The organism is Mycobacterium sp. URHB0021 (assembly GCF_054057895.1).
This window is the reverse complement of the sequence record NZ_JBSRZT010000002.1, coordinates 4,741,781-4,854,055: the sequence shown is the minus strand read 5'-3', so window position 1 is coordinate 4,854,055 and position 112,275 is coordinate 4,741,781. Positions and strand designations below refer to the sequence as shown.

Annotated in this window: 114 protein-coding genes and 6 pseudogenes (1 of these 120 running past the window's edge); 78 read left to right on the top strand and 42 right to left on the bottom strand. The window is 67.4% G+C overall.

All coding sequences use genetic code 11. From position 1 onward, the window contains the following. Nucleotides 1-86 precede the first annotated feature (86 nt). Nucleotides 87-1,298, top strand: coding sequence for an aminotransferase class I/II-fold pyridoxal phosphate-dependent enzyme (locus tag ACVWWN_RS26215; protein ID WP_457146451.1), 1,212 nt, complete (start codon nucleotides 87-89; stop codon nucleotides 1,296-1,298). Here ACVWWN_RS26215 and ACVWWN_RS26210 read toward each other — a convergent pair. Genes ACVWWN_RS26210 through ACVWWN_RS26195 form a run of 4 tightly spaced genes read right to left on the bottom strand, consistent with a single transcriptional unit; the run spans nucleotide 1,212 to nucleotide 5,683 of the window. Then, nucleotides 1,212-1,991, bottom strand: a complete 780-nt coding sequence (locus tag ACVWWN_RS26210; RefSeq protein WP_457149289.1) for an ABC transporter permease — start codon at nucleotides 1,989-1,991, stop codon at nucleotides 1,212-1,214. The two genes, ACVWWN_RS26215 and ACVWWN_RS26210, sit on opposite strands and share 87 nt — an antisense overlap. Then, the gene (locus tag ACVWWN_RS26205) at nucleotides 1,985-2,899 is read right to left on the bottom strand and encodes an ABC transporter ATP-binding protein (RefSeq protein ID WP_457149288.1); all 915 of its coding nucleotides are present in this window, start codon (nucleotides 2,897-2,899) and stop codon (nucleotides 1,985-1,987) included. Before ACVWWN_RS26205 ends, ACVWWN_RS26210 begins: the two co-directional genes overlap by 7 nt. 47 nt (nucleotides 2,900-2,946) lie before the next feature. After that, nucleotides 2,947-4,659, bottom strand: a complete 1,713-nt coding sequence (gene mptB, locus ACVWWN_RS26200; protein WP_457146450.1) for a polyprenol phosphomannose-dependent alpha 1,6 mannosyltransferase MptB — start codon at nucleotides 4,657-4,659, stop codon at nucleotides 2,947-2,949. Nucleotides 4,660-4,675: 16 nt separating this feature from the next. Beyond that, complete coding sequence (locus ACVWWN_RS26195) at nucleotides 4,676-5,683, bottom strand: NADP-dependent oxidoreductase (RefSeq protein WP_457146449.1); 1,008 nt, start codon at nucleotides 5,681-5,683, stop codon at nucleotides 4,676-4,678. A 111-nt stretch (nucleotides 5,684-5,794) separates the two neighbouring features. Here ACVWWN_RS26195 and ACVWWN_RS26190 point away from each other — a divergent pair, with 111 nt between their 5' ends. From ACVWWN_RS26190 to ACVWWN_RS26140, 11 genes and pseudogenes are all read left to right on the top strand, one after another. Next, nucleotides 5,795-6,523, top strand: a complete 729-nt coding sequence (locus ACVWWN_RS26190; protein ID WP_457146448.1) for a helix-turn-helix transcriptional regulator — start codon at nucleotides 5,795-5,797, stop codon at nucleotides 6,521-6,523. After that, on the top strand, nucleotides 6,520-7,947 hold the full coding sequence (sufB, locus tag ACVWWN_RS26185; protein WP_457146447.1) for a Fe-S cluster assembly protein SufB: 1,428 nt from the start codon (nucleotides 6,520-6,522) through the stop codon (nucleotides 7,945-7,947). Before ACVWWN_RS26190 ends, sufB begins: the two co-directional genes overlap by 4 nt. 44 nt (nucleotides 7,948-7,991) lie before the next feature. Beyond that, nucleotides 7,992-9,164, top strand: coding sequence for a Fe-S cluster assembly protein SufD (gene sufD / locus ACVWWN_RS26180; RefSeq protein ID WP_457149287.1), 1,173 nt, complete (start codon nucleotides 7,992-7,994; stop codon nucleotides 9,162-9,164). Between the two features lie 3 nt (nucleotides 9,165-9,167). After that, nucleotides 9,168-9,941, top strand: a complete 774-nt coding sequence (gene sufC, locus ACVWWN_RS26175) for a Fe-S cluster assembly ATPase SufC (RefSeq protein ID WP_457146446.1) — start codon at nucleotides 9,168-9,170, stop codon at nucleotides 9,939-9,941. 1 nt (nucleotide 9,942) lies between these two features. Further along, nucleotides 9,943-11,211 carry a cysteine desulfurase gene (locus ACVWWN_RS26170; protein ID WP_457146445.1) on the top strand — a complete coding sequence of 423 codons (1,269 nt, stop codon included), beginning with the start codon at nucleotides 9,943-9,945 and terminating at the stop codon, nucleotides 11,209-11,211. 15 nt (nucleotides 11,212-11,226) lie between these two features. Next, on the top strand, nucleotides 11,227-11,676 hold the full coding sequence (gene sufU, locus ACVWWN_RS26165; RefSeq protein ID WP_457146444.1) for a Fe-S cluster assembly sulfur transfer protein SufU: 450 nt from the start codon (nucleotides 11,227-11,229) through the stop codon (nucleotides 11,674-11,676). 18 nt (nucleotides 11,677-11,694) lie between these two features. Further along, entirely contained in the window at nucleotides 11,695-12,042 is a 348-nt protein-coding gene (locus tag ACVWWN_RS26160; RefSeq protein WP_457146443.1) for a metal-sulfur cluster assembly factor, read from the top strand. Beyond that, nucleotides 12,043-12,336 (top strand): annotated as a pseudogene (locus ACVWWN_RS26155) (hypothetical protein); the annotation flags it as partial. It lies immediately after the preceding gene. Between the two features lie 110 nt (nucleotides 12,337-12,446). Continuing rightward, nucleotides 12,447-12,854: a cytochrome P450 gene (locus ACVWWN_RS26150; protein WP_457146442.1), complete on the top strand. Its 408-nt coding sequence runs from the start codon at nucleotides 12,447-12,449 to the stop codon at nucleotides 12,852-12,854. Nucleotides 12,855-12,857: 3 nt separating this feature from the next. Then, the gene (locus tag ACVWWN_RS26145) at nucleotides 12,858-13,415 is read left to right on the top strand and encodes a hypothetical protein (protein ID WP_457146441.1); all 558 of its coding nucleotides are present in this window, start codon (nucleotides 12,858-12,860) and stop codon (nucleotides 13,413-13,415) included. 90 nt (nucleotides 13,416-13,505) lie between these two features. After that, nucleotides 13,506-15,037: pseudogene (locus ACVWWN_RS26140) on the top strand (DUF222 domain-containing protein). Nucleotides 15,038-15,054: 17 nt separating this feature from the next. On the opposite strand, the pseudogene ACVWWN_RS26135 reads toward ACVWWN_RS26140, so the two are convergent. The 4 genes and pseudogenes from ACVWWN_RS26135 to ACVWWN_RS26120 all read right to left on the bottom strand — a co-directional run. Further along, nucleotides 15,055-15,276: pseudogene (locus ACVWWN_RS26135) on the bottom strand (adenylate/guanylate cyclase domain-containing protein); the annotation flags it as partial. A 31-nt stretch (nucleotides 15,277-15,307) separates the two neighbouring features. Further along, entirely contained in the window at nucleotides 15,308-15,529 is a 222-nt protein-coding gene (locus ACVWWN_RS26130) for an acyl carrier protein (RefSeq protein WP_457146440.1), read from the bottom strand. 89 nt (nucleotides 15,530-15,618) lie between these two features. Further along, nucleotides 15,619-16,017, bottom strand: coding sequence for a KR domain-containing protein (locus ACVWWN_RS26125; protein ID WP_457146439.1), 399 nt, complete (start codon nucleotides 16,015-16,017; stop codon nucleotides 15,619-15,621). Further along, nucleotides 15,995-16,204 (bottom strand): hypothetical protein, encoded by a 210-nt coding sequence (locus ACVWWN_RS26120; RefSeq protein WP_457146438.1) that lies wholly within the window; start codon nucleotides 16,202-16,204, stop codon nucleotides 15,995-15,997. Before ACVWWN_RS26120 ends, ACVWWN_RS26125 begins: the two co-directional genes overlap by 23 nt. A 179-nt stretch (nucleotides 16,205-16,383) precedes the next feature. Between ACVWWN_RS26120 and ACVWWN_RS26115 the strand changes: the two genes are divergently transcribed. The 9 genes from ACVWWN_RS26115 (at nucleotide 16,384) to ACVWWN_RS26075 (ending at nucleotide 22,818) form a co-directional block, all read left to right on the top strand. After that, complete coding sequence (locus ACVWWN_RS26115; protein ID WP_457146437.1) at nucleotides 16,384-16,884, top strand: phosphopantetheine-binding protein; 501 nt, start codon at nucleotides 16,384-16,386, stop codon at nucleotides 16,882-16,884. Between the two features lie 112 nt (nucleotides 16,885-16,996). Beyond that, complete coding sequence (locus ACVWWN_RS26110) at nucleotides 16,997-17,272, top strand: hypothetical protein (RefSeq protein WP_457146436.1); 276 nt, start codon at nucleotides 16,997-16,999, stop codon at nucleotides 17,270-17,272. A 410-nt stretch (nucleotides 17,273-17,682) separates the two neighbouring features. Next, nucleotides 17,683-17,853, top strand: coding sequence for a hypothetical protein (locus ACVWWN_RS26105; protein WP_457146435.1), 171 nt, complete (start codon nucleotides 17,683-17,685; stop codon nucleotides 17,851-17,853). 126 nt (nucleotides 17,854-17,979) lie between these two features. Further along, complete coding sequence (locus tag ACVWWN_RS26100) at nucleotides 17,980-18,858, top strand: bifunctional helix-turn-helix transcriptional regulator/GNAT family N-acetyltransferase (protein WP_457146434.1); 879 nt, start codon at nucleotides 17,980-17,982, stop codon at nucleotides 18,856-18,858. 61 nt (nucleotides 18,859-18,919) lie between these two features. Continuing rightward, complete coding sequence (locus ACVWWN_RS26095; RefSeq protein ID WP_457146433.1) at nucleotides 18,920-19,573, top strand: hypothetical protein; 654 nt, start codon at nucleotides 18,920-18,922, stop codon at nucleotides 19,571-19,573. Nucleotides 19,574-19,640: 67 nt separating this feature from the next. Continuing rightward, on the top strand, nucleotides 19,641-20,006 hold the full coding sequence (trxA, locus tag ACVWWN_RS26090) for a thioredoxin (protein WP_457146432.1): 366 nt from the start codon (nucleotides 19,641-19,643) through the stop codon (nucleotides 20,004-20,006). An 18-nt stretch (nucleotides 20,007-20,024) separates the two neighbouring features. Further along, nucleotides 20,025-20,864 carry an enoyl-CoA hydratase gene (locus tag ACVWWN_RS26085; protein ID WP_457146431.1) on the top strand — a complete coding sequence of 280 codons (840 nt, stop codon included), beginning with the start codon at nucleotides 20,025-20,027 and terminating at the stop codon, nucleotides 20,862-20,864. A 22-nt stretch (nucleotides 20,865-20,886) separates the two neighbouring features. Beyond that, the gene (locus ACVWWN_RS26080; RefSeq protein WP_457146430.1) at nucleotides 20,887-22,515 is read left to right on the top strand and encodes an ABC-F family ATP-binding cassette domain-containing protein; all 1,629 of its coding nucleotides are present in this window, start codon (nucleotides 20,887-20,889) and stop codon (nucleotides 22,513-22,515) included. 108 nt (nucleotides 22,516-22,623) lie between these two features. Next, nucleotides 22,624-22,818 (top strand): helix-turn-helix domain-containing protein, encoded by a 195-nt coding sequence (locus ACVWWN_RS26075; RefSeq protein WP_457149286.1) that lies wholly within the window; start codon nucleotides 22,624-22,626, stop codon nucleotides 22,816-22,818. Between the two features lie 3 nt (nucleotides 22,819-22,821). Here ACVWWN_RS26075 and ACVWWN_RS26070 read toward each other — a convergent pair whose 3' ends face one another. Together ACVWWN_RS26070 and ACVWWN_RS26065 are read right to left on the bottom strand one after the other, a co-directional pair. Continuing rightward, nucleotides 22,822-23,385: a TetR/AcrR family transcriptional regulator gene (locus ACVWWN_RS26070; protein ID WP_457146429.1), complete on the bottom strand. Its 564-nt coding sequence runs from the start codon at nucleotides 23,383-23,385 to the stop codon at nucleotides 22,822-22,824. Nucleotides 23,386-23,404: 19 nt separating this feature from the next. After that, a complete protein-coding gene (locus ACVWWN_RS26065; RefSeq protein WP_457146428.1) occupies nucleotides 23,405-26,251 on the bottom strand; it encodes an aconitate hydratase in 2,847 nt (948 codons plus the stop codon). A gap of 171 nt (nucleotides 26,252-26,422) precedes the next feature. On the opposite strand from ACVWWN_RS26065, the gene ACVWWN_RS26060 reads away from it, so the two are divergent. From ACVWWN_RS26060 to ACVWWN_RS26015, 10 genes are all read left to right on the top strand, one after another. Then, nucleotides 26,423-26,962 carry an Rv1476 family membrane protein gene (locus tag ACVWWN_RS26060; RefSeq protein ID WP_457146427.1) on the top strand — a complete coding sequence of 180 codons (540 nt, stop codon included), beginning with the start codon at nucleotides 26,423-26,425 and terminating at the stop codon, nucleotides 26,960-26,962. Nucleotides 26,963-27,181: 219 nt separating this feature from the next. Further along, nucleotides 27,182-28,612 carry an NlpC/P60 family peptidoglycan endopeptidase RipA gene (gene ripA / locus ACVWWN_RS26055; protein WP_457146426.1) on the top strand — a complete coding sequence of 477 codons (1,431 nt, stop codon included), beginning with the start codon at nucleotides 27,182-27,184 and terminating at the stop codon, nucleotides 28,610-28,612. 98 nt (nucleotides 28,613-28,710) lie between these two features. Beyond that, nucleotides 28,711-29,343: an NlpC/P60 family peptidoglycan endopeptidase RipB gene (gene ripB / locus ACVWWN_RS26050; protein WP_457149285.1), complete on the top strand. Its 633-nt coding sequence runs from the start codon at nucleotides 28,711-28,713 to the stop codon at nucleotides 29,341-29,343. A 199-nt stretch (nucleotides 29,344-29,542) separates the two neighbouring features. Then, complete coding sequence (gene moxR1 / locus ACVWWN_RS26045) at nucleotides 29,543-30,697, top strand: chaperone MoxR1 (protein WP_457146425.1); 1,155 nt, start codon at nucleotides 29,543-29,545, stop codon at nucleotides 30,695-30,697. After that, the gene (locus ACVWWN_RS26040; protein ID WP_457146424.1) at nucleotides 30,694-31,638 is read left to right on the top strand and encodes a DUF58 domain-containing protein; all 945 of its coding nucleotides are present in this window, start codon (nucleotides 30,694-30,696) and stop codon (nucleotides 31,636-31,638) included. Before moxR1 ends, ACVWWN_RS26040 begins: the two co-directional genes overlap by 4 nt. A gap of 4 nt (nucleotides 31,639-31,642) precedes the next feature. Beyond that, complete coding sequence (locus tag ACVWWN_RS26035; protein WP_457146423.1) at nucleotides 31,643-31,828, top strand: hypothetical protein; 186 nt, start codon at nucleotides 31,643-31,645, stop codon at nucleotides 31,826-31,828. A 15-nt stretch (nucleotides 31,829-31,843) separates the two neighbouring features. Next, the gene (locus ACVWWN_RS26030) at nucleotides 31,844-32,851 is read left to right on the top strand and encodes a VWA domain-containing protein (protein ID WP_457146422.1); all 1,008 of its coding nucleotides are present in this window, start codon (nucleotides 31,844-31,846) and stop codon (nucleotides 32,849-32,851) included. 43 nt (nucleotides 32,852-32,894) lie between these two features. Next, on the top strand, nucleotides 32,895-33,662 hold the full coding sequence (gene fabG1, locus ACVWWN_RS26025) for a 3-oxoacyl-ACP reductase FabG1 (RefSeq protein WP_457146421.1): 768 nt from the start codon (nucleotides 32,895-32,897) through the stop codon (nucleotides 33,660-33,662). Between the two features lie 23 nt (nucleotides 33,663-33,685). Further along, complete coding sequence (gene inhA / locus ACVWWN_RS26020) at nucleotides 33,686-34,495, top strand: NADH-dependent enoyl-ACP reductase InhA (protein ID WP_457146420.1); 810 nt, start codon at nucleotides 33,686-33,688, stop codon at nucleotides 34,493-34,495. Between the two features lie 3 nt (nucleotides 34,496-34,498). Continuing rightward, on the top strand, nucleotides 34,499-35,515 hold the full coding sequence (locus tag ACVWWN_RS26015) for a ferrochelatase (RefSeq protein ID WP_457146419.1): 1,017 nt from the start codon (nucleotides 34,499-34,501) through the stop codon (nucleotides 35,513-35,515). A 3-nt stretch (nucleotides 35,516-35,518) separates the two neighbouring features. Here the strand turns inward: ACVWWN_RS26015 and ACVWWN_RS26010 are convergent, their stop codons facing one another. Further along, nucleotides 35,519-36,364 (bottom strand): hypothetical protein, encoded by an 846-nt coding sequence (locus ACVWWN_RS26010; RefSeq protein ID WP_457146418.1) that lies wholly within the window; start codon nucleotides 36,362-36,364, stop codon nucleotides 35,519-35,521. Between the two features lie 59 nt (nucleotides 36,365-36,423). Here ACVWWN_RS26010 and ACVWWN_RS26005 point away from each other — a divergent pair, with 59 nt between their 5' ends. Both ACVWWN_RS26005 and ACVWWN_RS26000 read left to right on the top strand, forming a co-directional pair. Beyond that, complete coding sequence (locus ACVWWN_RS26005) at nucleotides 36,424-36,855, top strand: NfeD family protein (RefSeq protein WP_457146417.1); 432 nt, start codon at nucleotides 36,424-36,426, stop codon at nucleotides 36,853-36,855. Between the two features lie 33 nt (nucleotides 36,856-36,888). Next, complete coding sequence (locus tag ACVWWN_RS26000; RefSeq protein WP_457146416.1) at nucleotides 36,889-38,124, top strand: SPFH domain-containing protein; 1,236 nt, start codon at nucleotides 36,889-36,891, stop codon at nucleotides 38,122-38,124. A 12-nt stretch (nucleotides 38,125-38,136) separates the two neighbouring features. Here ACVWWN_RS26000 and ACVWWN_RS25995 read toward each other — a convergent pair whose 3' ends face one another. After that, entirely contained in the window at nucleotides 38,137-38,886 is a 750-nt protein-coding gene (locus tag ACVWWN_RS25995; RefSeq protein WP_457146415.1) for a TVP38/TMEM64 family protein, read from the bottom strand. 100 nt (nucleotides 38,887-38,986) lie between these two features. On the opposite strand from ACVWWN_RS25995, the gene mutA reads away from it, so the two are divergent. From mutA to lipL, 4 genes are read left to right on the top strand one after another with little or no spacing between them, the layout of a single operon-like run. Further along, on the top strand, nucleotides 38,987-40,795 hold the full coding sequence (mutA, locus tag ACVWWN_RS25990; RefSeq protein WP_457146414.1) for a methylmalonyl-CoA mutase small subunit: 1,809 nt from the start codon (nucleotides 38,987-38,989) through the stop codon (nucleotides 40,793-40,795). 1 nt (nucleotide 40,796) lies between these two features. Beyond that, complete coding sequence (gene scpA, locus ACVWWN_RS25985) at nucleotides 40,797-43,034, top strand: methylmalonyl-CoA mutase (protein WP_457146413.1); 2,238 nt, start codon at nucleotides 40,797-40,799, stop codon at nucleotides 43,032-43,034. Next, a complete protein-coding gene (meaB, locus tag ACVWWN_RS25980) occupies nucleotides 43,035-44,045 on the top strand; it encodes a methylmalonyl Co-A mutase-associated GTPase MeaB (RefSeq protein ID WP_457146412.1) in 1,011 nt (336 codons plus the stop codon). Between the two features lie 59 nt (nucleotides 44,046-44,104). Continuing rightward, nucleotides 44,105-45,373, top strand: coding sequence for an esterase/beta-lactamase LipL (gene lipL / locus ACVWWN_RS25975; protein ID WP_457146411.1), 1,269 nt, complete (start codon nucleotides 44,105-44,107; stop codon nucleotides 45,371-45,373). A 26-nt stretch (nucleotides 45,374-45,399) separates the two neighbouring features. On the opposite strand, the gene ACVWWN_RS25970 is transcribed toward lipL, so the two are convergent. The 5 genes from ACVWWN_RS25970 to ACVWWN_RS25950 form a co-directional block, all read right to left on the bottom strand. After that, complete coding sequence (locus tag ACVWWN_RS25970; RefSeq protein WP_457146410.1) at nucleotides 45,400-45,834, bottom strand: hypothetical protein; 435 nt, start codon at nucleotides 45,832-45,834, stop codon at nucleotides 45,400-45,402. Between the two features lie 12 nt (nucleotides 45,835-45,846). Next, complete coding sequence (locus ACVWWN_RS25965) at nucleotides 45,847-46,428, bottom strand: hypothetical protein (protein ID WP_457146409.1); 582 nt, start codon at nucleotides 46,426-46,428, stop codon at nucleotides 45,847-45,849. Beyond that, nucleotides 46,425-46,781, bottom strand: coding sequence for a hypothetical protein (locus ACVWWN_RS25960; RefSeq protein ID WP_457146408.1), 357 nt, complete (start codon nucleotides 46,779-46,781; stop codon nucleotides 46,425-46,427). Before ACVWWN_RS25960 ends, ACVWWN_RS25965 begins: the two co-directional genes overlap by 4 nt. 79 nt (nucleotides 46,782-46,860) lie before the next feature. After that, on the bottom strand, nucleotides 46,861-47,595 hold the full coding sequence (locus tag ACVWWN_RS25955; RefSeq protein WP_457146407.1) for a hypothetical protein: 735 nt from the start codon (nucleotides 47,593-47,595) through the stop codon (nucleotides 46,861-46,863). A gap of 54 nt (nucleotides 47,596-47,649) precedes the next feature. Next, nucleotides 47,650-48,027: a helix-turn-helix domain-containing protein gene (locus ACVWWN_RS25950; protein WP_457146406.1), complete on the bottom strand. Its 378-nt coding sequence runs from the start codon at nucleotides 48,025-48,027 to the stop codon at nucleotides 47,650-47,652. A gap of 136 nt (nucleotides 48,028-48,163) precedes the next feature. Between ACVWWN_RS25950 and ACVWWN_RS25945 the strand changes: the two genes are divergently transcribed. Beyond that, complete coding sequence (locus ACVWWN_RS25945) at nucleotides 48,164-48,814, top strand: hypothetical protein (protein ID WP_457146405.1); 651 nt, start codon at nucleotides 48,164-48,166, stop codon at nucleotides 48,812-48,814. An 11-nt stretch (nucleotides 48,815-48,825) separates the two neighbouring features. Here ACVWWN_RS25945 and ACVWWN_RS25940 read toward each other — a convergent pair whose 3' ends face one another. Then, nucleotides 48,826-49,041: a dodecin gene (locus ACVWWN_RS25940; RefSeq protein WP_457146404.1), complete on the bottom strand. Its 216-nt coding sequence runs from the start codon at nucleotides 49,039-49,041 to the stop codon at nucleotides 48,826-48,828. Nucleotides 49,042-49,159: 118 nt separating this feature from the next. Between ACVWWN_RS25940 and ACVWWN_RS25935 the strand changes: the two are divergent. Continuing rightward, nucleotides 49,160-49,509, top strand: a pseudogene (locus tag ACVWWN_RS25935) (carboxymuconolactone decarboxylase family protein); the annotation flags it as partial. Between the two features lie 207 nt (nucleotides 49,510-49,716). Continuing rightward, nucleotides 49,717-52,854, top strand: coding sequence for an isoleucine--tRNA ligase (gene ileS / locus ACVWWN_RS25930; RefSeq protein WP_457146403.1), 3,138 nt, complete (start codon nucleotides 49,717-49,719; stop codon nucleotides 52,852-52,854). Between the two features lie 14 nt (nucleotides 52,855-52,868). Here the strand turns inward: ileS and ACVWWN_RS25925 are convergent, their stop codons facing one another. Together ACVWWN_RS25925 and ACVWWN_RS25920 are read right to left on the bottom strand one after the other, a co-directional pair. Continuing rightward, nucleotides 52,869-53,987, bottom strand: coding sequence for an acyl-CoA dehydrogenase family protein (locus ACVWWN_RS25925; protein WP_457146402.1), 1,119 nt, complete (start codon nucleotides 53,985-53,987; stop codon nucleotides 52,869-52,871). Nucleotides 53,988-54,139: 152 nt separating this feature from the next. Then, entirely contained in the window at nucleotides 54,140-54,871 is a 732-nt protein-coding gene (locus ACVWWN_RS25920; RefSeq protein ID WP_457146401.1) for a ferritin-like domain-containing protein, read from the bottom strand. A gap of 33 nt (nucleotides 54,872-54,904) precedes the next feature. On the opposite strand from ACVWWN_RS25920, the gene ACVWWN_RS25915 reads away from it, so the two are divergent. Continuing rightward, nucleotides 54,905-56,269, top strand: a complete 1,365-nt coding sequence (locus ACVWWN_RS25915) for a DNA polymerase IV (RefSeq protein WP_457146400.1) — start codon at nucleotides 54,905-54,907, stop codon at nucleotides 56,267-56,269. Here the strand turns inward: ACVWWN_RS25915 and ACVWWN_RS25910 are convergent. Together ACVWWN_RS25910 and ACVWWN_RS25905 are read right to left on the bottom strand one after the other, a co-directional pair. After that, a complete protein-coding gene (locus ACVWWN_RS25910) occupies nucleotides 56,251-56,715 on the bottom strand; it encodes a hypothetical protein (RefSeq protein WP_457146399.1) in 465 nt (154 codons plus the stop codon). The genes ACVWWN_RS25915 and ACVWWN_RS25910 overlap by 19 nt on opposite strands. Before the next feature lie 12 nt (nucleotides 56,716-56,727). Then, the gene (locus ACVWWN_RS25905) at nucleotides 56,728-57,657 is read right to left on the bottom strand and encodes an asparaginase (protein WP_457146398.1); all 930 of its coding nucleotides are present in this window, start codon (nucleotides 57,655-57,657) and stop codon (nucleotides 56,728-56,730) included. A gap of 42 nt (nucleotides 57,658-57,699) precedes the next feature. Between ACVWWN_RS25905 and lspA the strand changes: the two genes are divergently transcribed. The 8 genes from lspA (at nucleotide 57,700) to dnaE (ending at nucleotide 66,073) form a co-directional block, all read left to right on the top strand. Next, nucleotides 57,700-58,293, top strand: coding sequence for a signal peptidase II (gene lspA, locus ACVWWN_RS25900; RefSeq protein WP_457146397.1), 594 nt, complete (start codon nucleotides 57,700-57,702; stop codon nucleotides 58,291-58,293). Beyond that, complete coding sequence (locus tag ACVWWN_RS25895) at nucleotides 58,293-59,222, top strand: RluA family pseudouridine synthase (protein ID WP_457146396.1); 930 nt, start codon at nucleotides 58,293-58,295, stop codon at nucleotides 59,220-59,222. Before lspA ends, ACVWWN_RS25895 begins: the two co-directional genes overlap by 1 nt. Continuing rightward, nucleotides 59,219-60,121, top strand: coding sequence for an EamA family transporter RarD (gene rarD / locus ACVWWN_RS25890; protein WP_457146395.1), 903 nt, complete (start codon nucleotides 59,219-59,221; stop codon nucleotides 60,119-60,121). The genes ACVWWN_RS25895 and rarD overlap by 4 nt, the downstream gene beginning before the upstream one ends. 27 nt (nucleotides 60,122-60,148) lie before the next feature. Next, on the top strand, nucleotides 60,149-60,526 hold the full coding sequence (locus tag ACVWWN_RS25885) for a YciI family protein (protein ID WP_457146394.1): 378 nt from the start codon (nucleotides 60,149-60,151) through the stop codon (nucleotides 60,524-60,526). Then, nucleotides 60,511-61,770 carry an RNA polymerase sigma factor gene (locus ACVWWN_RS25880; protein ID WP_457146393.1) on the top strand — a complete coding sequence of 420 codons (1,260 nt, stop codon included), beginning with the start codon at nucleotides 60,511-60,513 and terminating at the stop codon, nucleotides 61,768-61,770. Before ACVWWN_RS25885 ends, ACVWWN_RS25880 begins: the two co-directional genes overlap by 16 nt. A gap of 231 nt (nucleotides 61,771-62,001) precedes the next feature. Continuing rightward, a complete protein-coding gene (locus tag ACVWWN_RS25875; RefSeq protein WP_457146392.1) occupies nucleotides 62,002-62,148 on the top strand; it encodes a hypothetical protein in 147 nt (48 codons plus the stop codon). A gap of 196 nt (nucleotides 62,149-62,344) precedes the next feature. Then, nucleotides 62,345-62,488, top strand: coding sequence for a hypothetical protein (locus ACVWWN_RS25870; RefSeq protein WP_457146391.1), 144 nt, complete (start codon nucleotides 62,345-62,347; stop codon nucleotides 62,486-62,488). Between the two features lie 57 nt (nucleotides 62,489-62,545). Next, nucleotides 62,546-66,073 (top strand): DNA polymerase III subunit alpha, encoded by a 3,528-nt coding sequence (gene dnaE / locus ACVWWN_RS25865; RefSeq protein ID WP_457146390.1) that lies wholly within the window; start codon nucleotides 62,546-62,548, stop codon nucleotides 66,071-66,073. Here dnaE and ACVWWN_RS25860 read toward each other — a convergent pair. The 3 genes and pseudogenes from ACVWWN_RS25860 to ACVWWN_RS25850 form a co-directional block, all read right to left on the bottom strand. Beyond that, a pseudogene (locus tag ACVWWN_RS25860) lies at nucleotides 66,070-66,219 on the bottom strand (class I SAM-dependent methyltransferase); the annotation flags it as partial. The gene dnaE and the pseudogene ACVWWN_RS25860 sit on opposite strands and share 4 nt — an antisense overlap. Nucleotides 66,220-66,376: 157 nt before the next feature. Beyond that, nucleotides 66,377-67,186, bottom strand: coding sequence for a DUF6498-containing protein (locus ACVWWN_RS25855; protein ID WP_457146389.1), 810 nt, complete (start codon nucleotides 67,184-67,186; stop codon nucleotides 66,377-66,379). 2 nt (nucleotides 67,187-67,188) lie between these two features. Next, entirely contained in the window at nucleotides 67,189-67,935 is a 747-nt protein-coding gene (locus ACVWWN_RS25850) for a hypothetical protein (protein WP_457146388.1), read from the bottom strand. A 29-nt stretch (nucleotides 67,936-67,964) separates the two neighbouring features. Here ACVWWN_RS25850 and ACVWWN_RS25845 point away from each other — a divergent pair, with 29 nt between their 5' ends. Beyond that, nucleotides 67,965-68,396, top strand: a complete 432-nt coding sequence (locus tag ACVWWN_RS25845; RefSeq protein ID WP_457146387.1) for an SRPBCC family protein — start codon at nucleotides 67,965-67,967, stop codon at nucleotides 68,394-68,396. Here the strand turns inward: ACVWWN_RS25845 and ACVWWN_RS25840 are convergent. Next, nucleotides 68,393-68,590 (bottom strand): hypothetical protein, encoded by a 198-nt coding sequence (locus ACVWWN_RS25840; RefSeq protein ID WP_457146386.1) that lies wholly within the window; start codon nucleotides 68,588-68,590, stop codon nucleotides 68,393-68,395. The two genes, ACVWWN_RS25845 and ACVWWN_RS25840, sit on opposite strands and share 4 nt — an antisense overlap. Before the next feature lie 88 nt (nucleotides 68,591-68,678). Between ACVWWN_RS25840 and ACVWWN_RS25835 the strand changes: the two genes are divergently transcribed. Beyond that, entirely contained in the window at nucleotides 68,679-69,116 is a 438-nt protein-coding gene (locus tag ACVWWN_RS25835; protein WP_457146385.1) for a nitroreductase family deazaflavin-dependent oxidoreductase, read from the top strand. A gap of 75 nt (nucleotides 69,117-69,191) precedes the next feature. Further along, entirely contained in the window at nucleotides 69,192-70,463 is a 1,272-nt protein-coding gene (ilvA, locus tag ACVWWN_RS25830) for a threonine ammonia-lyase (protein WP_457149284.1), read from the top strand. 4 nt (nucleotides 70,464-70,467) lie between these two features. On the opposite strand, the gene ACVWWN_RS25825 is transcribed toward ilvA, so the two are convergent. From ACVWWN_RS25825 to ACVWWN_RS25795, 7 genes are all read right to left on the bottom strand, one after another. Continuing rightward, on the bottom strand, nucleotides 70,468-71,688 hold the full coding sequence (locus ACVWWN_RS25825) for a Dyp-type peroxidase (protein WP_457149283.1): 1,221 nt from the start codon (nucleotides 71,686-71,688) through the stop codon (nucleotides 70,468-70,470). A gap of 47 nt (nucleotides 71,689-71,735) precedes the next feature. Further along, nucleotides 71,736-72,938 (bottom strand): iron uptake system protein EfeO, encoded by a 1,203-nt coding sequence (efeO, locus tag ACVWWN_RS25820; protein WP_457149282.1) that lies wholly within the window; start codon nucleotides 72,936-72,938, stop codon nucleotides 71,736-71,738. 10 nt (nucleotides 72,939-72,948) lie between these two features. Further along, nucleotides 72,949-74,523 (bottom strand): iron uptake transporter permease EfeU, encoded by a 1,575-nt coding sequence (gene efeU / locus ACVWWN_RS25815; protein WP_457149281.1) that lies wholly within the window; start codon nucleotides 74,521-74,523, stop codon nucleotides 72,949-72,951. A gap of 157 nt (nucleotides 74,524-74,680) precedes the next feature. Continuing rightward, nucleotides 74,681-76,402, bottom strand: a complete 1,722-nt coding sequence (treZ, locus tag ACVWWN_RS25810) for a malto-oligosyltrehalose trehalohydrolase (protein ID WP_457146384.1) — start codon at nucleotides 76,400-76,402, stop codon at nucleotides 74,681-74,683. Continuing rightward, nucleotides 76,395-78,701 carry a malto-oligosyltrehalose synthase gene (gene treY / locus ACVWWN_RS25805; protein ID WP_457146383.1) on the bottom strand — a complete coding sequence of 769 codons (2,307 nt, stop codon included), beginning with the start codon at nucleotides 78,699-78,701 and terminating at the stop codon, nucleotides 76,395-76,397. The genes treZ and treY overlap by 8 nt, the downstream gene beginning before the upstream one ends. A gap of 3 nt (nucleotides 78,702-78,704) precedes the next feature. After that, nucleotides 78,705-80,855: a glycogen debranching protein GlgX gene (gene glgX, locus ACVWWN_RS25800; protein WP_457146382.1), complete on the bottom strand. Its 2,151-nt coding sequence runs from the start codon at nucleotides 80,853-80,855 to the stop codon at nucleotides 78,705-78,707. Next, nucleotides 80,855-83,032, bottom strand: coding sequence for an acyltransferase family protein (locus ACVWWN_RS25795; protein ID WP_457146381.1), 2,178 nt, complete (start codon nucleotides 83,030-83,032; stop codon nucleotides 80,855-80,857). The genes glgX and ACVWWN_RS25795 overlap by 1 nt, the downstream gene beginning before the upstream one ends. Before the next feature lie 75 nt (nucleotides 83,033-83,107). Between ACVWWN_RS25795 and ACVWWN_RS25790 the strand changes: the two genes are divergently transcribed. Genes ACVWWN_RS25790 through ACVWWN_RS25775 form a run of 4 tightly spaced genes read left to right on the top strand, consistent with a single transcriptional unit; the run spans nucleotide 83,108 to nucleotide 86,768 of the window. Continuing rightward, on the top strand, nucleotides 83,108-84,403 hold the full coding sequence (locus tag ACVWWN_RS25790; protein WP_457149280.1) for an adenosylmethionine--8-amino-7-oxononanoate transaminase: 1,296 nt from the start codon (nucleotides 83,108-83,110) through the stop codon (nucleotides 84,401-84,403). 32 nt (nucleotides 84,404-84,435) lie between these two features. Next, nucleotides 84,436-85,581 (top strand): 8-amino-7-oxononanoate synthase, encoded by a 1,146-nt coding sequence (locus ACVWWN_RS25785; protein WP_457146380.1) that lies wholly within the window; start codon nucleotides 84,436-84,438, stop codon nucleotides 85,579-85,581. Then, nucleotides 85,578-86,258, top strand: a complete 681-nt coding sequence (bioD, locus tag ACVWWN_RS25780) for a dethiobiotin synthase (RefSeq protein ID WP_457146379.1) — start codon at nucleotides 85,578-85,580, stop codon at nucleotides 86,256-86,258. Before ACVWWN_RS25785 ends, bioD begins: the two co-directional genes overlap by 4 nt. Next, nucleotides 86,259-86,768, top strand: a complete 510-nt coding sequence (locus ACVWWN_RS25775; protein WP_457146378.1) for a 2'-5' RNA ligase family protein — start codon at nucleotides 86,259-86,261, stop codon at nucleotides 86,766-86,768. It begins immediately after the preceding gene. Here the strand turns inward: ACVWWN_RS25775 and ACVWWN_RS25770 are convergent. Then, nucleotides 86,761-87,096, bottom strand: a complete 336-nt coding sequence (locus tag ACVWWN_RS25770; protein ID WP_457146377.1) for an MmcQ/YjbR family DNA-binding protein — start codon at nucleotides 87,094-87,096, stop codon at nucleotides 86,761-86,763. The genes ACVWWN_RS25775 and ACVWWN_RS25770 overlap by 8 nt on opposite strands. A 123-nt stretch (nucleotides 87,097-87,219) precedes the next feature. Here ACVWWN_RS25770 and ACVWWN_RS25765 point away from each other — a divergent pair, with 123 nt between their 5' ends. Beyond that, nucleotides 87,220-87,645: a hypothetical protein gene (locus tag ACVWWN_RS25765; protein ID WP_457146376.1), complete on the top strand. Its 426-nt coding sequence runs from the start codon at nucleotides 87,220-87,222 to the stop codon at nucleotides 87,643-87,645. A 19-nt stretch (nucleotides 87,646-87,664) separates the two neighbouring features. Here ACVWWN_RS25765 and ACVWWN_RS25760 read toward each other — a convergent pair whose 3' ends face one another. Then, entirely contained in the window at nucleotides 87,665-88,264 is a 600-nt protein-coding gene (locus tag ACVWWN_RS25760; RefSeq protein WP_457146375.1) for a TetR/AcrR family transcriptional regulator, read from the bottom strand. Nucleotides 88,265-88,346: 82 nt separating this feature from the next. Between ACVWWN_RS25760 and bioB the strand changes: the two genes are divergently transcribed. From bioB to ACVWWN_RS25745, 3 genes are read left to right on the top strand one after another with little or no spacing between them, the layout of a single operon-like run. After that, nucleotides 88,347-89,342, top strand: a complete 996-nt coding sequence (bioB, locus tag ACVWWN_RS25755) for a biotin synthase BioB (RefSeq protein WP_457146374.1) — start codon at nucleotides 88,347-88,349, stop codon at nucleotides 89,340-89,342. A 20-nt stretch (nucleotides 89,343-89,362) separates the two neighbouring features. Then, nucleotides 89,363-89,560: a biotin synthase auxiliary protein BsaP gene (gene bsaP / locus ACVWWN_RS25750; RefSeq protein ID WP_457146373.1), complete on the top strand. Its 198-nt coding sequence runs from the start codon at nucleotides 89,363-89,365 to the stop codon at nucleotides 89,558-89,560. 29 nt (nucleotides 89,561-89,589) lie between these two features. Next, nucleotides 89,590-90,255 (top strand): DUF2567 domain-containing protein, encoded by a 666-nt coding sequence (locus tag ACVWWN_RS25745; protein ID WP_457146372.1) that lies wholly within the window; start codon nucleotides 89,590-89,592, stop codon nucleotides 90,253-90,255. Here ACVWWN_RS25745 and ACVWWN_RS25740 read toward each other — a convergent pair. Then, nucleotides 90,221-91,558 carry a lipase family protein gene (locus ACVWWN_RS25740; protein ID WP_457146371.1) on the bottom strand — a complete coding sequence of 446 codons (1,338 nt, stop codon included), beginning with the start codon at nucleotides 91,556-91,558 and terminating at the stop codon, nucleotides 90,221-90,223. The two genes, ACVWWN_RS25745 and ACVWWN_RS25740, sit on opposite strands and share 35 nt — an antisense overlap. Before the next feature lie 41 nt (nucleotides 91,559-91,599). Next, complete coding sequence (locus tag ACVWWN_RS25735; RefSeq protein WP_457146370.1) at nucleotides 91,600-92,292, bottom strand: NUDIX hydrolase; 693 nt, start codon at nucleotides 92,290-92,292, stop codon at nucleotides 91,600-91,602. Between the two features lie 46 nt (nucleotides 92,293-92,338). On the opposite strand from ACVWWN_RS25735, the gene nadA reads away from it, so the two are divergent. The 4 genes from nadA to ACVWWN_RS25715 all read left to right on the top strand — a co-directional run bounded on the left by nadA (nucleotide 92,339) and on the right by ACVWWN_RS25715 (nucleotide 96,624). Further along, entirely contained in the window at nucleotides 92,339-93,382 is a 1,044-nt protein-coding gene (nadA, locus tag ACVWWN_RS25730) for a quinolinate synthase NadA (protein WP_457146369.1), read from the top strand. Further along, the gene (locus tag ACVWWN_RS25725; RefSeq protein ID WP_457146368.1) at nucleotides 93,379-94,923 is read left to right on the top strand and encodes an L-aspartate oxidase; all 1,545 of its coding nucleotides are present in this window, start codon (nucleotides 93,379-93,381) and stop codon (nucleotides 94,921-94,923) included. The genes nadA and ACVWWN_RS25725 overlap by 4 nt, the downstream gene beginning before the upstream one ends. After that, complete coding sequence (gene nadC / locus ACVWWN_RS25720; protein ID WP_457146367.1) at nucleotides 94,923-95,780, top strand: carboxylating nicotinate-nucleotide diphosphorylase; 858 nt, start codon at nucleotides 94,923-94,925, stop codon at nucleotides 95,778-95,780. Before ACVWWN_RS25725 ends, nadC begins: the two co-directional genes overlap by 1 nt. Before the next feature lie 313 nt (nucleotides 95,781-96,093). Then, the gene (locus tag ACVWWN_RS25715) at nucleotides 96,094-96,624 is read left to right on the top strand and encodes a hypothetical protein (RefSeq protein WP_457146366.1); all 531 of its coding nucleotides are present in this window, start codon (nucleotides 96,094-96,096) and stop codon (nucleotides 96,622-96,624) included. Nucleotides 96,625-96,735: 111 nt separating this feature from the next. On the opposite strand, the gene ACVWWN_RS25710 is transcribed toward ACVWWN_RS25715, so the two are convergent. Then, on the bottom strand, nucleotides 96,736-97,323 hold the full coding sequence (locus ACVWWN_RS25710) for a TetR/AcrR family transcriptional regulator (RefSeq protein WP_457146365.1): 588 nt from the start codon (nucleotides 97,321-97,323) through the stop codon (nucleotides 96,736-96,738). Nucleotides 97,324-97,386: 63 nt separating this feature from the next. On the opposite strand from ACVWWN_RS25710, the gene ACVWWN_RS25705 reads away from it, so the two are divergent. After that, nucleotides 97,387-98,415, top strand: a complete 1,029-nt coding sequence (locus ACVWWN_RS25705; protein WP_457146364.1) for an alcohol dehydrogenase catalytic domain-containing protein — start codon at nucleotides 97,387-97,389, stop codon at nucleotides 98,413-98,415. 4 nt (nucleotides 98,416-98,419) lie between these two features. Here ACVWWN_RS25705 and ACVWWN_RS25700 read toward each other — a convergent pair whose 3' ends face one another. Both ACVWWN_RS25700 and ACVWWN_RS25695 read right to left on the bottom strand, forming a co-directional pair. Next, complete coding sequence (locus ACVWWN_RS25700) at nucleotides 98,420-99,058, bottom strand: LysE family transporter (protein ID WP_457146363.1); 639 nt, start codon at nucleotides 99,056-99,058, stop codon at nucleotides 98,420-98,422. A 21-nt stretch (nucleotides 99,059-99,079) separates the two neighbouring features. Next, nucleotides 99,080-99,489, bottom strand: a pseudogene (locus ACVWWN_RS25695) (nitroreductase family deazaflavin-dependent oxidoreductase). A gap of 69 nt (nucleotides 99,490-99,558) precedes the next feature. On the opposite strand from ACVWWN_RS25695, the gene hisD reads away from it, so the two are divergent. The 9 genes from hisD to ACVWWN_RS25650 all read left to right on the top strand — a co-directional run bounded on the left by hisD (nucleotide 99,559) and on the right by ACVWWN_RS25650 (nucleotide 107,090). Continuing rightward, nucleotides 99,559-100,872: a histidinol dehydrogenase gene (hisD, locus tag ACVWWN_RS25690; RefSeq protein ID WP_457149279.1), complete on the top strand. Its 1,314-nt coding sequence runs from the start codon at nucleotides 99,559-99,561 to the stop codon at nucleotides 100,870-100,872. After that, nucleotides 100,872-102,041, top strand: a complete 1,170-nt coding sequence (locus ACVWWN_RS25685) for a histidinol-phosphate transaminase (RefSeq protein ID WP_457146362.1) — start codon at nucleotides 100,872-100,874, stop codon at nucleotides 102,039-102,041. Before hisD ends, ACVWWN_RS25685 begins: the two co-directional genes overlap by 1 nt. Continuing rightward, nucleotides 102,038-102,658: an imidazoleglycerol-phosphate dehydratase HisB gene (hisB, locus tag ACVWWN_RS25680; RefSeq protein ID WP_457146361.1), complete on the top strand. Its 621-nt coding sequence runs from the start codon at nucleotides 102,038-102,040 to the stop codon at nucleotides 102,656-102,658. Before ACVWWN_RS25685 ends, hisB begins: the two co-directional genes overlap by 4 nt. Next, a complete protein-coding gene (hisH, locus tag ACVWWN_RS25675) occupies nucleotides 102,655-103,275 on the top strand; it encodes an imidazole glycerol phosphate synthase subunit HisH (RefSeq protein WP_457146360.1) in 621 nt (206 codons plus the stop codon). Before hisB ends, hisH begins: the two co-directional genes overlap by 4 nt. A gap of 5 nt (nucleotides 103,276-103,280) precedes the next feature. After that, the gene (gene priA / locus ACVWWN_RS25670) at nucleotides 103,281-104,015 is read left to right on the top strand and encodes a bifunctional 1-(5-phosphoribosyl)-5-((5-phosphoribosylamino)methylideneamino)imidazole-4-carboxamide isomerase/phosphoribosylanthranilate isomerase PriA (protein WP_457146359.1); all 735 of its coding nucleotides are present in this window, start codon (nucleotides 103,281-103,283) and stop codon (nucleotides 104,013-104,015) included. A gap of 6 nt (nucleotides 104,016-104,021) precedes the next feature. Further along, nucleotides 104,022-104,837 carry an inositol monophosphatase family protein gene (locus tag ACVWWN_RS25665; RefSeq protein ID WP_457146358.1) on the top strand — a complete coding sequence of 272 codons (816 nt, stop codon included), beginning with the start codon at nucleotides 104,022-104,024 and terminating at the stop codon, nucleotides 104,835-104,837. After that, nucleotides 104,837-105,619, top strand: a complete 783-nt coding sequence (gene hisF, locus ACVWWN_RS25660; RefSeq protein WP_457146357.1) for an imidazole glycerol phosphate synthase subunit HisF — start codon at nucleotides 104,837-104,839, stop codon at nucleotides 105,617-105,619. Before ACVWWN_RS25665 ends, hisF begins: the two co-directional genes overlap by 1 nt. A gap of 124 nt (nucleotides 105,620-105,743) precedes the next feature. Beyond that, nucleotides 105,744-106,091, top strand: a complete 348-nt coding sequence (gene hisI, locus ACVWWN_RS25655) for a phosphoribosyl-AMP cyclohydrolase (RefSeq protein WP_457146356.1) — start codon at nucleotides 105,744-105,746, stop codon at nucleotides 106,089-106,091. A gap of 9 nt (nucleotides 106,092-106,100) precedes the next feature. Further along, nucleotides 106,101-107,090 (top strand): alpha/beta hydrolase, encoded by a 990-nt coding sequence (locus ACVWWN_RS25650; RefSeq protein ID WP_457146355.1) that lies wholly within the window; start codon nucleotides 106,101-106,103, stop codon nucleotides 107,088-107,090. Here ACVWWN_RS25650 and ACVWWN_RS25645 read toward each other — a convergent pair. Both ACVWWN_RS25645 and ACVWWN_RS25640 read right to left on the bottom strand, forming a co-directional pair. After that, nucleotides 107,087-107,887 carry an ABC transporter ATP-binding protein gene (locus tag ACVWWN_RS25645; protein ID WP_457146354.1) on the bottom strand — a complete coding sequence of 267 codons (801 nt, stop codon included), beginning with the start codon at nucleotides 107,885-107,887 and terminating at the stop codon, nucleotides 107,087-107,089. The two genes, ACVWWN_RS25650 and ACVWWN_RS25645, sit on opposite strands and share 4 nt — an antisense overlap. Continuing rightward, nucleotides 107,887-108,360, bottom strand: a complete 474-nt coding sequence (locus ACVWWN_RS25640) for a peroxiredoxin (RefSeq protein WP_457146353.1) — start codon at nucleotides 108,358-108,360, stop codon at nucleotides 107,887-107,889. The genes ACVWWN_RS25645 and ACVWWN_RS25640 overlap by 1 nt, the downstream gene beginning before the upstream one ends. 62 nt (nucleotides 108,361-108,422) lie before the next feature. On the opposite strand from ACVWWN_RS25640, the gene ACVWWN_RS25635 reads away from it, so the two are divergent. The 4 genes from ACVWWN_RS25635 to trpB all read left to right on the top strand — a co-directional run. Continuing rightward, a complete protein-coding gene (locus tag ACVWWN_RS25635) occupies nucleotides 108,423-109,949 on the top strand; it encodes an anthranilate synthase component I (RefSeq protein ID WP_457146352.1) in 1,527 nt (508 codons plus the stop codon). Beyond that, complete coding sequence (locus ACVWWN_RS25630) at nucleotides 109,946-110,527, top strand: TIGR02234 family membrane protein (protein WP_457146351.1); 582 nt, start codon at nucleotides 109,946-109,948, stop codon at nucleotides 110,525-110,527. Before ACVWWN_RS25635 ends, ACVWWN_RS25630 begins: the two co-directional genes overlap by 4 nt. Nucleotides 110,528-110,620: 93 nt before the next feature. After that, entirely contained in the window at nucleotides 110,621-111,439 is an 819-nt protein-coding gene (gene trpC / locus ACVWWN_RS25625) for an indole-3-glycerol phosphate synthase TrpC (RefSeq protein WP_457146350.1), read from the top strand. Between the two features lie 3 nt (nucleotides 111,440-111,442). Beyond that, nucleotides 111,443-112,275, top strand: partial view of a tryptophan synthase subunit beta gene (trpB, locus tag ACVWWN_RS25620; RefSeq protein WP_457146349.1) — the 5' portion only. The gene runs 430 nt beyond the window's last position; the window shows 833 of its 1,263 coding nt (coding positions 1-833); the start codon lies at nucleotides 111,443-111,445; the stop codon falls past the right edge of the window.

The following is a 112,275-nucleotide window of genomic DNA, read 5'->3' as shown; positions in this document are numbered from 1 at the left end:
TAGTTCTGCACGCTGCCGTTATCCCGATGGTGCGGCCTACTTTTGGCTTGTATCGAACGGTAGATACGACCAGCCAGGGGGACGACATGCCATTCTTTCCTGCGTCGCAGAGATACGCGCTGCCCTACCGGGCGATCGAAATGAGGCGCCAGGCCGCGCTGGCCAGGAATACGGCGGCACATGTCGATTTCGGCGCGCAGGGCGGCGATCCCAGCCGGGGCGTCGACATCGATCTGAGTACGTGCGTCAATCGCTACGGCCCTGCTCCTGCCGCGATCGCGGCGCTGCACTCGATTCCGGCCGCCGACATCCTGCTTCACCCCTACGACGCGGCCGCCCGACTCGTGGGGCTTTATCGTCAGGCGACTGGCGTCAAGAGCGGCGCGATGATCGCGGGCAGGGGGGCCAGCGAGTTCATCTGGGCGATGGGTCGCGAGCTCGACCACGCCGACGTCCATGTCCCCTTGCCGGCGTACACCGATTACCTCAAGGTGTTTCCCGGGCGCGGTTTCAGTATGGCGGGTGAACAGGTTCCGACGGTCGAGCAGATCCAAGCGGCTCTGAAATCGGGCAGACTGGTCATCATCTCCAATCCGCACAATCCGACCGGGACGTTGCTCGACCCGCAGGACCTCATCGCGGCCGCCGATGCGCATCCCGGCGCGACGCTCGTCGTCGATGAGTCCTACATCGACTTCACCTCCGATCCGGTGGGATGGTCGACGCTTGGCTGCGACATCCCGAACCTGGTTGTGCTCCAGTCGACGTCGAAGTTCTACGGGATCGCCGCGACGCGGGCGGGCATCGCCTGGTGTGCCGACCACGAGCCGCTCAAACGGCTGTTCGGCCAACAGGAGAACTGGGGTCTGTCCGGGATCGACGTCCACATCGCGTGTGCCGCGGTGCGAGACGTCGCATGGGCTGCGGAGTCCCGAGCGCGGATGCACGCCGACAGCGCATGGCTGGCCGGGGTACTGCAAGTCATTCCCGGCCTTCTGCCTCAGTGCAATTCGAACGTCCATTTCCAGTATGCATTCTGCGACCGGTCGGAGGACGTCGCACGGATCTTCCGGCGCCACGGCATCGGTGTGCGGGTGCTCAGCGCCGCGCACGGGGTGAGTCCCGACGCGCTGCGGATCGTCGCGCCGCGCGCCGACGAGCGCAACCGCTTCCTCGAGGCGGTCGCCGATGTCATCGCCCTGCCGACAGGCTCAGGTGAAGCGGAACCAGCGCAGCGCACACAGCGCTGCGACCGCACCCCACACCGCGAGCACGGCCAGTCCATACCAGTCCACTGACATCGACATCGCCTGTGACAGCGCCTCGGTCAGCGCTCCGGACGGCGTCATGCGCGCCACCCACTGAACGCCACGGGAGACGATGCCGCCCTCCAGAGTCAGCGCACCGAAACCGGCGAAGACGAACCAGAGCAGGTTGGCCACGGCCAGCACGATCTCGGCGCGCAGGGTGCCACCCAGGAGCAGGCCGAGTGCGGCGAACACCGCGGTGCCCAGGGCGATGATCAGCGCACCGACGGCCAGCCCGGCGATGGCGGGCCGCCAGCCTAGGGCAAACCCGATGGCGCCCAACATGATTGACTGCAGGAATACAACGGCCACCACCGCGAGCGACTTACCCGCGATGATGCCCCACACCGGGAGTGCGGTGGCGCCCAGTCGCTTCAGCGCGCCATAGCGCCGGTCGAACGCGACGGCGATGGCCTGCCCGGTGAACGCCGTCGAGATCACCGCCAGCGCCATGATGGCGGGCACGAACGTCGCCGCCCGGTTCGGTCCGAACGAGCCGAGGGGGAGCAGGGTCAGCCCGACCAGCAGCGTGATCGGAATGAACATCGTCAGCAGCAGTTGCTCACCGTTGCGCAGCAAGAGCTTCAACTCGAGGCCGAACTGCGCGGCCAGCATTCTGCGGACGTCGGCCGGGCGGGGATCCGGCGTAAACGTGCCTGGTGCAAAGCGATTGGTGGTCACGATCGCAGCTCCCTGCCCGTCAGTTCGAGGAACACGTCTTCGAGGCTGCGCTGCTCGACCCGCATGTCGGTGGCCAACACGTCGAGCCGCGCACACCACGCCGTGACGGTGGCCAACACCTGCGGGTCGATGTGGCCCTCGACCAGGTATTCGCCCGGTGCCGTCTCGCTCGCCTGGTAGCTCTCCGGAAGCGCGGACACCAGCAGTGAGAGATCCAGCATCCGCGGCGCCTTGAACCGCAGCTGGTTCTCCGCTCCGCTGCGCATCAGTTCCGCAGGTGTCCCGGTCGCCACCGCCACGCCGTGGTCGATGATCAGAATCCGGTCCGCGAGCTCCTCGGCCTCGGTCAGCTGATGGGTTGTCAGCACCACCGTGACGCCGTCGCGGCGCAGCGCATCGATCAACTCCCACACCACGATTCGGGCGTGCGCGTCCATGCCCGCGGTCGGCTCGTCGAGGAACACCAGCTCGGGCCTGCCCACCACCGCGCATGCCAGCGCCAATCGCTGTTGCTGCCCTCCGGAGAGGCGTCGATATGTGGTGCGCGCCGATTCGGTGAGGCCGAGCGTGTCCATCAACCATCCCGGGTCGAGCGGCCTGGCGGCATACGCCGCCACGAGTGCGAGCATCTCGCCTGCTCGCGCCGCGGGATAACCACCACCGCCCTGCAGCATCACCCCGATGCGCTCGCGCAGCCGGGCGTTGTCGGCCGCCGGGTCCAGGCCGAGGATCTCGATGGAGCCGGCGTCGGGCCGGATGAAGCCCTCGCACATCTCGACGGTCGTGGTCTTTCCGGCGCCGTTGGGTCCGAGCAGCGCCAGCACCTCGGCGCGCTGCACCTCCAGGTCGAGCTTGTCCACCGCGGTCGTCGGCCCATAACACTTGCTGACTCCCCGCAGGCGCACGGGCAGGGTCGACGAGCGCTCGCGCGAGGAGCCGCCGGCACTCGAGCGTTGGGTCACGGGGATTCAGCGTAGGCGTCGCGCTTCGCAGGCGGCGGTGGCGGTATTGACGCTTCGAGCGCGGGGGGCGGCGCGTCCTGCTCGGACGGGCCGTCCTCGGCCGGTTTGCGCCACGGCAGCCGGTGGTAGGTGAGGCCGATGAGCAGCACCACGATCACGAAGCTCGCCACGACCGCGAGCAGGATCTGGAAGAGCGTGAACCGGTCGCCGTTGGCCGTCGGGCCGAATATGCCGACGACGAGGGTGACCACGATGGTCGTGCTGCGGAACGCCGATCGGGTGGCCCACGCCGCCAGCGGAATGACCGCCCACAGCACGTACCACGGCTGGACCACCGGGAAAAGCAACACGGTCATCCCGAGCGCGACGCCGAGTCCGCCGACCGGGTGCAGCCGACCACGCAGCACCGCAACCAGCAGCCAGGTCACGATGATCGCGATGACCACCACACCGATGGCGCGGGTGAGGCCGAGGACCGCGGTGGTGTGATCGCCCAGGCCCAGCAGGATGCCCACCTGTCCGGTACCCAGCGCGAGCAGCGTGGGCAGCGACATCCAGCTGCGCACCACGTTGGCGGTCCCCAGGGTGAAGAGCCAGCCGAATCCCAGACCGCTGGCCCAGCCGATCACGGCCATCACCGCGACCGACACCGCGCTCAACGACCCGCCCGCTACCAGGAAGGCCTTGAACGTGCCGCCCCAACGGCAGGCCAGCGCCATCGCCACGAACCCCAGCGCGAGCAGCCCCGGCAGCTTGACCTGAGACGACAGGGTGATCAGCACCACGCCGATGAGCAGGTTGGCCAACGGAAGCCAGTGCGCCCGCTCGTCGCGGGTGTGCGGCCACGCCACCGGCTTCGGCAGCAGCGGCCCCACGGCTTCGACGGCCCGCAAGGCGAACTCGGTACCTGCGAGCATCAGGCCCAGCATCAGCGCCTCGTTGTGGATGCCCCCGACCAGATGCATGATCAGCAGCGGGTTGGCCGCGCCCAGCCACAACGCACTGACCTCCGCGACGCCGCAGCGCCGGGCCAGCCGGGGGGTTGCCCAGACGATCAGGCCGACGCCGAGCAGCACCACGATCCGGTGACACAGCACCGCGGCGACGATGTTGTCGCCCGTCACCGCCGAGATGCCCTGACCGATCCACAGGAACAGCGGTCCGTACGGTGCGGGCGTCTCGCGCCACATGGTCGGCACTGACAGCGTGAAGACGTGGTCGAGACCCAGACCCGTTGCGGGCCCGACCTTGTAGGGGTCGAGGCCGTTGATGGAGATTTCACTCTGCGCCAGATAGGAGTAGACGTCCCTGCTGTACATCGGCGGTGCGATCAACAACGGAAGCACCCACAGCCACAGCGTGCGGTCCAGCTGGCTGCGCGTCATCCGCCGGTCCCCGAGTGCGAACCGGCCGAGCATCAGCCACGCCAGCGCCATCATCACCGCACCGGTGGTCGTCATGGTCAGCGACACCGTCTGGATTCGCGACGGCAGGTTCAGCAGGCGCACCCCGAACGTCGGGTCCTGCACCACCGGGCGGGCACCCACGCCCAGGGCGCCGATGGCCATCAACACCGTGCCTGAGGCTCCGAACAGGCGTATCCGTCGAAGCGCGATGAGCCCGGCGTCGTTGAGCGGCGAGCCGACGGGCCGCTCGTCGCCGTGCCATCCGGCAATCGACGTGCTGAGGGACCGTAGGCGGGCTGCCACCACAGCAGCGTAGCCGTCAGAGCTCGACGATCACCTTGCCGGTGTTGCCCCCACTGAACAACAGATTGAGCGCGTCGGGCGCCTGCTCCAGCCCGTGAACGATGTGCTCGGAGGATTTGATCTTGCCCTCGGCGATCCATCGCGCGACCTCCATCTGGGCGGCGGGGAAGCGGTCGAGGTAGTCCAGGATGATGAACCCCTCCATGCGTCCGCGGCGCACCAGCAGATTGAGGTAATTGCTGGGCCCCGGTGGTGGCCCATCGCTGGTATAGGTCGAGATCGCCCCACACAGCACGACGCGGCCGCGCTGCGCCAGATTGGCGAGGCAGTCGTTGAGGATCGATCCGCCGACGTTGTCGAAGTACAGGTCGACGCCGTCCGGGCAGGTCTGGCGGAGTCGCGCGGCCACCTCGTCGTTCTTGTAGTCGATCGCGTCGTCGAAGCCCAGCTCGTCGACGATGTAGGCGCACTTCTCGGGTCCGCCCGCGATGCCGACCACCTTCTTCGCCCCCTTGACCTTCGCGATCTGGCCCGCGGCGGAGCCGGTCGCGCCCGCGGCGCCGGAGACCACCACGACATCGCCCTCGGTGACCCGACCGACGTCGATCACGCCGAAGTAGGCCGTCATCCCGGTGACGCCCAAAATTCCGATGGCGACGGGCGGCGGCACGCCGTCGGGCAATACCTGCATCGCCCGCTCGCCGGCGTCGGCGACCACGTATTCCTGCCAGCCGGTCATCCCGAACAGCAGCTGACCAGGTGAGTAGGCCTCGGAGCGGCTGTCGACGACCTCACCGACGCCGCCGCTGCGGATGACTTCATCGATCTGGATCGGAGGCAGATAGCTGGGGATGTCGTCCATCCACGTGCGGATCGTGGGGTCGATCGAGAGGTAACGCACCTTGACCAGCGCCTCACCGTCGCCGATCTCGGGGAGTCGCCCGGTCTCGAGGCGGATCGTGCTGTCGTCCACCAGGCCGGAGGGTCGCTGGGCCAGGACGAGACGCCGGTTCTCCTCGGTCATCGGCCGATCCTAAGCCGACGTCCGCGGTGGCATGCCCGCCTTGCTGTGGAACTCGTCACGCTAAGGGCACCCTTGCTAGACCGGCTTTCGGAATTCCGTCACAATAGTGTTGTGAAATTCCGTCCGGACACCGACCGCCACACGCGTGGCGCGATCGTCCAGCTGTTGCTGGAGTCCGGACCGATCACCGCAGGTGAGATCGGCGACGAGCTGGGGATCTCGGCCGCCGGTGTACGACGGCACCTCGATGCACTGCTGGACGCCGGCGACGCACAGTCCAGCGCAGCGGCCGCCTGGCAGCACCACGGACGGGGCCGGCCGGCCAAACGGTACCGGCTGACGGCCGAGGGCCGGGCCAAGCTGGACCACACCTACGACGACCTGGCGGTGGCCGCGATGCGGCAGCTGCGAGAGATCGGCGGGGACGACGCCATTCGCACCTTTGCGCGGCGCCGGATCGACGCGATCCTGTCGGGAGTAACCGACGGGCCGGCCGACGTTGAAGCCAAAGCCGACCGAGTGGCCGCGGCGCTGACGAAAGCCGGTTACGCCACGTCCACGACGCCGGTGACCGGACCGATCCACGGAATTCAGCTCTGTCAGCACCACTGTCCGGTGTCGCACGTCGCCGAGGAATTCCCGGAGCTGTGCGAGACCGAGCGGGAGGCGTTCGCCCAGATCCTGGGCACCCACGTGCAACGGCTGGCGACGATCGTCAACGGCGACTGCGCGTGTACGACGCACGTCCCGCTCAACGAGAAGAACACGCACGAGCCAGCATCCCTTCGGCGCACAGCCCGCGCCGAAGCCGCAACAAGCAAGCAAGGAGCGTCGACATGACGACCACGCCCGAGGCCTTGACCCAGGAGCAGACCATCGAGTCGCTGGGTCGCTACGGCTATGGCTGGGCAGATTCGGACGTCGCGGGCGCCAGCGCCCAGCGCGGCCTATCCGAGGCGGTGGTACGCGACATCTCGGCCAAGAAGAACGAGCCGGAGTGGATGTTGGAGAACCGGCTCAAGGCGCTGCGCACGTTCGACAAGAAGCCGATGCCGAACTGGGGTTCCAACCTCGAGGGCATCCACTTCGACAACATCAAGTACTTCGTGCGCTCCAGCGAGAAGCAGGCGGCCACGTGGGACGACCTGCCGGCGGACATCAAGAACACCTACGACAAGCTCGGCATCCCCGAGGCGGAGAAGCAGCGCCTGGTGTCCGGCGTCGCCGCGCAGTACGAGTCCGAGGTGGTCTACCACTCGATCCGCGAGGACCTCGAGGCCCAGGGCGTCATCTTCCTGGACACGGACTCGGGTCTGCGCGAGCATCCGGAACTGTTCAGGCAGTATTTCGGCACCGTCATCCCGGCCGGCGACAACAAGTTCTCCGCGCTGAACACCGCGGTGTGGTCGGGCGGATCGTTCATCTACGTGCCGAAGGGCGTGCACGTCGACATCCCGCTGCAGGCCTACTTCCGGATCAACACCGAGAACATGGGCCAGTTCGAGCGGACGCTGATCATCGTGGACGAAGACGCCTACGTGCACTACGTCGAGGGTTGCACCGCGCCGATCTACAAGAGCGACTCGCTGCACTCCGCGGTCGTCGAGATCATCGTGAAGCCCGGCGGCCGGTGCCGCTACACCACGATCCAGAACTGGTCGAACAACGTCTACAACCTGGTCACCAAGCGGGCCAGGGCCGAAGCGGGCGCCACCATGGAGTGGGTCGACGGCAACATCGGTTCCAAGGTCACCATGAAGTACCCCGCGGTCTGGATGACCGGCGAGTACGCCAAGGGTGAGGTGCTCTCGGTGGCCTTCGCCGGCGAGGGCCAGCATCAGGACACCGGCGCGAAGATGCTGCACCTGGCGCCGAACACGTCGAGCAACATCGTGTCCAAGTCGGTGGCCCGCGGCGGCGGCCGCGCGTCCTACCGTGGCCTGGTTCAGGTCAACAAGGGTGCCCACGGATCGCGCTCCAGCGTGAAATGTGATGCGCTGCTTGTTGATACGATCAGCCGCAGCGACACCTATCCTTACGTCGACATCCGCGAGGACGACGTCACGATGGGGCACGAGGCGACCGTCTCGAAGGTCAGCGAGGATCAGCTGTTCTACCTGATGAGCCGCGGCCTGACCGAGGACGAGGCGATGGCCATGGTGGTGCGCGGCTTCGTCGAGCCGATCGCCAAGGAGCTCCCGATGGAATACGCACTGGAGCTCAACCGGCTGATCGAGCTGCAGATGGAAGGCGCGGTCGGCTAGTGGGCAAAAGCAAACTGACCGAGGCTGTTGAGGGCACAGAGGGGATCATCAAGGCGCGAGGCTCATCGTTGGCTACCGCCAACAAGGGAGAGCAGTTCAGTTCCTTTGACGTCGATGCCTTCGAGGTGCCCGGCGGCCGGGACGAGATCTGGCGGTTCACGCCGCTGAAGCGGCTGCATGGTCTGCACGACGGATCCGCGGTCGCCACCGGCGTTGCGTCCATCACCGTTGCCGAACAACCCGGCGTGACGGTCGAGACGGCCCGGCGCGGCGACGAGCGCCTCGGTCAGGGCGGTGTGCCCGCGGACCGTGTTGCCGCGCAGGCGTTTTCATCGTTCAACGCGGCAACGGTGGTGACCGTTGGCCGTGACATCCAGACCGAGAGCCCGATCGAGATCGCGATCACGGGTCCCGGCGAGGGCGCGGTTGCTTACGGCCATCTGCAGATCCGGGTCGACGAACTGGCCGAGACGGTCGTCGTTGTCGACCTTCACGGCAGCGGCACCTACGCGGACAACGTGGAATTCGTGGTGGGCGACGCGGCCCGGCTGACCGTGGTGTGGATCGCCGACTGGGCCGACGACACCGTGCACGTCAGCGCGCACCACGCGCGGCTGGGCAAGGACGCCGTGCTGCGGCACGTCGCGGTCACCCTCGGCGGCGACGTCGTGCGCACGACCGCGACCGTGCGGTTCGACGCCCCGGGTGGAGACGCCGAACTGCTCGGGTTGTACTTCGCCGACGACGGCCAGCACTTTGAATCGCGGCTGCTGGTCGACCACGCGCAGCCGAACTGCCGTTCGCACGTGACGTACAAGGGTGCGCTGCAGGGCGATCCGGATTCGTCGAGGCCCGATGCGCACACGGTGTGGATCGGCGACGTGTTGATCCGCGCCGAGGCGACGGGCACCGATACGTTCGAGGTGAACCGCAACCTGGTGCTCACCGACGGCGCCCGCGCCGACTCGGTGCCCAACCTGGAGATCGAGACCGGGGAGATCCTCGGAGCCGGACATGCCAGTGCCACCGGGCGGTTCGACGACGAGCAGCTGTTCTATCTACAGGCCCGCGGCATTCCCGAAGACCAGGCGAGGCGGTTGGTGGTGCGCGGTTTCTTCGGCGAACTGATCGCCAAGATCGCCGTCCCCGGCGTCCGCGAACGCCTGACCGACGCCATCGAACACGAACTGGCCATCACTGAATCGAGAGCTACCTAAGCCATGACCACTCTGGAAATCAAAGATCTGCACGTCAGCGTCAAGGATCCCGACGGCGAGACCGACATCCCGATCCTCAAGGGAGTCGACCTGACCGTGAAGTCGGGGGAGACCCACGCCGTGATGGGGCCCAACGGCTCCGGAAAGTCCACGCTGTCCTATGCCATCGCGGGCCATCCCAAGTATCACGTGACGTCGGGGTCGATCACGCTCGACGGCGAGAACGTGCTGGACATGAGCATCGATGAGCGTGCCCGCGCCGGCCTCTTCCTGGCCATGCAGTACCCCATCGAGGTGCCCGGCGTGTCCATGTCGAACTTCCTGCGCACCGCCGCCACCGCCGTGCGGGGTGAGGCGCCCAAGCTGCGGCACTGGGTCAAAGAGGTCAAGACCGCGATGTCCGACCTGGACATCGACCCGGCGTTCGCCGAGCGCAGTGTGAACGAGGGATTCTCCGGCGGCGAGAAGAAGCGCCACGAAATACTCCAGCTGGGGCTCCTCAAGCCCAAGATCGCGATCCTCGACGAGACCGATTCCGGCCTGGACGTCGACGCGCTGCGGGTCGTCAGCGAGGGCGTCAACCGCTATGCCGAGACCGAGCACGGCGGGGTGTTGCTGATCACGCACTACACCCGCATCCTGCGCTACATCCAGCCTCAGTTCGTGCACGTTTTCGTCGGCGGCCGGATCATCGCTTCCGGTGGCGCCGAGCTGGCCGACGAACTCGAGGAGAACGGGTACGAGCGCTTCACCCACGCGGCAACCCCAGGGTCCTGAGATGACGGTTTCTGCGCAGCGTTCGGGGCTGGATGCCGGTGAGATGGCCGGCATCCGCGCCGACTTTCCGATCCTCGCGCGGGTGATGCGCGGCGGAAATCAACTGGCGTATCTGGATTCCGGGGCGACATCGCAGCGACCGGTGCAGGTGCTCGACGCCGAGCGCGACTTCCTGGTGACCTCCAACGGTGCGGTGCACCGCGGTGCGCATCAGCTGATGGAGGAGTCGACCGACGCCTACGAACAGGGCCGTGCGGACACTGCGGCCTTCGTCGGCGCCGATGCCGACGAACTGGTGTTCACCAAGAATGCCACCGAGGCGATCAACCTGGTGTCATACGCGCTGGGGGACAACCGCTTCGAGTGTGCGGTCGGTCCCGGCGATGTCATCGTCACCACCGAGTTGGAACACCACGCCAACCTGATCCCGTGGCAGGAGCTGGCCCGTCGGACGGGGGCCACCCTGCGCTGGTACGGCGTCACGGACGACGGCCGAATCGACCTGGATTCGCTGCAGCTCGACGAGCGGGTGAAAGTGGTTGCCTTCAGCCATCATTCGAACGTCACCGGTGCGGTTGCGCCGGTTTCTGAGCTGGTGGCCCGCGCCAGGGCCGTCGGCGCGCTCACGATGTTGGATGCCTGCCAGTCGGTGCCGCACCAGCCGGTCGACTTCCACCGGCTGGACGTAGACTACGCGACCTTCTCCGGACATAAGATGCTGGGCCCCAACGGGATCGGCGTATTGTACGGGCGCCGTGAGCTGCTCAACGCCATGCCCCCGTTCATCACTGGCGGCTCCATGATCGAGACCGTGACCATGGAGCAGACCACCTACGCGCCCGCGCCCCAGCGGTTCGAGGCGGGCACCCCGATGACGTCACAGGTCGTAGGCCTGGCGGCGGCCGCCCGGTATCTGCAGAACGTGGGGATGGCCGCCGTCGAGGCCCATGAGGCGCAGTTGGTCGCCGCGGCGCTCGACGGTTTGTCGGTCATCGAGGGTGTGCGGATCATCGGGCCCCGATCGATGGAGGACCGGGGCTCGCCGGTGTCATTCGTGCTCGACGGTGTCCACGCGCACGACGTCGGGCAGATCCTCGACGACGACGGGGTCGCGGTGCGGGTCGGCCACCACTGCGCATGGCCGCTGCATCGCCGGTTCGGCATCGCCGCGACGGCGCGGGCATCGTTCGCCCTGTACAACACCATCGAAGAGGTCGACCGATTGGTGGCCGGCGTGAGGCGCGCCATCGCGTTCTTCGGCAGGGCCTGAGGTTTCACGGTGCGAATGGAGCAGATGTACCAGGAGGTCATCCTGGACCACTACAAGCATCCGCATCATCGCGGTCTGCGTGAACCGTTCGGCGCGGAGGTGCGCCACGTCAACCCCACCTGCGGCGACGAGGTGACGCTGCGGGTGGCGCTATCGGATGACGGCGAGCAGGTGGTAGACGTCTCCTACGACGGTCAGGGCTGTTCGATCAGCCAGGCCGCGACATCCGTACTCACCGATCTGGTGATCGGCAGGCCCGTCGGGGACGCGTTGAAGACCGTTGCGGCCTTCAACGAGATGATCGCCTCCCGCGGCAATGTCGAGGGCGACGAGGATGTGATCGGCGACGGCATCGCGTTCGCCGGGGTGGCCAAGTATCCGGCGCGCGTGAAGTGCGCCCTGCTGGGCTGGATGGCCTTCAAAGACGCCGTGGTGCAGGCCAGTCCTGAGCTAGACCTGAGATAGATCTGAAGGAGACGCGAGATGAGCGACACCGTAGTGCCCAACGAAGAGTTTCTCGATGACGTCGAGGAGGCGATGCGCGATGTCGTCGACCCTGAGCTCGGGATCAACGTCGTCGACCTCGGGCTGGTGTACGGCCTGAACGTCGAAGAGGGCGAGGCCGGCAAGGTTGCGCTCATCGACATGACGCTGACATCGGCGGCCTGTCCGCTGACCGACGTCATCGAGGACCAGTCGCGCACCGCCCTGGTGGGTGCCGGGCTGGTCAACGAGATCAAGATCAATTGGGTGTGGAACCCGCCGTGGGGCCCGGACAAGATCACCGAAGACGGCCGCGAACAACTGCGCGCACTAGGCTTCACGGTCTAGTTGTCGCGACCGGGCCGTCGCGGTGCCGCTACAGGTCGCTGTCCAATATGTGACCGATCGAGCACTGCAGCCCGTTCGCGCATCCCGCCGCCCACCGCGTCGCGCCGCCGTGCCAAGGTAGCCAGCGACACACTGCACCGCTTCACCACCGAGATCCTGCAGGTACGTGGGGCGGATCGGACTCGGGATGCACCGCTGGTCCAGGCACTGATCGCGGCGCCCGACCAGGACATCTGCGACGAGCTCATCGTGTTCCTGCTGGCGGGCCACGACACCACGGCGAGACTGCTGACCTATGCCTTGTGGGTTCTCGGCCACCACGTCGACATGCAGGAAAGGGCCCGCAGCGAAGTCATTGACCTCGGTGATCGCGAATTGACGTCCGGCCTGCGCTACACCACCAGGTGCTGCACGAGGCGTTACGGCTGTGTCCGCCGGGCGCCGCGCTGGCGAGGGTGGCCGTCGACGACATCGAGGTCGAGGGCCACCGGGTGGACGCCATTCAGCGCGACCCGACGCTGTGGGAGCGTGCGCTGGAGTTCGACCTCGACCGCTTCGACGCGGAGAACTCGAATGGTCGGGATCGGTGGCAGTATCTGCCTTTCGGCGCTGGTACACGGTCCTGTATCGGCGACCACTTCGCCATGCTGGAGGCGGCTCTCGCGCTCGCCACGATAGTCGAGAGCGCCGAGATCGATTCTGTAACTTGTGCAATCCGAACCATGCCTGTCACGACTGTTGCCGCAGCGCGGGTATTGGCCCCAACAACGGCGTTTCGCCGGGCTCCCGGCGACACTAGACACCACAATTGACGAATGGTCACGGTGCCGGCCTTTGTATGGGCGGGTGGTTCCCTTCGTCGGGCGCTGACGGTAGGCGCCCCCGCGGGCGCATTTCTTGGCATTCTGGCGTGGCTGGATTCGGGGTTCGTCCTAGCCGGCCTGATGGTCCTGGTCATCGTCGGTAGCTTCGCCGGAGTCTGGATTTCTCGGCGGATGGCCCGGTACTGGCCCGGCTCGAAGGAACTGAACGGCGTCGATCGTGTGACGGTGGTTCGGGCGGCTCGAAACGGTCAAACCATCGCCGATACCCGGCTGGCGCAGCCGGTCGTCGACTACAGCCGCGGGCTGCGCGCCGCGGCTGAGCAGGCGCGACCGCTGCGCTGGCTGCTGGCGGTCGTCCTCGTGGTGGCCGCGGCGACCGCCGTGTGGGACAGCGTGTTCGGCTCGTGGGGCAATGCGGTGGCGTCGGGCATCTATCTGGTGCTGCTCATGGTCGAGCTGTTCTGGTGGCCTAAAAGGCAGGCTCAGCTGCTGGCCAACGCCGACCGCGCGGCGGACACCGCCACCCGGAAGCAGATGGCCGGCGACTGAGTCGGGCGGGTTGTCCACAGTGGTGTTTTTGTGCACAGGCTGGTGGTTGGTGGGGTATTTTCGTTGTGGTGTGCGCCTAGATTCGATCGTGTGTTCGATGAGTTGGTGGCGGCGGCCAGCGTGCCGGGTGGCGGTGTGGTGGGGGCGTGGGCGCGGGTGGAGAACGCGGCGTGCGCCCGCAAGCTGGCGGCGATGGCCGATGGGCTCGCGCGGCGGTGGGGCGCCGAGGGCAGCGCCGAGCGCGAGCAGTGGTGTCTGGACAACTGGGATGCGGTGTGCGCCGAGATCGGCGCGGCGTTCAATGTGTCGTTGGGGGTGGCCTCGCATCAGCTGACGCTGGCCTGGGCGCTGCGGGAGCGGTTGCCGCGGGTGGGTGAGGTGTTCACCGCCGGACTGATTTCTGCTCGGCTGGTCCACACCATCGTCTACCGCACCGCCCTGATCACCGACCCGGATGCCCGCCCCAAGGTCGACATCGAGATCGCCGCCCAGGCCGTGGGGTGGGGGCCGTGGTCGGTGGCCAGGACCGAACGGGCCCTCGATGAACTGGTGGACCGTCACGACCGGCAGGCGCTGCGGCGGTGGGAACGCCGGGCCCGGGGCCGCCACTTCGACGTGCTCGACGGTGCGGGGGGTGCCGGCACGGCCGGGGTGGAGGGGGTGTTGTTCGCCCCGGACGCCGCGGTGCTGGATCAGCGTCTGGCGGTGATGGCCGCCGCGGTGTGCGCCGCGGATCCGCGCACCGGCCAGCAGCGCCGCGCCGACGCGCTGGGCGCGTTGGGCCGCGGCCAGGACCACCTCGCCTGCCTGTGCGGGGCGACGGCGTGCCCGGCCGGCGGCGGGGGCGGCCCATCGGCGGCGGCGGTGGTGGTGCATGTGATCGCCGAGGCCGACAGCCTGACCGACGACACCCCGGCCCTACTCGACGGGGCCCCGCCGGCGCCGGACCGAGCCGCCCCACCGCTGCGGGAGCAGACCCCGGCCGAGGCGCTGACCGAACCGACCCCGCCGGCCCCGAGCGCAACCGCGCATACCAGCCCGGCGGTGATCGTGGGCGGTGGGCTGCTGCCCGCGCCGCTGCTGGCGGCCAAGGTGGCCGGCGCGGCCACCCTCCGGCGGCTGGTCCATCCCGGCGCCGCGGGGCCCGAACCGCGCTACACCCCGTCGCGGGCGTTGGCCGATTTCGTGCGCTGCCGGGATCTGACGTGCCGGTTCCCGGGCTGTGAGGAACCCGCCTACATCTGCGACCTCGACCACACCATCGCCTACCCGGCCGGCCCGACCTGCGCCTCGAACCTGAAATGTTTATGCCGAAAACACCACCTGCTCAAAACGTTCTGGGACTGGTCAGACCGCCAGCTACCCGACGGCACCGTGCAATGGACAGCCCCCAGCGGCCAGACCTACACCACCCACCCCGGCAGCCGGCTACTGTTCCCCACCCTGTGCACACCCACCACACCCATCAATGCGCCGGCCGCGCGGGTCGATATGCCCGCCGCGGACTGGCCATGCCCCGACGCACCCGCACCCGTGCACAGAACCGCGCCCACCGCATCCAAGCCCAACGCCGACTCAACAACGAGCACGCCGCCGAACACAACAAGCCCCCACCCTTCTGACCGCAGGGATCGGACAGCTACGCGGAGGCGACGGCGAAGAGCTGCCACTCGCCGGGCACGCCCTTGAGTTGGTGTGCGCCGCGGTCGTCGAAATCGCCTCCGGATCCGATCACGAGATCGCCCAAGGTACTCGACACGAGCACGTCGTTCGGCCCTGCCAACGCGCTCACCCGCGCGCCGATGTGCACCGCGATCGCGCCGATGTCATCACCGCGAACCTCGCACTCGCCGTGCCAACCGCCTCCAAGCCGATCGCCAACCGAACAATGGTCACGTCGCCGAACGCAACAAGCCACACCCTTCTATGGGGCTGCTGTCAGAGGACTGCGCGCCGAGCTGTGCCAGCACGTCGCCGATGGATGCCCCGCCGAGGAGATCCGCGACCTCGAGGTCGTGGTCGAACTCGACCTTGACGCGGCGGCGGAACTCGAGTGCCTGCAACGAATCAAGGCCGATCGCGACCATCGTGACCGTGGTATCGATCGAATCCACGCCGTCGATACCGACGGTTCTCGCGTCTCCAGCACCGATGGCGCCTTGGCCAAGTCAAGGCCGCGACGATCGCGTTGCGCGAAGCGGTGTCATTCCCGAGGCGAACGCATCGGCGGGAGCCATCGGCGCGACGCCGATATCGGGCAGCATCGCCGACCCCGAGCCGTCGAGGTGAACGTCCCAGTAACCCACTGCCCGACAATGCAGTCCAGTCCCTGGGATCGGAGTTGGATCGCCATCGCGTCCAGCATCCGATTGCCCGCGGCGTATAGCGCCAGACCGCGCCCGCCCACCGACGCCGCGATGGAAGAGCGCAGCAGAATCCGGCTCTCCTCGGTGCGCGGGTACATCGCGAGCACCAGGGCAATGCCGACACCTTGGCCCGTAGCGCCTGACAGGCCTTCGACGGTGATGTGCTCCAGTTCGACCCCCGAATACTCGATGGCGGCGTGATGATCAGATCTCTCAGCGGTAATCGAGGTGCTCACGGCCAGCTGCGCGAGATTTCGGGTGAACTCGCTTAGGCCCGTCGCCATCCGGGTCGACGTCAGCGACCGCCACTCGTGAGCGTTCGTCGGCCACCGCGCCGAGGTTCTCCTGGATCGCCACCGTAAGCGTGGGATATTCTGACAATTCGACGAAAGCGTCGACGTCGAGCCGGGTCGCGGCCGTCATCCCCCTTGTCGAAACGAACGGTGTTGCGCAGGTTGAGGAACCAGTAATCCGCGAGCGGCAGGTTATTCGTGATCGGGCCGCCGAGGGTGAAGCCGATAGACGGGGTCTCCGTGTCGAGGAACGCCGGATTGTCCAGTCGCCGTGTCAGGGTGGCCCGAGATGCCGACCATGTTGCGGAGTTGACTACCGACAGCTGCGCCCAGCCAGGGCGCGCCTTGGACCTGCTGGCCGAGAACGCACTCTCCGAAGTCCGCACGGCGTCGGCGTCCACCGAAACCGAACGGGCGCTGTACGAGGTGTTCGAAGAGCACTTCGGCGTCGTGCCACACATCGACGACGACTTCTTCTCGCCCGGGCTGGACCGCATCCCGGCCACCTCGATGGTCAGCAAGGCCCGCCGGCGCGGTCTGGCGTTGAGCCCAAGAACGATGATGACAGATAGCACTATTCGCGCGCTGGCGGCAATCGACGCGTCGGCCGGCCCCGACACCGATGTCGAGAGCGCCGACTACGGTGAGGTGAAGCCGTTTCCGATGGTGTCCTGGTTGTGTGAGCGGGGGAACTATCGTCGTTTCACCCACAATGTCCTGCTCCGGCCGCCGTCCGACGTCGACCGCGCATCCATTGCCACGATGTGCAGTTACTCCTCGATGGGCACGACACTCTGCCGTCGACCCTGACCGACACTCCGGAACCGCGCCGGAAATGACGAATTGTACTCGGCGATCGGTCAATCGGCGCGAGAGATCGACCCTCACGCGGACGCGATGGTGTGGGCGGTGTGATTATCGGATGCCGAGAGTGTTACTGCTCGCCGCGCATCACCTGACGGTGGACGTGGTGTCGTGGCACGTCATGCTCGGTGACGTCACCAAGACATGGCACGCGATGAATTTCGGCCTCGCGCCGAAGAATGCAGCAGGAGTTCACCTCGTACCGCCGCTGGTCGGACATGATGTCGCGACGCGCGGACTCGCCCGGAGGTTCGGGCGCAGTGGGAATGCTGGCTCGATCAGATCCGCGCACCCGACCCCGCGCTGGGCGTTCGGGCCCCGACCCCACCCGTAACACCTGGTCCACTCTGCGCGTCACCCGGATGGTCACACCGGCCCAGCTCACCGGGCGGTGCTGGCCTCGCTCACCAGAGATGTAGGTGTGCGCGAGTCTCTGCTGGCCGCAACGGCGATGACGGTCGCGAGCTGGCGCCGCGCCCGTCAGCAGGATCCGGGGGCGGCCGTCGCCCCGTTCCGATCGGTGATCACCGGCCTTCGTGAAGTCCCGAACGATGGTGTGGACTACGGGCCCCTTCGCTATGTCGGTCGGGTGCCGGAGTTAGCCGCCGAACCACAGATCCAGTTCAGCTACCTGGGCCGCCTGGACCTGGCGGCGCCGCCGATCGACGGTGGTCGCTGCGCACCGAGCGCTATCTCGACACTCTTCCGATCGATGCCGAACCCGAACTGCTCTTGCGATTTGCCATGCATATCAGCTTCCTCGTCGCCGCCACCCGCGACGGCTCGCAGCTGATCACCGACGTGCGATGGAGCGATGCCCTGTTCGCGGCCGCCGACATCGACGCCTCGACCCATCTCTGGCAGCGCAGCATCGCAGCGCTCGCAGGCGGCTTGGCACAGGCGATCACCCGCTGAACGGATTCGTTTCACATCGGCGTTCAGTCAGTGTGTGAGCACTAGGCGAAACCGACGTATTACCAAGGCGCAGCAGCCATCCGCGTGCCACCATAGCCTGGCGGATCTCTGACCGTAGTCAGGCAGATGACCGCGGAAAGAGTGGCGCAGGTCCGGCGCTTCAACCGCACCGTTACCGCGCGGATCGGCGCCCTCAACGACAACTACCTGGCGAGCGACCGCCCGCTGGGGCAGAACCGCGTGCTGTGGGAGATCGGCACCGACGGGATCGACATCCGGTCACTGCGCACCCGCCTCGATCTGGACTCCGGCTACGCGAGCCGGTTGCTGCGCGCTCTGGAGACCAGCGGGCTGATCACCGTCGAGCAGATCGCCGCCGACGGCCGGGTGCGTACCGCACGCCTCACCGAGGCGGGGCGGCGTGAACTCGCGGTGCTGGATCAGCGCTCCGACGAGGCCGCGGCCGCGATCCTCCGGCCGCTCAACGAACTGCAGCGCGACCGGCTCGTCACCGCCATGGCCGAGGTGGAACGTCTCCTGATCGCCTCCACCGTCGAGGTCAACGAGTGCGACCCGACCAACCCCGACGCCCGATACTGCCTAGGCACCTACTACTCCGAGTTGGCTGTGCGGTTTCGTGAGGGCTACGACCCCGCGACCAGCCCGGTCGGGGATGCGGAGATGACGCGGCCCAACGGAGTGCTGCTCGTCGCGACACTGCTGGACAGGCCGGTCGGCTGCGGTGCGCTCGTGTTCCAGCCCGACGATGTGGCGTTGGTGAAGCGGATGTGGGTGTCGCCCGAAGTCCGCAGGATCGGGTTGGGTCGGCGCCTGCTGATCGAACTGGAGGATCACGCGCGCTCGACGGGAATGCGGTTGATGCGTCTGGAGACGACGGGCGTGCTCACTGAGGCCATGCGGATGTACCGGACATCCGGGTATCGCGAAGTGGCGCCGTTCGGCAACGAGCCGTATGCCGACCATTGGTTCGAAAAACCACTGTGAATTATGTAACGCTCGAGTCGGGCCGATTGACTCCATCGGTGGAGGCCGGAGAGGAGCCGCAATGGGTGACGGGCACGACGATGTCTACGTGAATGCCCGCCGGCAACTCCGCGGTGTCGCGGAGAGCCTGATCGCCGGTCCGCAGTACCGGGCGGCGGGCACGGTCCGGTTGGCCGTGCGTGCCGACGGTTTCACCGGCGTGGCCATCCCGCTTGCCGTGCACGGCACCGACATGGTCTTCCCCAACGGCAGCGTGCCGCTGGCGGGTCCGGTGCGCGAGATAGCGGAAATCGCCGGGGTCGACGCCGGCCCGCCCGAGGGCGTGTACCGAACCGTCGACCCGTTGCCCATCGACGCCGCGCTCGACATCGATGCCGCCAGCGCGGAGTGGGTCCACCGCAGTCATCACGCCGGCGGGCATGCGATCAAAAACGCGTTGCCCGAATCGCATCCCGTGCTCTGGCCGGAGCACTTCGACGTCGCCGCGACCGAGCTCGAGGTCAACTACGGTGTCTCGGCCGGCGATGACTACCATCCGACGCCCTATGCGTATGTCGGGCCGTGGAAGCCCCTGCAGAAGCCGAGCGGGCCGTTCTGGAATGCCCCGTTCGGCGCGCTGTACCCACTGAACCCCGCACACGATGCCGATGCACTCACCCTGCGGATCGCCGATTTCTTCGAGCGTGGTCGCCGGGAACTGGCCAAGCGGTCGTGATCGCCCGGTCGTTTGCAGTGACCCACATACTGGGAACAGACTGGTAGAGCGCAACGTTAGGAGAGACGTGGCTACCAAAGACATCACCGCCGTACAGTTCAACGACACCATCACCGACAACGAGATCGTGCTGGTGGATTTTTGGGCGTCGTGGTGCGGCCCGTGTAAGGCATTTGCTCCCACGTTTGCGGCCTCATCCGAGCAACACCCCGATGTGGTGTACGCGAAGGTCGACACCGAGGCCGAACAGGACCTCGCCGCCGCTGCCGACATCCGGTCCATCCCGACGCTGATGGCGTTCAAAAAGGGCAAGCTGGTGTTCAACCAGGCCGGCGCCTTGCCTCCGGCGGCCCTCGAGGATCTGGTGCAGCGGGTCAAGGAGTTCGACATCGACGCCGCGATCGCCGCCGAGAGCAACGGCCAAGCCGAGTAGGGCCGGGCACGCGCTAGCGTGCTGTGCGTGACCTGGCAAAACGATCGAAACCACTTCGTCCTCATCGACCACCCCCGGCCGGGGGTGGCGCTGGTGACACTGAATCGTCCCGAGCGGATGAATTCCATGGCGTTCGACGTCATGGTTCCGCTGAAGGCGGTGCTGGACGAGTTGACCCATGACAACTCCGTGCGCGTCGTCGTGCTGACCGGCGCCGGCCGCGGGTTCTCCTCCGGCGCCGACCACAAGTCGGCGGGCTCGGTGCCGCACATCGAGGGGTTGACGCGGCCCACCTTCGCCCTCCGGTCGATGGAGGTACTCCATGACGTCATCCTGGCGCTGCGCAAGATGCACCAGCCGGTGATCGCGGCGGTGAACGGCGCCGCCATCGGCGGGGGTCTGTGCCTGGCGCTGGCATGCGATATCCGAGTCGCGGCGGCCGGCGCTTATTTCCGCGCGGCCGGCATCAACAACGGGCTGACCGCCAGCGAGCTGGGCCTGTCCTATCTGCTGCCCCGGGCGATCGGGACGTCGCGGGCTTTCGAACTGATGCTGACCGGCCGCAATGTCGATGCCGACGAGGCGGCCCGTATCGGGCTGGTCTCGCAGGCGGTCTCCGACGACGACCTGCTCTCCGTTTGCTATCAGATGGCCGATCGGGTCGCTTCGTTCTCCAGGCCCGGAATCGAGTTGACCAAGCGCACACTGTGGAGTGGACTGGACGCCGGTAGCCTGGAGGCGCATATGCAAGCCGAAGGCCTAGGACAACTTTTCGTCCGTTTGCTCACCGCCAACTTCGAGGAAGCGGTCGCGGCGCGTGGCGAAAAGCGCGCCCCGGTCTTCACCGACGACAAGTGACGACAGAAATGAGGAGTGCCGCGTGATCACCGCAACGGACCTGGAGGTCCGCGCCGGCGCGCGCACACTGCTGTCCACCGACGGCGCCGCGCTGCGAGTGCAGCCCGGCGATCGCATCGGGCTGGTCGGGCGCAACGGCGCGGGCAAGACCACCACCATGCGCATCCTGGCCGGCGAGGGCGAGCCGTATGCCGGCACGATCACGCGGACCGGGGAAATCGGTTATCTCCCACAGGATCCGAGAGAGGGCGATCTTGACGTACTGGGCCGCGACCGCGTCCTGTCCGCCCGCGGCCTCGACACGTTGCTCGCCGATCTGGAGAAGCAACAGGCGCTGATGGCCGAAGTGGCCGACGACGCCATCCGTGACCGGGCGGTGCGCCGCTACGGCCAGCTCGAGGAACGGTTCGCCGCCCTGGGGGGCTACGCCGCCGAGAGTGAGGCCGGCCGCATCTGCGCGAGTCTTGGCCTGCCCGAACGTGTTCTGACCCAGCCGCTGCGCACGCTGTCCGGCGGCCAGCGCAGGCGTATCGAGCTGGCCCGAATCCTGTTCGCCGCATCCGAGACAGGGGCGGGCTCGGCCACCACGCTGCTGCTCGATGAACCGACCAACCACCTCGACGCCGACTCGCTGGGTTGGCTGCGGGAGTTCCTCCGTGGCCATACCGGTGGCCTCGTGGTGATCAGCCACAACGTCGATCTGCTGGCCGACGTGGTGAACCGGGTGTGGTTCCTCGATGCCGTGCGCGGTGAGGCCGACGTCTACAACATGGGCTGGCAGAAATACCTCGATGCGCGGGCCACCGACGAGCAGCGCCGCCGCCGCGAGCGGGCCAATGCCGAGCGCAAGGCCACGGCGCTGCGCACCCAGGCGGCCAAGATGGGCGCCAAGGCGACCAAAGCCGTTGCCGCACAGAACATGCTCCGGCGCGCCGACCGGATGATTGCCGCGCTGGACGAGGAACGGGTGGCCGACAAGGTGGCGCGGATCAAGTTTCCGACTCCCGCGCCCTGCGGCCGCACGCCGCTGGTGGTCAAGGGCCTGACCAAGAACTACGGGTCGCTCGAGGTGTTCACGGGCGTCGACCTGGCCATCGACCGCGGATCCCGCGTGGTGGTGCTCGGCCTCAACGGCGCGGGGAAGACCACGCTGCTGCGGCTGCTCGCCGGGACGGAGAGGCCCGATGCCGGTGAGATGGAGCCGGGACACGGGCTGAAGATCGGTTACTTCGCGCAGGAGCACGACACACTCGACGACACCGCGACGGTCTGGCAGAACATCCGCCACGCCGCCCCCGACACCGGCGAACAGGATCTGCGAGGACTGTTGGGCGCGTTCATGTTCAGCGGTCCGCAGCTGGATCAGCCGGCCGGCACGCTGTCGGGCGGCGAGAAGACCAGGCTGGCACTGGCCGGCCTGGTGGCGTCGACCGCCAACGTATTGCTGCTCGACGAGCCGACGAACAACCTTGATCCCGCGTCGCGGCAGCAGGTGCTCGACGCGCTGCGCAGTTATGTCGGCGCCGTCGTGCTGGTGACCCACGATCCCGGTGCCGCCGAGGCGCTCGACCCCCAGCGAGTGGTGTTGCTGCCCGACGGAACCGAGGATTTCTGGTCCGACGACTACCGGGATCTGATCGAATTGGCCTGAGCCGATTTGCGAACCGTTTCGCCAAATCCGCCCGTCCGCGATTGAACGCTTTCTACGCTGGGTATGCGTCGGGGCATCAAGAGCGGGGAGGTGCCAGCCCAAATGACGATGAAGAAGTTGAGCAAATCTCGGGAGGAAGTGCTGACCGAGTTGCGGAGCGCGTACGAGGGGGGTGCGAGCATCCGCACGCTGGTTGCGTCGACCGGCCGCTCATATGGTTCGGTTCACAGCATGCTGCGTGAATCGGGAACCACCATGCGCAGCCGCGGCGGCCCGAATCATCGCAGCCGGCGCGCCAGCTGACTGTCACTGCTGCCGCAGCGAGGCCTCGACGAGGTCGAGCACGGCACTGAGCTTTTCGGGTTCATCGCCGGAGGCGAGTCGCGCCACCAAGCCGTCCAGTACCAAGTCGAGGTACGTCTGGAGAACTGGGCTGGGAACGTCGTCGCGCAAACGGCCGGCCTGCTTCTGGCGGCGAAGCCGGCCCGTGGTGGCCGCGGACAATTCCGCTGACCGCTCGGACCAACCGCGATGGAACTCCGGATCGTTGCGCAGCTTGCGGGCGATCTCCAGTCGCGTCGCCAGCCAGTCGAACTGATCGGGCGCGGCGAGCATATCGCGCATCACCTGGATCAGACCTTCGCGCGACGCGACTTCGGCCATCCGTTCGGCATCCTCGTGCGCGAGTTCGAAGAACAGCGTGTCCTTGTCGCGGAAGTGGTGGAAGATGGCGCCACGCGACAGCCCGATGGTCTGCTCGAGCCGCCGCACGGTCGCCTTCTCGTAGCCGTACTCGGCGAAGCACCGCCGGGCGCCGTCCAGGATCTGGCGGCGGCGGGCCGCCAGATGATCGTCGGTGACCCTGGGCAACGGAGTGGTTCTCTTCCGACTACTGGGTCTTCAGCATGTTGCGCAGAACGTACTGCAGGATGCCGCCGTTGCGGTAGTAGTCGGCCTCCCCGGGCGTGTCGATGCGCACCACCGCGTCGAACTCGGTGACCTTGCCGTCCTGCTTGGTCGCCTTGACCTTCACCGTCTTCGGCGTCTTGCCCTCGTTCAGCGCCTCGATGCCGGTGATGTCGTAGATCTCGGTGCCGTCGAGCTTGAGACTCGACGCAGATTCCCCTTCGGGGAACTGCAGCGGGATCACGCCCATCCCGATCAGGTTGGAGCGGTGGATGCGCTCGAACGATTCCGTGATCACCGCGCGCACACCCAGCAGGCTGGTCCCCTTCGCGGCCCAGTCACGTGACGAGCCGGAGCCGTACTCCTTGCCGCCCAGCACGACCAGCGGAATGCCCTGTGCCGCATAGTTTTGTGCCGCGTCGTAGATGAACGCCTGCTCGCCGTCGTTGGTGAAGTCACGGGTATAACCACCGGACACGTCATCGAGCAACTGGTTGCGCAACCGGATGTTGGCGAAGGTGCCCCTGATCATCACCTCGTGGTTACCGCGCCGCGAACCGTAGGAGTTGTAGTCCTTGCGGTCCACGCCGTGCTCGTCGAGGTACTGCGCCGCGGGCGTGCCCGGCTTGATGCTCCCTGCGGGGGAGATGTGGTCAGTGGTGACCGAATCGCCCAGCAGCGCCAGCACTCTGGCGCCGGTGATGTCGGTGACCGCGTCCGGCTCGGCGGGCATCCCGTCGAAGTACGGCGGCTTGCGCACATACGTCGAGTTCGTGTCCCAATCGAAGGTGTTGCCGCTCGGCGTCGGCAGGTTGCGCCAGCGCTCGTCGCCCTTGAACACATCCGAGTAGTTCTTCACGAACATCTCGGTGCTGATCGCCGAGGCGATGGTGTCGTCGATGTCCTTCTGCGACGGCCAGATGTCCTTCATGAAGACGTCGTTGCCCGCCTCGTCTTTGCCCAGCGGATCGGACTCGAAATCGAAGTCCATGGTGCCCGCCAGGGCGTAGGCGATGACCAGGGGCGGCGACGCGAGATAGTTCATCTTCACGTCGGGGTTGATCCGGCCCTCGAAGTTGCGGTTGCCCGACAGCACTGCGGCAACCGACAGATCGCAGTCGTTGATGGCCTTGCTGATCTCATCGGGCAGCGGACCGGAGTTGCCGATGCACGTGGTGCACCCGTACCCCACCAGGAAGAAGCCCAGCTTCTCCAGATACGGCCACAGCCCGGCCTTGTTGTAGTAATCGGTGACGACCTGCGAACCGGGCGCCATCGTGGTCTTCACCCACGGCTTGGACACCAGGCCTTTCTCGACGGCATTCTTGGCCAGCAGTGCCGCGCCGAGCATCACCTCCGGGTTGGACGTGTTGGTGCACGACGTGATCGCCGCGATCACCACCGCGCCGTGGTCGAGAATGAACTCGCCGCGCCCCTCGCACTGCACATCGACCGGATGGCTCGGCCGGCCGTTGGAATGGAGCGCCGCCGAGGGTACCGCGGCGTCGTTGTCGTCGAACGACAGCACCGCCGGGTCGCTGGCCGGGAACGACTCCTCGACCGCCTCGTCGAGCTTGGTGTGGGGGACGGGGTTCTCCGCTGATTTTTCTACGTAGTTGTGAATGTCCTTGCGGAAGGCGTTCTTCGCGTCGGTCAGCTGGATGCGGTCCTGCGGGCGCTTTGGCCCGGCGATGGACGGCACCACATCGGAGAGGTCCAGCTCGATGTACTCGGAGAACTTCGGCTCGCGCGAGGGGTCGTGCCACAGGCCCTGTTCCTTGGCATACGCCTCGATCAACGCGAGATGATCGTCGCTGCGGCCGGTCATCCGCAGATAGTCGATGGTGACCTCGTCGATCGGGAAAATCGCTGCGGTGGAGCCGAATTCGGGGCTCATATTGCCGAGTGTGGCGCGGTTGGCCAGCGGCACCTCGGCCACACCCTCGCCGTAGAACTCGACGAACTTGCCGACCACACCGTGCTTGCGCAGCATCTCGGTGACGGTGAGCACCACGTCGGTAGCGGTCACACCCGCCTTGCGCTCGCCGGAGAGCTTGAACCCGACGACTCGCGGGATCAGCATCGACACCGGCTGGCCCAGCATGGCGGCCTCGGCCTCGATACCGCCGACGCCCCAGCCCAGCACGCCGAGGCCGTTCTCCATCGTCGTGTGCGAGTCGGTGCCCACGCAGGTGTCCGGGTATGCGACACGGATCTCATCACCCGCCCCTGCTTCGCCCGCCCGACCGCGCTCCATCACCACGCTGGCCAGGTACTCGATGTTGACCTGGTGCACGATGCCCGTGCCGGGCGGCACCACCTTGAAGTCATTGAAGGCACCCTGCCCCCAGCGCAGGAACTGGTAGCGCTCGCCGTTGCGCTCGTACTCGATCTCCACGTTGCGCTCGAAGGCGTCCGCGCGGCCGAACAGGTCGGCGATCACCGAGTGGTCGATCACCAGGTCGGCGGGGGCGAGGGGATTGACCTTCTCGCGGTCGCCGCCCAGGTCGCCGACGGCCTCGCGCATGGTGGCGAGGTCGACGATGCACGGCACCCCGGTGAAGTCCTGCATGATCACCCGCGCCGGCGTGAACTGGATCTCGATACTCGGGTCGGCCGAGGGATCCCAGTTCGCGATCGCTTCGATGTGATCCTTGGTGATATTGGCGCCGTCCTCGGTCCGCAGCAGATTCTCGGCGAGCACCTTCAGGCTGTAGGGAAGCTTCTCGGTGCCCGGCACCGCGTCCAGACGATAGATCTCGTAGCTGTTGTCTCCGACTTTGAGGGTGTCTCGGGCCCCAAATGAATTGACCGAATTCTTGCTGCTCACATCAACTCCCGGTTAGATCTCGCCGCGACGGGCTGTGTCGGCGGCGCCAACGATTCTAACAGTACGCTTGTCCTGCAAAGCAACCCAGGGGTGGTTGCGTCCGGTCTCCACCCTGTCTCGACAGGCGCGTGCTGACACCCGCATACCCGCTATTGGGTTACCGTGCCACCTGTGACCGGACCGCACGTGATCCCGTTCCTTCCGACCTACATTCCGGTGGACGTGGACATCAATCAGGTGAAGGCCGACGTGGCAGGCACCGGTGTCAGTGTGCCGCCGGCCGACGCGGCCGATGTGCCGGCCCTGCGTCAGGTGGTGGAAGAGGCGCGCAAAGAAGGCATCGATCTCAAGATCGTGGTGATCGAGCACAATCCGCCCATCGACACGCCGCTGCGCGACATCGCCACCGAGGTCGGCCAGGCCCATCCCGGCTCGACGGTGCTGGCGATCAGCCCGTCGTTCGTCGGAACGTTCAGTCCGACGTTCGATCGGGTGACCCTCGAAGCGGGCCAGGATGTCGCCAAGACCGGTGATCCGGTGCAGTCGTCGAAGAATTTCCTGGGCGAGTTGACAACGCCCCATTTCCCCTGGACGGCATTCACAATCGTCGTCGTGTTGGGTGTACTGGCAGCGGCCGTCGCCACCCGTTTCCTGCAGGTTCGTGGCAAAAGGGCGCCTGCGGTCGAGGAGCCGTCAAACTCCACCGAGTGAGCGGTCAACGGCTGCCGGCAAATTCGAACATCACCATTCGGTAACGCCTTATTCAATTACATTCTTGTAATTCGTGACTAAAGTTTCTTTAGCGTCAGTTGTGACGTACGGTGCAATCGGTAGCTGATGTTGCAGTTGTGTTATTAGTGACTTCTGCGCAAAGGCGCCCCACGAATGTGCCTGCACGTTCGCGCCGAGCCTTTAGGAGACTTGAGTCGGATGAGACGCATACCTGGCGCCTCTGCTTCGCGGCTTTGCGGGCGGGTCTGCGCGATTCCGTTGACAATCGGCTTGCTGCTTGCGACACCGGGACTGGCGGTCGCTCAGCCGAACAGTCCCGACGGCCTGGCGAGTCTGGTCGCCGCCGTCGCCGACGCCGACCAGAAACTTCAGGACGTCGGTGCCGCCATCCAGGCCAAGGAGGAGAGCGTCAACAAGGCGATCGTCGACGTGCAGACCGCACGGGACAACGCCGCCGCGGCGCAGCGCGAAGTCGATGCCAGCCAGCAGCGCGTCGAGGAGGCCGACACCGCGATCGCGGATGCACAGAAGCGATTCGACGTATTCGCCGCCGCGACGTATGTCAACGGACCGTCCGACTCCTATCTGACAGCGACCGACCCGGCCGACATCGTCAAGACCGCGGCGGCCGGACAAACGCTGTCGCTGTCCGCGCAGCAGGTGGTGGCGAACCTGCAGCGCGCCCGCACCGAGCAGGTGAACAAGGAGTCTGCCGCGCGACTGGCCAAGGAGAATGCCGACCGGGCCGTCGCAGATGCCGAGGCCAGCCAGCAGACGGCGGTGTCGGCGTTGACCGACGCGCGACAGACTTTCCAGGCGCAGCAGGCGGATCTGGATCGGTTGACGGCCGAGCGGTCGGAGGCCCAAGCCCGGCTCGACGAGGCGCGCAACTGGTCGGCGCCGGCAGCCACGCCGCGCGCCGCCCAACCGGTCGCCGCCCAACCGGCCCCGGCACCTGCCGGAAACGCATCGGCTGACTGGGATCGCGCACCGGCCGGTCGAGACCCCGCCACCGGGAACTGGGCGACTCCGTGGGATCCGACGCTGCCGGCCATTCCGAGCGCCTTCGTCAGCGGCGACCCGATCGCGATCATCAACACCATCCTCGGGATCGCGCAGAGTTCGGCGCAGGCCACTCAGCAGATGGGCCGCACCTTCCTGCAGAAGCTCGGCATCCTGCCCACCCCCAGCGGCTTCACGAACGGCGCGATTCCCCGCGTCTACGGCAGGGACGCTTCGGAATACGTCATCCGGCGCGCCATGTCGCAGATGGGCGTTCCGTACTCCTGGGGTGGCGGCAACGCGGCCGGACCCAGCAACGGCATCGATTCCGGTGCGGGCACGAGGGGATTCGATTGCTCCGGGCTGATCCTCTACGCGTTCGCCGGCGTCGGGATCAAGCTCGACCACTACTCGGGGTCGCAGTACAACGCGGGCCGCAAGATCCCGTCGTCGCAGATGCGGCGCGGTGACGTCATCTTCTACGGGCCCGGCGGCAGCCAGCACGTGACCCTCTACCTCGGCAACGGCCAGATGCTCGAGGCCCCGTACACCGGGTCGGTGGTCAAGGTCTCACCCGTGCGCACGAGCGGCATGACACCGTACGTCGTCCGCTACATCGAATACTGATTGCGGGGATTGTTTTGCGGCACAGGCTAGTCCGTTGGTTCCAGCTGTTCGCGCTGCTGATCGCCGCCGTTGCTCTGTCGCTGGGCGCCGCGGTGGCGATGAGTCCGCTCAGCCTCGCGGCTCCCGATGACGGTCAATGGGATCCGACGCTGCCCAAGCTGATCAGTTCGGGGGCTCCGGGGGACCCGCTGGCCATCGCCAACGCGTCACTGCAGGCGACGTCGCAGGCCACCCAGGTGACCATGGACCTGGGTCGAAAGTTCCTCAGCACCTTGGGACTTGCCCCGCCGGAAGCCAGTGCCGGGCTCAACCCCGGCCGGGTGCGCGGTCCTCAGGCGATCGAGTACGTGATCCGCCGGGGTGGATCGCAGATAGGCGTCCCCTACTCGTGGGGCGGTGGGAAACCCACCGGTCCGACCACCGGGGTCGACTCCGGCGCCAATACCGTCGGGTTCGACTGCTCGGGCCTCACGCAATACTCGTTCGCCGGCGTCGGGGTGCTGATCCCGAAGTACTCCGGCGATCAGTACAACACCGGTCGCAAGGTGCCGATCTCGCAGGCCAAGCGCGGGGATCTGCTCTTCTGGGGGCCCGGCGGTAGCCAGCACGTCGCGCTGTATCTCGGCGGCGGACGGATGCTGGAGGCATCGGGGAGCGGCACCAGGGTCAAGGTGAGCCCGGTCCGTACCGCGGGGCTGCAGCCGTATGCCGCGCGGATTATCGAATCCTGAGCAGGACCTGAGCTGAGCCTGAGCGCAAGAGTTGAATGCGCTTCGGCGGGGCGGCTCACCCCCGGGCAACGTCGACGGATTCCTAAGTGCCTGGAATAGTTGACGACGAACGTGTGGCCAACTTTGGCCGGCGCCGCTTCGACCAGCGTCGTTACGAGAGCACGCGGCGGTGCCGCGAATGGATGTGGAAGGACCGTTGATGACCTCACCGAGTGGGCCGCCGCAGGGCGCTGGAGGATATTCCAGCCAAGGCCCGGCGCAGGGCTACCCACAGGGTTCGCACGCCCCGGCCACCAACCCGGCGTCGTCCAACAACGGCGGACTGCAGCAGGAAGTCCACATGCTGGAGCGGGCCATCTTCGAGGTCAAGCGGATCATCGTCGGCCAGGACCAGCTGGTCGAGCGGATGCTGGTCGGTTTGCTCGCCAAGGGCCATGTGTTGCTCGAGGGCGTGCCAGGTGTGGCCAAGACGCTCGCTGTCGAGACCTTCGCCAAGGTGGTCGGCGGAACGTTCGCCCGCATTCAGTTCACCCCCGACCTGGTGCCCACCGACATCGTCGGTACCCGCATCTACCGCCAGGGCAAGGAGGAGTTCGACATCGAACTCGGTCCGGTGGTGGTGAACTTCCTGCTGGCCGACGAGATCAACCGCGCGCCGGCAAAGGTGCAGTCGGCGCTGCTCGAGGTGATGGCCGAGCGGAAGATCTCGATCGGCGGCAAGACGTTCCCGCTGCCCGCTCCGTTCCTGGTGATGGCCACCCAGAACCCGATCGAGCAGGAAGGTGTCTACGCACTGCCCGAGGCGCAGCGCGACCGCTTCCTGTTCAAGCTGAACATCGACTACCCGTCGCCGGAGGAAGAGCGCGAGATCATCTACCGGATGGGCGTCAAGCCGCCGGAGCCCAAGCAGATCCTCGCGCCGGGCGACCTGCTGCGACTCCAGGACGTCGCTGCCAACAACTTCGTCCATCACGCGCTGGTGGACTATGTGGTGCGCGTGGTGACCGCCACCCGCACGCCCGAGAAGTTCGGCATGCCCGACGCCAAGGCCTGGATCGCCTACGGCGCCTCGCCGCGTGCCTCGCTCGGCATCATCGCCGCGGCTCGTGCGCTGGCGCTCGTCCGTGGACGTGACTACGTCATCCCGCAGGACGTCGTCGAGGTCATCCCCGACGTGCTGCGGCACCGGTTGGTGCTGACGTACGACGCGTTGGCCGACGAAATCTCGGCGGAGACCGTGATCGGCAGAATTCTGCAGACGGTCGCCCTTCCGCAGGTGAATGCCATTCCGCAGCAAGGTCATTCGGTGCCGCCCGTCGTACCCGCCGCTGCGGCCGCGGCCGGAAATCGGTGACCAGTTCCCGGCGTGCGGTCGACCTGCCGTCCCTTAAGCGCGGTGAGATCCGAGACCCCGCACTGACGGCGGCGCTGCGCAAGCTCGAGCTGACGGTGCGCCGCAAGCTCGACGGTGTGCTGCACGGCGACCATCTGGGACTGCTCCCCGGTCCGGGCTCCGAGCCGGGGGAGTCGAGGATCTACCAGCCCGGCGACGACGTCCGCCGGATGGACTGGTCGGTGACGGCACGCACGACCCATCCGCACGTCCGCCAGATGATCGCCGACCGTGAGCTGGAGACCTGGCTGGTGGTCGACATGTCGGCCAGCCTCGACTTCGGCACCGCGGGTTGCGAGAAACGCGACCTGGCGGTGGCGGCGGCCGCGGCGATCACGTTTCTCAACAGCGGTGGCGGCAACCGGATCGGTGCGATCATCGCCAACGGCGACGCCGTGCGGCGCGTGCCGGCGCTGTCGGGCCGCATGCACGAACAGGAGCTGCTGCGGACCATCGCCACCATGCCCCAGGCGCCGACCGGCGTGCGCGGCGACCTGGCGGCCGCCATCGATGCGCTGCGGCGACCCGAACGCCGTCGCGGCATGGCGGTGATCATCAGCGACTTCCTCGGACCGATCAACTGGATGCGCCCGCTGCGTGCCATCGCCGCCCGGCACGAGGTGCTCGGCATCGAGATCCTCGACCCGCGTGACGTCGAACTGCCTGATGTCGGCGACGTGATCCTGCAGGATCCCGAATCCGGGGTCACCCGCGAGTTCACCATCGACGAGCAGCTCCGCACCGACTTCGAGAAGGCCGCCGCAGCGCACCGCGCCGAAGTGGCCAGGACCCTACGGCGCTGCGATGCCCCGCTGCTGTCGCTGCGCACCGACCGTGACTGGATCGCCGACGTGGTCCGGTTCGTGGCGAGTCGCCGGCGCGGAGCGATGGCCGGCCGATGAGCGCTTGCGCGAAGAGCAGACAGACGCCGATGAGCGCTTGCGCGAAGAGCAGACAGACGCCGATGAGCGCTTGCGCGAAGAGCAGACAGACGCCGATGAGCGCTTGCGCGATGAGCAGACAGACGCCGATGAGCGCTTGCGCGAAGAGCAGACAGACGCCGATGAGCGCTTGCGCGACGCAATCGACTGAAATGACAACTGGCACATGACATTACCGTTGCTCGGCCCGATGACGCTGACGGGTTTCGAACACGCTTGGTTCTTCCTCTTCCTGCTCGTGGTGCTCGGCCTGATCGGGCTGTACATCGTCGTGCAACTGGCACGGCAGCGGCGCATGCTGCGCTTCGCGAACATGGAGCTGCTGGAAAGCGTGGCGCCCAAACGTCCGTCGCGCTGGCGGCACCTGCCCGCGATTCTGCTGGTGTTGTCGCTGCTGCTGTTCACGGTGGCGATGGCGGGCCCCACCCACGATGTCCGGATTCCGCGAAATCGGGCGGTGGTGATGCTGGTGATCGACGTATCCCAATCGATGCGCGCCACCGATGTGTCGCCCAACCGGCTGGCCGCCGCGCAGGAGGCGGCCAAACAGTTCGCCGATCAGCTCACCCCGGGCATCAACCTGGGTCTGATCGCTTACGCAGGCACGGCCACCGTGCTGGTCTCGCCGACCACCAACCGCGATGCGAGCAAGGCCGCCATCGACAAGCTGCAGCTCGCCGACCGCACCGCGACCGGTGAGGGTATCTTCACCGCGCTTCAGGCCATCGCCACGGTCGGCGCCGTGATCGGCGGCGGTGACGCGCCGCCGCCGGCGCGCATCGTGCTGATGTCCGATGGCAAGGAGACCGTGCCGTCAAACCCCGACAACCCCAAGGGCGCGTACACCGCGGCCCGAACGGCCAAGGACCAGGGCGTGCCCATCTCGACGGTGTCCTTCGGAACCCCCTACGGCTACGTCGAGATCAACGATCAGCGCCAGCCGGTGCCCGTCGACGACGAGATGCTCAAGAAGATCGCCGAGCTGTCCGGCGGCGAGTCCTACAGCGCCTCGAGCCTCGAGCAGCTCAAGGAGGTGTTCACCAATCTGCAGGAGCAGATCGGCTACGAGACCCGCAAGGGTGACGCCAGCGCGGGCTGGCTGCGGCTGGGGGCGCTGGTCCTCGCGCTGTCCGCGGTGGCCGCGCTGCTGATCAACCGGCGCCTGCCGAACTAAGGCGATTTCTTAAGAACAAGGGTCAGGCACTAAGTTGGCGGGCATGACTGTCACGGACAAATCAGCCGAGACCTCTGGCCAAAACGCCGGTGGGCGTCCGTCGTTCGTCTCCCGTTCGGTGCTGGTGACCGGTGGAAACCGCGGCATCGGCCTGGCCATCGCGCGGCGACTCGCCGCCGACGGACACAAGGTCGCCGTGACCCACCGCGGCTCCGGCACCCCCGACGGCCTCTTCGGTGTGGTCTGCGATGTCACCGACAACAAGGCCGTCGACCGTGCCTTCAGCGAGATCGAGGAGCACCAGGGTCCGGTCGAGGTGCTGGTGTCCAACGCCGGCATCTCCGCCGACGCATTCCTCATGCGGATGACCGAAGAGAGATTCGAGAAGGTCATCGACGCGAACCTCACCGGGGCGTTCCGGGTGGCGCAGCGGGCATCCCGCAGCATGCAGCGCAGGCGCTTCGGCCGGATGATCTTCGTGGGTTCGGTCTCCGGTACCTGGGGCATCGGCAACCAGGCCAATTACGCGGCCTCCAAGGCCGGTCTGATCGGTATGGCCCGCTCGATCTCCCGCGAGCTGTCAAAGGCAGGAGTGACCGCCAACGTGGTGGCCCCGGGCTACATCGACACCGAGATGACCCGTGCACTGGACGAGCGGATCCAGGCGGGGGCACTGGATTTCATTCCGGCCAAGCGGGTCGGAACCGCCGAGGAGGTCGCCGGCGTGGTCAGCTTCCTGGCATCGGAGGACGCCAGCTATATCTCCGGTGCGGTCATCCCGGTCGACGGCGGCATGGGCATGGGCCACTAGACATGGCCCCAGAAAGGACTGACATGGCAGGGTTTCTCGAAGGCAAGCGCATCCTCGTCACGGGGATCATCACCGACGCGTCGATCGCATTCCACATTGCGCGCGTGGCCCAGGAAGCGGGCGCGGAACTGGTGCTGACCGGTTTCGACCGGCTGCGGCTGATCCAGCGCATCGCCGATCGCCTACCCAAGCCGGCTCCGCTGCTGGAACTCGACGTGCAGAACGAGGAGCACCTCGCCACCCTGGCCGACCGTGTCGTTGAGGTGATCGGCGAGGGCAACAAGCTCGACGGCGTGGTGCACTCGATCGGCTTTATGCCCCAGACCGGCATGGGTATCAACCCGTTCTTCGACGCCCCGTACGAGGACGTGGCCAAGGGCATCCACATCTCGGCCTACTCGTACGCCTCGCTGGCCAAGGCGCTGCTGCCGATCATGAACCGGGGCGGCGGGATCGTCGGCATGGATTTCGACCCGACGCGTGCGATGCCCGCCTACAACTGGATGACGGTGGCCAAGAGCGCCCTGGAGTCGGTGAACCGGTTCGTCGCCCGCGAGGCGGGCCCATACGGCGTGCGCTCCAATCTTGTTGCCGCAGGGCCGATCCGGACACTCGCGATGAGTGCCATCGTCGGCGGTGCGCTCGGTGACGAAGCGGGCGCTCAGATGCAGCTGCTGGAAGAGGGCTGGGATCAGCGGGCCCCGCTCGGATGGAACATGAAGGACCCGACACCGGTCGCGCGGACCGTGCTCGCCCTGGTCTCCGACTGGCTGCCCGCCACCACCGGGACAGTCGTCTACGCCGACGGTGGCGCCAGCACGCAATTGCTCTGACGAATGGACCACCCGCCTTTTGATGCCGTCCTGCTGCTGTCGTTCGGCGGGCCGGAGGGCCCCGAGCAGGTGATGCCGTTCCTGGAGAACGTGACTCGCGGCCGAGGTATCCCGCGGGAACGGCTCGCCGCGGTCGCCGAGCATTATCTGCACTTCGGCGGGGTTTCGCCGATCAACGGGATAAACCGCGCCTTGATCGAACGGCTGCGCGCCGAATTGCCAGAGCTGCCGGTGTACTTCGGCAACCGCAACTGGGAGCCCTACGTCGAGGACGTGGTCACGGCCATGCGCGACAACGGAGTCGGCCGGGCGGCGGTGTTCACCACCTCGGCCTGGGGCGGGTACTCCGGCTGCACCCAGTACGTCGAGGACATCGCCAGAGGCAGGAAGGCCGCGGGGGCTGCCGCGCCCGAGCTGGTCAAATTGCGCCAGTACTTCGACCATCCGTTGTTCGTCGAGATGTTCGCGGAAGCGGTCGCCGCGGCGGCCCAGACCCTGCCCGGCGAGTTGCGTGCCGACGCCCGGCTGGTGTTCACCGCGCACTCGATTCCGGATGCGGCCCGATCCCGCTGTGGTGCAGACCTTTACCGTCGCCAGGTGGGCTATGCGTCGGGGCTGGTGGCCGCCGCCGCAAATTATGCCGACTACGACCAGGTGTGGCAGTCGCGCTCCGGGCCTCCGCAGGTGGCGTGGCTGGAACCCGATGTCGCCGACCATCTGTCGACGCTGGCCGACGCGGGCACCAAGGCCGTCGTCATCTGTCCGATCGGCTTCGTCGCCGACCACATCGAGGTGGTGTGGGACCTCGACCACGAGCTCCGGTCGCAGGCCGAGCGGGCCGGCGTCGCGTTCGCCCGCGCTGGCACGCCGAACGCCGATCCCCGGTTCGCCCGACTGGCCGCCGATCTCATCGACGAGGCGCGGCACGGGCGTCTGCCGTCTCGCGTTCGGGGGCCGGATGCACCGCCGCTACAGGGCTTTTCGATCAACGGCGAGGTGTGCACTCCCGCCTGTGGCTGACGCCTAGCGCTGCCACGCCGAGTAGAGAATCGCGGTGACCGCGGCCATCCGCGCCGACCGCACCACTGCGTCCAGCGGACGCAGCGCATCGCTGGCGATCTGCACCTCCGAGGACGTCTGCAAGCCGATCGGAATCAGCCCGGCGCTCACCGCGATGATGGCGTCGATGTGCGCGGCGTTCTCCAGCACCCGCACCGCCCGCGACGGAGCGTGGTCGGGCACGCGGTGTCCCCGGGTGGCTGCCATCGCCTGCTCGACCAGCCCGCGCGGGTCGGCGACATCGCTACCCGCAGCGCGGATGGCGCTCAAGGCATCCGCGGCCGACCGGACCGCCGACCGCAGGGCGTACTCGGCCTCGCCGAGATCGAGGTGCTCCGGGGCAGGCGCGCCCGGCACCGAATAGACCGTCCACGACAACGATGTCGGCTCGGGTTCGAAGTCGGACTCCTCCTCCAGTTCGTCGTACTCGAAAACGGGGACCAGACCCACCGTGGCGGATGGCTCGCGACCGACCAGGATGGCCTCGCCGGTGGCGATCGCATCGCGCTGGAACTGGGTGCCGGCCGGCAGCCCGCGCACGTCACCCGGCACGGGCAACAACACCCCGAGGGCGGGCGCATCGCCGGGCGGCCCCGCCGCCGTGCGCAGCGTCTGCAGCAACGAAACCGCTCCCGAGTCGGTCAGGTCCGGCCAGGGCAGGCCGGTACGGCCGGCCGCAACCGAGTCATATGCCGTTACGGAATGCCTTGGCACCCATTCGGATAACGCGTCAAGAACATCATCCGGCGCGGCGGCACCGGCAAGCCAGGCATTGGCCCAAACCGACAACGAAACACTGGGGCACCACATGATGCTCGCAGTGTAGTAGTTAGCCGCTCCTGAGGTCTGCTACGCGATATGGTGGCGTCATGCCCGTAGCGCTGATCTGGCTAATCGCCGCACTGGCGCTTGCCGGGGCGGAAGCGCTCACTGGCGATCTCTTCCTGCTCATGCTGAGCGGTGGCGCGCTGGCCGCCGCCGGTTCGAACTGGCTACTCGACTGGCCGATCTGGGCCGACGGCGCCGTCTTCCTGGTGGTATCGGTGCTCCTGCTCGTGCTCGTCCGGCCCGTGCTGCGGCGCAGGCTGACCCAGGGACCGGGCCTGCCCGAGCCGGTGAAGGCCCTGGAGGGCCGTAGCGCGCTGGTGCTCGACCGGGTGGCCCGACATGAAGGACAAGTGAAACTCGACGGCGAAATCTGGACCGCTCGGCCGTACAACGAGAACGATGTGTACGAACCGGGCGACCACGTGATCGTCGTGCACATCGACGGAGCCACCGCAGTCGTGCAAAAGGTCTAGAGAAGCCTGGACAGAAATAGGAGGAAGCTCGTCATGGAAGGTGCCGTCGCAGGTTTGGTCCTGCTGGGCGTGTTGGTGGTCTTCGCCGCCATCGTCGTCGCCAAGTCGGTCGCGCTCATCCCGCAGGCCGAAGCCGCCGTCATCGAACGGCTGGGCCGCTACAGCAAGACGGTGTCGGGACAGCTCACCCTGCTGTTGCCGTTCGTCGACAAGATCCGGGCTAGGGTGGATCTCCGTGAGCGCGTGGTGTCGTTCCCGCCGCAGCCGGTGATCACCGAGGACAACCTGACGGTCAACATCGACACCGTCGTGTACTTCCAGGTGACCAATCCGCAGGCGGCGGTGTACCAGATCAGCAACTACATCGTCGGTGTCGAACAGCTGACCACCACCACGCTGCGCAACGTGGTCGGCGGCATGACGCTGGAGCAGACGCTGACGTCCCGCGACTCGATCAACGGACAGCTGCGCGGCGTGCTCGACGAGGCGACCGGCCGGTGGGGCCTTCGCGTCGCCCGCGTCGAGTTGCGCAGCATCGACCCGCCGCCGTCGATCCAGGACTCGATGGAGAAGCAGATGCGCGCCGACCGCGAGAAGCGCGCGATGATCCTGACGGCCGAGGGCAGCCGCGAGGCGTCGATCAAACAGGCCGAGGGGCAGAAGCAGGCGCAGATCCTCGCCGCCGAGGGCGCCAAGCAGGCCGCCATCCTGGCGGCCGAGGCCGACCGGCAGTCGCGGATGCTGAGGGCCCAGGGTGAGCGCGCCGCGTCGTACCTGCAGGCGCAGGGGCAGGCCAAGGCCATCGAGAAGACCTTCGCGGCGATCAAGCGGGGTCGGCCGACCCCGGAGATGCTGGCCTACCAGTACCTGCAGACGCTGCCGCAGATGGCCAAGGGGGAGGCCAACAAGGTCTGGCTGGTGCCCAGCGACTTCGGCGCGGCGCTCCAGGGTTTCACCAAGATGCTCGGGGCACCGGGCGAGGACGGCGTCTTCCGCTACCAGCCGTCACCGGTGGAGGAGGATCTCCAACGGCCGGAGGACGACTCAGCCGAGGTCGCCGAGTGGTTCAACACCCAGACCGACCCGGAGATCGCCCAGGCGGTGGCCGCTGCGGTCGCGGAGGCGCGCACCCCGGTGTCGGGGGCCATCGAGCCGCCCCCGCTGTACCCGCCGCTCAGCCAGCAGCAGCAGCCGCCGTCCGCCTACGCTCAGCAGCAGCCGCCACCGCCACCGCCGCCGGGACGCCACAGCGGCAACACGGAACTGTGAACGGACCCAAACTCAGCCGGTAGTCGCCGGCTCCTCGGCGCTGTCCTCGGCTTCCGCGATGCGTGCGCGGTGGTGGCGACCGTGGCTGCGGATCTCGTAGATCAACCCGGCGGTGCCGACGCTCGCCGTACAGATCGAGACCAGGAAGAGCGACGGGCTGATGTTGCCGGTGAGGGCATCGCCGAGGATGACGATCGCCGCGGTGCCTGGCGTCAGTCCTACCAGGGTGGCCAGCGTGTACGGCAGCACACGCACCGCTGAGGCGCCGGCGGTGTAGTTGAGCACGGAGAAGGGTACAGCGGGGATCATCCGCATCGACAGAACCGTGATCCAGCCACGTTCGCGCAGCCGCTCATCCAGCGATTCGACGCGCGAATGCCGCACCAGCTTGTTCAACTGCCAGCCCGCCGCACGGACCAGCAGCAGCGCGATGAGGGCGCTGACGGTGCTGGACAGCACCGCCAGCGGCACGCCAAGGGCCGGACCGAACAACAGACCTGCGGCCAAGGTGAACGCCGTGCGCGGGAACGGGAACACCGTCACGAGGATGTGCGCGGCGAGAAATGCCAGCGGGAACCACGGGCCCACCGACGTCGCCCAGTCGCGCAGTTGCACCGCAGTGGGCATAGGAACCAGCAGGGCGATTGCGACGAGGATCACAATTACCGCGAGAATGGCGAAGAAGCGTCGCGGCGGGACCCCCGACACCGCCGCAATCACCGCCGCACGAAGTGTGCGCAGGGTGTTGACGACGGTTTTCACAGCTACCAAGCCTACGGGCCGAGGTCCGGTAACACCTTCTCGGCGGCATCGTGAGTCGGCACACCAGTGGGCACCACTGTGACCAACATCATTTAGCCTGATGAACGTGCAGAAATCGGAGTCCGATCTGGCGCGGTGGCGAACGGCGGTGGCCGGTGTACTGGCCAAGAGCACGCGGCGCGCCCCGGCGGATCTGCCCGCCGAACCGGAGCGCCTGCTGGATTCACCCACCTACGACGGCTTCCCGATCCGACCGCTGTACACCGGCGCCGACGCACTGCCGGAACCGTCGTTGCCCGGGCAGTGGCCGTATGTCCGCGGCGGTGACGCGCTGCGTGACGTCAAGACCGGATGGAAGGTGGCCGAAGCCTTCCCGGCGAACGGGTCGGTGGGCGCCGACGAGAGCAACGGCGCCGTTCTGGTCGCCCTCACCGAGGGCGTCGGCGCACTCGTACTGCGGGCCGGCGAGTCCGGCGTGCCGGTTTCCGGCCTCGACCGCCTGCTCGACGGCGTCTTCCTCGACCTGGTTCCGGTGGTGCTGGAAATCTCGGGCGCGGGCGCCGAATTCCGCAACGCCGCCGACGTGCTGCTGGCGCTGCTGGTCGACCTCGATGACGACCAGCGTTCGCGGCTTTCCGTGGACTTGGGCGCCGACCCGTTGACCGCACCGCTGAGCGCCCGGGCTGCACCGGAGGTGGCCGATGTGGTGACCTTCGCCGCCGGGGCGAGCATGTACCACGGCGGCGTGCGCGCGATCACCGTCGACGGCCCCGCATTCCACAACCGGGGGGCGAGTGCTTCCTGGGAGTTGGCGGCCAGCATCGCCGCGGCCGTCGCCTATCTGAGGCTGCTCGGTGACGGCGGCGTCGAGGCCCCCGACGCCCTGCGGCAGGTCGCTTTCCGGCTCGCCGCCGACGACGACCAGTTCATGACGATTGCGAAGTTCCGTGCCGCGCGCCAACTCTGGGCCCGGGTAGCCGAGGTCGTCGGCGAGCCGGACGCGGGTGCGGCCACGGTTCACGCGGTGACGTCGCTGCCGATGATGGCCCAGCGCGACCCATGGGTGAACATGCTGCGCACCACGCTGGCCGCGTTCTCGGCGGGCGTCGGCGGCGCGGACACCGTCCTGGTGCACCCGTTCGATGTGGCCATCCCCGATGGCTTCCCCGGCACCGCTGCGAGTTTCGCGCGCCGGATCGCCCGAAACACCCAACTGCTGCTACTGGAGGAATCCCACATCGGGCGGGTGCTCGACCCCGCGGGCGGATCCTGGTTCGTCGAGGATCTCACCCGTCAGCTGGCCCAACAGGCGTGGTCGCACTTCCAGGACATCGAGTCCCGTGGCGGTTTCACCCAAGCGTGCGACTACATCGCCGGTCGGATCGCGGAGGTGGCCGATCGTCGCCACGACGACATCGCGCACCGACGAACGGCCCTGACCGGGGTGAACGAGTATCCGAATCTCGCGGAGCCGCCGCTGCCGCACAGCGCGCCGACCACCGCGCTGACGCGCTACGCGGCGGGATTCGAGGCATTGCGGGACCGGTCGGACGTCTTCCTGGAGCAGACGGGCGCCCGGCCGCGGGCGCTTCTGCTGCCACTCGGGCCGCTCGCCGAGCACAACATCCGTACGACCTTCGCGACCAATCTGCTCGCCTCGGGTGGCATCGAAGCTCTCACCGACGCCCCCGGCGCCGCAGTCGCGGTGATCTGCGGCACCGACGCCCGGTACGGAGCCGAAGCCTCGGCGGCCGTCGATGCCGCCCGCAGGGCGGGGGTGACACACGTTCTGCTGGCCGGATCGGAAAACGCGGTGGCCGAGGCAGTATCGAAGCCGGACGGCTATCTGACCGCCAAGATCGACGCGGTCGAAGTGTTGTCAGACCTGCTCACCAGATTGGGGGCCTGAGATGACTGCCACCACAGGTATCGGAAGGGGTATCGGCAGCTTCGCCGATGTTCCGCTGCACGGTGAGCGCAACGGCGGGCCCCCGACCGAAGCCGTCGTCGCCGAACACGTCGGTGCGGCCGCCGCCGCACACGGGTACACCGCCGACCAACTCGACTGGCAGACACCCGAAGGGATCGACGTCAAACCGGTCTACATCGCCGCTGACCGTGACGATGCCGTCGCGGCCGGTTACCCGCTGCACAGCTTCCCGGGTGAACCTCCATATGTCCGCGGACCGTATCCGACCATGTACGTCAACCAGCCGTGGACCATTCGCCAGTACGCCGGGTTCTCCACCGCGGCCGAGTCCAACGCGTTCTATCGACGGAACCTGGCCGCGGGTCAGAAGGGCCTCTCGGTGGCGTTCGACCTGGCCACCCACCGAGGCTACGACTCCGACCATCCGCGGGTTGCCGGGGATGTCGGAATGGCCGGGGTGGCAATCGATTCCATCCTCGACATGCGCCAGCTGTTCGACGGCATCGACCTGTCGACGGTGTCGGTGTCGATGACGATGAACGGCGCGGTGCTGCCCATTTTGGCGCTGTACGTGGTGGCCGCCGAGGAACAGGGGGTGTCGCCGGAGAAACTGGCCGGGACCATTCAGAACGACATCCTCAAGGAGTTCATGGTCCGCAACACCTATATCTATCCGCCCAAGGCGTCGATGCGGATCATCTCGGACATCTTCGGCTATACCAGTTCGAACATGCCGAAGTTCAACTCGATTTCGATCTCGGGCTACCACATCCAGGAGGCCGGGGCCACCGCGGATCTGGAGCTGGCGTACACGCTGGCCGACGGTGTCGAGTACATCAGGGCCGGGCTGGGCGCGGGGCTGGACATCGACAAGTTCGCGCCGCGGCTGTCGTTCTTCTGGGGCATCGGGATGAACTTCTTCATGGAGGTCGCCAAGCTGCGCGCGGGCCGACTGCTGTGGAGCGAGCTCGTCGCCGAGTTCGCCCCGACGAACGACAAATCGCTGTCGCTGCGCACGCATTCGCAGACCTCGGGCTGGTCGCTGACCGCGCAGGACCCCTTCAACAACGTGGCGCGCACCTGCATCGAGGCGATGGCCGCCACCCAGGGCCACACCCAGTCGCTGCACACCAACGCACTCGACGAGGCGCTGGCGCTGCCGACGGACTTCTCCGCCCGCATCGCCCGCAACACCCAGCTGCTGCTGCAACAGGAGTCGGGCACCACGCGACCGATCGACCCGTGGGGCGGGTCGTATTACGTGGAATGGCTGACCCATCAGCTCGCCGAAAAGGTGCGTGCCCACCTGCGCGAGGTGAACGAACACGGCGGCATGGCCCAGGCCATCAGCGACGGTGTTCCCAAGCTGCGCATCGAGGAGGCCGCCGCCCGCACCCAGGCCCGCATCGATTCCGGGGCGCAGACCGTGATCGGCGTCAACAAATACCAAGTGGACGAGGACCACGAGATCGAGGTGCTCAAGGTCGAGAACAGCCGGGTGCGCGCCGAGCAGATCGCCAAGCTGGAGCGGCTCCGCACGGACCGGGACCCGGCGGCTGTCGACGCAGCGCTGGGCGAGTTGAGCCGCGCGGCCCAGACGGGCGAGGGCAACCTGCTCGAGCTCGCGATCGATGCCGCGCGCGCCAAGGCCACCGTCGGCGAGATCTCCGACGCGTTGGAGAAGGTCTGCGGACGACACCAGGCCGAGATCCGTACCGTCGCCGGGGTCTACCGCGGCGAAGTCGGAAAGGTCAGCAATATCTCGAGCGCCACGGAGCTAGTGCAGAAGTTCGCCGAGGCCGATGGCCGCCGGCCGCGCATCCTGGTTGCCAAGATGGGCCAGGATGGCCACGACCGGGGGCAGAAGGTCATCGCCACGGCGTTCGCCGACATCGGCTTCGACGTCGACGTCGGTTCGTTGTTCTCCACGCCGGACGAGGTCGCGCGGCAGGCCGCGGACAACGACGTCCATGTGGTCGGGGTCTCCTCGCTGGCGGCCGGGCACCTGACGCTGGTGCCCGCGCTGCGCGACGCACTGGCCGAGGTGGGCAGGCCGGACATCATGATCGTGGTCGGCGGCGTGATTCCGCCCGGCGACTTCGACGAGCTCTATCAGGGCGGCGCGACCGCCATCTTCCCGCCCGGCACGGTGATCGCCGACGCCGCGATCGGCCTGCTGCACAAGCTGGCCGAGCGGCTCGGCTACCCGCTGAACTAGATGGCCGGCCCGGTATCCGACCTCGCGGCCGCGGTCCGCAGCGGCGACCGCGCGGCGCTGGCGCGGGCCATCACCCTCGTCGAGTCGACCCGCCGGGATCACCGCGAGCAGGCCCAGCAGTTGCTGATGGAGTTGATCGGCGATGCGGGCGGGTCATCGGAGCCGGGCCGCTCGCGACAGCACTCCATGCACGTCGGCATCACGGGCGTGCCCGGCGTCGGCAAGTCCACCGCCATCGAGGCGGTCGGCATGTACCTCATCGAGCAGGGCCACCGCGTCGCGGTGCTGGCCGTCGACCCGTCGTCCACCCGCACCGGCGGATCGATTCTGGGCGACAAGACCCGGATGGCCCGCCTCGCGGTGCACCCCGACGCGTACATCCGGCCCTCGCCGACCTCGGGCACCCTCGGCGGCGTGGCTAAGGCCACCCGCGAGACCATCCTGCTGCTCGAGGCGGCCGGTTTCGACGTGATCCTGGTCGAGACCGTGGGCGTGGGTCAGTCCGAGGTCGCGGTCGCCAACATGGTCGACACGTTCGTCTTCCTGACGCTGGCCCGCACCGGCGACCAGCTGCAGGGCATCAAGAAAGGTGTGCTCGAACTCGCCGACATCGTCGTGGTGAACAAGGCCGACGGTGAGCACGCAGCCGAGGCCAAGACCGCCGCGCGTGAGCTGGCCGGCGCCATCCGCCTCATCTATCCACGCGAAACATTATGGCGCCCACCAGTTCTCACGATGAGCGCGTTACAGAATGTTGGGCTGACGGAACTGTGGGACACGGTGCTCAAGCATCGTGACGTGCTCACCGAGGCGGGGGAGTTCGAGGGCCGCAGGCGGGCGCAGCAGGTCGACTGGACGTGGTCGATGGTCCGTGACTCGGTACTCGACCGTGTGCTGTCGAACCCCGCAGTGAAGAAGATTCGGGCCGAAGTGGAGCGTCAGGTACTCGCGGGCGAACTGACCCCTGCGCTTGCTGCACAACGCATCATCGATGTCGCTGACATGCGATGACTTAACGAATGGGTAACGCCTCGTTTATTTGCCGGGGTTGCAGGTAAATTCAATACATTGTGACGGGTGTCAAGATCCGGGAGCGCAGCGCCGCGCTCCCGCACGGTATCCAGGGCGCGGCGGACTCGGGTTTTGCCTGCACGGTCCGCGGTTTCTCGCAGCTGTTTCCCGGACGCCGGTTCGGCGGCGGCGCCCTCTCGGTATATCTGCACGGCGAGCCCGTGGTCGACGTCTGGACCGGCTACGCCGACCGCCGCGGCGCCCACTACTGGGGTGCCGACACCGGCGCGATGGTTTTCTCCGTGACCAAGGGCCTGGCCTCCACCGTCATCCACCGGCTGGTCGACCGCGGCCTGATCGACTACGACACCCCGGTGGCGGAGTATTGGCCCGAATTCGCCACCAACGGCAAGGCTGACATCACCGTCCGCGAGGTGATGCGGCACCGCGCAGGGCTTTCCCAGCTCAACGGTGTCAACATGGCCGAGCTGCTGGACCACCGCGCGATGGAGGAACGGATCGCCGCTGCGTCGGTGAATCGCCTGCTGTACGGCCATCAGGCGTACCACGCGCTGACGTACGGCTGGCTGATGTCCGGCCTGGGACGCGCCGTCACAGGTAAGGGCATGCGCGATTTGATCCGCGAGGAGCTGGCCGAACCGCTCAACACCGACGGATTGCATCTGGGCAGACCGCCGGCGAACTCGGCCACCCGGGCTGCGCAGATCCTCGCGCCGCAGGGCACCCTGGCCAACCCGCTGTTCGACTTCGTCGCGCCCCGGGTCGCCGCGCTCGGCATATCCGGGGTGTTCGGATCGATGTACTTCCCCGGCATGAAGTCGGTGGTGCAGGGCGACACCCCGTTCCTGGACGCCGAGATTCCCGCAGCCAACGGGGTGACCACCGCCCGCGGCCTGGCCAAGATGTACGGCGCCATCGCCAACGGCGGTCGGATCGACGGTACGCAGTTCCTCTCGGCCGAACTGGTGGCCGGCCTGACCGGCACCTCGCGTTTCTCGCTGGACCGTAACATCTTCGCGCCGTTGAGCTTTCACCTCGGCTATCACGCGGTCCCGCTGCTGGGCGTCATGCCAGGTTTCGGCCACGCGGGGCTGGCCGGTTCCGTCGGCTGGGCCGATCCGGCGAGCGGCTTGTCGTTCGGCTTCGTCCACAACCGGCTGCTGACCCGAATGGTGCTCGATCAGCTCACCTTCGCGGGACTGCACACGCTGATCCGCCGAGACGCCGACCGGGCCCGCAGGCGCGGATATCAGTCGGTGCCGTCGTTCGGGGCTCCGTACGACGTGCCTCGACCGGTCGCCGGTTAGCTTTCGCGCGGGTAGTCAAGGTGTGGTCATGGGCGGCGTTGATCGCCCGGGGTTGGGTTCGGTGGGCTGATCAGGCGCCGTGTACGGCAGGCTTTGGTGTGCGCCGTAAGGCGGCTCAGCGCCGGCGGGCGGCAAGCTAAGTTGCGCCGTCGTGCGGCATAGTCCAAACGGCCGTAACCGCTCGCGACTGAGCCTTCCTCGAAGATAGCGCTGTCCATCGAACGGTTGTTGGATTCGTAGGAGTCGGTAGGCCAGTCGGCAGGCGTGGCGGGCCAAGGCGACACGGGCTTGGATAGGAGCCATCCCTCGGGCGCGCAGTTCTGCCTCGCGTGTGGCGAAGGAGGGCGACTGTAAAGGCCCCACGCGATGCCCATCAAGGCGTCACGATGCTCGGCCAGACCCTGGCGTGAGATTCGTCCACGCCGGTTGAGGGTGGCTGATTGGTAGAGCGCGGGCGCCAAACCCGTTGCCGATTACAGGTGTTCGGCATCGGGGAACCGCTCGATCGGCAGCAGCAGACTGTGCGCAGCGAAGCCAGCCGCCCGGATCGACGCGACGCCAGGAAGCGTGGTCAACACCTGCCCATCGGTCACCGCCAGAAGTGCACCGATCACCTCGTCGATCTCGCTGAGATCGGCCAGCAGCCGGCGGTAGCGGTCGGGGTCACGGCCCAGCCGGTGGGCCCGCGCCGCGGCATCCGCCGGCGGCGGCAGGCACTGGCGCCACCGGGTTACCCAATACTCGGTGGTGGATACGGTCAATCGCCCCGGTGCCCGGCAGATCAACGACCGTGGTTTCGGGGCCCGTCCCGCGAACGCCGCAGCACAAGCCAGCACGGCCAGTCCAGTCGGTGTCTCCAGCGCCAGTGCCCGGCCATGGCCGGCAGGCGCCGACAAAGCCGGACACAGCACGTTGAGTTGAGCGTGCAGCCGCTGCTGGGCAGCTTTGCGATCGGCCACCAACGCCCGCCGGTGACGCACGGCCGCCCGCAACGACTCGACCGCCGACTGCTCCCGATACCGCCGACCCAGACCCTGCCGGGCCAGATACGTCAACGCCGCACAGTCGCGATCGTCGGACTTGAACCGCCGGGATCCCACTGAGTCCGCGCGGCTTTGGTCTCCGAGAGCGCGAACGCCCGCACCGACCCGGGATGGCGACGCTCCAGCTCCCAAGCCAACGGCCGGTGCAAACTGCCAGTCGCCTCGGCCGCAATCTCCGAATCGCCTGGCATCCCGCCCACCGAGCTCGACCTCCAACCGGAGATGCCGTCGCGCGACACCGGTAACGACATCGGGTCAACCAGCAACCCCGACCCGTCGCTGATCCGCACCCGATTGAACGCCTTGCCCGGATCCACCGCGACGATCACCGTCGCCGGATCAAGCGCATTTCCCAACACCGACACGAACAGCCTCCTCTGAACCGGACCCTCCACAGAGAATCCGCCCAGCCACCACTCATGGCCTATCAGCTCACGCTGACGGTCAGCGCTTGACGTTGGTGAACCACTTCGTCTTGATCCGCCACGACTGTGCCGAGGTGAGCGCGAATCCGGCACCGCACATGCACGCGAAGAACCACACCAGAGTGCCACCCTCGACCGTCTGCAGCGTAGGCACGTAGGCCGTGGTGATCCGCACGATGCACGCGATGATGCCGCTGGCCGACGCCACCAGATAGATGTTCGCGATGCGCCGCGACCGCGGATCCTTGCGCAAGACCAGCAGCGCCCGGCATCCGTAACCCAATAGGTAGATCAGGGTGCCGCAGAGCAGCAGCCAGTACGCGGCCAGCCAGAAATCGGTGGGGACCTCGAAGAAGTCGGGCCTGTAAATACGGGCGCCGTTGCCGAGCGAGAACGCGGCGAGCAGTAGCGGGATGCACAAGGTCGCCGGGCGCTCTACGTACATCTTGAAAGTGCGCTGCATGGCGTGGTCGTCCTGCAACCGTCCCAGCGCGTTGTAGACCACGGCGGAAGCGGCGACGATATAGAGGTCGTGCCCGATATAGTCCTCAAGGTTCCACATGCCGGTCAGCGCATGTAGACCGTGCCCGACGGTCTCCGACGCCAGCGGGGACATCAGCATCACGGCGGCGCCCTGCAGTGCGATATTGAGCGTGGCGGCAACTTCCCATCGACACGTCCAGGTAACCCGGCGGATCCACAAACTCCACGCGATGCACCCGAGGGTGATCGCGATCAGAGTTGCTAGAGCCATCGGAGAGTCGCCTTCGCGCAGAACTGGTTCAGCAAATTGTACGGCTAATCGAGACTAGAGGGGAGGGGCGTCCAGTCGTGGCTTCAATTCGGACAGCTTGCGGGTGCGGGTGGACCTTTCGGTGCCGTGTGCCACCTGCACCGCCTCCTTCACCGTCGCCATGGCGAACGGCGAGGATTCGACGTAGTGCCAGACTTCCTGCCGGCTCATCAGACCGAACTGAACCTGCAGATCGGGATAGCTGAGATGGAATGTATCGGCGACCCGGCGCAGCTCTTCCGCATTCGGATAGTCGTCGTCCTTGATCCGGCGGTAATAGGTGCTACTCGATATTCCGAGGGCGTCGTAGATGTCCTTGGCATCGATGTCTCCGTCAAGGAGGTAATCGAGCAGGGCTTTGAGCTGTCTACCGTTTTCATCGGTCCGGGGCACACATCGAGAATAAACCCCCTTCCCGACAATGGGTAGCAACACCCGGAAGGTCCACAGCTAAGTCTTTATTGACACAGGCGTCACAGTTCTGGGAGGACTCTCCCATTTCTGGGACAACGGCTGTAGGGTTAGCTGCATGGTGGCACCGCACTTAGCTGACCCGCACAGCGCCCTCACATATCCGGTCGACAGCCGCGCCGCAGCAACGTTGCGGATAGCCGACTACGACATTGCCCTTGTCGCCGACAGCGGTCACACGCAGACCCTCGGAAGAATGTCGACAACCCCGACCGAGGAATTGGCCGCGGAACTCGACGGCGCGACCAGCTGGCTCAACCTGACCGCCGACGAGGTACTTATCGCGGCGCTCGGGCGCACCATCGCACGCACGATCGGGGACGGCATGGCCGCCGTCGACGTCAGTGGCGAACGCCAGTGGCTTCTGCAGCCGGTGTTGCTGAGCTGCGCGACGGGGCAACAGGCGAGTGCGACCGAGCTGCTCGGGATGGTCCATCGCGGGCTTGCGGTGGCGCCGGAGCATCCGGTGGGCGTCGCGTGCGAGATCTTCTTCAACAACGTCGGAACCGTCTCAGAGGTCCCGATGCACGAGACTCCGCGCGGCCTCGGATATGCCCTGGAGCTCCGCGTGTACCGCATGGACGGCATGGTGCACCTGGATTGGTGGTACGACACCGGCCGCTTCGACGCCTACACCATCGAGGAAATGGCCGAGCAGTTCCCGCTGGCACTGTTCGAGATGACCTCGGACGCTGGCGCGCCGTTCTGAGTCACGCGCTGTCAGTCGGCTTCCTCGAGCCGGAAGCCCACCTTGAGCGTCACCTGGAAGTGTCCGACGGTGCCGTCCTGCAGATGCCCGCGTACCGACTGCACCTCGAACCAGTCGAGGCCCCGCATGGTTTCCGAGGCGCGGGCTATCGCATTGCGGATCGCGGCGTCGGTGCCGTCAGGTGAGCTGCCGACGATCTCGATGATTCGGTATGTGTGATCGCTCATGGCGCAACGCTACGCGGTTGAGGGTGCGGCTATGCCGGGAGTGGACGACCACGGATCTGACAGCCTGACGGAGTCCCGGGTTCCGCGATTAACGCTCGACGTGGCCAGGGCAGCCGCCGACTACGAGTGGACGCAGCACTGGCGGGTGGCCCGTGGACTCGGGGTGCTGGCCGGGACCTGCTCGGTGTCCGGGACTGGCGGGCACATCCCGGCTTCGGTCCCGTCGAGCGGGCGGTGCTGGCCGCCACCGACGAGGTGGTGAGCGACTGCGCGATGAGCGCCGGGACCTGGGCGGCATGCACGCGCGAACTCGGTTCGGATCCAGCGGTTCTCGTCGAATTCGTGGCGGCGGTCGCGGCCTGGCGGATGATCGCATCGATCGCGCACAGTCTCGACGTTCCGCCCGAGGACGGCGTCTCGAGCTGGCCGCCGGACGGCCTGGAGCCGAACGGGATCGGTGGCCGTTAGACTGACTGAACGGCGCCGATCCGGCCATCACCGGGGAGCCTTCGGAAGAACAGCTGATCAGCCCAGTAGAACCGAACGGGTGGGCCCGTCATCGCCCGCAGTTGAGCGGCGCACCACGGTGCGCAAGCGGGGTGGTACCGCGGCGCTCGCGCACCGGCGCGACGTCGTCCCCGTGCCTGAAGCGACATGGGCACAGGAGACTACGCAGTGACCGCCTATCCGAAGCCGGCAGCCGGACCCCCGAACTTCCCGGGGCTGGAGCGCGAGGTGCTGGACTACTGGGACACCGACGACACCTTCCGCGCCAGCATCGCCCGCCGCGACGGCGCGCGCGAGTACGTCTTCTATGACGGTCCGCCGTTCGCCAATGGCCTGCCTCACTACGGCCATCTGCTCACCGGGTACGTCAAGGACATCGTCCCGCGGTACCGGACCATGCGCGGCTACAAGGTGGAACGCCGGTTCGGCTGGGACACCCACGGCCTGCCTGCCGAACTCGAGGTGCAGCGCCAGCTCGGCATCTCGGACAAGGCCCAGATCGACGAGATGGGCATCGAGAAGTTCAACGACGCCTGCCGCGACTCGGTGCTGAAGTACACCGACGAATGGCGTGCCTATGTCACCCGTCAGGCCCGCTGGGTCGACTTCGACAACGACTACAAGACGCTCGACCCCAGCTTTATGGAGTCGGTGATCTGGGCGTTCAAGCAGCTGTGGGACAAGGGCCTGGCCTACGAGGGCTACCGGGTGCTGCCGTACTGCTGGAACGACGAAACCCCGCTGTCGAGCCACGAGTTGCGGATGGACGACGACGTCTACCAGAGCCGTCAGGATCCCGCGCTCACCGTCGGATTCAAGGTGGACGGTGGCCCCCTCGACGGGTCCTATCTCCTGGTCTGGACGACGACGCCCTGGACGTTGCCGTCGAACCAGGCCGTAGCGGTCAACCCCGACATCGAATACGTACAGATCGAAGCGCCCGACGGCCTGCGCCATCTGCTCGCCAAGGCGCGGCTGGCCAACTACGCACGCGAGTTCGGTGACGAGCCGCGGATCCTCGCCAGCTACCTCGGGCGCGAGCTTCTCGGTACCCGCTACCTGCCGCCGTTCCCGTATTTCATGGACTCGCCCAACGCTTTCGCCGTGCTGCCCGGGGATTTCGTCAGCACCGAGGACGGCACCGGCATGGTTCACATGTCACCCGCGTACGGCGAGGACGACATGGTGACCGCGCAGGCGGCGGGCATCGTCGCCGTCACCCCGGTCGACTCGAAGGGCCGCTTCGATGCGACCATCCCGGAGTACGCGGGCCAGCACGTCTTCGATGCGAACCCGCAGATCATCCGTGATCTGAAGAGCCGGATCCGCGCGGCGGGCGTCAACGGGGCGGTCCTGCTGCGGCATGAGACCCAAGAGCACTCCTATCCGCACTGCTGGCGGTGCCGGAACCCGTTGATCTACCGGGCCGTGTCGTCGTGGTTCATCAAGGTCACCGAGTTCCGCGACCGGATGGTGGAACTCAACCAGGAGATCACCTGGTACCCCGAGCACGTCAAGGACGGACAGTTCGGCAAGTGGCTGCAGGGCGCCCGTGACTGGTCGATCTCGCGGAACCGCTACTGGGGCACACCCATTCCGGTGTGGACATCCGACGATCCCGCGTACCCACGGATCGACGTGTACGGCAGCCTCGACGAGCTGGAGCGCGACTTCGGCGTGCGTCCGACCAACCTGCACCGCCCGTATATCGACGCACTGACCCGGCCCAACCCCGACGACCCGACCGGTAAGTCGACGATGCGGCGCATCGAGGACGTGCTCGACGTGTGGTTCGACTCCGGCTCGATGCCGTACGGACAGGTGCATTACCCGTTCGAGAACAGGAAGTGGTTCGACGGAGACGGTGATGGGGGAGGTGCGGAAGCGCATTTCCCTGGCGACTTCATCGTCGAGTACATCGGTCAGACCCGGGGCTGGTTCTATACGCTGCACGTGCTGGCCACCGCGCTTTTCGACAAACCGGCGTTCAAAACCGTCGTGGCCCATGGCATCGTGCTGGGCAACGACGGCCAGAAGATGAGCAAGTCGCTACGTAACTACCCCGATGTCACCGAGGTGTTCGACCGCGACGGTTCCGATGCCATGCGGTGGTTCCTGATGGCCTCGCCGATCCTGCGCGGCGGCAACCTCGTCGTCACCGAACAGGGCATTCGCGAGGGGGTCCGGCAGGTCCTGCTGCCGCTGTGGAACGCCTACAGCTTCCTGTCGCTCTACGCGCCCGAGAAGGGTACCTGGCGTACCGACTCGGCCAACGTGCTCGACCGCTACATCCTGGCCAAACTCGCCGAGTTGCGCGAAGACCTCACCGAGTCGCTGGACATCTGTGACATCTCCCGCGCGTGCGACGAGCTGCGGCAGTTCACCGAGGCGCTGACGAATTGGTATGTGCGGCGGTCACGGTCGCGGTTCTGGGACGAGGACCCCGGCGCGATCGACACTCTGCACACCGTGCTGGAGGTGGTCGGACGGCTGGCCGCGCCGTTGCTCCCGCTGATCGCCGAGGTGATCTGGCGCGGTGTGACAGGTGACCGGTCGGTGCACCTGACCGACTGGCCCGCGGCGGCCGAACTGCCCACCGATCGCGAGCTGGTTGCCGACATGGACCTGGTTCGCGAGGTCGCCTCGGCGGCGTCCTCGCTTCGCAAGGCCAAACAGCTGCGTGTCCGGTTGCCGCTGTCCAAACTGACAGTGGCCGTTGACAATCCGCAACGGCTGGAACCCTACCGCGATCTGATCGCCGACGAGCTCAACGTCAAGGTGGTGGAGCTCACGGACGACATCGCCGCCTACGGCCGCTTCGATCTGACTGTCAACGCCAAGGTGGCGGGCCCGCGGCTGGGTAAGGACGTCCAGGCCGCGATCAAGGCTGTCAAGGCGGGCGAGGCCGTCGTCAACGCCGATGGGACGCTGACCGCAGGCCCCGCGGTGCTGGCACCCGACGAGTACAGCTCCCGTCTGGTGGCCGCCGATCCCGAATACACCGCGGCGCTGTCCGACGGAGAGGGTCTCGTGGTGCTCGACGGCACCGTCACCCAGGAGTTGGAGGCCGAGGGCTGGGCCAAGGACCGGATCCGCGAGCTGCAGGACCTGCGCAAGTCGACGGGACTGGAGGTATCCGATCGCATCTCGGTGGTGATGGCCGTTCCTCGGGAGCGCGTGGACTGGGCGAGCACCCACAGCGACCTGATCGCACGCGAGATCCTGGCCACCAGCTTCGAGTTCGGTGACCCGGCCGACGGCACCGAGATCGGTGACGGTGTCCGGGTGATGATCGCCAAGGCGTGACCGAAGGGTCGGCGTCAGTACAGGAAGGTGTCGGGCTCCAGGCCGGCCAGTACCCGGCCGTAGAGCTCGGTCGCACTGTTGGGTTGAAGGTGCCCATGTTGCGAAACCACATTGACATCGCGGAAGTACCGCTGGAGGTCGGCATCGAGCACCACCTGTGACGCGCTGCTGGCCCGGAACAGTTCGGTCACACAAGCGCGGGCGTGCTCGGTGACCGCGCCGAACCAGCCCCGGCTCTGCACGCGTTCCAACACCGACATCCGGCGTTCCAACGCGGTGTCGAACTGGCGAATCAGCCGCGCGGTATACATCTCGGCGATTTCCAGATGGCTCTGCGCCCTCGCGAGCTGATGATGCAGCACCGGCGCTTCGGCCGCTCTCGTCCACCCCGTGTAGGTGATCGGTCCCCGGGTGGGCAGCACCTTCATGAACACGTCCATCGCGCCGCGTGCCATGCCGGTGAGCGTCCCGGCGGCCAGCGTGTTGGCGAGCATGACCCACGGCCGGTTGAAGTAGCGATCGCTGCTGTATCGCCGCGCCGGCAGTTCCGCGTCCATCATTCTCTGCGCGCTCAGAACGCGTGACGCGGGCACGAAGATATCGCTGATCCGCGCGATGTTGGTCGCGGTGCCTGCCATTCCTGCGCCGTTCCAGTTGTCCAGCTGATCGATCTGCGCTGCCGGAACCAGCGCCATGGCGTGCTCGGCGTCCGGCTTCGAGTCGGCCATACACCCGAGCGCCACCCAATTGCTGTGCACGCCACCGGTATTCCAGCGCCATTCGCCGGTGAGTCGGTAACCGCCCTCGACGGGGACGGCGTTACCGGTCGGGGCCAAAGGGCCGGTGATCCACACATCGGGCGTCGCATAGATCTCGTCTGCCGCCTCGTCGCGGAACAGCGCAGGCATGGGTTGCGAGGCGAGCGTGATGAGAAAGATGAAGCCGGTGGACGGGCACCCACGCGCGATCTGGGCCAGGACCTCGCAGAGGTGAAAGGTGTCCGCCTGAAAACCGCCGACGTCGGCAGGCAGCGTGAGCCTGAGAACGCCCGCCTCCGTGAGATCGCGGACGTTCTCGGGGGTCATCCGGCGCAGTTGCTCCGTTTCGCGCCCACGGGCGCGCAGGGTGGGCACCAGCTCCGTGACTCGACGGAGCACATCCTGCGGCGTCGCGGGAAGCGCGGCGGAGAGCAGGCTTTCGGAAGTTACAGACAGCGAGTCGGCTCCTGAAGGGCGGATTCAATAGCGTTGTATTCGTCTATGACGCCTTAGGCGCGCAATGTGATTCACCCGAGCACTGCGCGCGTGACTGCAGCAAAATCGATCAGCACATCACGGACAAACCGCCTTCGCCGGTAGCCCAGCGCATCGAGCAGGGGGCCGTGGTCGACGGTCACCGCGATGGTGGCCCCGACCGCGGTCAGCCACCACAAGACGAACGCAGGTGCCCGCACCCGTACACCCGTCGTGGCGAACCCCGCCCGCAGCCGGTCCTGCTGAAAACGCACGTGCGGATGCTCGTCGGCGACGATGCGGGCGGCCACCGCCCGCACCACCGGGTCCGGGGTCGCCGCGGCCAATCCGCCGTAGTAGGACAGTGCGACCACCTCCGCCACGGTCAACACCATCAACTCGGTGCGCAGACCCATCAGCCGGCGCAGCCGCACGAACACCACGTCGGACCAGTGCCTGCGCATCGGCGACCCGCCGAGATAGCCGAGGAGGCGCAGCAACAGAGCCGCATGCTGTTGTTCTTCGGCGACGAAAAGCTGTGCGGCAAAGAGGTAGTCGTGGTCGCCGGCCAGGGCGGCCTTGCGCAGCAGATGTTCTCCGTCGCCGCTCTCGCCCAGGTGGAATCGCCGCACCGACGCGATCAGCGGACCGCGCATCGTGTCAGACAGCGGGCATGGTCCGCCGGCGTCGAGCGCCGCATCGACGCGGGCGCGCACGGCGGCGTTGGCTTCGAAATGGTCGATCCAGGGAGCGAACTCGCCGACGCTCCGGGCCTGTTGAGGCATGGACGTCAGGCTAGCGCCCTAGCATCGGCAAGTGTGGTAGCTCGCTGGGTCCTGCATCTCGACATGGACGCGTTCTATGCCTCCGTCGAGCAACTGACCCGCCCCACGCTGCGCGGGCGGCCGGTACTGGTAGGTGGGCTGGGCGGCCGCGGTGTGGTCGCCGGCGCCAGCTACGAGTCACGCGTGTACGGCGCCCGCTCCGCGATGCCCATGCACCAGGCGCGTCGCATGGTGGGCGCCGCCGCGGTGGTCCTGCCGCCCCGCGGCGTGGTGTACGGCGTCGCCAGCCGCCGCGTTTTCGAAACCGTGCGCACGCTGGTGCCCGTCCTCGAACAGCTCTCGTTCGACGAGGCGTTCGGTGAGCCGGCCGAACTCGCGGGCGCAACGAGCACCGACGTCGAGGCCTTCTGCCAGGCGCTGCGGGCCAAGGTCCGCGAGCAGACCGGCCTGACCGCGTCCGTGGGCGCCGGATCGGGTAAACAGATCGCCAAGATCGCCTCCGGGCTGGCCAAACCCGACGGCGTTCGCGTGGTGGGTCGCGAGGAGGAACGCCCGTTGCTCGACGGGCTTCCTGTGCGGCGGCTCTGGGGCATCGGACCCGTCGCCGAGGAGAAGCTGCACCGGCTCGGTATCGAGACCATCGGCGCTTACGCGGCGCTGTCCGATGCCGAGGCGGCCAACATTCTCGGGGCCACCGTCGGTCCCGCCCTGCACCGGCTGGCCCTCGGCATCGACGATCGGCCCGTCGCCGAGAACGCGCCCGCGAAGCAGATCAGCGCCGAATCCACGTTCGCCGAGGACCTCACCACACTCGACCAGCTGCGCGAAGCGGCCGGCCCGATCGGTGAGCACGCCCACTCGCGGCTGGAGAAGGACGGCCGGGGCGCCCGCACGGTCACCGTGAAACTGAAGAAATCCGACATGAGCACGCTGACCCGCTCGGCGACCCTGCCGTATGCCACCGCCGATGCGGGCACCCTCATCGCAACAGCGCGCCGGCTGCTTCTAAATCCCGTCGAGGTCGGGCCCATTCGCCTTGTCGGCGTAGGCTTCTCAGGTCTGACTGAGGTCCGTCAGGAATCGTTGTTCCCGGATCTCGACCTGGTCGCCGAAGACATGCCCGACGTGCGGGTGCCGCAGACGCGCGCCGATGTCGCCGCGACGGCGCCGGCGTGGCGCATCGGCGACGACGTGAGGCACACCGAACACGGGCACGGCTGGATCCAGGGTGCCGGTCATGGGGTGATGACGGTGCGGTTCGAGACCAGAAGCACCGGACCAGGACCGGTCCACACGTTCCCCGAGGACACCCCGGGGGTGTCGCGGGCCAACCCCGTCGACAGCCTGGACTGGCCCGATTTCCTGAGCGAGCTGGCCGGCTACCAGAGCACGCCGTAGGTGCTGGAGATGATGAAACCGTGCTCGTTGTACGTCCGGCAGAGCACCGTGCCCTGGTGACCCACTCCGCAGCTGGCTCCCCAGTTCTCCAGCCGGTAGCCCTCGGGCAGCACATCGACGTTGCGGGTGAAGGACGTGGTGTCCGACTGGCGGTACTGAGCCGGCGACCAGGGATTGACCACGGTCTGGTCGGCGTCCTGCGGCGCATCGCGGGGTACCGCGTCGCATCCGACCGGGCCTCCGTTGGGCCCGATCCCGCATGAGCGGCCGTCAGGCGTCTTGAAGAACACGAAGTAGAAGTCGCCTGGAGTGGTGTAGTTACCCTGCGCGATCGGGTACCCGTCGATCTCGTCGGCGCCGGGCGGGGGTTCCGCCGCCGCCGCGGGCGCACAGGCCAGTGCGAGTGCGACGACCGCCAGGGCCACGACGGGACGGCCAACGCGCATGGTTTCTCTCTATCAGCCCCAGCGGTTGAAGGCATCGGTAACGGGCGAACCGGCCGCCAGGGCCGCCATCATCAGGACCCTGGCCTGCGGCGGCCGCAGCCGCGGAACGACCAGCGCCCCGGCGTCGACCAACTCGCGGCCCGGGCCGTAACCCGGACTGACCCGCCCACCGGGCACCCGCGTCGAAACCGCGACCGCGACGCCGTTGCGGCAGACCCGCCGGACCCCGTCGATGACGGCCGGGCCGGCATTGCCCGAGCCCAGCGCCTCCAGCACGATTCCGCGCGCTCCTGCGGCCACGCAGGCGTCGATCGCCACGGCGTCGCCGCCGGGATACACCGCGATGATGTCAACCCGCGGCGCGTCGGCGGCCGACAGCGCGCCCAGGAACGGCCTCTCCTTGGTGCCGCTTGTCGTGAAGGTCTCGTCCGCGACCGCGCCGACGGCGAGGCCGTCGAACCCCTGGAGGTCGTCGGTCGCGACTTTGTGCAGCCCGAGCGGCTGCCACACGATCCCCGCGAAGCTGACTACCACCCCGAGGCCCCTCGCCTCGTCGGCACCGGCAACGGTCAACGCGTCACGAAGATTCTCCGGACCGTCGGCGGCGGGCGCATCCGCGCTACGCTGTGCGCCGGTCAGCACCACAGGCGTCGCGCCGCCGTGGGTCAGTTCGAGCCAGAGCGCGGTCTCCTCCATGGTGTCGGTGCCGTGGGTGATGACCACTCCATCGATGCCATCGGCACCGGCCGACGTCGCGGCCGTGCGGATGAGATCCCAATCGCCGGGCGTCAACGAGGAGCTGTCCAGGGCCATCAGGTCGACGACGGCGACGTCCAAACCAGAGGTCAGGTCCGCGCCGCTGCGCGATGGCCGCTTCACGCCGTCGACGTCGGTACAGGTGGCGATCGTCCCGCCGGTGGTGACGACGAGGAGGCGGCCCATGGGCGAAATCATTCCCCATGGCGACTGAGGGATGATGGGGGAGTGACTGATGAATCATCGGGTTCGGCTGAGCCGGCAACCCACGTGGAGCCGACCGAGGTCGTGCCGCGTCGCCTCCGCTTGTTGCTGACCGTCGCCGCGGTGGTGCTCGCCCTGGACATCGTCACCAAGGTGCTCGCCGTGCGCCTGCTCACCCCCGGACAACCGGTGTCGATCATCGGTGACACGGTCACCTGGACGCTGGTGCGCAACTCCGGCGCGGCGTTCTCGATGGCCACCGGCTACACCTGGGTGCTGACTTTGGTCGCCACCGGCGTGGTGATCGGCATCATCTGGATGGGGCGCAGGCTCGTCTCACCCTGGTGGGCGGTCGGCCTCGGCATGATTCTGGGCGGCGCGATGGGCAACCTCGTCGACCGGTTCTTCCGCTCACCGGGACCGTTACGCGGGCACGTGGTGGACTTCCTGTCCATCGGATGGTGGCCGGTGTTCAATGTGGCCGACCCGTCGGTGGTCGGCGGAGCGATCCTGCTCGTCGTCCTGTCGCTGTTCGGCTTCGACTTCGACACCATCGGCAGGCGGAGGGCGGGCGACGAATCCGACACCGTGGGCGGCCGCAAGGCCGACTCGGCATAGTGACCACACGGTCGATGCCGGTCCCCGAGGGACTGGCGGGTATGCGCGTCGACGCGGGATTGTCCCGGCTGCTCGGATTGTCCCGCACTGCGGCGGCGGCGCTGGCCGAAGAGGGTGGTGTCGATCTGGACGGCGCCCGTGCGGGTAAGTCGGACAAGCTGACAGCCGGTGCATGGCTCGAGGTGCGGCTGCCGGAAGCGCCTGCGCCGGTGCAGAACACGCCTGTCGAGATCAAGGGTATGGCGATCCTGTACTCCGACGACGACATCGTCGCGGTGGATAAACCGCCCGGCGTCGCCGCGCATGCCACCGTCGGCTGGAGCGGGCCGACGGTGCTCGGCGGACTGGCCGCTGCGGGATTTCGCATCAGCACGTCGGGAATCCATGAGCGGCAGGGCATCGTGCACCGGCTCGATGTCGGCACCTCGGGCGTGATGGTGGTGGCACTCTCGGAGCGGGCGTACACGCTGCTCAAGCGGGCGTTCAAGCAGCGCACCGTCGAAAAGCGCTACCACGCACTGGTGCAGGGCCATCCTGACCCGTCGAGCGGAACCATCGACGCACCGATCGGCCGGCATCGCGGTCATGACTGGAAGTTCGCGGTGACCGAAGGTGGCCGGCACAGCGTCACCCACTACGACACCGTCGAGGCGCACCAGGCGGCGAGCCTGCTCGACATCGAGCTGGAAACGGGGCGAACGCACCAGATTCGGGTGCATTTCGCCGCCCTGCACCATCCCTGTGCCGGCGACCTGACCTACGGTGCTGACCCGACCCTTGCCAAGAGGCTGCACCTGGAACGGCAATGGCTGCACGCGCGTTCGCTGGCCTTCGCGCACCCGGCCGACGGTCGGCGCGTCGAGTTCATCAGTCCGTATCCGGCCGACCTGCAGCATGCGCTCGACGTGTTGCGCAACCACGAACTGTGAGCGAACCGCGCCGCTCCGGGTTGTTGTTCGGCTCCGGGGCCTATGTGTGGTGGGGGTTGTGCCCGGGCTTTTTCCTGCTGCTGTTGCCCGCCACCGCGCCGGAGGTGCTGGCCCACCGCTTCGTGTGGAGTGCGGTCTTCATCCTGCTGATCCTTGCGGTGGGGCGCCGGCTCGGTGACGTGCGCAGGCTCAGTCTGCGGACCTGGTTGCAACTCCTGGCCGCTTCGGCGTTGATCGCCGTCAACTGGGGCACCTACATCTGGGCCGTCACGCACGGACACGTGGTCGACGCCGCGCTCGGCTACTTCATCAACCCGCTGATCAGCGTGGCGCTCGGGGTGGTGATCTTCCGCGAGAGGATCGGGCGGTTCCAGTTTCTGGCGCTGATCCTCGCGGTCATCGCGGTCGCGGTGCTGACCGCGGAATTGGGGCAGGTGCCCTACATCGCGCTGAGCCTGGCGGTCACATTCGCCCTCTACGGTCTGGTCAAGAAGGTGGTCGACGCCGATCCGCGGGTCGGCGTCGCCGTGGAGACGTTGTGGGCCTTGCCCGTGGCCGTTTCCTACCTCATCTGGCTCGAGGCCGCCCACCAGGCCAACTTCGTCAATCACGGCGCCGGCCACGCTGCGTTGCTGATGCTGGCGGGGCCGGTCACGGCGGTACCGCTGCTGCTGTTCGCAGCGGCCGCGCAACGGCTGCCGATGGTGACACTCGGGCTGCTCTTCTACTTGAATCCGGCGCTGCAGATGGCCTGGGGTGTGCTGGTGGGGCATGAACCGATGCCGGTCGGCCGGTGGATCGGGTTCGGCCTGATCTGGGTGGCGCTGGCGGTGTTCAGCATCGACGCGCTGCGGCGCGCACGTGTCGATCGGGTGCCCGTCGAATCGTCATACGGGTGATGGGCCGAATGAGAGAGGATTCACGTCATGCGGTACTGCCTGTTGATGCACTACCAGGAGGGCCACGAAGTCGGATTGACCGAGGAGGACATGGCGCCGGCGATGGCCGCCTTCGACGCCTACGCCGCTGACCTGTCGGCCGCCGGCGTGCTGATCGACACCGAGGTCCTCGAATCCGTCATCGCCACCACCACCGTCACCGCCCGCGACGGTGCACCGGAGATCCAGGATGGACCGTTCGCCGACACCAAGGAAAAGCTCGGCGGCATCTTCGTCATCGAGGTGGCGGACCTCGACGCGGCGCTGAAGTGGGCGCAACGCAACCCCGCGAACGGCTGGGGCTCGGTCGAAATCCGCCCGGTGGCGCGGACATATGCTGCCGACCGCGGGTGGTACAGCCCGTAACGGCGGCACAGCGGGTGGCCGACCTGGTTGGGGGCTCCTACGGTCGGCTACTTGCGGTGCTCACGGCCCCGAGCCGAGACATCGCGGCGGCCGAGGACGCGCTGGCCGACGCCATCGAACGCGCGCTGGCCGGGTGGCCGCAGGACGGCGTGCCGGACAACCCCGAAGGCTGGGTGCTGACCGTCGCGCGTAACCGACTGCGTGACAGGTGGAAGTCGGCGGCGTATCGCAAGACCGAGCCACTTGACGAAAACTACGCCAGTTCAACCGACTTCGATGAAGTGTCCGATATACCCGACCGCCGGCTGGAGCTCATGCTGGTGTGCGCGCACCCCGCCATCGCGCCGAACGTCCGCACGCCGCTGATGCTGCAGGCGGTGCTCGGCGTCGAGGCCGCCGCCATCGCCGCGGCGTTCGCCGTAGAACCGGCGACCATGGCGCAGCGCCTGGTGCGGGCGAAGAAACGCATCCGTAGCGCAGGCATCGCATTCGTGCTTCCCGAACGCGACGACCTCGCCGCGCGGCTGCCCGCGGTGCTGGAAGCCGTCTACGGCGCCTACGCGATCGACTGGCAACTCACCCCTGCGGGTGCGCCCGTCGAGACGTTGTCCGCGGAGGCGCTGCACCTGGCCCTGGTGCTGGCGGAACTGCTGCCCGGTGAGCCGGAGGTGCTCGGACTGGCTGCCCTGGTGTGTCTTTCCGAGGCCCGCCGGCCCGCCCGCCGCCGCATCGACGGCACCTTCGTCCCGCTCGGTGAACAGGACACCGCGCTCTGGGACCGGACGCTGATCGCCCGCGGGGAGGGGATACTGCGTCGCGCCCACGCCCTTGGTCGACCCGGCCGTTTTCAGTACGAGGCCGCGATTCAGTCCGTGCACTGCAGCCGCGCCGCCGGCCCCGATGTCATCGGCCCGGATGGCAACAGCCCGGATGTCAAGAACGAAGCCCTGCGCACGTTGCACCGTGCCCTGCTGCGGGTCGCGCCGTCGCTGGGCGCGGCGGTGGCGTCGGCCGCCGTCGACGGCGAGCTCGACGGCCCGGATGCGGGCCTTCGCGCGCTGGCTGCGATCGGCGACCCGGCTGTTGACCGGTTCCAGCCGGCCTGGAGCACCCGCGCACACCTGTTGGCCGAGGCCGGTCGTCCGGCGGAGGCCGCCGAGGCATATCGGCGGGCCATCGACCTCACAACCGATCCCGGCCTCGTCGACTACCTTTTGCGGTGTTTGCACAGAGTCAGCGGTTGACCCGTTTTTAGCAATGCCAAAGCGTTTGCTGGTGGCGAGAAGCGCGCAGCTTCGGCCGGCCGGTCGGGGACGTGGCCGTCCCGTCGGCGCCGACTGGACCGAGAGCCGCGCACGCATTCTGAGGTCGGCGCGTGAGGTGATCAACGAACGTGTCTGTCACGCGGCCACATTCCAGGCCGATAGCGGAAACCGAACGCGGGGATACGCTGCTGAAACAGCTGCCGTCGTGCCATGAGGCGGCGAATCGGCTGGACTTCGCGGACCGGTCGGGTGGACGCGTTCTACGCGTCGATCGTCGCCGACGCGATCGGCCGGGGCGAGATCCCGCCCGCGACGGACGCCGCTGCGGTGGTGGACATGTTGCTCGCATTGTTCTGAGGGACGGGCTTCTACGCCGGCTTCGTCGACAGATCCCAAGACAGCAGCGCCATGCGCGGGATTGCCAAGCAACTACGGCGTGTTTTGTTCGAGGCTTCCTGCGCGCACCGGAACGCCCGCCGTCGCCCGTGCCGGAGTTCTTTTTCTAGGGAAACACCCGATTCCTCGGCGCCCCGTTCGCAATACCCTGATCGGCGTGGTTAGCGTGGGGTTCACGGCGTTGGTCGCCGTCTTCATTGGCGCGGGTGTGATGGCGCAACTGGGTTGGCCGGTGTGGCAGCAATCCGCTCCGAGGCGAGCTCTTTCCGGGTTGCTGAAGCGCAAGCCCACCGATCGCTGAGACACGCACCCCGACACGCCGAGAAGTGTCGGTGGGCCGCCATAGACTGGCCCATCTATGACTAGATCCTTCGTGCACCTGCATAACCACACCGAATACTCGATGCTGGACGGTGCCGCGAAGATAAGTCCCATGCTCGCCGAGGCGCAGCGGCTGGAAATGCCCGCCATCGGGATGACCGACCACGGAAACATGTTCGGCGCCAGCGAGTTCTACAACAGCGCCACCGCGGTGGGCATCAAGCCGGTCATCGGCGTCGAGGCCTACATCGCGCCCGCCTCGCGATTCGAGACCAAGCGAATTCTGTGGGGCGATCCCAGCCAGAAGAGTGACGACGTCTCGGGCAGCGGGTCCTACACCCACCTGACCATGGTCGCCGAGAACGCGACGGGCCTGCGCAATCTGTTCAAACTGACGTCATTGGCCTCCTTCGAGGGGCAACTCGGCAAGTGGTCCCGGATGGATGCCGAGATCATCGCCGAGAACGCCGCCGGCATCATCGCCACCACCGGGTGCCCGTCGGGTGAGGTACAGACCCGGCTGCGGCTGGGTCACGACCGGGAGGCGCTGGAATCGGCCGCCAGGTGGCGGGAGATCTTCGGACCGGAGAACTACTTCCTGGAATTGATGGACCACGGCCTCGACATCGAACGCCGGGTCCGCGAGGGACTGCTCGAGATCGGGCGAAAGCTCGACATCCCGCCGCTGGCCACGAACGACTGCCACTACGTCACGCGCGAGGCCGCCCACAACCACGAGGCGCTGCTGTGCGTGCAGACCGGCAAGACCCTGTCGGACCCGAACCGGTTCAAGTTCGACGGCGACGGCTACTACCTCAAATCCGCGGCCGAGATGCGCGCGCTGTGGGATGACCAGCTGCCCGGCGCCTGTGATTCCACGTTGCTGATCGCCGAGCGCGTCCAGTCCTACGCCGACGTCTGGGAAACCCGTGACCGGATGCCGATCTTCCCGGTGCCCGAGGGCCACGACCAGGCGTCCTGGCTCCACCACGAAGTCATGGCGGGGCTGCTTCGGCGCTTCCCCTCCGGGGTCGGAGACGACTACGTCAGCCGGGCTGAGTACGAGATCAAGGTCATCTGCGACAAGGGCTTTCCGTCCTACTTCCTCATCGTCGCCGACCTGATCAACTACGCCAGGTCGGTCGACATCCGGGTCGGACCGGGCCGCGGCTCGGCCGCTGGCTCGCTGGTGGCCTACGCGCTGGGCATCACCAACATCGATCCCATTCCGCATGGTCTGCTGTTCGAGCGGTTTCTCAATCCGGAGCGCCCGTCGGCGCCCGATATCGACATCGACTTCGACGACCGCCGCCGCGGCGAGATGCTTCGCTACGCGGCCAACAAGTGGGGCAGTGACCGGGTCGCCCAGGTCATCACTTTCGGCACCATCAAAACCAAAGCCGCGCTGAAGGATTCGGCTCGTGTGCACTACGGGCAGCCCGGCTTTGCGATCGCCGACCGGATCACCAAGGCGCTGCCGCCGCCGATCATGGCCAAGGACATCCCGCTGTCGGGGATCACCGACTCCAGCCACGAGCGGTACAAGGAAGCCGCCGAGGTGCGCGGACTGATCGACACCGATCCCGATGTGCGGACCATCTACGAGACCGCGCGCGGCCTCGAGGGGCTGGTCCGCAACGCCGGGGTGCACGCCTGCGCGGTGATCATGAGCTCCGAGCCGCTCATCGAGGCGATCCCGCTGTGGCGGCGTCCGCAGGACGGCGCGGTGATCACGGGTTGGGACTACCCGTCGTGCGAGGCCATCGGCCTGCTGAAGATGGACTTCCTCGGGCTGCGGAACCTGACGATCATCGGGGACTGCATCGAGAACATCAAGTCCAACCGCGGGATCGACGTTGACCTCGAATCGCTGTCGCTGGACGATCCGGCGGCGTACGAGCTACTCGGTCGCGGCGACACGCTCGGGGTGTTCCAGCTCGACGGCGGGCCGATGCGCGACCTGCTGCGTCGCATGCAGCCCACCGAGTTCAACGACATCGTCGCCGTGTTGGCGCTCTACCGGCCGGGGCCGATGGGCATGAACGCGCACAACGACTACGCCGATCGCAAGAACGGTCGGCAGGCGATCAGGCCGATCCACCCGGAACTCGAGGAACCGCTGCGGGAGATCCTCGCCGAGACCCACGGCCTGATCGTCTACCAAGAGCAGATCATGTTGATCGCGCAGAAGGTCGCCTCCTACACGATGGGCAAGGCCGATGCGCTGCGCAAGGCCATGGGCAAGAAGAAGCTCGAGGTCCTCGAGGCCGAGTACAAGGGCTTCTACGAAGGCATGACCGCCAACGGCTTCTCCGAGGGTGCGGTGAAAGCCTTGTGGGACACCATCCTTCCGTTCGCCGGGTATGCGTTCAACAAATCGCACGCGGCGGGCTACGGTCTGGTCTCGTACTGGACGGCGTACCTCAAGGCCAACTATCCGGCCGAATACATGGCCGGGTTGCTGACGTCGGTAGGGGACGACAAGGACAAGGCGGCGGTGTACCTCGCGGACTGCCGGAAGCTGGGCATCACCGTGCTGCCGCCCGACGTGAACGAGTCCGGCCTGAACTTTGCCTCGGTCGGTGAGGACATCCGGTACGGGCTCGGTGCGGTGCGTAACGTCGGCGCGAATGTGGTTGCGTCGCTGATCGCCACCCGCACCGACAAGGGCAAGTACATCGACTTCTCCGACTACCTCAACAAGATCGACATCGGCCCGTGCAACAAGAAGGTGACGGAGTCGCTGATCAAGGCCGGCGCATTCGACTCGCTCCACCATCCTCGCAAGGGCCTGTTCCTGGTGCACACCGACGCCGTCGATTCGGTGCTGGGCACCAAGAAGGCCGAAGCGATGGGCCAGTTCGATCTGTTCGGCGGCGCCGACACCGCCACCGATGCGGTGTTCACCATCAAGGTGCCCGACGAGGAGTGGGAGGACAAGCACAAGCTTGCCCTAGAGCGCGAGATGCTGGGCCTGTACGTGTCGGGGCATCCGCTCAACGGCATCGCCCATCTGCTCTCGGCCCAGGTCGACACCCAGATCCCGGCGATTCTCGACGGGGACGTCGCCAACGACACGCAGGTCAGGATCGGCGGCATCCTGGCGTCCGTGAACCGGCGGGTGAACAAGAACGGGCTGCCTTGGGCGTCGGCGCAACTCGAGGATCTCACCGGCGGTATCGAGGTGTTGTTCTTCCCGCAGACCTACTCCACCTTCGGTGGCGAGATCGCCGACGATGCCGTCGTGTTGGTCGGCGCCAAGGTGGCCATCCGCGATGACCGGATCTCGCTGATCGCCAACGACCTTGTGGTGCCGGACTTCTCGAGCGCACAGGCGAACCGCCCGCTGGCCGTCAGCCTGCCGACGCGGCAGTGCACCATCGACAAGGTCACCGCGCTCAAGCAGGTGCTGGCCCGGCATCCCGGCACCTCGCAGGTGCGTCTACGGCTGATCAGCGGCGAGCGGATCACCACGCTGGAACTCGACCAGTCGCTCCGGGTGACGTTGTCGTCGGCCCTGATGGGTGACCTGAAGGCGCTGCTGGGACCCGGCTGTCTGGGCTAGAACGCGTAACGCAGGGTCCGGCCATGGCGCGCACCGGACTTGAGTCTGGTGGCGATGCGCAACAACGTCGGGAACAGGTCGACCTCCGGTGCGTGGGTGAGGCTGGTCTCCTCGATCAGGCGCGTTCTCGGATTCCACGTCTGCGGATGATCGCGATGATTCCGGGAAGGTCGATGCTGTACCAGGGTGAGAAACGCGGTCTGTTCGACGGCCGTCAGGTGCGTGGTGGCAATCCCCATGACCGCGAACGTACCCTTCTTTCGGCGCTGAACGGATCGCCCAAAACGTTCACTCCGCTTGGGATTACGCGCTCCAGGACTGTTCGTTTCGGTCGCGCCGTTCGGCTTCCCGGGTGCGGTCCTCGGCCCAGAGATCCTCGAATCGCTCGCCCGCATGCGCGTTGGGCACGCGGTTCATCATGCGGCTGAGCCAATCGGGCAGCCTGGGTGGCTCCCATTGAGGCAGCACCAGGGCGAGCGCATACATGGTCTTGAGAACGACGAACACCCCGAACAGTGCGGAGGATGCGCCGGTCAGGGCGACCGCGAAAAGGCCGAAGATGAGCGTCAGATGGACGACGACGATACGCCCGAGGCCGCGATTGGCAATCTGCTCGATCTGCAGGAACGACCATCTGCGCACGCGCAGCAGATCCATCCCCAGATCGACGACGAGGAAGGCGAACACGATCGTGCACCCGACTCCGACGCTGCGCCAGGAGACACCGGCCAGACTGCCCTCGCCGTTGCGATCCAGCAGGAACAGAATGACGCCGAGGAAGATGCCGTGCGCCGCACAGAAGACCAGGCTCGTGAGGAGGAACCCGCCAAGGAAGGAGGATCGCCGTGCGCTGCGCCGATCGGCACTGGGCGCCTGGTATCTGAAGTGTCCGCGGCGCGGGCTGAACCGCCGATGGACGACGATCCGGACCGTCACGAACAGGCACGCCGCGACGTTTTCGAACCAGTAGACCGCGAGCGTCGTTCCGGCCGACCAACCTTCGAAGAACCAGCCCGTCGCCGGAACGACGTTGACGCCCACCACGGTCAGGGCGTGCAGGAATCCGGTCACACCGTGCCCGGCGTTGATCGAGACATCTCCCCATCGTTGCACGGTCAGCCCAAAACGTTCACCGCCCTTGCGATTACGAGTGCGATGGTGGTCACCGCCACCAGGCTCTGCATCGCCATCATTCCCTTCGCCCAGCGGGCCAGGGGCATGGTGTCGGTGGGAGAGAACGCCATCGCATTGGTCAGGCTGACATACAGGTAATCGACGAACGTCGGCCGCCATCCCGGTTTGACGAGTTTGGCGGTGTCGGGATCCATCTGCGGGAACATGAAGTCCGGGTAGGGCTGTTCGCCTGCGCGCCGGGCGAAGGGTCCGCCGCGGTCGAGTTCCCAATACCAGATGCCGAACACGATGATGTTGGTGACGAAGACGGCACCGCCACTGCCCAGCAATACCGCGGCCTTGTTGCTGACCTCACCGGAGAGGATACGGATATCCAGCAGTACGGCCGAGAGCGTGTTGTCGAGGGTGATGGCGGCGAGCAGTACCCAGGTGGCGTATCGGCCGACTCGCGTGGCATTGGTCAGCCGCAGCGGGTTGAGCCAGATCAGCACCGCCATGAGCAGCAACTCGAGTGCGATGAGAGGCCACCGCGGTACCACGGTGTAGCTCTTCGGGATCGCCAACTGCAGACCGATCACGGCCACGAGTGCGGCCAGCACCGGCAGTCGGCTCTCCGGGTCGCCGGGCCGCAGCCACGACGGGACATGGCGTTCGGCGCCGGAGGCCAGGCGCTCGGCGCGGGCAACGAACTCGTCGATCGGCGACGGAGGCTCGGGTGTGGTGTTCATCAGCCAAGTGTGTGCGTCACGATGGACGGATGGACGACGACACGACCGGCGGTTACCCCGAGACGTCCAGGCACGTCAGCGTTTGGATAGCGGCCGCGGCAAAAGCCGTCTACCAGTTCGCCGCCGACCCACAGACCTGGTCGAGGTGGGCGGCCGGCCTCGCAGAGGGCGGCCTGCGGCAGACCGTGGACGGCTGGGTGGCCGATTCGCCGATGGGCCGGGTGGTCGTCGAGTTCGCCCCGCCGAACGAGTTCGGCGTGCTGGATCACGTGGTGCGGATGCCTTCGGGTGAGGCGGTGTACAACCCGCTGCGGGTAATTCCGGGCGGCCCGGGTGTGCCGGGCTGTGAGGTGTTGTTCACCGTGCGCAGGCGGCCCGGGATGACCGACGAGGACTTCGACGCGGATGCGGCCGCGGTGGCGGCTGATCTGGCGACGCTGCGGGGGCTGCTCGAGGACTAGCGACCGGTGGTGCGGACGGCGCCCAGGGCCAGCCACACCAGCGTGCCCGAGGCGGCGGCGGCCAGCACCGACGGGGCTGCGCTGCCGGTGGCGATCGCGACGATGACCAGGACGACGAAACCGATCGCGAGCGCGAGCAACTTGTAGACCGGCCAGGGAACTCCGGCGATGCTCACTTCGTCGCGCACGGTCATACTCTGACGATAGCTCGTAAGAGAGTTTTCGGTCAACCGAAACATGTAATTGGGACGCTCACTTTCCTAGCCGGTCTAAGCTGGTCACATGCCACTTTCCGGAGACTACGAACCGAGCCCTTGGGACTGGGTGCGCGAGCACGCCGACAAGATCATGGAGTCCGGCAGCACCGAGGGCACCGATATGAAGGGCAAGCCGCTCATCCTGCTGACGACCATCGGCGCGAAATCCGGCAAGATCCGCAAGACCCCGCTGATGCGGGTCGAGCACGACGGCGAATACGCCGTGGTGGCCTCGCTGGGCGGGGCGCCCAAGCATCCGGTGTGGTACTTCAACATCAAGGCGCATCCGCGGGTCGAGCTGCAGGACGGGGCCACCACCAAGGATTACGCAGCGCGCGAGGTGTTCGGCGACGAGAAGGCCGTGTGGTGGGAACGCGCTGTGGCGGCGTGGCCCGACTACGCGGAGTACCAGACGAAGACCGACCGGCAGATCCCGGTGTTCGTGCTGACCCCGATTAACTGATAACCGCTGGTTGGTGGCACCATTGAGCGGGTGTCTACCGAACTGAGCACCGCGCACGCAAGGCGCAAATCCGGCGTGAGCCCCGGTCCGGGTCCGACCGCGCCTCTCAGCGCTTCGGACATTGACGAGGCGGCTCAGCGAATCGCCGGTGTGGTGGCCTGCACGCCGCTGCAGTACAGCGAGCGGCTTTCGGAGGCGACCGGCGCGACCATCTATCTGAAGCGCGAAGACCTGCAGACCGTGCGGTCCTACAAATTGCGTGGCGCGCACAACCTGCTGATGCAGCTGTCCCCGGACGAGCTCGCCGCCGGCGTGGTCTGTTCGTCCGCGGGCAACCACGCCCAGGGCTTCGCCATGGCCTGCCGCTCGATGGGCGTCCACGGCCGCGTGTACGTGCCGGCCAAGACCCCGAAGCAGAAGCGCGACCGCATCCGTTACCACGGCCGCGAGTTCATCGAACTGATCCCGATCGGCAAGACGTACGACGAAGCCGCGGCGGCCGCGCTCGACGATGTCGCGCGCACATCGGCCACCCTGGTGCCGCCGTACGACGATCCGCGCACGATGGCAGGCCAGGGCACCATCGCCGCAGAGATCCTCGATCAGCTCGACGGCGAGCCCGACCTGGTGGTCGTTCCGGTCGGCGGCGGCGGATGCATCGCGGGAATCACCACCTATCTGGCCGAACGGACGACGGGCACGTCGGTTCTCGGTGTCGAACCGGCCGGTGCGGCCGCGATGATCGCCGCGCTGGCGGCCGGGGAGCCGGTCACCCTCGATCACGTCGACCAATTCGTCGACGGTGCGGCGGTGAACCGCGCAGGCACGCTGACCTACGCGGCGCTGGCCGCGGCGGGGGACATGGTGTCGATCACCACCGTCGACGAGGGCGCGGTGTGCACGGCGATGCTCGATCTCTATCAGAACGAGGGCATCGTCGCCGAGCCTGCCGGTGCGCTGTCGGTGGCCGCGCTGCTGGAGGCCGACATCGAGCCGGGTTCGACGGTGGTGTGCCTGATCTCGGGCGGCAACAACGACGTTTCGCGCTACAACGAGGTGCTCGAGCGGTCACTGGTACACCTCGGGCTCAAGCACTACTTCCTGGTCGACTTCCCGCAGGAGCCCGGCGCGCTGCGCCGCTTCCTCGACCAGGTGCTCGGGCCCCAGGACGACGTCACCCTGTTCGAATACGTCAAGCGCAACAACCGCGACACCGGCGAGGCGCTGGTGGGCATCGAACTGGGCTCGGCGGCCGACTTCGAGGGTCTGCTCGAGCGCATGCGGGCCTCCGACATTCACGTGGAGGCTCTGGAGCCGGGTTCACCGGCCTACCGGTACCTGCTCTGACCGCTCAACCAAACAACGGCTGCGCCACGTAGCGTCCCTGCTCCGGCGCGGGTGGCACGGCGAAGATGGCCGACCCGATGTGGCGGATGTACTCGTTGAGCAGGTCATGGGCGCCCAAACGATTCTGAATCGCAGCGAAGTGACCCGGGTCGTTCTGGTAGGAGATGAACAACAGGCCCGCGTTGAGCTGACCGTTGGGATCGAGTCCGTCGGTGTAGTTGTACGACCGGCGCCGGATCATCACCCCGTTGTTGTGTTCGTGCGCGGCCAGTGCCACATGGGACACGGGGTCGATCACCGGCGCGCCCGTGGCGTCCCTGGCCGCGAAGTCCGGGTTGTCGAACTCGTCGGCTCCGGTCAGTGGTGCGCCGTTCTCCTTACGCCGCCCAAAGATTCGCTGCTGGTTGCCGATCCGGTCGGTGTCCCAGGTTTCGAGGAGCATCCGGATCTTGCGCACCACCTGATAGGTCCCGCCATCCATCCACGGCTGATCGCTGTTGTGCACCCAGACGAATCGTCGGTAGTCCTCGTCCGAGGCGACATTGCGCGTACCGTCCTTGAAACCCAACAGGTTTCGCGGTGTCTGCTGGCCGGCGCCGGCGGACGCGCGACCGAAACCGAGGACCGCCCAAAACGGGGCGACGATGCTGCGGCCCAGCCGGGTGAGGTTCCGCACGGCGTGATAGCAGACCTGGGGGTCGTCGGCGCAGGCCTGAATGCTGAGGTCGCCGCCTGTCAGGTTCGGGTCGAGGTTGTCGCCGTTGAGCGGCGGGAGCGCCGCGAACAGTGCGGGCTTGTGTGATGTCAACCCGAACCGGTCGCCGAACACGGCGGGCCCAAGGCCGATCGTCACGGTCAGGCTGGCCGGGCTCAACCCGAACGCCTCGCCGGTGTCCGACGGTGGCTGAACGTCGACTTCGGGTTGTACGGTGCCGACGGTTTTGCCCTGTTGGAGCACGGCCGCCGCCGCCGACCACCGGGCCAGCAGTGTCTGCAGCGCGGTACGGGATGCCGTATCCGCCAACCGGAATGTCATGAACACGCTGTGCCGTTGCGGCGGTGTCTCGATCCCGCCCTGATGCCCCTGCCCGTAGGACGGGTAACTGTGGCGCAGATCGACTGTGTCGTTCCCGTCGGCCGGCGCCGATGCCATCGCATAGCCCGCCGCGCCGCCGCCTGCCGCGCCGAGCACCAAGCCGCCGGCACCGGCGGCGCCGGCCAGCATGCGGCGCCGGGAGAACCCGGCGCCGGATGACTGAGCGTCACCGGTCGTCAATTCGCCGAGACGACCTTCTCCGCGACGGCGGACAGGCTCTGGTGCAGCGGCTGGATCACCGCGGTGAGCTTGGCCGCGTCGGTGGCACGCAGTTGCGGTGTCCAGACCTTGTATCCCCCGGGCGCGACTGCGTCGCGATAGCCGTCGAGGGTGGTGAGCACCGTCTGGAACTGTCCGTCCAGCTGGGTCACCAGGTTGCCGTCGATCTTCTGCAGCCCCGGACGCAGTGATGCATACGCCTGTTGTGCACCTTCGACATTGCCCGCGAAGTCGACGAGGTCGATGTGGCCGAAGGCTTCCTCCTCGCCGGTGATCTTGGTGTTCTGCACCTCTTCGATGAGATCGGCGGCGCCGTTGGCCAGGTCCTCCGGTTTGAACTGCAGCGGCCCGACGACGCTGACGAGCTTGCCGACGTTGCCCACCAGTTCGGTGCTCAGCGCCTTGGTGGCGGGCGTGATCGCGTTGCCCTGCCACAGATCCCGCTCGATGGCGTGGAATCCCTTCCAGCCGACTTTCGCGTCGACGGGGGTGGACTCGCGCATGTCGATCATGTAGTCGAGGTTGCCCCCATTGTCGTCGACGGCGAATCCGGGCACCACGAAGCCCTCGACGCTGGACTCGGCACGCTCGTAGAACGGTCGGGCCTTGGCGTATTCGGTCTTGGCCGCCTCGACATCGCCCGACTGCACCGCCGCGTCCAGGGCCTTGACGCCGTTGTTGAGCTGGTTGACCTGGTCCACGACGTACGCCCAGTAGTCCTTGGTGCCCTGGCTCAGCACGGTCTGCACGGTGCCGGTGGGTGCGGGCGCGGACTGCCCGGTGACGGTGAAGTCCTGGTACTCGCCGGACGCGCCGGGGCAGTAGACCTTGTACGGACCGCCGTCGAGGGAGACCGTGAACGAGACCGGATCGAGACCCGGTGCCAGGTTCTCCTTCTCGCCGACGATCCGTTGCTCCTTGAGCAGTTCGATCTCGGTGATGCCGGGGGCACTCGCATTGTCGACCGTGAAGGTGACGGGCCCGGCGGGAACCTTGGCATTGTCCAGAGTGCAGGTGTCCTTGCCGTTTTCGTTGGCCAGGGTCACCTTGACCGCGGTGACGCCATGGCCGGTGCTCGATGAGGCAGCCGGGGCGGCGTTCTGATGCGAGCTGCAGCCGCTGAGGGCCAGCGCCACCGCCGCCGCCAGGGCAGGCACCATCAGCGCGGGTCTAGGGCACGCCGATCTCGTCGCGTCGGTCAGCTGCGTCATCATGCTGTTGTTTCCTCTCGTTGGGGACAGCTCTGCGGCCGGTCCGGAGTGCGGTGATCGCTGTGCCGACCGCGGCGGCGGCAAGGACCACTGGAAGCCACACTCTCCAGAGCTTGCGTTCGGTTCGGTCGCGGGCGGACTGGGCGATCTGAGCGGGGATCGCCTGGTCCTCGGTCTGGATGGTGGCCCAGTCGCCGTCCAGTCCACCGACGCTGACCGACTTCGGCGCGGACAGGCCGCCACCGGTCAGGTTCGCCACCCGAGCGCCGGCGGCGTTTGCGCTGACGACGACCTCGCCGCGCGTCAAGGCGGTGTAGGCAACGCTCGCGCTCCACGTGGCGGTGAACGGTCCGGGTGTGCGGGACGGGGACAGGCCGACCGGCAGGCGGCCGCCCGTCAGCCGCGCGAGTTGGGCCAGCGTGACCGTCGCCGCGGTCTGGCCGGGATCGGTGGATACCTTCGCCTGCCATACCGCGACATCGACGCCGTCGACCGTTTGGCTGCCCGCATCGGCCAGCGGAATGCTCTGAGCGGATGCGCCCGGCATCGACGGCGTGATGACGAGCAAGCGGCCGGCGCCGGTCGAGGCGACCGCGACGGACAGCCGTTGCCCGCCCGCGTCGGTAACCGTCCGCATGACCGGGCCCGATTCGACTGCGCCGGCCGGGATCACGACGGCCGGCACCACCGCCGCGGCGGCGAGGGTGGTGGCGACGCCGGCCAGAACTCTCCGTCGTCCGGTGGCGGTCGGCGTCAGCCGCGCCGGCCACATGAAGGCCAGGAGAACAGGCACCGCATAGAGCGACCAGCCGACCACCTCGATCAGGCGAGGGTCGGTGGGAATGCCGAACATGCCGGTGATGAGGGCGCCGAAAACGGATCTGGCCGACATCCAGGACGACAGATCGGCGACCTTCTGCTGGCCGATCGTGATCCAGCCGGCCTCGTGCGCGGTGCGCAGGCTGCTCATCACCAGACCGGCGGCGATGAACACCAGGAAGATCCCGGTGATCCGGAAGAACCGGCCGAGGTTGACTTTGAGCGCACCGAAGAACAGGCCGACGCCGATCCCGACCGCCACGGCGATACCGGCGACGCCGCCCGCTGCGGCGGACCAGTGGCTGCCGTGGGTAGCCTGCATCGCCGCCAGCAGGAACACGGCGGTCTCGAAGCCTTCCTTCAGGACGGCGAGGAACGCCATCACGGCGAGCGCCAGGGAACCACCCGTGTTGATCGCTTGGGCCGCATCACGTTCCAGCTCGCCCTTGAGATGGGAGGCGTTGCGGTTCATCCAGATGATCATCGTGGTCACGAACACGACGGCGATGCCGCCGATGACCGTTTCGAGCATCTCCTGCTGGGCCTGGGGCAGCGCAGCCGATACGAGGTCGAGACCGACACCCACGGCGATGCTCGCCGCGACGGCGATGCCAACCCCGACGAACATCGGGCGCACGGAGTTGCTGTTTCGCTTGAGGAACGCTCCGACGATGCTGACGATGAGGGTGGCTTCCAGGCCTTCCCTCAGGCCGATCAGAAACGTGCCGATGAAGACGCCCTGCAGTGTGGCTCCTCTCCCGACACGACAGCGCAGACAGCGCAGACAACAGCGAGGTTAGGCTAACCAAGCCTCGATGTCGGCCCTCGCGCCAGAACTTTCAGCGAACTGGCAGCTGAACTCAGGCAGACCGTCAGGTCCGGACGATGGCGAACGAATGCCCTTCCAGCCGCAGTCCGTTCGCGTCGAGCACCGGTGAACCCCACTGGGCGACCAGTTGGCCCGCCAGTGGCAGCGTCGTCGTTTCGGTGCCGAGGTTGCATGCGATGGACAGCGAGCCGCGGTGCATCACGATCCACCGCCGGCTCTCGTCGTAGTCGACACGCATGTGGCCCAGCCACGGATCGGCCAAGTCGCGCTCGGTGTGGCGCAGTTCGATCAACCGCTGGTACACCCGGCGCAGTCGGCCGTGTTCACCGTCGTCGATCTCGTTCCAATCGAGCTTGGACCGCAGGAACGTCTCGGGATCCTGCGGATCGGGAATCTCGTCGGCGTCCCAGCCGTGTTCGGCGAACTCCCGCTTGCGCCCCTCGGCGGTGGCCCGGGCCAGATCCGGCTCCGGGTGCGAGCTGAAGAACTGAAACGGTGACGACGACCCCCACTCCTCGCCCATGAAAAGCATTGCGGTGTAGGGAGATCCGAGTGCGAGCGCGGCCTTGACCGCGAGCTGGCCGAAGGTCAGGGTCTGTGACGGCCGATCGCCGGTCGCGCGGTTGCCCACCTGATCGTGCGTCAGGGTATATGCCAGCAGGCGGGTTGCCGGAATCGTCGCCGTGTCGAGGGGCCTGCCGTGCCGGCGGCGGCGGAATGAGGAATAGGTGGCCGCGTGGTAGTACCCGTGCTTCAGCGTCTGCGCCAGCGTCTCGATCGTCCCGAAGTCGCCGTAGTAGCCCTGCCGTTCGCCGGACACGGCCGCGTGGATGGCGTGGTGGATGTCATCGTCCCACTGCGCGGTCATGCCGAGGCCGCCGCGGTCGCGGGGCGTGATCAACCGTGGATCGTTGCGATCGCTCTCGGCGATCAATGACAGTGGACGTCCGAGTTGGGTTGCCAGCGCGTCTGTTTCGGTCGACATCTCCTCGAGGATGTTGATGGCCGTGGTGTCGACGAGTGCGTGTACGGCGTCCAGTCGCAGGCCGTCTGCGTGGAACTCGCGCATCCACCGCAGCGCGCAGTCGAGTATGTAGCGGCGCACATCGTCGGCGTCGGCATCGGAGATGTTGATCGACTCACCCCACGGGTTGCTGCCCGACGCCATGTACGGACCGAACCGCGGCAGGTAATTGCCCGAGGGGCCGAGGTGGTTGAACACCGCGTCGATCAGCACCCCCAGTCCGCGGGCATGTGCAGCGTTGACAAGGCGCACCAGACCGTCCGGGCCGCCGTATGGTTCGTGCACCGCGTACCACAGCACGCCGTCATAACCCCAGCCGTGCGTGCCGCCGAACGCGTTGACGGGCATCAGTTCGACGAAGTCGACACCGAGGTCGACCAGGTAGTCCAGCTTCTCGATCGCCGCGTCGAACGTGCCGTCCGCCGTGAACGTGCCGGTATGCAGTTCGTAAATCACCGCGCCCTCGATCGAGCGGCCCGGCCAATCGCGATCGGTCCAGGCGTCGGCGGGTGCCTGCCACAGCTGGGACCGTTCGTGCACACCCTCGGGTTGGCGCGGCGAGCGAGGGTCGGGCAGCACGGTCGGGTCGTCGTCGAGCACGAAGCCGTAACGGGCGTCCGGGCGGGTTCTGACGTCGGTGCGCCACCAGCCGTCCGCCGAGCGCGTCATCGGGTACAGCGTGCCGTCGACGTCGAGGCGGACCCGGTCGGGCCGCGGCGCCCACACCGAGAAGTCAGTCACGGGCCCGCTCCAGAAGCACAACCGGCAACTCCGCGAACAGGTCGGTGACCGACACCGGGCCACTGAACCGTGCGGAGCCGATCCGGTCCATCCACACCCCGGTGGGAAGCGTCATCATCGTTTCGCCCCAGCCCTTTTCGGCGAGCAGCACCGAATGCCGCGTGGCGGCGGTGACCACATCGCTACCGCGCATGAACGCCACCAGATGCGCGGCGGCGGGCCCTTCGGCCAGCAGCGGTGTGTAGCCGCCCTCGGTGAAGCTCTCCGGTCGATCGCGGCGCAGCCGCAGCGCCGCCGTCACCACCCGCATCTTGGGGTCGCTGGCTGCGGCCAGAGCTGCGCGTCGGGCCTGGTAGTCCACCGGCCGCCGATTGTCCGGGTCGACCAGACTGTCGTCGGTGAGTTCGGTGCCCTGGTAGACGTCGGGCACGCCGGGGGCCGTCAGCTGAATCAGCTTCTGGCCGAGACTGTCGCTGCGGACATGCTCGTCGAGGCGGACCGCCAGAGACGTCAGTTCGGTGGCGATCGGTCCGTCGATGACCGCATCGATCCAGGCGTGCACCGCGGTTTCGAACTCGGTGTCGGGGTCATTCCACGAGGTGTGCACCGCCGCTTCGCGGATCGCCTTCTCCGCATAGGCGTGCAGGCGGTCGCGTAGTGTGTCGTGGACCGCACCGTCGAGCGGCCAGATGCCGAAGATGTTCTGCCACAGGAACAGACCGGTCATCGGGTCGGGAGACGGCGTGCGTCGTTCCCATGCGCTGACGAACTCCGCCCACAGCGACGGCACCTGCGAGAGCACGCCGATCCGCGCCCGCACATCTTCGCCCCGCTTGGTGTCGTGCGTGCTCAGTGTCGTCATCGCCTGCGGCCACAACTGTGCGCGAATCGCGGCCCGCCCGTGGTACTCGGCCAGGCTCACCCCGAACCGGTCGGGCTCGCCGCCGACCTCGTTGAGCGAGACCAGCCGCGGGTCCCGGTAGAACAGGCAGTCCTCCATCGACTTGGCCGTCGCCGCGCCGCACAGCTGCTCCAGCCGCACCGCCGCTTCGGCACGTGCGGCCACAGCGGCGGCGATGACGGCCAAGGGCTCCGCCAATTCCGGTCTGTCGGTGACCGTTTCGGCCAGCGCGGTCGGCAGCACGGAGGACACGGTCAAGTAATCGGTGCGGTACACGCCGACATGGCTCAACAGCGCGGCCACCGCATCGGGCAGATCGGGGTGGTCAGCCAGATCGACGCCCGTGGCCGCCACGATCGTGCGGCACAGCCGGGCCAACTCGCTGTTCAGCGTATGCGTGACGGCGTGGGCCTTGAGCCTGCGGGCAAGCCGGTTCATCTCGTGGTAAGCGGCGCCGGTCGAGTCGACGAGGTCGGTCAGCGGGCCGGCGCCCGCGGAGTCGATGAACACACCGCCGATCTCCCGCAGGGCGTCGTAGCCGGTGGTGCCGGCGACCGGGAGGCTGGGGTCGAGCGGTTCGTTGACCGCCAGGATCTTCTCGATGACGATCCAGGCCTGCGGTCCGACCGCCTCGCGCAGCCAGGCGAGATAACCCGCCGGATCGGACAACCCGTCGGGGTGGTCGACGCGCACCCCGTCGACCAGGTTCTCGGCGAACCAGCGCTTGACTTCGGCGTGGGTGGCGTCGAACACCGACCGGTCCTCCTGGCGCAGCGCGGCCAGCGACGTGATCGAGAAGAACCGCCGGTAGCCGCACACCCCACGCCGCCACCCGATCAGCCGGTAGTGCTGGCAGTCGTGCACCTCCGCGCCGGTGCCGGTCGCGGTGCCCGGCGCGATCGGGTAGACCAGGTCGCCGAGTCGCAGCGTATCCCCATCGACCACCAGATCGGCGACATCGTCGTCGGAGCCCAGGACCGGCAACACGATTCGGCCGGAGTCGAGATCCCAGTCGATGTCGAAGAACGAGGAGTACGGCGAGTCGCGGCCGTGCTTGAGCACATCCCACCACCACCCATTCTGGTCGGGCTTCTCGACGCCGACGTGGTTGGGCACGATGTCGACGATCAGCCCCATGCCCCGGGCCCGCGCCGCCGCCGACAACCGGGCCAGGCCCTGCGCACCGCCCAGTTCGGCCGACACCGTGGTCGGATCGATGACGTCGTAGCCGTGTGCGGAACCGGGGGCCGCGGTCAGGATGGGGGACAGGTACAGGTGTGACACGCCAAGGTCGTCGAGGTAGCCGAGTAGGTTCTCGGCGTCGGCGAAGGTGAACGCGCTGCCGCTCGCCGAACCACGCATCTGCAGCCGATAGGTCGACAGCACTGGAGATGGCATGCCTCAGGCGGTCTTTCGCAGCACGAGCAACGACCGGGGCTGCAGCGAGATCTTCTCTCCGGCGGCCACCACGAGGTCGGTGGCGCCCGTCGGATCCGCGGTGTCGAAGTCGGCAGTCCACTGTTTGGCGTACTCGCCCTTGGGCGCCACGAAATCCTGTGCCTCGTCGAGCGCGTTGAAGCACAGCAGGAACGAGTCGTCGACCACCCGCTCGCCACGGTCGTCGGGCGCCGTGATGGCGTCGCCGTTGAGGAACACCGCCACACACTTTCCCAGGCCGGTGCCCCAGTCCTCGGGGGTCATCTCCTTGCCGCCGGGGGTCAGCCAGGCGATGTCGCGGGCCTGGTCGCCGCTGCGAATGGGCTTGCCCTCGAAGAACCGCCGGCGCCGGAAGACCGGGTGATGCTTGCGGAACTGCACTACCTTGCGCGTGAAGGCCAGCAGGTCGGCGTTCTTCTCGCAGAATGACCAGTCCATCCAGGAGATCTCCGAGTCCTGGCAGTACACGTTGTTGTTACCGCCCTGCGTGCGGCCGATCTCGTCGCCGTGGGAGATCATCGGCGTGCCCAGCGACACCATCAGCGTGCCCATGATGTTGCGCATCTGTTTACCGCGCAACGCGAGGATGTCAGGGTCGTCAGTGGGCCCCTCGACCCCGCAGTTCCAGGACCGGTTGTGACTTTCGCCGTCTCGGTTGTCTTCCCCGTTGGCCTCGTTGTGTTTCTCGTTGTACGACACCAGATCGGCCAGCGGAAAGCCGTCGTGGCAGGTGACGAAGTTGATGCTCGCGCTCGGCCGCCGCCCGGTGGCCTCGTAGAGGTCCGAGGATCCGGTCAGACGGGAGGCGAACTCGCCGAGGGTTGCGGGCTCGCCCCGCCAGTAGTCACGCACAGTGTCGCGATACTTCCCGTTCCACTCGGTCCACAAACCTGGAAAGTTGCCTACCTGATAACCGCCCTCGCCGACGTCCCACGGCTCGGCAATCAGCTTCACCTGGCTGACCACCGGATCCTGTTGGACAAGGTCGAAGAACGCCGACAGCCGGTCGACGTCATAGAACTCCCGGGCCAGCGTCGCCGCCAGGTCGAAACGGAATCCGTCGACATGCATTTCCAGTACCCAGTACCGCAACGAGTCCATGATCAGCTGCAGGGTGTGAGGATGGCGCGCGTTGAGGCTGTTGCCGGTGCCGGTGAAGTCCTTGTACAACCGCGCGTCGCCGTCGAGCAGCCGGTAGTAGGCGGCGTTGTCGATGCCGCGGAAGCTGATGGTGGGCCCGAGGTGGTTGCCCTCGGCGGTGTGGTTGTAGACCACGTCGAGGATCACTTCGATGCCGGCCTCGTGAAAGGACCGGATCATCGTCTTGAACTCGGCGACCGCGCCGCCGGCGTGTTTGTTCGCCGCGTACTGGTAGTGCGGTGCGAAGAAGCCGAAAGTGTTGTAGCCCCAATAGTTTCGCAGACCCAGGTCGAGCAGCCGGTGGTCGTGCATGAACTGGTGCACCGGCATCAGCTCGATCGCCGTCACCCCGAGCGACTTGAGGTGGTCGATGATCGCCGGATGTCCCAGGCCGGCGTAGGTGCCACGGAGTTCCTCCGGGACGCTCGGATGGGTCTGCGTCATGCCCTTCACGTGGGCCTCGTAGATGACGGTGTCGTGATACGGGGTGATCGGCGGGCGGTCGGAAGCCCACTGGAAGAACGGGTTGATCACCACGCTGGTCATGGTGTGACCCAGTGAGTCGATCTCCGGCGGTGTGCCGCCGGATGCGAGGTCTTCGGCCTTCAGGTCGTAGGAGAACAGCGCCTGGGTGAACTCGAACTCCCCGTGGAACGACTTGCCGTACGGGTCGAGCAGCAGCTTGCTCGGGTCGCAGCGGAGGCCCGCCGTGGGATCCCATGGCCCGTGGACGCGGTATCCGTAGCGCTGGCCGGGTGTCACCGTGGGCAGATAACAGTGCCAGACGTAGCCGTCGACCTCGTCGAGGTTGATCCGCTCCTCGGTGCCGTTCTTGGCGATCAGGCACAGCTCCACCCTCTCGGCCACCTCGGAGAACAATGAGAAGTTGGTGCCCGCGCCGTCGTAGGTGGCGCCGAGGGGATAGCTGGTGCCCGGCCAGACGGTGGGCACCGGGGCAGGCTCGAGCGACGACATCAGGCGGCCCACCACCCGGTGGCGGCGCCGATCTGGCGTCCGAGTTCACCTGTCATCGTGCGCATGTAGGTAGTCGAGATGTGGTGGGCGTCGCGGTACAGCAAGACATTTCCCTCCACGGCGCGACAGATGTCCTTGCGGCACACCGCATCGCTCATGTCGAGCGGCTTCAGCAGCGGGAACTGCGCGACGAAATCCAATGTTGGGTTGTGATCCGACAGTACGGCGGATCGCTTGATCCCGCAGGAGATCGCGTCGCCGCCCTTGGCCAGACAGTCGGACGGGAAGTATGGCTGGCCGTTGCGCACCAACCACGGGGTGTCGCGCATGGCTAAGATCGGAATCTTGTTGTCCGACAATGTCTTCCAGATACCGATGTATGTGCCGGGCATCACATCGCCCGGTTTGATGTTCCACGGGCGGGTCGACGTCGTGAACACAAAGTCCGGGTGATCGGCGATCAGCCTGGGCATCACGCGCTCGTTCCAGGTGCGGCACCCCGGATACGGGCGGTTGTCACCCATCACCAAGGGCAGCCGCTCGGTAGTCAGCGGACAGCCCATCTTCATGTAGGTCACGACCTTGAAGTGGTGCATCCGGCCCAGCAGATCCAGAGCGGTGATCCAGTGCTCGGCGTGTGAGCCGCCCGCCAAGGCGATGGTGCGCGTCGCCGTCTTGTCGCCGAACGTGCACGTGACCACGGTCGAGTTGTCGAAGTCGCTGATGCAGCCGTCGGTGGTGGTTATCGGGAGGTCGCCCTTGGCCTCCAGAACCGTCGGCCGCATCGGCAGCTTGGGCACCCTCGCATGATTGAGCAGGGCGCGGGCACCCGGATAGTCGCGCGACGACAGCAGGGACAGCTCATTGCCGTTCGCGCGTTGCACGATGACGTGCTCGCGCCACGTGAACGACGTCGCCGTCAGCGTCACGCCGAGCAGTGCGACGGTCGAACCCAGCACGATCGTCGGCCGGCGCAACCGGGTCCGCAGCGGAATGGTGACCGTCGCGGTGGCGGACTTGCGGTACCGCAGCGGATTTTCCACGTACCTGGTGGTGAGCCAGGCGAGCGCGCCGGAGACCAGCAGCACGATCGCGCCCTCGACGAAGTTGACGCGCGGCAACCCGGTGTAGGACAGCCAGAAGACCAGCAGCGGCCAGTGCCAGAGGTAGAGCGAGTAGGCCATCGCGCCCAGGGAGACGAACGGAGCGGTGGCGAGCAGGCGGTTGGGCGCCGGAAGCCGGCCGTTGGTGTGCGGATCGGCGTTGCGGTTGGCGGCCGACAGGATGAACAGAGTGGTCGCGCCGACCGGCACCAGCGCCCACGGGCCGGGGAATTCCTTGACGCCGTCGATGAGCGCGCCACACGACAGGATCGCGGCCAGCGCCACCGCCGCGACGGTCGTGCGCAGCCACATAGGCCAACGCAGGTAGGGCACCAGCGCGCCGATCAGCGCGCCGACCAGTAGTTCCCACGCCCGGGCGAAGCTGTTGTAGTAGGCGGTCGACTGATCGGCGTTGTGAGCAAAGATCGCGTAGACGAAGGACGCGATGGTCAGTGCGCTCAGCAGCACCACAAACGAAATCCGCATGTATTTGCCGAGAAAACGGCGGAACAGACAAGCGAACACAAAGATCAGCGCAAGGAAGCCGAGGTAGAACTGGCCTTGTACGGACATGGACCAGATGTGCTGCAGGGGGCTGACCGCCTCACCGGCGCGAAGGTAGTTCGACGCAGTGTTCGCCAGCTCCCAGTTCTGGTAGTAGCCGAGGCTCGCCAGGCTCTGGTCGGCAAACGTCTCCCAGCGCGTCTCGGGCTGGATGAGGATGGTCAGCACGGCCGAGACGGCGAGCACCACGACGAGCGCGGGCAGCAGCCGGCGAATCAGCCGGGTGATCTCGGGCACCGGCCACAGCGATGCGCCGGGGGTGAGCGCGGTGCGCAACAGTCGTCCGCCGAAGAAGAACCCGGACAACGCCAGAAAGACGTCCACGCCGCCCGACACGCGGCCGAACCACACATGGAACACCGCGACGAGGGCGATCGCGATCCCGCGCAGTCCGTCGAGATCGTGTCGGTAAAAACCTGATGTGCGTGCACCCCCGGAAGTTTCGGTGGTGCGCGGAGCGGAGCCCGGGTCGGTGGTGGATGCCGCCCGGGGAGGGGCGAGGGTCATCATGGTCGACGGTTAATCTACCTAAGATCGCCTGGTGCCTCACGCCACCTGCGATCCGTCACAGCCCGTGAGCAAAGGATCAGGCTGGTGTTGACCCCCGCGGAGATCAGTGCGATCGACGCTGCACACATCTGGCATCCCTACAGCACCATCGGCGCCGAGGCGCAGCCGCCTGTAGTGGCGGTCGGCGCCCGTGGAGCGTGGCTGACGCTGGCCCGCGACGGGCGCCGGGTCGAGGTGCTCGACGCGATGGCCTCATGGTGGACCGCGATCCACGGCCACGGCCACCCGGCGCTCGACACCGCGATCTCTCACCAGATGGCGACGATGAACCACGTGATGTTCGGTGGCCTGACACACGAGCCCGCCGCCCGGCTGGCGCAGTTGCTCGTCGACATCACTCCACCCGGGCTCGAAACCGTCTTCTTCAGCGATTCGGGATCGGTGTCGGTCGAGGTCGCGGTGAAGATGGCGCTGCAGTACTGGCGGAGTATCGGCCGCGGTGACAAACACCGGCTCATGACCTGGCGTGGCGGGTACCACGGCGACACCTTCACGCCGATGAGCGTCTGCGACCCCGACGGGGGCATGCACGAGCTGTGGACCGACGTGCTCACCGCCCAGGAGTTCGCGCCGCAGGTCCCGACGGCCTACGACCCGGCCTACAGCGAATCGTTCGCCGCGCAGATGGGCGAGCACGCGGAGGAACTGGCCGCCGTCATCGTCGAACCCGTGGTCCAGGGCGCGGGCGGCATGCGGTTCCACGACCCGCGATACCTGAGGGACCTGCGCGAGGCGTGTACGCGCCACGGAGTCTTGTTGATCTTCGACGAGATCGCCACGGGATTCGGCCGCACCGGCGAGTTGTTCGCGGCCGACCATGCCGGCGTCAGCCCGGACATCATGTGCGTCGGCAAGGCGCTCACGGGGGGCTACATCACACTGGCCGCGACGCTGTGCACCCGTGACGTCGCGACCACCATCAGTGCGAACCAGCCCGGCGCGTTGATGCACGGCCCGACGTTCATGGCCAACGCGCTGGCATGTGCGGTCGGTGTGGCGTCGGTCGAGTTGCTTCTCGCCGATGACTGGCAGGCGGGTGTGCGACGCATCGAGAGTGGCCTGCGCGACGGCCTGGCGCCCGCCTCGGCGCTGCCCGGCGTCGCGGATGTGCGCGTGCTGGGCGCGATCGGCGTGGTCGAAATGACGAAACCGGTCGACCTGCGGGTGGCGACGCCTGTCGCGCTCGAGCACGGCGTCTGGCTGCGTCCCTTCCGCAACCTCATCTACGCCATGCCGCCCTACATTTGCACCGACGCCGAGGTTGCGCAGATCACGGCGGCGATGGTCGGCGTTGCCCGTGCGCTAACCTGAACACCGTTCAAGGGGGCAGGGAGGAGCATCGGGTGAGACACGTCGGCCTCTCGCCGCTGGCCTGGCTTGGCGACGTCGAGCAGCAGCGGCGTTCGGCAGGCCTACGGCGATCGCTGCGGGTCCGGCCGCCGGTCGGCGCGGAGTTGGATCTGGCATCGAATGACTACCTGGGCCTCTCCCAGCATCCGGACGTGATCGACGGCGGCGTTGCCGCGCTGCGCACGTGGGGCGCCGGTTCGACGGGCTCGCGGCTGGTCACCGGTAACACCGAACTGCACGAAGAGTTCGAAACCGCACTCGCGGATTTCGTCGGCGCCGAGTCGGCCCTGGTGTTCTCGTCGGGCTACACCGCCAACCTGGGCGCCGTTGTCGCGCTGTCCGGCGCGGGTTCGCTTCTGGTGTCGGATGCCCTGACCCACGCATCCCTGGTCGACGCCTGCCGGCTGTCGCGGGCGCGGGTGGCCATCACGCCGCACCGCGATGTCGCCGCGGTCGAGGCCGCCTTGAGTGGCCGCGACGAAGACCGGGCCGTCGTCGTGACGGACTCGGTGTTCTCCGCCGACGGGGTGATGGCACCGCTGCGGGCGCTGCACGACGTGTGCCGCAGGCACGGTGCGCTGCTCATCGTCGACGAGGCCCACGGCCTGGGGGTGCGCGGCGACGGCGGTCGGGGTCTGCTGCACGAGGTCGGCCTCGCCGGTGCCCCCGACGTGGTGATGACGACGACGTTGTCCAAGGCGCTGGCCAGTCAGGGCGGTGTGGTGCTCGGACCGGCCGCGGTGCGCGACCATCTGATCGATGCCGCGCGGCCGTTCATCTTCGACACCGGCCTGGCGCCGGCCGCCGTCGGCGCGGCATCGTCAGCGCTGCGGGTGCTGATCGACGAACCGTGGCGCGCGGCAGCGGTGCTGCACCATGCCGAGGCGTTGGCGACGATGTGCGGCGTTTCCGGGCGGCCGGATTCGGCGATCGTCTCGGTGATCCTGGGCGAGCCGGAGGTGGCTTTCGCGGTGGCGGTGGCGTGTCTGGACTGCGGGGTGCGGGTCGGCTGCTTCCGCCCACCGACAGTCCCGGTGGGCACGTCGCGGCTGCGGCTGACCGCCCGAGCCTCGCTTTCCGCCGACGAGATGGCGTTGGCCCGCGAGGTGCTCACGGCCGTGCTTTCGTCACGCCCGTGAGCATTGTCATTGTCACGGGTACCGACACGGGCGTCGGCAAGACGGTGGCGACGGCGGCACTCGCATGTGGTGCGCGGCTGGCAGGACTCGACGTCGCCGTGTGCAAACCGGTACAGACGGGCAGCGCGGACGGCGATGACGACCTCGCCGACGTGGCACGGCTTTCGGGCGTCACCGAACTGCACGGGCTGGCAACGTTTCCCGAGCCGTTGGCGCCTGCGGCGGCCGCCGAGCGTTCCGGGCGCCGATTGCCGAGCAGCGAGGAGTTGGTGGCGTGGGTGCGCAACGTCGACGCACCCAACCGGTTGACGTTGGTCGAGGGGGCCGGCGGTCTGCTGGTGGAAATCGCCGCAGGCGGGTTCACTTTGCGCGACCTCGCGGGTGACCTCGCCGCACCGGTCCTCGTGGTCGTCCGACCCGGGCTGGGCACCCTGAACCACACCGCCCTCACGCTGGAAGCACTTGCCACACAAGGGGTTTTGTGCGCGGGGTTGGTGATCGGGGCCTGGCCCGTCCGACCGGACACCGCGCAAACCGGAAATCGTGACGTACTCGACCGCCTGTCGCCGCTGCGGGCGGTCCTGCCGGCGGGCGCCGGATCGTTGAGCCCCGCCGAGTTCGAGTCGATGAGCGCATCGGCGTTCGACCGGCAGTGGGTCGCGGGCCTGGTCGGTTAGATGGTCCACTCGATCGAGCTGATCTTCGACCCGGACACCGAGACGGCCGTCCGGCGGATCTGGGATGACCTGCGCGAGGCGGGGATACCCAGCCAGGCGCCTGCGAGCCGACCGCACACCACCCTCACCGTCGCCGAGCGCATCGACCCCGAGGTGGACGCGGTGCTGGCGTCGCTGCTGCCCCGGTTTCCCGTTGCCTGCCGGCTCGGCGCGCCCTTGTTCTTCGGCAGGGCCAAGGCGGTGCTCGCCCGGCTGCTGGTGCCGACGATCGAACTGCTCGACATCCACGCGCAGGTGCACCGAATATGCCTGCCGCACCTGCATCGCGGGCCGACGCCGAACGCGCAACCGGGAGAGTGGACAGCGCATGTCACGATGGCGCGCCGGGTCGTGCCCGCCCAGATGGGTCGCGCGGTACGGATCGCGGGTAAGCCCTCGGAGATCGCGGGCAGCGTCATCGGACTGCGGCGCTGGGACGGAAATGCCAGGAGCGAGTACCTGATCAGGTGACCGTCTCCGCAACGCTTTTCGGCACGCACATCCGCCAGCCGTCGAGCACCAGCTCGCGCAACTCATCGAGATCGATCGCGTCGAGACGAACGTCAATCCAGTTGTAGCGCATGTCCGACGTGCGCGGCAGCATGAATTTGTCGGGCTCGGCGGCCACCATGGCCGCCCGTTCCTCTTTCGGGAAGGCGACGCCCATCACCGTCTCGTCCCGCGAGAATGCGACGAAGACGATGTCGCCCACCCGGAACTTGATCTGGTCGCGCACCACCACCTCGCAGGACCGGGGTAACGAGGCGGTGATACGCCGGACGTCGGCGACCGTGATCACGTCTCCGACGTTAGCCGGGCGGTCCGACACAGGGATGCTTTACGTCATGGTCCGGATTGCGATCGTCCGCACCGAGGCTCAGCGCCTTGCCGATGTGCTCGCCGTAACCGGCCCCGACGTGCGGTGTCCGACCTGACCGACGTCGAGCACGCTGTGCCGGCCCCGCCGCGGCCGCCGGACCAGACGGTCGGCTTCACGCGCCGGATGCAGACCTACGAGGCGACGATGCATCGGGTCGACGCCGAGTTGACGGCGGGGCTGCCGCTCGAGCCGGTCACACCCGACGTGGCTGCGGGCGCGGTGGACCATGCGGTCGACGTGATGTGGGGATGGCCGTCGGACGGGGCGGGATATGAGCCGCCCGCCGTCGTCGAGTTCATCGCTACCGATGCCGACAAGCGGTGGCTGCTCGAGGTCGGCGTCGTGACCGACTGGCCGAGAGCGGTGCGGGCTTCGGCCGGTCAGCCGACCGCTACGGTCAGTGCACTCGTCATCGACCTCACCCTGTGGACATGGGTCCGTGGCGGGTCAAATCGACATCTCGGGTGAGGCGGCGTCGGTCGCGGCCCTATCCGAGGTCGTCAACCACGGCATGCGGTGACCCGCTGTGCGCGGCAATGCCGTCGACAAGCAGCCGAAGTCCGAACGTGAACCGTGCGCTGGGATCCTCGGTGAGGACGGACTGGCCATCCGGCAACTCGGCCCCGGCGGCATCCCACTGCAACCGCGACTGCTCGTCGGCGGTGAAACCCAACACGTAGTACACGACCGTGCGCGCGGCCAGATCGCAGTGCGCGGGCTCGACACCGGCCTCCGCGGCGCAGTCGGCGAGCGACGTGAGAATCCGCGCCATCGCCGCGGACTGCCCGGCGGCGAAGCTGGCCGACACCAATTCGGCGCCGTCGGTGTGCGAGAGCAGTGCGTTCCGCAGCCGCTCACACAGGCCGGTGATGCGGTCGCGCCACCCCGCGGTCACGTCGCCGACGGGCGTCAGGATCTGGTCGGCCACGGCCCCCAGTAGCTGCTGCTTGTTGGCAAAATGCCAGTACAACGCGCCAGGGGAGACGTCGAGCTCGCGGGCCAGCCGCCGCATCGTCAGATCGGCGATGCCGTAGCTGTCCAGCAGGGCCGTCGCGGCTTCGACCACGTCGCGTTTGTGGAGCTGCACCCCGGTACCCTAACCTGAACGCTGTTCAAGACGCGATGAGTGCGTGCGCGAAGAGCCGAGGAACAGGCACGGGAGGAGCACGGTGAGCGACATTCTGGCGGAGGCCCGCGAGCAGGTACTCGAGCGCGGCGAGGGCCTGAACCAGGATCAGACGCTACAGGTGCTGCAACTGCCCGACGACCGGCTCGACACGCTTCTGGCGCTGGCCCACGAGGTGCGCATGGCCTGGTGCGGACCCGACGTCGAGGTCGAGGGCATCATCAGCCTGAAGACCGGCGGTTGCCCGGAGGACTGCCACTTCTGTTCGCAGTCAGGGCTTTTCGCATCACCGGTACGCAGCGCCTGGCTCGACATCCCGAGCCTGGTCGAGGCCGCCAAACAAACCGCGAAGACCGGCGCCACCGAGTTCTGCATCGTCGCTGCGGTGCGCGGACCCGACGAGCGGCTGCTGGCACAGGTCGCCGCGGGCATCGAGGCGATCCGCAACGAGGTCGACATTCAGATCGCGTGCTCGCTGGGCATGCTCACCGAGGAGCAGGTCGAGAAGCTCTCCACCATGGGTGTGCACCGGTACAACCACAACCTGGAGACCGCCCGATCGTTCTTCACCAATGTCGTCACCACCCATACGTGGGAGGAACGCTGGGACACCCTGCGGATGGTGCGCGAAGCCGGCATGGAGGTCTGCTGCGGCGGCATCCTCGGCATGGGCGAAACCCTCGAGCAGCGCGCCGAATTCGCGGCGAACCTGGCCGAGCTGGATCCGCACGAGGTGCCGCTGAACTTCCTGAACCCGCGTCCGGGCACGCCGTTCGGCGATCTGGACGTGCTGCCCGCGTCGGAGGCGCTGAAGGCCGTCGCCGCGTTCCGGCTCGCGTTGCCGCGCACCATGCTCCGGTTCGCCGGCGGGCGCGAAATCACGCTCGGCGACCTGGGCGCCAAGAAAGGCATCCTCGGTGGCATCAACGCGGTCATCGTCGGCAACTACCTCACCACGTTGGGGCGGCCGGCGGAGGCTGATCTAGAGCTGCTCGATGATCTGCGGATGCCGATCAAGGCGCTGAACGCCAGTCTCTAGCGCAAGTTTCCGGCAAGCCGATGGCCAATTTCAACGTCTACACTGGCGAACCCGCGGGTGGCGCGGTCCCCACTGCTGCCCGACTCGGCCTCGAACCACCCCGGTTCTGCGCGGAGTGCGGCCGTCGGATGGTGGTGCAGGTGCGGCCCGACGGTTGGTCGGCCAAGTGCTCCCGACACGGCGAGCTGGATTCGAAGGACCTGGAGACGCAGCGATGAGCCTCCCGGGCGAAGAGCAGAGGGCAGCGATGAGTGTGACGAGCGAAGAACCGGTAACCGGGGTGGACAGCCCGGGCGCACCGCGTATTTCGCGTGCTCGCGCGGCACTCGTCATCGGCGTCGGGCTCGCTGTCGCCGGCGCGGCGCTCGGCGCATTCTGGGCGTGGCTGGCCCCGCCGATACACGGCGTGGTCGCGCTGACCCGTGGCGGCGACCGAGTCAAGGCCTACCTGGGCAACGAGTCCGACAACTTCTTCCTCGGTGAGTTCCTCGTGCTCGGTCTGCTCGGGGTGCTGGCCGTCGTCGCGGCGGTACTGGTGTGGCAGTGGCGATCTCACCGCGGCCCGGTCACGGTGGCCGCGCTGGCCGTCGGGGCGATGGCCGCGGCGGGCGCGGCAGCCGGAGTGGGCGCGGTCCTGGTGCACTGGAGGTACGGCACCATCGACATCGCGGGCGCGCCCGTGTCTCCCGAGCACCGCGTGCACTACGTCATCGAGGCGCCTGCGGTGTTCTTCGGCCATTCACCGCTTCAGATCGCGGCCACCGTGCTGTTTCCCGCCGCCATCGCGGCATTGACGTACGCGCTGATCGCGGTGTCGACCGCGCGCGACGATCTGGGCGCCTGGCCGCCGGTCGACCAGCCGGTGATCGGGCCGCCCGTCACAGAGGCTGGCGCTCTACCGTCCGCCCAGTGACGACCTTGCCGACGATGCGGGCCAGTCGGGCCATCCCCACATAGGTCATCGGGTTCAGCAGCGTCGGCCACTTGGTGCGCACCATGTGCTCGGAGAGCGGCTTGCCGTTGAACCGGTCGGTCAGCCAACGCAGCGTCATCGGCGCCGACATGGGGTGCAGAAGAAGGTGTTCACTGAACATGTCGCGGTGGTAGGTGACATCGGCGCCGCCCGAGGAATAGGTGTCGGCAAGCTCGTCGATGTCCTCCACCGAGATCAGCTGGTCGTGCACCGCCTGCACGATGAGCACCGGCGGGGTCGGCACCGCGGCGCCGAGCTTGATGTCGTCGAAGATGTGCCGTACCTCGGGCATGTCGAGGATCTGTTCCAGCGGCCGGTCGACCATGTCGCCCATGTCCTTCTTGGCCATCCGGATGACCGCCTCAGCGGTGGTCATCTTGTGAAGGCGCTGCAGCAGGCGCTTGCCCTCTTCGGTGACGTGGTCCTGGATGACTTTGTCCAGCTCCGGGTAACTGTGGATCAAGGCGGCGACGACGAGCGCAGGCAGCCCGGACATATAGGTGCCGTTGAGCCGGCGGAAGGTGTGTCCCAGGTCGCCGACGGGTGAGCCGAGAACCGCGCCGACGATGTTGAGCTCCGGTGCGTAGGAGCCGCTCATCTCGGCGGCCCAGGCGCTGGCCAGGCCGCCGCCGGAGTAGCCCCAGAGCCCGATCGGCGCGTCTGCCAACAGGCCGAGCCGTTCTGAACCCAGTGCCGCGCGAAGGCCGTCCAGCACGTGGTAGCCGGGCTCGTAGGGTGCGCCCCACATGCCGCTGCGTCCTTCGTGGTCGGGTACGGATACGGCCCAGCCCTCCGCCACCGCCGCCGCGACCAACAGGTACTCGGCCTGCGCCACGGCGCCGGTCGCGAATGCCCGTCGCCGCAGCGCGTAGGACGGGAAACAGCGCGAGGTCACGGCGTCGATGGCGCATTGGTAGGAGAGGATCGGCGTGACGGTCCCCGGCGCGCGCTCGGCGGGCACGATCACCGTGGTCGCGGTCGCTTGCGGCCGGCCATGCATGTCGGTGGTGCGGTACAGCAGCTGGGTGGCCTTGATCCGCTGGGGGATGAACCCGAGAAAGGCCAGCTCGACGTCGCGGCTGCGGAGCACCGTGCCCGGGTTGGCATGGTGGAAGCCCGCGGGTGGGTCGTAGAACAGGTCGTCGGCGGGGAGCTTCGGTCGCGCGCCGCGCTGCAGTTCTTCGTGCTGCGGCTGCCCGATCCACTCGGCACCACTTACAGGAGCCACGCTGCCCAAGTCCATCCGGGCATTGTTGCTAAGAACGCATTAAGAATCCAGTCGACTCACCCGGGCGGGCGCAGCGCCGCGAATTCGTCGGTGACCCGGTAGGAGGAGTCGGAGAAGCCGTACAGCGCGGCCGGTCGTCCACCGCTGCGCCCGGACCGGGCGGTGGTACCGGTGCGGGTGATGACCTTGCGCCGCTCAAGCACCCGCTGCAGATTCGTGGCGTCCACCGGATGACCGAGCGTGGCACTGTAGATGTCCCGGAGGGTCGACAGGGCAAATTCCGTTGGCGCTAAGGCGAATCCGATGTTCGTATACGACATCTTCGCGACCAGCCGGGTGCGGGCGTGTTCCACCATGGGCGCGTGGTCGAAGGCCATCGGCGGCAGCTCGCTGACCGGGTGCCAGCGCGTATCGGGCGGCAGTTCCGGGGTCGCGGGGGAGGGCACCAGGCCCAGGAACGTCGACGCGATGGTGCGCGCGCCCGGAACCCGGTCCGGATCGGAAAATGCCGCCAGCTGTTCCAGGTGAGCTATTTCACGCAGATCCACCTTCTCCGCGAGCTGGCGGCGGACCGAGTTCGTCATGTCCTCGCGGTCACCGAGCCGGCCGCCCGGCAGGGACCACTTTTGCGCTTCCGGTTCCAGTGCACGCTGCCACAACAACACGTGAAGTGCGGGTTTCCGGGAGTCAACGCCGCGAACCTGGAACACGACGGCGAGCACCTCGTGCGCGGTGTTAGTATGATCCATGTTTTCGATTATAAGTCGAAAACCTCGACGCGGTGAGGAGACGGCGATGACGGTTCTCGATCGGATGCCCTCGGAGGGTCTGGCGAGCCGGATCACCAATGGTCCGGCCGGCTTCGCCGGAGTCGACGGCGACAAGGAATGGGTCGCCGAGGTCCGTCGGCTGGCCGATCTGCGCGGCGCCACGCTGCTCGCGCACAACTACCAACTGCCGGCCATTCAGGACGTTGCCGACCACGTCGGTGACTCGCTGGCGCTGTCGCGGATCGCCGCCGAGGCGCGCGAGGCCACCATCGTGTTCTGCGGCGTGCACTTCATGGCCGAGACCGCCAAGATCCTGTCACCGGAGAAGACGGTGCTCATCCCCGATCAACGGGCCGGGTGTTCACTGGCCGACTCGATCACCGCCGACGAGCTGCGCGCCTGGAAGGCCGAACACCCCGGGGCGGTCGTGGTCTCCTACGTCAACACGACCGCCGCGGTGAAGGCGGAGACCGACTTCTGCTGCACCTCGTCGAACGCGGTCGACGTGGTGGCGTCCATCCCGGAGGACCGCGAGGTGCTGTTCTGCCCCGACCAGTTCCTCGGCGCTCATGTCCGCCGCGTCACCGGCCGCAAGAACATGCACGTCTGGGCGGGCGAATGCCATGTGCATGCGGGCATCAACGGCGACGAGCTGGCAGCTCAGGCGAGGGCGCATCCCGACGCCGAGTTGTATGTACACCCCGAATGCGGTTGTGCCACATCGGCTTTGTATCTGGCCGGCGAAGGCGCATTCCCCGAGGACCGGGTGAAGATCCTGTCCACCGGCGGCATGCTCGATGCCGCGCGGCAGACCAGGGCCCGACAGGTGCTGGTCGCCACCGAGGTGGGCATGCTGCACCAGTTGCGGCGCGCCGCACCGGACGTCGATTTCCGTGCGGTCAACGACCGGGCATCGTGCAAGTACATGAAGATGATCACGCCTGCGGCGTTGCTGCGTTGTCTGACCGAAGGGGCCGACGAGGTCGACGTCGATGCCGAGATGGCCAGGCTGGCCCGCGCCAGCGTGCAGCGGATGATCGAGATCGGCACCCCCGGCGGCGGCGAATGAACCGCGCGTCGGGTTGCGGAGGTAGCGGCTACTGGCAGCAGCGCGTCGACGTCGTCGTCATCGGGACCGGGGCCGCCGGCCTGGTCGCCGCGCTGGCCGCGCACCGTCGCGGTCAAAAGGTCGTGGTGCTGAGCAAGGCGAGTGAGACCGCGACCTTCTATGCGCAGGGCGGCATCGCGGTCGTCCTTCCGGACACCGACGACTCGGTGCAGGCGCATGTCGCGGACACGCTGGCTGCGGGCGCGGGCCTGTGCGATCCGGAGGCGGTCCGCTCGATCGTTGCCGACGGCTACCGCGCCGTGGCCGAATTGGTCGATGACGGTGCACAATTCGACGAAGCGTCACCGGGCCACTGGGCACTGACCCGCGAAGGTGGTCATTCGCGCCGGCGGATCATTCATGCCGGAGGTGACGCCACCGGCGCCGAAGTGCAGCGTGCGCTCGATGCGGCCGCGGCCAGGCTCGATATCCGCCGCAATCATGTGGCGCTGGAACTGGTTCAGGACGAGGGTGTGGTTACCGGTGTGCTCGTGCTCAACGAGGACGGCCTCGGCGTCGTGCACGCCCCTTCCGTCATCCTGGCCACCGGCGGGCTGGGACACCTCTATACCGCCACCACCAACCCGGAGGGCTCCACGGGCGACGGCATCGCGCTGGCGATGTGGGCCGGTGTCGCGGTCAGCGATCTCGAGTTCATCCAGTTTCACCCGACCATGCTTTTCGACGGCCAAGCGGGCGGTCGTCGACCCCTGATCACCGAGGCCATTCGTGGCGAGGGTGCCATTCTGATTGACGGACAAGGTAATCCGGTCACGGCCGGTGTGCATCCGATGGGCGACCTGGCTCCCCGCGATGTGGTGGCGGCCGCCATCGACGCGCGACTCGCGCAGACCGGCGACCCGTGCGTGTACCTCGATGCGCGGGGGATCGACCGGTTCCGGCGGCGGTTCCCCACCGTCACCGCAGCGTGCCGGGCCGTAGGTATCGATCCCACCCGCCAGCCGATTCCCGTCGTACCGGGCGCGCACTACAGCTGCGGCGGGGTCGTGACGGATGTGTACGGGCGTACCGAACTCCCCGGCCTGTTCGCGGCCGGCGAGGTGGCGCGTACCGGCATGCACGGCGCCAACCGCCTGGCGTCCAACAGTCTGCTCGAGGGCCTGGTGGTCGGCGCACGGGCCGGTACCGCCGCCGCTGCCCACGCGGTCGAGGCCGGTCCGGGTCGCGCCGTGATCCCGGACCCCACGGCGCGTCGGGCGCTCCCGCGGCCGCACCTGCAGAAGGCGATGACGCGGCACGCCTCGGTGGTGCGTGACGGCGCTGGGTTGCGACAATTGGCCGCCGAGTTGGAAACCTCGGTGCCCCGCACCGTCGCTTCACGGGCCGACTTCGAGGACATCGCGCTGACCACCGCGGCCGGGGCCGTCGCGGTGGCCGCCCTGGCCCGCACCAAATCGCGTGGCTGTCACCATCGCAGCGACCATCCCGATACGGACCCGGTGCAGGCCCGCAGCCTGGTACCCGCCGTGGTGTGCTGCTGATGGAACTCTCCGCCGACGAGCTGACGGAGGCGCGCAGGGTGATTGCCCGAGCGCTGGAAGAAGACCTTCGCTACGGACCGGACGTCACCACGCTGGCGACGGTGCCCGCCGACGCGACGACGACCGCATCGCTGGTCCCTCGGGAGCCGGGAGTGGTCGCGGGCGTCGACCTCGCGCTGCTCGTGCTCGACGAGATCATCGGTCCCGACGGCTACCGGCTGAAGCATCGGGTTCAGGACGGCGCACGGCTGGATGCCGGCGGGATCGTGCTGACCGTCGAGGCGCCGACGCAGGGACTGCTCACTGCCGAGCGGACCATGCTCAATCTGGTGTGTCATCTGTCGGGTATCGCGACCGCCACCGCCGCGTGGGTGTCGGCAGTGTCCGGTACGAACGCCAAGGTCCGCGACACCCGAAAGACCCTGCCCGGGCTGCGCGCGCTGCAGAAATACGCGGTGCGGGTCGGTGGCGGGGTCAACCATCGAATGGGCCTCGGCGATGCCGCCCTGATCAAGGACAACCACGTCGCCGCCGCGGGGTCGGTGGTAGCGGCGCTGCGCGAAGTGCGAAGTGCTGCACCCGATTTGCCGTGCGAGGTCGAGGTCGACTCGCTGGAGCAGCTGGACGATGTCCTCATCGAGGACGTCGAACTCGTGCTGCTGGACAACTTTCCGGTGTGGCAGACCCAGATCGCGGTGCAACGCCGTGATGCCCGCGCCCCGCACACCAAGCTGGAATCGTCGGGGGGGCTGTCGCTGGATTCCGCCGCGGAATACGCCGGGACCGGCGTCGACTACCTCGCCGTGGGTGCGCTCACCCACTCCGTGCGGGTGCTGGACATCGGCCTCGACCTCTAGCTGACGGTGCGCGTGGCTCGAGGTCACAGTGGGAAGATTGACGCTTCGTCCAAAGGGGGGTCGAGCCCCCCACCCGGCCGGTGAAGGGCTCGACCCGGTCCTGACGGCCCAGGCGGCATTGCCAGGCCCAGCAACCGTCATCGCCCGAGCGCCTGCCGGAGTGGTCGCGATGATGAGCGAACAAATTGCGACAGGGCCAGCAATATCTTGACATGTTTGAGCGAACTCACCCAGCAACTTCGAGAAATTTGCCGGCTTGCGGTCGTCACCATGTTGCGCCGCTTCTGACCGGGGAACCGCTACTATCGGCGCCATGCCGGACCCATCGCCCAGCGAATCCTCCCTGCGCCCTCGGCCCCGCGGCGCGTCACGCCGCGCCGGGCCACTGCCCGTCGTCGCCATCATCATCGCCGTCGTTGCCCTCGCACTGGCGGGCTGGAGCCTCTTCCTGTCGCTCCACGACCGTGCTTCGCAGGTCCACTACACCGATGCCCAGCAAGCGGATGCGAAGGTCAAGGCATGTAGTGCCATAGATCTCGTGCGTCGTGGCATCTCGCTGAACACGAATTTGCAGCCGGCGGGCGGCCCGGCCGACGTCACCGGTTCGCAGGCCGTCGCGGCCAACGCGCGGGTCGCGCTGTACGACGGCGGGCAGTACCTGCTGGCTCGGCTGGACACGGCGACGCCCACCGATCTGGCCGACGCGATCCGCAAGTTCGCCGACACCGCGATGGACATCGGTGCGGCCGCCACGGCAGGCGCACAGAACTCCGATCCTGCTCAGGCGGCACGGCTGCAGGATGCCGACTCGGCGAACGCCACAATCACGGAACTCTGCAAATAAAGACGAATCGGCTCAGCAATCCCGGATACCACCGCCTCGACACGTGGGTCGACGGGTGGTTCTGCATCACAGCAAACCGAACAAGATGCCGGTGTCGACGGAGAAGTAGACCTATGCGCCGTGCGCTCCGCCTGCCGGACTGAGCAAGGTGCGCGATGCCGCCTTGGCGGCGGTCAGCGCGGCCGCGTCGCCGGCGATCCTCGACAGGATGAGCGCGCCTTCGATCAGCGCGATCACCGCGAGCGCGGTCTGCTCCGCCTCGTCGGCGGACCATCCGTCGGCCCGAAGCCGATCGGCCACCGCCAGACACCAGCCTCCGAAGGCCCGCGCGGACGCCTCGCGGACGAAGGGACTGGCGTTCACCGACTCGGTGGCGATCGGTTCGATGGGGCAGCCGTCGCGTCGGTCGGTGGCCAGCCCCGAGGCGAGGAGCTCGATCCAGGCGTCGACGATGTCGGCCGCCGGCAGCCCGCTGTCGAGAAAGCCTCGTAACCGCCGCTCGATCGCGCCACCGACGTTGTCCACGACTGCGGCGGCGAGCTCTTGCTTTCCGCCGGGGAAGTGGTGGTAGAGCGAACCCGCTTTAACGTTCGCGCCGTCGAGGATCTGGTTGACGCCCGTTGCCGCGTATCCCTGCCTGCGGAACAGCAGGGCCGCGGTGTCGACGAGAGCGGCGCGGCTTCGGTCGGGCCGGGGCATGCCTTGACTTTACTTGAAAGGTCGCTCAACAATACTTGAAAGATCGCTAAAGAAGGTTGGGGTATGCAGCAGCTGATGTTCGAGTCGCCGGGGGTCTACGCCTGGCGCGAGGCGCCGGAACCGCAAGTCACGGCGCCGCAGCAGGCGATCGTGCGTCCACTGGCCGTGGCGTGCTGCGACCTGGATGTCGCGGTCGCCGAAGGTCGGCTGCCGATGCCTCCCGGGCATGCGGTGGGACATGAGGGTGTCGGGGAGGTCGTGGCCGTCGGGGATGCCGTTCGCGATATCGCCGTCGGCGATCGGGTGATCGTTCCGTTCCAGATCAACTGTGGACACTGCCGGGCCTGCCGGCGCGGTTCCACGGGCTCGTGTGAGTCGCTGTCGTTGATGGCGATGTACGGGATGGCGCCACTCGCCGGGCTGGACGGTGGCGGCTTCATGGCCGACCTGGTGCTGGTGCCGTTCGCCGACGCGATGCTGCTACCGATCCCGGCCGGCCTCGATCCGGTCGCGATCGCCTCGATGTCGGACAACATTCCGGACGGTTGGCGCGCCGTGGGCCCGTACCGGGCGCAGCTCGCCGCGCTCGACTCCGACGATCGCCGGGTTCTCGTCGTCGGCCGGCTGTCGATCGGTCTATACGCGGCGGCGTTCGGGTCGGCCTATGGGGCCCACGTCGACTACGTCGACACCGATCCACACCGGCTGCAAGCGGCCGCAAAGCTCGGCGCCACAGTGCATGACAGGCAGAAGCCCGACAAGTCCTGGGACCCGTACCCGATCACCGTGCACACCTCGGCCGAATCCGCGACTCTCTCGGCGACACTGCGCGCGACCTGGCCCGACGGAGTGTGCACAGACACCGGGATCTACTACTCGGGCGCCGTCGAGATGCCGCTGCTGTCGATGTACACACGCGGACTGCGGTTCGTCACGGGCCGGGTCAATGCGCGGGCGGTTATCCCCGAGATCCTCGAACTGACTGCCACCCGGTGCGATCTGGCGCCGGCGGTTCAGCGCGTCGTCGACTGGCAGGACGCCCCACAGGCCTGGCCCACCATGACGGGCAAGACCGTGTACACCCGCGGCTGACCCGTCAGATGGTGGCCGGCCCGCGCCGCACCAGCGACAGCACCACCGCCGCGGCGGCGAACAGACCGGAGAACACCCGGTTGAGCACGGTTTGTCTGCGCGGCGTGTGCAGCCACCGCAGCAGGCGCACCGACAGCCCCGTGTAGAGGCCCATCACGACGAGGTCGACGCCGATCATCGTCGTGCCAATGGCGAGGTACTGCGGCAGCAGCTGTTGGGTCGGCACGACGAACTGCGGCAGCACCGCGATGAAGAACACCAGCCCCTTGGGGTTGGTGGCGTTGACCAGAAAACCGCGCACGAGCAGCGACAGCCGACCGCCGTCGACGGCCTTACCGATCTGGTCACGCAGATCCACGGTCGCCGTGCGCCATTGCCGGACCGCCAGGTAAACGAGGTAGGCCACCCCGATCCACTTGATGATGTTGAACGCCAGAATCGAGTTCGCGACGGCGGCACCCAGCCCGATGGCCACCAGCGCGAGTTGCAGCATCAGGCCGACCTCGAGACCCAGGATGCTCCAGTAGCCCCGCCGTACTCCGTGGGTCAGGCCGGTCGCCATCGACTGGATGGCACCCGCCCCCGGCGACACACTGATCGCGATCGCGGCGCCGAAGAACGTCAACCAGACTTGCCAGGCCATAGGAGCAGTGTGTCAGCGCGGTCAAGCGATATCGGCGACGAAGATCGCCATTCGGCCCGCCTGCACCCGGGCCATGAACGGCAGTTCCGGTCCGCCGGTGCCCGCGGGCAGGATGCGCGGGTTGACCAGGTGCACGTCTCGCCGGGGGAAGTGCACATCGGCCTCGCCCGCGGCCATGACGTTTTCACCCAATCCGTTTTCCCATGGCCGAGCGCGATGGCCAGCATGTTGCCCCTGCGGAAGGTGCTCACGACGGTTTCGTACGGTTTGCCTGACGTGCGGCCGCGGTGTCTGATCGTTGCCAGGCCGGGCAGGAAACGGGCGAGCGGCTTGATCATCGGGTTGACGTATTTCACCTGCACGCTCTCGAACCAGGGCGGAAACATCATGGGCACACCGGGCGCATTGTTGGGGTGATTCGTGCGCTTCATCATGCCTCCATAACCGATTTGGCCTGCTCTGGGACAATGGTCAGCGTGAATGTATCCCCGCCCGCCGCGATGGCGCGCATCGACCTGCGCGGCGTGACGCGCTCGGTTGCCCAGTTACGGGCGGCGCTGCCGCGCGGCGGGGTGGATGTGGATTCGGTGGTGCCGAAGGTACGCCCGATCGTCGACGCGGTGGCCGAACGTGGTGCCGAGGCCGCGCTGGAGTACGGGGAATCGTTCGACGGGGTCAGGCCCGACACGGTGCGAGTGCCCGCCGAGTGTCTCGAGGCCGCGCTGGCCGCGTTGAGCGCCGACATCCGGACCGCCCTCGAGGTGGCCGTCGGGCGGGCGCGCGCGGTGCACGCCGATCAACGACGCACCGATACCACCACCACACTCGCGCCCGGTGCGACCGTCACCGAACGTTGGGTGCCGGTGGAACGGGTCGGTCTCTACGTTCCCGGTGGCAATGCGGTCTACCCGTCGAGTGTGGTGATGAACGTGGTGCCCGCGCAGACCGCGGGGGTGGACTCGTTGGTCATCGTCAGCCCGCCGCAGGCCGATCACGACGGTTTGCCGCACCCGACCATCCTGGCGGCGGCGGCGCTGCTCGGTGTGACCGAGGTATGGGCCGTCGGCGGTGCGCAGGCCGTGGCGCTGTTGGCCTACGGCGGCACCGACACCGACGGCGGTGAACTCGCGCCGGTCGACATGATCACCGGCCCAGGCAACATTTTCGTCACCGCGGCCAAGCGGATCTGCCGTTCGCAGGTCGGGATCGACGCCGAGGCGGGTCCGACGGAGATCGCGATCCTCGCCGACCACACCGCGGATCCGGTGCACGTCGCCGCCGACCTGATCAGCCAGGCCGAGCACGACGAGATGGCGGCCAGCGTGCTGGTCACAGACAGCGTCGCGCTGGCCGACGCGACCGACCGCGAGCTCGGCGTCCAACTGGAGACGACCGTGCACCGGGACAGGGTGACCGCGGCGCTGACGGGGCGACAATCCGCGATCGTGCTGGTCGACGACATCGAGGCCGGGATCCGCACCGTCAACGCCTACGCTGCCGAGCACCTCGAGATCCAGACGGTCGATGCGCCGGACGTCGCCGCCCGCATCCGCTCGGCCGGCGCGATTTTCGTCGGACCGTATTCGCCGGTGAGTCTCGGCGACTACTGCGCCGGCTCCAACCACGTGCTGCCCACCGCCGGCTGCGCCCGGCACTCGAGCGGGCTGTCGGTGCAGACGTTCCTCAAAGGAATCCACGTCGTCGAATACGACGAGGCCGCCCTGAAAGACGTCTCCGGTTACGTGATCACGCTGTCGCAGGCCGAGAATCTGCCTGCCCACGGCGAAGCCGTGCGCCGGAGATTCGAGAAGTGATGAGCCGCGTGCGCGACGAACAGAATGCACAGACACCGGGCCGGCAGGTGACCCTGGATGATCTGCCGCTGCGTGCGGACCTGCGCGGCAAGTCCCCTTACGGGGCACCGCAATTGGATGTGCCGGTGCGTCTCAACACCAACGAGAACCCGCATCCGCCGACTCAGGCGCTCATTGACGACGTGACGGATTCGGTCCGGGCCGTCGCCGGCGAACTGCACCGCTATCCCGACCGTGACGCGGTCGCGCTGCGCGCCGATCTGGCTGCCTACCTCAGCGCGAAGACCGGAACCACGTTGGGTGTCGAAAATCTCTGGGCGGCAAATGGATCCAACGAGATCCTGCAGCAGCTGCTGCAGGCGTTCGGGGGCCCCAGCCGCAGCGCCATCGGCTTCGTGCCGTCGTACTCGATGCACCCGATAATTTCCGACGGCACCCAGACCGCGTGGCTGGTGGCCAACCGGGCTGGTGACTTCAGCCTCGACGCCGAGGTGGCGGTGCAGGCGATCAAGGAACACACTCCCGACATCGTTTTCGTGGCGAGCCCCAACAACCCGTCGGGTCAAAGCGTTCCACTCGAGGAACTGCGCCGGCTCCTGGAGGCGCTGTCGTCCCTCAGCGCCGGGATCCTCATCGTCGACGAGGCTTACGGCGAGTTCTCGTCGCAGCCGAGCGCGGTGCAGCTGATCGACGACTACCCGACCAAGCTCGTCGTCACCCGCACCATGAGCAAGGCGTTCGCCTTCGCGGGCGGCCGGCTCGGATATCTGGTCGCCGCGCCCGCCGTGATCGACGCGATGCTGCTGGTGCGACTGCCCTATCACCTGTCCGTCGTGACCCAGGCCGCCGCGCGCGCCGCACTGCGGCATGCCGACGACACGCTCGGCAGCGTCGCGAAGCTCATCGCCGAGCGTCAACGAGTGACCGAAGCGTTGACCTCCATGGGTTTCCGTGTCATCGCCAGCGACGCGAACTTCGTGTTGTTCGGCGAGTTCACCGATGCACCGACCACCTGGAAACGCTATCTGGACGCCGGCATCCTGATCCGCGATGTCGGCATTCCCGGGTACCTGCGCGCCACCACCGGCTTGGCCGAGGAGAACGACGCGCTGCTGACGGCCAGCGCAGCGCTGGCCACCTCGCAACTCGTACCAGTAGGAGAACAGTGACCCGTTGCGCGAAGGTCGAGCGTAAGACCAGGGAATCCGACATCGTCGTCGAACTCGACCTCGACGGCACGGGCGTTGTCAGCGTCGAGACGGGCGTCCCCTTCTTCGATCACATGCTGACCTCCCTGGGCAGCCATGCGAGCTTCGACCTCACGGTGTGCGCCAAGGGCGACATCGAGATCGAGGGCCACCACACCATCGAGGACACCGCGATCGTGCTGGGCCAGGCGTTGGGCCAGGCGCTCGGGGACAAGAAGGGCATCCGCCGCTTCGGCGACGCATTCATCCCGATGGACGAGACGCTCGCCCATGCGGCGGTCGACGTGTCCGGCCGCCCCTACTTCGTGCACACCGGCGAACCGGACTACCTGGTCGAGTTCACCATCGCCGGTTCGACTGGTCCGCATCACACGCCGTATCACACGGTCGTCAACCGCCATGTGTTCGAGTCGCTGGCGTTCAACGCCCGCATTGCGCTGCACGTGCGGACCATCTACGGCCGCGATCCGCACCACATCACCGAGGCGCAGTACAAGGCCGTCGCACGCGCATTGCGTCAAGCCGTCGAGTACGACCCGAGGGTCACCGGCGTGCCGTCCACCAAAGGCACGCTGTGACCAGGAAAGTGGTGGTTCTCGACTACGGCTCGGGCAATCTGCGCTCGGCACAACGTGCGCTGGAGCGCGTCGGCGCAGAAGTCGAGGTCACCTCGGATGCGCGCGCTGCGATGAACGCGGACGGCCTGGTGGTTCCCGGGGTCGGCGCGTTCGAGGCGTGCATGACGGGCCTGCGCAAGATCGACGGTGAGAAGATCATCGCCGATCGCCTGGCCGCGGATCGCCCGGTGCTCGGGGTTTGCGTCGGCATGCAGATCCTGTTCGCGCGCGGCGTGGAGTTCGGGCTCGAGACGACGGGCTGCGGCCGATGGCCGGGTGCGGTCATCCGGTTGGACGCCCCGGTGATCCCGCACATGGGCTGGAACGTCGTCGACGCCGCGGAGGGAAGCCGGTTGTTCGCCGGCCTCGACGCGACCACCCGGTTCTACTTCGTGCACTCGTATGCCGCGCAGCAGTGGGAGGGCAGTGCCGAGGCGAAGCTCACCTGGGCCACCCATCACGTGCCGTTCCTCGCGGCGGTCGAAGACGGACCGCTGGCCGCCACCCAGTTCCACCCGGAGAAGAGCGGCGACGCCGGTGCCGCGTTGTTGAAAAACTGGGTCGGCACGCTAGGTTGACCGCCGTGACGTTGATACTCCTTCCCGCCGTCGACGTGGTCGAGGGCAAGGCTGTGCGCCTGATGCAGGGTCGGGCGGGTAGCGAAACCGAGTACGGGTCCGCGCTCGACGCCGCGTTCAACTGGCAGCGCGACGGCGCCGCGTGGATTCACCTGGTGGATCTGGACGCCGCGTTCGGCCGTGGCTCGAACCGGGAACTGCTCGCCGAGGTGGTCGGCAAGCTCGACGTGGCCGTGGAACTGTCGGGCGGGATCCGCGACGACGACTCGCTGAACGCGGCGCTGGCCACCGGTTGCGCCAGGGTGAACCTAGGCACCGCCGCGCTGGAGAACCCGCAGTGGTGCGCCAGGGTCGTCGCCGAGCATGGTGAGCGGGTGGCCGTCGGGCTCGACGTGAAGATCGTGGACGGCAGGCACACGCTGCGTGGTCGCGGCTGGGAGACCGACGGCGGCGACCTGTGGGAGGTGCTGGACCGGCTTGATCGCGAGGGGTGTTCACGCTTCGTCGTCACCGACGTCACCAAAGACGGCACACTCAAGGGCCCGAACCTGGAGTTGCTGACCCAGGTCACCGAGCGCACCGATGCGCCGGTGATCGCATCCGGCGGGGTGTCCAGCCTCGAGGATCTGCAGGCGATCTCCACTCTGACCGACCGCGGTGTCGAAGGCGCGATCGTCGGAAAGGCGCTGTACGCGGGCAGATTCACGTTGCCAGAAGCGCTCGCCGCGGTGGGGCAGTAGACCGCGATGTCGCTGGACGGGGCGGACCTGGAAGCTCTGGTCGCCGAGGCGGCCGCGATCCTCGACGTCGCCGCCAAGCCGTTCATCGCCGGTCATCGCGCCGATTCGGCGGTGCAGAAGAAGGGCAACGATTTCGCCACCGAGGTCGATCTGGCGATCGAACGCCAGGTCAAGGAGGCACTCGAGTCGGCGACGGGTATCGAGGTGCACGGGGAGGAGTTCGGCGGGGCCGACCTCGAGTCGCCGCTGGTGTGGGTGCTCGATCCGATCGACGGCACGTTCAACTACGCCGCAGGCTCGCCGATGGCCGCGATCCTGCTCGGCCTGGTCCATGACGGCGCACCGGTCGCCGGCCTGACCTGGGTGCCGTTCACCGGGGAGCGTTACACCGGCATCGTCGGTAAACCGTTGTACTCCAACGGCGTCGCGCGACCCCCGCTGGAGCCGGCCGAACTCGGCGACTCGATCGTCGGTGTCAGCACATTCAACGTCGACTCACGCGGCAGGGTGCCCGGCCGCTATCGACTCGCGGTGATCGAGAACCTGAGCCGGCAATGCTCTCGGATGAGAATGCATGGCGCCACCGGTATCGACCTCGCCTACACCGCGGCCGGGATACTCGGTGGGGCAATCAGTTTCGGCGGCCATGTGTGGGACCATGCGGCAGGTGTGGCGTTGGTGCAGGCGGCCGGCGGTGTGGTGAGCGACCTCGCCGGTGATGACTGGACGGTGAACTCGCCGTCGGCGCTGGTGGGTCTGCCCGGAGCCCATGGTCAATTGCTCGACCTCCTGCGCTCCGTCGGCGATCCGAAGGACTTCTGATGGACGCGTATGACCTCGCGGTCCGGATCATCCCGTGCCTCGATGTCGATGACGGGCGGGTGGTGAAAGGTGTCAACTTCCAGAATCTGCGGGACGCAGGCGATCCCGTCGAATTGGCCGCCGTCTATGACGCCGAGGGGGCCGACGAACTGACGTTCCTCGACGTCACGGCGTCCTCGTCGGGGCGGGCCACGATGCTGGAGGTCGTCAAGCGCACTGCGGAACAGGTCTTCATCCCGCTCACCGTCGGCGGCGGCGTCCGGTCGGTGAGCGACGTCGATGTGCTGTTGCGGGCGGGCGCGGACAAGGTGGCCGTCAACACGGCCGCCATCGCGCGGCCGGAACTGCTGGCGGAGCTGTCGCGCCGGTTCGGATCGCAGTGCATCGTCCTGTCGGTCGATGCCCGGACGGTGCCGCGGAGTGAGCAGCCCACGGCGTCCGGTTGGGAAGTCACCACGCACGGCGGCCGCCGGGGCACCGGCATCGACGCCGTGGAATGGGCCACCCGCGGTGCGGAACTGGGCGTCGGCGAGATCCTGCTCAACTCGATGGACTACGACGGCACCAAGGCGGGCTTCGACCTCAGGATGCTGCGGGCGGTGCGAGGTGTGGTGACCGTGCCGGTGATCGCCAGCGGCGGTGCGGGGGCCAAGGAACATTTCGCGCCGGCCGTTGTCGCAGGTGCCGACGCCGTGCTGGCCGCCAGCGTGTTCCACTTCGGGGAGCTGACCATCGGCGAGGTGAAGGCGGCGATGGCGGCGGAAGGGATCGTGGTCCGATGAGCGCTTGCGCGAAGAGCAGAGTGCACCGATGAGCGCTTGCGCGAAGAGCAGAGTGCACCGATGAGCGCTTGCGCGAACAGCAGAGTGCACCGATGAGCGCTTGCGCGAAGAGCAGAGGATCGAGGTGACGCTCGACGCAGACGTCGCGTCGCGGCTCAAGCGCGACGCCAACGGCCTGTTCGCCGCGGTGGTACAGGAACGCGGCACGGGAGCTGTGTTGATGGTGGCCTGGATGGACGACGACGCGTTGGCCCGCACACTTGCCACCCGTGAGGCGACGTACTATTCGCGCTCCCGCGGCGAACAGTGGATCAAGGGCGCGACGTCGGGGCACACCCAGCACGTGCACTCGGTGCGGCTGGACTGCGACGGCGACGTGGTGCTGCTCGAGGTCGATCAAGTTGGTGGCGCTTGTCACACCGGCGACCACAGCTGCTTCGATGCAGATGTCCTTCTGGGGCCGGAGGATTAAGCTGCCCGCGTGAAGAAGCTTGTCGCAGTTGCCGTTCTGGGCATTGGTGCGGTGGCGGCTCGCCGCTACATGTCGATGTGGGACGCCCTCGCGGCGGTGCCTGCCGAGTTGCGCAACCCACTCCTGCCGTTCACCACGTATCCGATGACCCACCGCACATTGCCCGTCATCCGATTGGTCTACAGCGTGCCGAACCGGTCGGGTCCCGATGTCAGAGTCACCGAGCGCTACGTCGGCGTGCCGACGGTGCGCGTGCTTATCACCACACCTGTCCGGCGGGATTCGGTCGCGCCGGCAGTGCTGTGGATTCACGGCGGCGGGATGACCGTCGGCAGTCCCCAATTCGAGGCGATGGGCGCAGGACGCCTGGCGCGCGAACTCGGTGCCGTTGTGGTGTCCCCGGCCTATCGGCTGGCGCCGGAGAACCCTTTCCCCGCTGGCCTCGACGACTGTATGGCGACGCTGCGATGGATGCGCGACCACGCTGTCGAACTCGGCATCGACCCGGATCGGATCGCGGTCGTCGGCGGAAGCGCGGGTGGCGGCCTGGCGGCCGCGGTTGCACAGCGCAGCCACGACGAGGCAATCAGCTTGCGCGCACAGGTACTGGCGTATCCGATGCTCGACGACCGCACCGCACTGCAGGACGACCATGCGGGCCGGGGCCGGTTCGGGTGGACACCCGCGGCGAACCGGTTCGGGTGGACCGCCTACCTGGGACGCGAGCCGCGCTTGTCGGACGCACCCGAGTACGCCGCACCTGCGCGGCGTAAAGACCTGGCCGGCCTGGCGCCGGCCTGGATCGGAGTCGGTGACCTCGATCTTTTCTACGACGAGGACGTCGACTACGCAGAGGCGCTGAAGGCCAGCGGCGTCCCGTGCCAACTCGTCGCCGTACCGGGGATGTATCACGGCGCGGATACTGTCGCCCCCAAAGCGCCTGCGATGCTGGACTTCCGGCGCGGCATGACCGACTGGCTGAAGACTTATCTGAGCTAAACGTCGATGATGCGCGTCGCCTTGGCGCGTGCCGTCCAGCGGCCCTCGTCGTAGCCGACCACGACGGGGTGGGCGAATGCGGTGGTGACGTTGTCGGTGGTCACCGTGTCACGTGCCCGACCGCTGGCCACCGTGCGTCCCTCCGAGATCAGCAGCGCATGGGTGGTGGTTGTCGGCAATTCCTCGAGGTGGTGGGTGACCAGGATCGACGCCACCTCGGGGTGTGTGTCGTCGAGGGAGTCGATGGTCTCCAACAGCTGCTCGCGCGCGGCGACGTCGAGCCCGGTGGTGGGTTCGTCGAGCAACAACAGCTTGGGGTCCGAAATGAGTGCCCGCGCAATCAGAGTGCGGCCTCGTTCACCCTGTGACAGGGTCGGCCAGACATTGTCGGCCTTGTGCGACAGTCCGACCGCGGCGATCATCGCGTCGGCGCGGTCGCGGTCGGCCGCGGTGGGCGACCAGTGCATCGGAATGTCGATGGTGGCGGTGATCCCCGTCAGCACCACCTCGCGGATGGTGAGCGAATACTGCAGCCGATGACGAGGATTGACGTGGCCGATCAGCCGCCGTAACGCGGCGAGGTCAACCCTGCCCATCTGGGAGCCGAGGATGTGCACGGTGCCCGACGTGGGGAAGGTGACCGCGGCGCAGAACCCCAGCAGTGTGCTCTTGCCCGCACCGTTGGGTCCGAGCAGGGCCCAGTGCTCACCCGCGTTCACTTTGAGTGAGATACCGTCGATGATCTGCTTGCCGTCGCGGCGGAAGGTCACATCCGCCAGCTCCAGAACCGGCGCCATCACGCGGACTGACGTTGCCGCAGCACCTCCAGCGCCTTGTCGGCGTGGGTGTCCATGCTGAACTCGCTGGCGATGACGTCGAGCACGGTGCGGTCCGTGTCGATCACGAATGTGGTGCGCTTGACGGGCATCAGCTTGCCGAGCAGTCCACGCTTGACGCCGAACTGCGCGGCGACCTTGCCATTGGCATCGGACAGCAGCGGATAGTCGAAGCTCTGCTGCTCGGAGAACTTGGCCTGTTTGTCGACGGCATCGGTGCTGATGCCGACGCGGCCGGCGCCGACCGAGGCGAATTCCGACGCCAGGTCGCGAAAATGACAGGCCTCCTTCGTGCACCCGGGTGTCATCGCCGCCGGATAGAAGAACAGCACGATGGGGCCGTCGGCGAGCAGAGCGGTGAGGCTTCGCACGGCGCCGGTCTGGTCTGGCAGTTCGAACTCCGCCACCTGGTCGCCCCGTTGTAGAGATGTCACCGTGCTTACGCTACGCCTGACTTGATGCCCGCCTTTTGATTGCACTCTGGGAGGATTGTTCGGTGCAAACCACCGCAGACCTCGCGATCACCACCTCGCGCGAGGACTTCCGAGCGCTGGCCGCCGAGCATCTTGTGGTGCCGGTGACGCGCAAAGTGCTCGCCGACAGCGAGACCCCGCTGTCCGCGTATCGCAAGCTCGCCGCCAACCGCCCCGGCACCTTCTTGCTGGAGTCGGCGGAGAACGGCCGGTCGTGGTCGCGATGGTCGTTCATCGGCGCGGGCGCGCCGTCGGCATTGACAGTGCGTGACGGCGAGGCGGTCTGGCTGGGCGTCACGCCGCAGGATGCGCCGGGCGGAGGCGACCCACTGCGGGCGCTGCGCGCCACGCTGGAGCTGCTTCAAACAGAACCGATGCCGGGGCTCCCCCCGCTGTCGGGTGGCCTGGTGGGTTTTTTCACCTACGACATGGTGCGACGGCTCGAGCGGCTGCCCGAGCTGGCCGTCGACGACCTGGGCCTGCCGGACATGCTGCTGCTGCTGGCGACCGACATCGCCGCGGTCGACCATCACGAGGGGACGATCACGCTCGTCGCCAACGCGGTGAACTGGAACGGCACCGATGAGCGCGTGGATTGGGCCTATGACGACGCCGTGGCCCGTCTCGACGTGATGACGGCAGCGCTCGGTGAGTATCTGCCGTCCACGGTCGCGACGTTCAGCAGGCCCGAGCCGGTGCACCGCGCGCAGCGCAGCCTGGAGGAATACACCGCCATCGTCGACAAGCTTGTCGGCGACATCGAGGCGGGCGAGGCGTTCCAGGTGGTGCCGTCGCAGCGCTTCGAGATGGACACCGACGCCGATCCGCTCGACGTGTACCGCATGCTGCGGGTAACCAACCCGAGTCCGTACATGTATCTGCTCAATGTGCCGAATAGTGCTGGTGGACTTGACTTTTCCATCGTCGGGTCCAGTCCGGAGGCGTTGGTCACGGTGAAGGACGGCCGTGCGACGACCCATCCCATCGCCGGCACGCGGTGGCGTGGGGAGACCGAGGAGGAGGACCTCCTGCTCGAGAAGGAACTGCTGTCCGATGACAAGGAACGCGCCGAGCACCTGATGCTGGTCGACCTGGGCCGCAACGACCTGGGCCGGGTCTGTCAGCCGGGCACGGTCCGCGTCGAGGACTACAGCCACATCGAGCGCTACAGCCACGTCATGCACCTCGTATCGACCGTGACGGGCCTGCTCGCCGACGGCAAGACGGCGCTCGACGCGGTGACGGCCTGCTTCCCGGCGGGCACGCTGTCGGGCGCACCCAAGGTGCGGGCGATGCAGCTGATCGAGGAGGTCGAGAAGACCCGCCGCGGCGTGTACGGCGGCGTGCTGGGCTACCTGGATTTCGCGGGTGACGCCGACTTCGCCATTGCGATCCGGACCACGCTGATGCGCAACGGGACCGCATACGTGCAGGCCGGCGGGGGAGTCGTGGCGGATTCGAATGGTCCGTACGAATACCGGGAGGCGGCCAACAAGGCCAGGGCTGTGCTCAACGCGATCGCCGCGGCGGAGACCCTGACCGAGCCATGACCCGGATCGGCCAATTACTGCTGCTCATTTCCGCGGCCGCACTGTGGGGGGCGTCCCGAATGGTGTGGGTCGAGGTGCAGTCGTTCGACGGGCTCGGCCAGCCCAAGACCACCGCATTGAGCGGAGGTTCGTGGGCGGCGGCCCTCACGGCGATCACGTACCTACTGGCTGCGGCCGCCATCGCGCCGCTCGCCGTGCGTGGCTGGCGATTGAGGCTGCTGGCGTTCGTGGTGGCCGCGATGAGCGCGGTGATGGGTTACCTGGCGATCGGGTTGTGGGTGATCCGCGACGTCGGCGCCCGCGCGGCCGAACTGGCACGGGTGCCGTTGACCGAGCTGACGGGCACGCAGCGGCATTACGGCGGCGCGATCATCGCTCTGGCGGCCGCGATAGGAACGCTTGTCGGTGCGGTGTTGTTGCTGCGGTCGTCGGCAAAACCCAGGCCGGAGACGGACCGCTTCGCCCGCCGAGGGGCCGGGCAGCCCCTGCAGGATGCCGCTCCGACGTCGGAACGGGCGATCTGGGACGCGCTCGACGAGGGTCGGGACCCGACCGATCCGGACAACAAGGGGCGGTGACAGGCGATGCAGCCGTGGCGGTTACCCTTCGTTGAAGATCGTTGACGATAGTTGCGTTGGGACTTGCAGGCACCGGAAGGGATAAGACGGCTTATGAGTTCGGCAACCGTGCTCGACTCCATCATCGACGGAGTTCGTGCCGACGTTGCCGCTCGCGAGGCCGTCATCAGCCTGACGGAGATCAAGGGGATGGCGAAGGATGCGCCGCCGCCGCTGGACGTGATGGCCGCCCTGCGGGCACCGGGCATCGGCGTGATCGCCGAGGTGAAACGGGCCAGCCCATCGCGCGGTGAACTGGCGGCGATCGACGATCCGGCGAGGCTGGCGAGCGCCTACGAAGACGGCGGTGCGCGAATCATTTCCGTACTGACCGAGCAGCGCCGCTTCAACGGCTCGCTCGATGATCTGGACGCGGTGCGCGCAGCGGTGTCAATTCCGGTGCTGCGCAAGGACTTCATCGTCCGTCCGTACCAGATTCACGAGGGCCGTGCGCATGGCGCCGACATGCTCCTGTTGATCGTCGCGGCGCTGGAACAGCCGGTACTCGAGGCTCTGCTGGAGCGCACCGAGTCGCTGGGAATGACGGCGCTTGTCGAGGTGCATACCGAGGGAGAGGCGGATCGTGCGTTGCAGGCGGGCGCCTCGGTGATCGGTGTGAACGCCCGCGATCTCAAGACGCTGAACGTCGATCGGGACTGCTTCGCCCGCATCGCGCCGGGCCTGCCGAGCAATGTCATCCGGATCGCGGAGTCAGGTGTGCGCGGGACGGCCGATCTGCTCGCATACGCGGGAGCGGGCGCCGACGCGGTTCTGGTCGGCGAGGGACTGGTCACCAGTGGCGATCCCCGTAGCGCCGTTGCCGATTTGGTCACCGCAGGCACGCATCCTTCGTGCCCGAAACCCGCACGCTGAGACGTGGCCGACCTCGCCGGTCCGGAGTTGCCGCGTTCTAGCGCGGCCGTCGCGGAGCCCACCAGCCACGATCCCGATGCGCGCGGCCATTTCGGTGTGTACGGAGGGCGATTCGTCGCCGAAGCGTTGATGGCTGTCATCGAGGAGGTCACCTCCGCATACGAGAAGGCGCGCGGCGACCAGACTTTCCTCGATGAGCTGGACCGGCTGCAACGGCACTACAGTGGGCGGCCGTCGCCGATGTATGAGGCGTCGCGGCTGGCTCAGCACGCCGGTGGCGCACGGATCTTCTTGAAACGAGAGGACCTCAACCACACCGGATCCCACAAGATCAACAACGTGCTGGGGCAGGCGCTGCTGGCGCGGCAGATGGGCAAGACACGCGTCATCGCCGAGACGGGCGCCGGCCAGCACGGGGTGGCGACGGCGACGGCGTGTGCGCTGCTCGGTCTCGAATGCATCATTTACATGGGGGCCATCGACACCGCGCGGCAGGCACTGAATGTGGCGCGGATGCGGCTGCTCGGCGCCGAGGTGGTGTCGGTCGAGGCCGGATCGAAGACGCTCAAAGATGCCATCAACGAGGCATTTCGCGACTGGGTCACCAACGCGGACAACACGTACTACTGCTTCGGCACCGCCGCGGGACCGCATCCCTTCCCGATGATGGTCCGCGACTTCCAGCGGGTGATCGGCCTGGAGTCCCGGGTGCAGATCCAGGACCAGGCCGGCCGGCTTCCTGACGTCGTCACCGCGTGCGTGGGCGGCGGTTCGAACGCGATCGGCATCTTCCACGCATTTATCGATGATCCGGGTGTCCGGCTGGTGGGCTTCGA

Excerpts from the sequence above, each read along its gene's own strand:
- ACVWWN_RS26215 (WP_457146451.1), top strand. The coding sequence starts at position 87 with ATGCCATTCTTTCCTGCGTCGCAGAGATACGCGCTGCCCTACCGGGCG.
- ACVWWN_RS26195 (WP_457146449.1), bottom strand. The coding sequence starts at position 5,683 with ATGACCGAGGAGAACCGGCGTCTCGTCCTGGCCCAGCGACCCTCCGGC.
- sufB (WP_457146447.1), top strand. The coding sequence starts at position 6,520 with ATGACGACCACGCCCGAGGCCTTGACCCAGGAGCAGACCATCGAGTCG.
- sufC (WP_457146446.1), top strand. The coding sequence starts at position 9,168 with ATGACCACTCTGGAAATCAAAGATCTGCACGTCAGCGTCAAGGATCCC.
- ACVWWN_RS26170 (WP_457146445.1), top strand. The coding sequence starts at position 9,943 with ATGACGGTTTCTGCGCAGCGTTCGGGGCTGGATGCCGGTGAGATGGCC.
- sufU (WP_457146444.1), top strand. The coding sequence starts at position 11,227 with ATGGAGCAGATGTACCAGGAGGTCATCCTGGACCACTACAAGCATCCG.
- ACVWWN_RS26160 (WP_457146443.1), top strand. The coding sequence starts at position 11,695 with ATGAGCGACACCGTAGTGCCCAACGAAGAGTTTCTCGATGACGTCGAG.
- ACVWWN_RS26145 (WP_457146441.1), top strand. The coding sequence starts at position 12,858 with ATGGTCACGGTGCCGGCCTTTGTATGGGCGGGTGGTTCCCTTCGTCGG.
- ACVWWN_RS26120 (WP_457146438.1), bottom strand. The coding sequence starts at position 16,204 with ATGACGGCCGCGACCCGGCTCGACGTCGACGCTTTCGTCGAATTGTCA.
- ACVWWN_RS26110 (WP_457146436.1), top strand. The coding sequence starts at position 16,997 with ATGCCGAGAGTGTTACTGCTCGCCGCGCATCACCTGACGGTGGACGTG.
- ACVWWN_RS26105 (WP_457146435.1), top strand. The coding sequence starts at position 17,683 with ATGCATATCAGCTTCCTCGTCGCCGCCACCCGCGACGGCTCGCAGCTG.
- ACVWWN_RS26100 (WP_457146434.1), top strand. The coding sequence starts at position 17,980 with ATGACCGCGGAAAGAGTGGCGCAGGTCCGGCGCTTCAACCGCACCGTT.
- ACVWWN_RS26095 (WP_457146433.1), top strand. The coding sequence starts at position 18,920 with ATGGGTGACGGGCACGACGATGTCTACGTGAATGCCCGCCGGCAACTC.
- ACVWWN_RS26075 (WP_457149286.1), top strand. The coding sequence starts at position 22,624 with ATGAAGAAGTTGAGCAAATCTCGGGAGGAAGTGCTGACCGAGTTGCGG.
- ripA (WP_457146426.1), top strand. The coding sequence starts at position 27,182 with ATGAGACGCATACCTGGCGCCTCTGCTTCGCGGCTTTGCGGGCGGGTC.
- ripB (WP_457149285.1), top strand. The coding sequence starts at position 28,711 with ATGAGTCCGCTCAGCCTCGCGGCTCCCGATGACGGTCAATGGGATCCG.
- moxR1 (WP_457146425.1), top strand. The coding sequence starts at position 29,543 with ATGACCTCACCGAGTGGGCCGCCGCAGGGCGCTGGAGGATATTCCAGC.
- ACVWWN_RS26030 (WP_457146422.1), top strand. The coding sequence starts at position 31,844 with ATGACATTACCGTTGCTCGGCCCGATGACGCTGACGGGTTTCGAACAC.
- fabG1 (WP_457146421.1), top strand. The coding sequence starts at position 32,895 with ATGACTGTCACGGACAAATCAGCCGAGACCTCTGGCCAAAACGCCGGT.
- inhA (WP_457146420.1), top strand. The coding sequence starts at position 33,686 with ATGGCAGGGTTTCTCGAAGGCAAGCGCATCCTCGTCACGGGGATCATC.
- ACVWWN_RS26015 (WP_457146419.1), top strand. The coding sequence starts at position 34,499 with ATGGACCACCCGCCTTTTGATGCCGTCCTGCTGCTGTCGTTCGGCGGG.
- ACVWWN_RS26010 (WP_457146418.1), bottom strand. The coding sequence starts at position 36,364 with ATGTGGTGCCCCAGTGTTTCGTTGTCGGTTTGGGCCAATGCCTGGCTT.
- ACVWWN_RS26005 (WP_457146417.1), top strand. The coding sequence starts at position 36,424 with ATGCCCGTAGCGCTGATCTGGCTAATCGCCGCACTGGCGCTTGCCGGG.
- ACVWWN_RS26000 (WP_457146416.1), top strand. The coding sequence starts at position 36,889 with ATGGAAGGTGCCGTCGCAGGTTTGGTCCTGCTGGGCGTGTTGGTGGTC.
- mutA (WP_457146414.1), top strand. The coding sequence starts at position 38,987 with ATGAACGTGCAGAAATCGGAGTCCGATCTGGCGCGGTGGCGAACGGCG.
- scpA (WP_457146413.1), top strand. The coding sequence starts at position 40,797 with ATGACTGCCACCACAGGTATCGGAAGGGGTATCGGCAGCTTCGCCGAT.
- meaB (WP_457146412.1), top strand. The coding sequence starts at position 43,035 with ATGGCCGGCCCGGTATCCGACCTCGCGGCCGCGGTCCGCAGCGGCGAC.
- ACVWWN_RS25955 (WP_457146407.1), bottom strand. The coding sequence starts at position 47,595 with ATGGCTCTAGCAACTCTGATCGCGATCACCCTCGGGTGCATCGCGTGG.
- ACVWWN_RS25945 (WP_457146405.1), top strand. The coding sequence starts at position 48,164 with ATGGTGGCACCGCACTTAGCTGACCCGCACAGCGCCCTCACATATCCG.
- ACVWWN_RS25940 (WP_457146404.1), bottom strand. The coding sequence starts at position 49,041 with ATGAGCGATCACACATACCGAATCATCGAGATCGTCGGCAGCTCACCT.
- ACVWWN_RS25920 (WP_457146401.1), bottom strand. The coding sequence starts at position 54,871 with ATGCCTCAACAGGCCCGGAGCGTCGGCGAGTTCGCTCCCTGGATCGAC.
- ACVWWN_RS25910 (WP_457146399.1), bottom strand. The coding sequence starts at position 56,715 with ATGCGCGTTGGCCGTCCCGTCGTGGCCCTGGCGGTCGTCGCACTCGCA.
- ACVWWN_RS25905 (WP_457146398.1), bottom strand. The coding sequence starts at position 57,657 with ATGGGCCGCCTCCTCGTCGTCACCACCGGCGGGACGATCGCCACCTGT.
- ACVWWN_RS25885 (WP_457146394.1), top strand. The coding sequence starts at position 60,149 with ATGCGGTACTGCCTGTTGATGCACTACCAGGAGGGCCACGAAGTCGGA.
- ACVWWN_RS25875 (WP_457146392.1), top strand. The coding sequence starts at position 62,002 with ATGAGGCGGCGAATCGGCTGGACTTCGCGGACCGGTCGGGTGGACGCG.
- dnaE (WP_457146390.1), top strand. The coding sequence starts at position 62,546 with ATGACTAGATCCTTCGTGCACCTGCATAACCACACCGAATACTCGATG.
- ACVWWN_RS25850 (WP_457146388.1), bottom strand. The coding sequence starts at position 67,935 with ATGAACACCACACCCGAGCCTCCGTCGCCGATCGACGAGTTCGTTGCC.
- ACVWWN_RS25845 (WP_457146387.1), top strand. The coding sequence starts at position 67,965 with ATGGACGACGACACGACCGGCGGTTACCCCGAGACGTCCAGGCACGTC.
- ACVWWN_RS25840 (WP_457146386.1), bottom strand. The coding sequence starts at position 68,590 with ATGACCGTGCGCGACGAAGTGAGCATCGCCGGAGTTCCCTGGCCGGTC.
- ACVWWN_RS25835 (WP_457146385.1), top strand. The coding sequence starts at position 68,679 with ATGCCACTTTCCGGAGACTACGAACCGAGCCCTTGGGACTGGGTGCGC.
- ACVWWN_RS25825 (WP_457149283.1), bottom strand. The coding sequence starts at position 71,688 with ATGCTGGCCGGCGCCGCCGGTGCCGGCGGCTTGGTGCTCGGCGCGGCA.
- efeO (WP_457149282.1), bottom strand. The coding sequence starts at position 72,938 with ATGGTGCCTGCCCTGGCGGCGGCGGTGGCGCTGGCCCTCAGCGGCTGC.
- treY (WP_457146383.1), bottom strand. The coding sequence starts at position 78,701 with ATGCCATCTCCAGTGCTGTCGACCTATCGGCTGCAGATGCGTGGTTCG.
- glgX (WP_457146382.1), bottom strand. The coding sequence starts at position 80,855 with ATGTCGTCGCTCGAGCCTGCCCCGGTGCCCACCGTCTGGCCGGGCACC.
- ACVWWN_RS25795 (WP_457146381.1), bottom strand. The coding sequence starts at position 83,032 with ATGATGACCCTCGCCCCTCCCCGGGCGGCATCCACCACCGACCCGGGC.
- ACVWWN_RS25775 (WP_457146378.1), top strand. The coding sequence starts at position 86,259 with ATGGTCCACTCGATCGAGCTGATCTTCGACCCGGACACCGAGACGGCC.
- bsaP (WP_457146373.1), top strand. The coding sequence starts at position 89,363 with ATGGCCAATTTCAACGTCTACACTGGCGAACCCGCGGGTGGCGCGGTC.
- ACVWWN_RS25745 (WP_457146372.1), top strand. The coding sequence starts at position 89,590 with ATGAGTGTGACGAGCGAAGAACCGGTAACCGGGGTGGACAGCCCGGGC.
- ACVWWN_RS25740 (WP_457146371.1), bottom strand. The coding sequence starts at position 91,558 with ATGGACTTGGGCAGCGTGGCTCCTGTAAGTGGTGCCGAGTGGATCGGG.
- ACVWWN_RS25735 (WP_457146370.1), bottom strand. The coding sequence starts at position 92,292 with ATGGATCATACTAACACCGCGCACGAGGTGCTCGCCGTCGTGTTCCAG.
- nadA (WP_457146369.1), top strand. The coding sequence starts at position 92,339 with ATGACGGTTCTCGATCGGATGCCCTCGGAGGGTCTGGCGAGCCGGATC.
- ACVWWN_RS25725 (WP_457146368.1), top strand. The coding sequence starts at position 93,379 with ATGAACCGCGCGTCGGGTTGCGGAGGTAGCGGCTACTGGCAGCAGCGC.
- nadC (WP_457146367.1), top strand. The coding sequence starts at position 94,923 with ATGGAACTCTCCGCCGACGAGCTGACGGAGGCGCGCAGGGTGATTGCC.
- ACVWWN_RS25715 (WP_457146366.1), top strand. The coding sequence starts at position 96,094 with ATGCCGGACCCATCGCCCAGCGAATCCTCCCTGCGCCCTCGGCCCCGC.
- ACVWWN_RS25710 (WP_457146365.1), bottom strand. The coding sequence starts at position 97,323 with ATGCCCCGGCCCGACCGAAGCCGCGCCGCTCTCGTCGACACCGCGGCC.
- ACVWWN_RS25705 (WP_457146364.1), top strand. The coding sequence starts at position 97,387 with ATGCAGCAGCTGATGTTCGAGTCGCCGGGGGTCTACGCCTGGCGCGAG.
- ACVWWN_RS25700 (WP_457146363.1), bottom strand. The coding sequence starts at position 99,058 with ATGGCCTGGCAAGTCTGGTTGACGTTCTTCGGCGCCGCGATCGCGATC.
- hisD (WP_457149279.1), top strand. The coding sequence starts at position 99,559 with ATGGCGCGCATCGACCTGCGCGGCGTGACGCGCTCGGTTGCCCAGTTA.
- ACVWWN_RS25685 (WP_457146362.1), top strand. The coding sequence starts at position 100,872 with ATGAGCCGCGTGCGCGACGAACAGAATGCACAGACACCGGGCCGGCAG.
- ACVWWN_RS25665 (WP_457146358.1), top strand. The coding sequence starts at position 104,022 with ATGTCGCTGGACGGGGCGGACCTGGAAGCTCTGGTCGCCGAGGCGGCC.
- hisF (WP_457146357.1), top strand. The coding sequence starts at position 104,837 with ATGGACGCGTATGACCTCGCGGTCCGGATCATCCCGTGCCTCGATGTC.
- ACVWWN_RS25645 (WP_457146354.1), bottom strand. The coding sequence starts at position 107,887 with ATGGCGCCGGTTCTGGAGCTGGCGGATGTGACCTTCCGCCGCGACGGC.
- ACVWWN_RS25630 (WP_457146351.1), top strand. The coding sequence starts at position 109,946 with ATGACCCGGATCGGCCAATTACTGCTGCTCATTTCCGCGGCCGCACTG.
- trpC (WP_457146350.1), top strand. The coding sequence starts at position 110,621 with ATGAGTTCGGCAACCGTGCTCGACTCCATCATCGACGGAGTTCGTGCC.